The organism is Emcibacter sp. SYSU 3D8 (assembly GCF_039655875.1).
GTDB lineage: Bacteria > Pseudomonadota > Alphaproteobacteria > SMXS01 > SMXS01 > RI-34.
In genome coordinates this window covers 1-113,289 of record NZ_JBBYXK010000007.1, presented here as the reverse complement: position 1 = coordinate 113,289, position 113,289 = coordinate 1, and the positions used below count along the sequence as shown (strand labels likewise).

Annotated in this window: 108 protein-coding genes and 2 tRNA genes (1 of these 110 only partly in view); 60 read left to right on the top strand and 50 right to left on the bottom strand. The window is 64.2% G+C overall.

Features of this window, described 5'->3' with window-relative positions; all coding sequences use genetic code 11:
• Positions 1 to 221 carry the start of an ATP phosphoribosyltransferase gene (gene hisG / locus WJU21_RS18575; RefSeq protein ID WP_346324962.1) on the bottom strand. The gene continues 460 nt to the left of window position 1, outside the view, so only the first 221 of its 681 coding nucleotides appear in the window; it begins with the start codon at positions 219 to 221; its stop codon lies off the left edge, out of view.
• A 247-nt stretch (positions 222 to 468) separates the two neighbouring features.
• On the opposite strand from hisG, the gene WJU21_RS18570 reads away from it, so the two are divergent.
• From WJU21_RS18570 to WJU21_RS18540, 7 genes are all read left to right on the top strand, one after another.
• Complete coding sequence (locus WJU21_RS18570; RefSeq protein ID WP_346324961.1) at positions 469 to 1,284, top strand: class I SAM-dependent methyltransferase; 816 nt, start codon at positions 469 to 471, stop codon at positions 1,282 to 1,284.
• A 68-nt stretch (positions 1,285 to 1,352) separates the two neighbouring features.
• Entirely contained in the window at positions 1,353 to 1,598 is a 246-nt protein-coding gene (locus WJU21_RS18565; RefSeq protein WP_346324960.1) for a type II toxin-antitoxin system VapB family antitoxin, read from the top strand.
• Positions 1,595 to 1,990 carry a type II toxin-antitoxin system VapC family toxin gene (locus tag WJU21_RS18560; protein ID WP_346324959.1) on the top strand — a complete coding sequence of 132 codons (396 nt, stop codon included), beginning with the start codon at positions 1,595 to 1,597 and terminating at the stop codon, positions 1,988 to 1,990. The genes WJU21_RS18565 and WJU21_RS18560 overlap by 4 nt, the downstream gene beginning before the upstream one ends.
• Positions 1,991 to 2,124: 134 nt before the next feature.
• Positions 2,125 to 2,553, top strand: a complete 429-nt coding sequence (locus WJU21_RS18555) for an OB-fold domain-containing protein (protein WP_346324958.1) — start codon at positions 2,125 to 2,127, stop codon at positions 2,551 to 2,553.
• Positions 2,554 to 2,577: 24 nt separating this feature from the next.
• Positions 2,578 to 3,723 (top strand): thiolase family protein, encoded by a 1,146-nt coding sequence (locus WJU21_RS18550; protein ID WP_346324957.1) that lies wholly within the window; start codon positions 2,578 to 2,580, stop codon positions 3,721 to 3,723.
• A 108-nt stretch (positions 3,724 to 3,831) separates the two neighbouring features.
• On the top strand, positions 3,832 to 6,003 hold the full coding sequence (locus WJU21_RS18545) for a molybdopterin-dependent oxidoreductase (protein ID WP_346324956.1): 2,172 nt from the start codon (positions 3,832 to 3,834) through the stop codon (positions 6,001 to 6,003).
• Between the two features lie 183 nt (positions 6,004 to 6,186).
• Positions 6,187 to 6,759 carry a nuclear transport factor 2 family protein gene (locus WJU21_RS18540; RefSeq protein ID WP_346324955.1) on the top strand — a complete coding sequence of 191 codons (573 nt, stop codon included), beginning with the start codon at positions 6,187 to 6,189 and terminating at the stop codon, positions 6,757 to 6,759.
• Between the two features lie 3 nt (positions 6,760 to 6,762).
• Here WJU21_RS18540 and WJU21_RS18535 read toward each other — a convergent pair whose 3' ends face one another.
• A complete protein-coding gene (locus tag WJU21_RS18535; protein ID WP_346324954.1) occupies positions 6,763 to 8,163 on the bottom strand; it encodes an MFS transporter in 1,401 nt (466 codons plus the stop codon).
• Positions 8,164 to 8,301: 138 nt separating this feature from the next.
• Here WJU21_RS18535 and WJU21_RS18530 point away from each other — a divergent pair, with 138 nt between their 5' ends.
• Positions 8,302 to 9,093, top strand: a complete 792-nt coding sequence (locus WJU21_RS18530; RefSeq protein WP_346324953.1) for an enoyl-CoA hydratase-related protein — start codon at positions 8,302 to 8,304, stop codon at positions 9,091 to 9,093.
• A gap of 17 nt (positions 9,094 to 9,110) precedes the next feature.
• Here the strand turns inward: WJU21_RS18530 and WJU21_RS18525 are convergent, their stop codons facing one another.
• The 4 genes from WJU21_RS18525 to WJU21_RS18510 all read right to left on the bottom strand — a co-directional run bounded on the left by WJU21_RS18525 (position 9,111) and on the right by WJU21_RS18510 (position 11,736).
• A complete protein-coding gene (locus WJU21_RS18525; RefSeq protein WP_346324952.1) occupies positions 9,111 to 9,803 on the bottom strand; it encodes a hypothetical protein in 693 nt (230 codons plus the stop codon).
• Positions 9,804 to 9,881: 78 nt separating this feature from the next.
• Complete coding sequence (locus WJU21_RS18520) at positions 9,882 to 10,178, bottom strand: antibiotic biosynthesis monooxygenase (protein WP_346324951.1); 297 nt, start codon at positions 10,176 to 10,178, stop codon at positions 9,882 to 9,884.
• Positions 10,175 to 11,251 carry a DUF2332 domain-containing protein gene (locus WJU21_RS18515; protein WP_346324950.1) on the bottom strand — a complete coding sequence of 359 codons (1,077 nt, stop codon included), beginning with the start codon at positions 11,249 to 11,251 and terminating at the stop codon, positions 10,175 to 10,177. Before WJU21_RS18515 ends, WJU21_RS18520 begins: the two co-directional genes overlap by 4 nt.
• Positions 11,248 to 11,736 carry a cupin domain-containing protein gene (locus tag WJU21_RS18510; RefSeq protein ID WP_346324949.1) on the bottom strand — a complete coding sequence of 163 codons (489 nt, stop codon included), beginning with the start codon at positions 11,734 to 11,736 and terminating at the stop codon, positions 11,248 to 11,250. Before WJU21_RS18510 ends, WJU21_RS18515 begins: the two co-directional genes overlap by 4 nt.
• Positions 11,737 to 11,816: 80 nt before the next feature.
• Between WJU21_RS18510 and WJU21_RS18505 the strand changes: the two genes are divergently transcribed.
• Positions 11,817 to 12,965: a citrate synthase family protein gene (locus tag WJU21_RS18505; RefSeq protein ID WP_346324948.1), complete on the top strand. Its 1,149-nt coding sequence runs from the start codon at positions 11,817 to 11,819 to the stop codon at positions 12,963 to 12,965.
• 117 nt (positions 12,966 to 13,082) lie between these two features.
• On the opposite strand, the gene WJU21_RS18500 is transcribed toward WJU21_RS18505, so the two are convergent.
• From WJU21_RS18500 to dcd, 3 genes are read right to left on the bottom strand one after another with little or no spacing between them, the layout of a single operon-like run.
• Positions 13,083 to 13,493, bottom strand: a complete 411-nt coding sequence (locus WJU21_RS18500; RefSeq protein WP_346324947.1) for a DUF2948 family protein — start codon at positions 13,491 to 13,493, stop codon at positions 13,083 to 13,085.
• A gap of 13 nt (positions 13,494 to 13,506) precedes the next feature.
• Positions 13,507 to 14,799, bottom strand: coding sequence for a UDP-N-acetylglucosamine 1-carboxyvinyltransferase (gene murA, locus WJU21_RS18495; RefSeq protein WP_346324946.1), 1,293 nt, complete (start codon positions 14,797 to 14,799; stop codon positions 13,507 to 13,509).
• Position 14,800: 1 nt separating this feature from the next.
• Positions 14,801 to 15,355 carry a dCTP deaminase gene (dcd, locus tag WJU21_RS18490; protein WP_346324945.1) on the bottom strand — a complete coding sequence of 185 codons (555 nt, stop codon included), beginning with the start codon at positions 15,353 to 15,355 and terminating at the stop codon, positions 14,801 to 14,803.
• Positions 15,356 to 15,502: 147 nt separating this feature from the next.
• Between dcd and WJU21_RS18485 the strand changes: the two genes are divergently transcribed.
• Positions 15,503 to 15,775 carry a hypothetical protein gene (locus WJU21_RS18485; RefSeq protein WP_346324944.1) on the top strand — a complete coding sequence of 91 codons (273 nt, stop codon included), beginning with the start codon at positions 15,503 to 15,505 and terminating at the stop codon, positions 15,773 to 15,775.
• On the opposite strand, the gene WJU21_RS18480 is transcribed toward WJU21_RS18485, so the two are convergent.
• On the bottom strand, positions 15,772 to 15,942 hold the full coding sequence (locus WJU21_RS18480; RefSeq protein WP_346324943.1) for a hypothetical protein: 171 nt from the start codon (positions 15,940 to 15,942) through the stop codon (positions 15,772 to 15,774). The genes WJU21_RS18485 and WJU21_RS18480 overlap by 4 nt on opposite strands.
• Positions 15,943 to 15,944: 2 nt before the next feature.
• Entirely contained in the window at positions 15,945 to 16,754 is an 810-nt protein-coding gene (locus tag WJU21_RS18475; RefSeq protein ID WP_346324942.1) for a methyltransferase domain-containing protein, read from the bottom strand.
• Positions 16,755 to 16,860: 106 nt separating this feature from the next.
• Between WJU21_RS18475 and WJU21_RS18470 the strand changes: the two genes are divergently transcribed.
• The 3 genes from WJU21_RS18470 to WJU21_RS18460 all read left to right on the top strand — a co-directional run bounded on the left by WJU21_RS18470 (position 16,861) and on the right by WJU21_RS18460 (position 19,787).
• Entirely contained in the window at positions 16,861 to 18,972 is a 2,112-nt protein-coding gene (locus WJU21_RS18470) for a protein-disulfide reductase DsbD domain-containing protein (protein WP_346324941.1), read from the top strand.
• A gap of 23 nt (positions 18,973 to 18,995) precedes the next feature.
• Positions 18,996 to 19,610 (top strand): redoxin domain-containing protein, encoded by a 615-nt coding sequence (locus tag WJU21_RS18465; RefSeq protein ID WP_346324940.1) that lies wholly within the window; start codon positions 18,996 to 18,998, stop codon positions 19,608 to 19,610.
• 102 nt (positions 19,611 to 19,712) lie between these two features.
• A tRNA-Thr gene (locus tag WJU21_RS18460) sits at positions 19,713 to 19,787 on the top strand.
• 260 nt (positions 19,788 to 20,047) lie between these two features.
• Here WJU21_RS18460 and WJU21_RS18455 read toward each other — a convergent pair.
• Together WJU21_RS18455 and WJU21_RS18450 are read right to left on the bottom strand one after the other, a co-directional pair.
• Positions 20,048 to 20,962: a response regulator transcription factor gene (locus WJU21_RS18455; RefSeq protein ID WP_346324939.1), complete on the bottom strand. Its 915-nt coding sequence runs from the start codon at positions 20,960 to 20,962 to the stop codon at positions 20,048 to 20,050.
• Positions 20,955 to 24,332, bottom strand: coding sequence for an ATP-binding protein (locus WJU21_RS18450; protein WP_346324938.1), 3,378 nt, complete (start codon positions 24,330 to 24,332; stop codon positions 20,955 to 20,957). Before WJU21_RS18450 ends, WJU21_RS18455 begins: the two co-directional genes overlap by 8 nt.
• Positions 24,333 to 24,808: 476 nt before the next feature.
• On the opposite strand from WJU21_RS18450, the gene urtA (WJU21_RS18445) reads away from it, so the two are divergent.
• From urtA (WJU21_RS18445) to WJU21_RS18345, 21 genes are all read left to right on the top strand, one after another.
• Complete coding sequence (gene urtA / locus WJU21_RS18445) at positions 24,809 to 25,993, top strand: urea ABC transporter substrate-binding protein (protein WP_346324981.1); 1,185 nt, start codon at positions 24,809 to 24,811, stop codon at positions 25,991 to 25,993.
• A 151-nt stretch (positions 25,994 to 26,144) separates the two neighbouring features.
• Complete coding sequence (gene urtB, locus WJU21_RS18440) at positions 26,145 to 27,071, top strand: urea ABC transporter permease subunit UrtB (protein ID WP_346324937.1); 927 nt, start codon at positions 26,145 to 26,147, stop codon at positions 27,069 to 27,071.
• Between the two features lie 10 nt (positions 27,072 to 27,081).
• Positions 27,082 to 28,320 (top strand): urea ABC transporter permease subunit UrtC, encoded by a 1,239-nt coding sequence (gene urtC / locus WJU21_RS18435; RefSeq protein WP_346324980.1) that lies wholly within the window; start codon positions 27,082 to 27,084, stop codon positions 28,318 to 28,320.
• 13 nt (positions 28,321 to 28,333) lie between these two features.
• A complete protein-coding gene (gene urtD, locus WJU21_RS18430; RefSeq protein WP_346324936.1) occupies positions 28,334 to 29,089 on the top strand; it encodes an urea ABC transporter ATP-binding protein UrtD in 756 nt (251 codons plus the stop codon).
• 9 nt (positions 29,090 to 29,098) lie between these two features.
• A complete protein-coding gene (gene urtE, locus WJU21_RS18425; RefSeq protein ID WP_346324935.1) occupies positions 29,099 to 29,788 on the top strand; it encodes an urea ABC transporter ATP-binding subunit UrtE in 690 nt (229 codons plus the stop codon).
• Between the two features lie 54 nt (positions 29,789 to 29,842).
• Positions 29,843 to 31,072: a formamidase gene (gene fmdA / locus WJU21_RS18420; RefSeq protein WP_346324934.1), complete on the top strand. Its 1,230-nt coding sequence runs from the start codon at positions 29,843 to 29,845 to the stop codon at positions 31,070 to 31,072.
• Positions 31,073 to 31,082: 10 nt separating this feature from the next.
• The gene (locus WJU21_RS18415; RefSeq protein ID WP_346324933.1) at positions 31,083 to 31,433 is read left to right on the top strand and encodes a zinc ribbon domain-containing protein; all 351 of its coding nucleotides are present in this window, start codon (positions 31,083 to 31,085) and stop codon (positions 31,431 to 31,433) included.
• A gap of 587 nt (positions 31,434 to 32,020) precedes the next feature.
• Positions 32,021 to 33,151 carry a porin gene (locus tag WJU21_RS18410; RefSeq protein ID WP_346324932.1) on the top strand — a complete coding sequence of 377 codons (1,131 nt, stop codon included), beginning with the start codon at positions 32,021 to 32,023 and terminating at the stop codon, positions 33,149 to 33,151.
• Positions 33,152 to 33,232: 81 nt separating this feature from the next.
• Complete coding sequence (gene urtA, locus WJU21_RS18405) at positions 33,233 to 34,555, top strand: urea ABC transporter substrate-binding protein (protein ID WP_346324931.1); 1,323 nt, start codon at positions 33,233 to 33,235, stop codon at positions 34,553 to 34,555.
• 168 nt (positions 34,556 to 34,723) lie between these two features.
• The gene (urtB, locus tag WJU21_RS18400; protein ID WP_346324930.1) at positions 34,724 to 36,346 is read left to right on the top strand and encodes an urea ABC transporter permease subunit UrtB; all 1,623 of its coding nucleotides are present in this window, start codon (positions 34,724 to 34,726) and stop codon (positions 36,344 to 36,346) included.
• A gap of 10 nt (positions 36,347 to 36,356) precedes the next feature.
• On the top strand, positions 36,357 to 37,523 hold the full coding sequence (urtC, locus tag WJU21_RS18395) for an urea ABC transporter permease subunit UrtC (RefSeq protein ID WP_346324929.1): 1,167 nt from the start codon (positions 36,357 to 36,359) through the stop codon (positions 37,521 to 37,523).
• A complete protein-coding gene (gene urtD, locus WJU21_RS18390; protein WP_346324928.1) occupies positions 37,520 to 38,299 on the top strand; it encodes an urea ABC transporter ATP-binding protein UrtD in 780 nt (259 codons plus the stop codon). The genes urtC (WJU21_RS18395) and urtD (WJU21_RS18390) overlap by 4 nt, the downstream gene beginning before the upstream one ends.
• A gap of 3 nt (positions 38,300 to 38,302) precedes the next feature.
• The gene (gene urtE / locus WJU21_RS18385) at positions 38,303 to 38,998 is read left to right on the top strand and encodes an urea ABC transporter ATP-binding subunit UrtE (RefSeq protein ID WP_346324927.1); all 696 of its coding nucleotides are present in this window, start codon (positions 38,303 to 38,305) and stop codon (positions 38,996 to 38,998) included.
• Positions 38,973 to 39,827 carry an urease accessory protein UreD gene (locus WJU21_RS18380; RefSeq protein ID WP_346324926.1) on the top strand — a complete coding sequence of 285 codons (855 nt, stop codon included), beginning with the start codon at positions 38,973 to 38,975 and terminating at the stop codon, positions 39,825 to 39,827. The genes urtE (WJU21_RS18385) and WJU21_RS18380 overlap by 26 nt, the downstream gene beginning before the upstream one ends.
• Positions 39,828 to 39,840: 13 nt before the next feature.
• The gene (locus tag WJU21_RS18375) at positions 39,841 to 40,143 is read left to right on the top strand and encodes an urease subunit gamma (RefSeq protein ID WP_346324925.1); all 303 of its coding nucleotides are present in this window, start codon (positions 39,841 to 39,843) and stop codon (positions 40,141 to 40,143) included.
• Between the two features lie 7 nt (positions 40,144 to 40,150).
• Positions 40,151 to 40,462: an urease subunit beta gene (locus WJU21_RS18370; RefSeq protein WP_346324924.1), complete on the top strand. Its 312-nt coding sequence runs from the start codon at positions 40,151 to 40,153 to the stop codon at positions 40,460 to 40,462.
• A gap of 3 nt (positions 40,463 to 40,465) precedes the next feature.
• On the top strand, positions 40,466 to 42,178 hold the full coding sequence (gene ureC, locus WJU21_RS18365; protein ID WP_346324923.1) for an urease subunit alpha: 1,713 nt from the start codon (positions 40,466 to 40,468) through the stop codon (positions 42,176 to 42,178).
• An 8-nt stretch (positions 42,179 to 42,186) separates the two neighbouring features.
• On the top strand, positions 42,187 to 42,723 hold the full coding sequence (locus WJU21_RS18360) for an urease accessory protein UreE (RefSeq protein WP_346324922.1): 537 nt from the start codon (positions 42,187 to 42,189) through the stop codon (positions 42,721 to 42,723).
• The gene (locus tag WJU21_RS18355; RefSeq protein ID WP_346324921.1) at positions 42,680 to 43,549 is read left to right on the top strand and encodes an urease accessory protein UreF; all 870 of its coding nucleotides are present in this window, start codon (positions 42,680 to 42,682) and stop codon (positions 43,547 to 43,549) included. Before WJU21_RS18360 ends, WJU21_RS18355 begins: the two co-directional genes overlap by 44 nt.
• Positions 43,550 to 43,559: 10 nt before the next feature.
• Positions 43,560 to 44,198: an urease accessory protein UreG gene (gene ureG, locus WJU21_RS18350; protein ID WP_346324920.1), complete on the top strand. Its 639-nt coding sequence runs from the start codon at positions 43,560 to 43,562 to the stop codon at positions 44,196 to 44,198.
• A 13-nt stretch (positions 44,199 to 44,211) separates the two neighbouring features.
• The gene (locus WJU21_RS18345) at positions 44,212 to 44,736 is read left to right on the top strand and encodes a HupE/UreJ family protein (RefSeq protein ID WP_346324919.1); all 525 of its coding nucleotides are present in this window, start codon (positions 44,212 to 44,214) and stop codon (positions 44,734 to 44,736) included.
• A 161-nt stretch (positions 44,737 to 44,897) separates the two neighbouring features.
• Here WJU21_RS18345 and WJU21_RS18340 read toward each other — a convergent pair whose 3' ends face one another.
• The 13 genes from WJU21_RS18340 to WJU21_RS18280 form a co-directional block, all read right to left on the bottom strand.
• Entirely contained in the window at positions 44,898 to 45,731 is an 834-nt protein-coding gene (locus WJU21_RS18340; RefSeq protein ID WP_346324918.1) for a uroporphyrinogen-III synthase, read from the bottom strand.
• Between the two features lies 1 nt (position 45,732).
• Positions 45,733 to 48,390 carry a molybdopterin-dependent oxidoreductase gene (locus WJU21_RS18335; RefSeq protein WP_346324917.1) on the bottom strand — a complete coding sequence of 886 codons (2,658 nt, stop codon included), beginning with the start codon at positions 48,388 to 48,390 and terminating at the stop codon, positions 45,733 to 45,735.
• On the bottom strand, positions 48,387 to 48,731 hold the full coding sequence (locus WJU21_RS18330; protein ID WP_346324916.1) for a nitrite reductase (NAD(P)H) small subunit: 345 nt from the start codon (positions 48,729 to 48,731) through the stop codon (positions 48,387 to 48,389). Before WJU21_RS18330 ends, WJU21_RS18335 begins: the two co-directional genes overlap by 4 nt.
• A 1-nt stretch (position 48,732) precedes the next feature.
• Positions 48,733 to 51,186, bottom strand: a complete 2,454-nt coding sequence (gene nirB, locus WJU21_RS18325; RefSeq protein WP_346324915.1) for a nitrite reductase large subunit NirB — start codon at positions 51,184 to 51,186, stop codon at positions 48,733 to 48,735.
• Positions 51,183 to 52,877, bottom strand: a complete 1,695-nt coding sequence (locus tag WJU21_RS18320) for a nitrate ABC transporter ATP-binding protein (RefSeq protein WP_346324914.1) — start codon at positions 52,875 to 52,877, stop codon at positions 51,183 to 51,185. Before WJU21_RS18320 ends, nirB begins: the two co-directional genes overlap by 4 nt.
• A 9-nt stretch (positions 52,878 to 52,886) precedes the next feature.
• Positions 52,887 to 53,966 (bottom strand): ABC transporter permease, encoded by a 1,080-nt coding sequence (locus WJU21_RS18315; RefSeq protein WP_346324979.1) that lies wholly within the window; start codon positions 53,964 to 53,966, stop codon positions 52,887 to 52,889.
• 38 nt (positions 53,967 to 54,004) lie between these two features.
• Complete coding sequence (locus WJU21_RS18310; RefSeq protein ID WP_346324913.1) at positions 54,005 to 55,402, bottom strand: CmpA/NrtA family ABC transporter substrate-binding protein; 1,398 nt, start codon at positions 55,400 to 55,402, stop codon at positions 54,005 to 54,007.
• A 371-nt stretch (positions 55,403 to 55,773) separates the two neighbouring features.
• The gene (locus WJU21_RS18305; RefSeq protein ID WP_346324912.1) at positions 55,774 to 57,069 is read right to left on the bottom strand and encodes a CmpA/NrtA family ABC transporter substrate-binding protein; all 1,296 of its coding nucleotides are present in this window, start codon (positions 57,067 to 57,069) and stop codon (positions 55,774 to 55,776) included.
• Positions 57,070 to 57,077: 8 nt separating this feature from the next.
• Positions 57,078 to 57,668: an ANTAR domain-containing protein gene (locus WJU21_RS18300; protein WP_346324911.1), complete on the bottom strand. Its 591-nt coding sequence runs from the start codon at positions 57,666 to 57,668 to the stop codon at positions 57,078 to 57,080.
• 87 nt (positions 57,669 to 57,755) lie between these two features.
• Positions 57,756 to 58,979: a hypothetical protein gene (locus WJU21_RS18295; protein WP_346324910.1), complete on the bottom strand. Its 1,224-nt coding sequence runs from the start codon at positions 58,977 to 58,979 to the stop codon at positions 57,756 to 57,758.
• Between the two features lie 419 nt (positions 58,980 to 59,398).
• Positions 59,399 to 59,941 carry a hypothetical protein gene (locus tag WJU21_RS18290; RefSeq protein ID WP_346324909.1) on the bottom strand — a complete coding sequence of 181 codons (543 nt, stop codon included), beginning with the start codon at positions 59,939 to 59,941 and terminating at the stop codon, positions 59,399 to 59,401.
• 140 nt (positions 59,942 to 60,081) lie between these two features.
• Positions 60,082 to 60,720, bottom strand: coding sequence for a phosphoserine phosphatase SerB (serB, locus tag WJU21_RS18285; RefSeq protein ID WP_346324908.1), 639 nt, complete (start codon positions 60,718 to 60,720; stop codon positions 60,082 to 60,084).
• Entirely contained in the window at positions 60,720 to 60,962 is a 243-nt protein-coding gene (locus tag WJU21_RS18280; RefSeq protein ID WP_346324907.1) for a hypothetical protein, read from the bottom strand. The genes serB and WJU21_RS18280 overlap by 1 nt, the downstream gene beginning before the upstream one ends.
• On the opposite strand from WJU21_RS18280, the gene miaA reads away from it, so the two are divergent.
• The 5 genes from miaA (at position 60,949) to WJU21_RS18255 (ending at position 66,201) form a co-directional block, all read left to right on the top strand.
• Positions 60,949 to 62,025 carry a tRNA (adenosine(37)-N6)-dimethylallyltransferase MiaA gene (gene miaA / locus WJU21_RS18275; RefSeq protein ID WP_346324906.1) on the top strand — a complete coding sequence of 359 codons (1,077 nt, stop codon included), beginning with the start codon at positions 60,949 to 60,951 and terminating at the stop codon, positions 62,023 to 62,025. The genes WJU21_RS18280 and miaA overlap by 14 nt on opposite strands.
• Before the next feature lie 134 nt (positions 62,026 to 62,159).
• Positions 62,160 to 63,926, top strand: a complete 1,767-nt coding sequence (locus tag WJU21_RS18270) for an acetolactate synthase 3 large subunit (protein WP_346324905.1) — start codon at positions 62,160 to 62,162, stop codon at positions 63,924 to 63,926.
• A gap of 29 nt (positions 63,927 to 63,955) precedes the next feature.
• On the top strand, positions 63,956 to 64,468 hold the full coding sequence (ilvN, locus tag WJU21_RS18265; RefSeq protein WP_346324904.1) for an acetolactate synthase small subunit: 513 nt from the start codon (positions 63,956 to 63,958) through the stop codon (positions 64,466 to 64,468).
• A gap of 88 nt (positions 64,469 to 64,556) precedes the next feature.
• Complete coding sequence (gene ilvC / locus WJU21_RS18260) at positions 64,557 to 65,576, top strand: ketol-acid reductoisomerase (protein ID WP_346324903.1); 1,020 nt, start codon at positions 64,557 to 64,559, stop codon at positions 65,574 to 65,576.
• A 100-nt stretch (positions 65,577 to 65,676) separates the two neighbouring features.
• Positions 65,677 to 66,201, top strand: a complete 525-nt coding sequence (locus WJU21_RS18255) for a GNAT family N-acetyltransferase (RefSeq protein WP_346324902.1) — start codon at positions 65,677 to 65,679, stop codon at positions 66,199 to 66,201.
• Between the two features lie 95 nt (positions 66,202 to 66,296).
• Here the strand turns inward: WJU21_RS18255 and WJU21_RS18250 are convergent, their stop codons facing one another.
• Positions 66,297 to 66,584, bottom strand: a complete 288-nt coding sequence (locus WJU21_RS18250) for a GFA family protein (protein WP_346324978.1) — start codon at positions 66,582 to 66,584, stop codon at positions 66,297 to 66,299.
• Positions 66,585 to 67,276: 692 nt separating this feature from the next.
• Here WJU21_RS18250 and WJU21_RS18245 point away from each other — a divergent pair.
• Together WJU21_RS18245 and WJU21_RS18240 are read left to right on the top strand one after the other, a co-directional pair.
• Positions 67,277 to 68,449, top strand: coding sequence for an aminoglycoside phosphotransferase family protein (locus tag WJU21_RS18245; protein WP_346324901.1), 1,173 nt, complete (start codon positions 67,277 to 67,279; stop codon positions 68,447 to 68,449).
• A gap of 2 nt (positions 68,450 to 68,451) precedes the next feature.
• The gene (locus WJU21_RS18240; RefSeq protein ID WP_346324900.1) at positions 68,452 to 68,679 is read left to right on the top strand and encodes a hypothetical protein; all 228 of its coding nucleotides are present in this window, start codon (positions 68,452 to 68,454) and stop codon (positions 68,677 to 68,679) included.
• 23 nt (positions 68,680 to 68,702) lie between these two features.
• Here WJU21_RS18240 and WJU21_RS18235 read toward each other — a convergent pair whose 3' ends face one another.
• Positions 68,703 to 69,287: a GNAT family N-acetyltransferase gene (locus tag WJU21_RS18235; protein ID WP_346324899.1), complete on the bottom strand. Its 585-nt coding sequence runs from the start codon at positions 69,285 to 69,287 to the stop codon at positions 68,703 to 68,705.
• 296 nt (positions 69,288 to 69,583) lie between these two features.
• On the opposite strand from WJU21_RS18235, the gene WJU21_RS18230 reads away from it, so the two are divergent.
• The 7 genes from WJU21_RS18230 (at position 69,584) to WJU21_RS18200 (ending at position 76,427) form a co-directional block, all read left to right on the top strand.
• Positions 69,584 to 70,621 (top strand): rod shape-determining protein, encoded by a 1,038-nt coding sequence (locus WJU21_RS18230; RefSeq protein ID WP_346324898.1) that lies wholly within the window; start codon positions 69,584 to 69,586, stop codon positions 70,619 to 70,621.
• A 120-nt stretch (positions 70,622 to 70,741) separates the two neighbouring features.
• Positions 70,742 to 71,806 (top strand): rod shape-determining protein MreC, encoded by a 1,065-nt coding sequence (mreC, locus tag WJU21_RS18225; RefSeq protein ID WP_346324897.1) that lies wholly within the window; start codon positions 70,742 to 70,744, stop codon positions 71,804 to 71,806.
• Positions 71,803 to 72,315 (top strand): rod shape-determining protein MreD, encoded by a 513-nt coding sequence (gene mreD / locus WJU21_RS18220; RefSeq protein ID WP_346324896.1) that lies wholly within the window; start codon positions 71,803 to 71,805, stop codon positions 72,313 to 72,315. Before mreC ends, mreD begins: the two co-directional genes overlap by 4 nt.
• Before the next feature lies 1 nt (position 72,316).
• The gene (mrdA, locus tag WJU21_RS18215; RefSeq protein WP_346324895.1) at positions 72,317 to 74,260 is read left to right on the top strand and encodes a penicillin-binding protein 2; all 1,944 of its coding nucleotides are present in this window, start codon (positions 72,317 to 72,319) and stop codon (positions 74,258 to 74,260) included.
• Positions 74,253 to 75,422: a rod shape-determining protein RodA gene (rodA, locus tag WJU21_RS18210; protein ID WP_346324894.1), complete on the top strand. Its 1,170-nt coding sequence runs from the start codon at positions 74,253 to 74,255 to the stop codon at positions 75,420 to 75,422. Before mrdA ends, rodA begins: the two co-directional genes overlap by 8 nt.
• 72 nt (positions 75,423 to 75,494) lie before the next feature.
• Positions 75,495 to 75,570, top strand: a tRNA-Lys gene (locus tag WJU21_RS18205).
• A 347-nt stretch (positions 75,571 to 75,917) separates the two neighbouring features.
• A complete protein-coding gene (locus WJU21_RS18200; RefSeq protein ID WP_346324893.1) occupies positions 75,918 to 76,427 on the top strand; it encodes a hypothetical protein in 510 nt (169 codons plus the stop codon).
• 257 nt (positions 76,428 to 76,684) lie between these two features.
• Here WJU21_RS18200 and WJU21_RS18195 read toward each other — a convergent pair whose 3' ends face one another.
• The 12 genes from WJU21_RS18195 to WJU21_RS18140 form a co-directional block, all read right to left on the bottom strand.
• A complete protein-coding gene (locus WJU21_RS18195) occupies positions 76,685 to 77,950 on the bottom strand; it encodes an acyl-CoA dehydrogenase family protein (RefSeq protein WP_346324892.1) in 1,266 nt (421 codons plus the stop codon).
• A 307-nt stretch (positions 77,951 to 78,257) separates the two neighbouring features.
• The gene (locus WJU21_RS18190) at positions 78,258 to 78,860 is read right to left on the bottom strand and encodes a PEP-CTERM sorting domain-containing protein (RefSeq protein ID WP_346324891.1); all 603 of its coding nucleotides are present in this window, start codon (positions 78,858 to 78,860) and stop codon (positions 78,258 to 78,260) included.
• A gap of 119 nt (positions 78,861 to 78,979) precedes the next feature.
• A complete protein-coding gene (locus WJU21_RS18185) occupies positions 78,980 to 79,330 on the bottom strand; it encodes a TraR/DksA C4-type zinc finger protein (protein WP_346324890.1) in 351 nt (116 codons plus the stop codon).
• Positions 79,331 to 79,344: 14 nt separating this feature from the next.
• Positions 79,345 to 79,890 carry an NADPH-dependent FMN reductase gene (locus WJU21_RS18180; RefSeq protein WP_346324889.1) on the bottom strand — a complete coding sequence of 182 codons (546 nt, stop codon included), beginning with the start codon at positions 79,888 to 79,890 and terminating at the stop codon, positions 79,345 to 79,347.
• Positions 79,891 to 80,095: 205 nt separating this feature from the next.
• The gene (locus WJU21_RS18175) at positions 80,096 to 80,476 is read right to left on the bottom strand and encodes a TadE/TadG family type IV pilus assembly protein (RefSeq protein ID WP_346324888.1); all 381 of its coding nucleotides are present in this window, start codon (positions 80,474 to 80,476) and stop codon (positions 80,096 to 80,098) included.
• A 3-nt stretch (positions 80,477 to 80,479) separates the two neighbouring features.
• A complete protein-coding gene (locus WJU21_RS18170) occupies positions 80,480 to 81,046 on the bottom strand; it encodes a TadE/TadG family type IV pilus assembly protein (protein WP_346324977.1) in 567 nt (188 codons plus the stop codon).
• 14 nt (positions 81,047 to 81,060) lie between these two features.
• The gene (locus WJU21_RS18165) at positions 81,061 to 82,314 is read right to left on the bottom strand and encodes a pilus assembly protein TadG-related protein (RefSeq protein ID WP_346324887.1); all 1,254 of its coding nucleotides are present in this window, start codon (positions 82,312 to 82,314) and stop codon (positions 81,061 to 81,063) included.
• A 266-nt stretch (positions 82,315 to 82,580) separates the two neighbouring features.
• Positions 82,581 to 83,936, bottom strand: a complete 1,356-nt coding sequence (locus WJU21_RS18160) for a pilus assembly protein TadG-related protein (protein ID WP_346324886.1) — start codon at positions 83,934 to 83,936, stop codon at positions 82,581 to 82,583.
• 116 nt (positions 83,937 to 84,052) lie between these two features.
• Positions 84,053 to 85,405, bottom strand: coding sequence for a pilus assembly protein TadG-related protein (locus WJU21_RS18155; protein WP_346324885.1), 1,353 nt, complete (start codon positions 85,403 to 85,405; stop codon positions 84,053 to 84,055).
• 276 nt (positions 85,406 to 85,681) lie between these two features.
• Positions 85,682 to 86,755 (bottom strand): LLM class flavin-dependent oxidoreductase, encoded by a 1,074-nt coding sequence (locus WJU21_RS18150; RefSeq protein WP_346324884.1) that lies wholly within the window; start codon positions 86,753 to 86,755, stop codon positions 85,682 to 85,684.
• Positions 86,756 to 86,863: 108 nt separating this feature from the next.
• Positions 86,864 to 87,535: a TetR family transcriptional regulator gene (locus WJU21_RS18145; protein ID WP_346324883.1), complete on the bottom strand. Its 672-nt coding sequence runs from the start codon at positions 87,533 to 87,535 to the stop codon at positions 86,864 to 86,866.
• Between the two features lie 133 nt (positions 87,536 to 87,668).
• Positions 87,669 to 89,987 carry a TonB-dependent receptor gene (locus tag WJU21_RS18140; protein WP_346324882.1) on the bottom strand — a complete coding sequence of 773 codons (2,319 nt, stop codon included), beginning with the start codon at positions 89,985 to 89,987 and terminating at the stop codon, positions 87,669 to 87,671.
• Positions 89,988 to 90,309: 322 nt separating this feature from the next.
• Between WJU21_RS18140 and WJU21_RS18135 the strand changes: the two genes are divergently transcribed.
• The 3 genes from WJU21_RS18135 to WJU21_RS18125 are packed head-to-tail and all read left to right on the top strand — an operon-like array spanning position 90,310 to position 92,899.
• On the top strand, positions 90,310 to 91,056 hold the full coding sequence (locus WJU21_RS18135; protein ID WP_346324881.1) for a glucose 1-dehydrogenase: 747 nt from the start codon (positions 90,310 to 90,312) through the stop codon (positions 91,054 to 91,056).
• A gap of 23 nt (positions 91,057 to 91,079) precedes the next feature.
• On the top strand, positions 91,080 to 91,886 hold the full coding sequence (locus WJU21_RS18130; protein ID WP_346324880.1) for an alpha/beta hydrolase: 807 nt from the start codon (positions 91,080 to 91,082) through the stop codon (positions 91,884 to 91,886).
• Positions 91,887 to 91,900: 14 nt separating this feature from the next.
• Positions 91,901 to 92,899 (top strand): LLM class flavin-dependent oxidoreductase, encoded by a 999-nt coding sequence (locus tag WJU21_RS18125; protein ID WP_346324879.1) that lies wholly within the window; start codon positions 91,901 to 91,903, stop codon positions 92,897 to 92,899.
• Here WJU21_RS18125 and WJU21_RS18120 read toward each other — a convergent pair.
• The 4 genes from WJU21_RS18120 to WJU21_RS18105 form a co-directional block, all read right to left on the bottom strand.
• The gene (locus WJU21_RS18120) at positions 92,896 to 94,338 is read right to left on the bottom strand and encodes an MATE family efflux transporter (protein ID WP_346324878.1); all 1,443 of its coding nucleotides are present in this window, start codon (positions 94,336 to 94,338) and stop codon (positions 92,896 to 92,898) included. The genes WJU21_RS18125 and WJU21_RS18120 overlap by 4 nt on opposite strands.
• A complete protein-coding gene (locus WJU21_RS18115) occupies positions 94,335 to 95,474 on the bottom strand; it encodes a GGDEF domain-containing protein (protein ID WP_346324877.1) in 1,140 nt (379 codons plus the stop codon). The genes WJU21_RS18120 and WJU21_RS18115 overlap by 4 nt, the downstream gene beginning before the upstream one ends.
• Before the next feature lie 25 nt (positions 95,475 to 95,499).
• On the bottom strand, positions 95,500 to 96,633 hold the full coding sequence (locus tag WJU21_RS18110; protein WP_346324876.1) for a GGDEF domain-containing protein: 1,134 nt from the start codon (positions 96,631 to 96,633) through the stop codon (positions 95,500 to 95,502).
• Positions 96,634 to 96,694: 61 nt separating this feature from the next.
• Entirely contained in the window at positions 96,695 to 97,843 is a 1,149-nt protein-coding gene (locus tag WJU21_RS18105) for a GGDEF domain-containing protein (RefSeq protein WP_346324875.1), read from the bottom strand.
• Positions 97,844 to 98,048: 205 nt separating this feature from the next.
• Here WJU21_RS18105 and WJU21_RS18100 point away from each other — a divergent pair, with 205 nt between their 5' ends.
• The 3 genes from WJU21_RS18100 to WJU21_RS18090 all read left to right on the top strand — a co-directional run bounded on the left by WJU21_RS18100 (position 98,049) and on the right by WJU21_RS18090 (position 100,832).
• Positions 98,049 to 98,690, top strand: a complete 642-nt coding sequence (locus WJU21_RS18100; protein WP_346324874.1) for a phosphatase PAP2 family protein — start codon at positions 98,049 to 98,051, stop codon at positions 98,688 to 98,690.
• Between the two features lie 84 nt (positions 98,691 to 98,774).
• Positions 98,775 to 99,611, top strand: a complete 837-nt coding sequence (locus WJU21_RS18095; RefSeq protein ID WP_346324873.1) for a hypothetical protein — start codon at positions 98,775 to 98,777, stop codon at positions 99,609 to 99,611.
• A 72-nt stretch (positions 99,612 to 99,683) separates the two neighbouring features.
• On the top strand, positions 99,684 to 100,832 hold the full coding sequence (locus WJU21_RS18090; RefSeq protein ID WP_346324872.1) for a patatin-like phospholipase family protein: 1,149 nt from the start codon (positions 99,684 to 99,686) through the stop codon (positions 100,830 to 100,832).
• Between the two features lie 3 nt (positions 100,833 to 100,835).
• On the opposite strand, the gene WJU21_RS18085 is transcribed toward WJU21_RS18090, so the two are convergent.
• Positions 100,836 to 102,284 (bottom strand): protein adenylyltransferase SelO, encoded by a 1,449-nt coding sequence (locus WJU21_RS18085; RefSeq protein WP_346324871.1) that lies wholly within the window; start codon positions 102,282 to 102,284, stop codon positions 100,836 to 100,838.
• A gap of 116 nt (positions 102,285 to 102,400) precedes the next feature.
• On the opposite strand from WJU21_RS18085, the gene WJU21_RS18080 reads away from it, so the two are divergent.
• Together WJU21_RS18080 and WJU21_RS18075 are read left to right on the top strand one after the other, a co-directional pair.
• The gene (locus tag WJU21_RS18080; RefSeq protein ID WP_346324870.1) at positions 102,401 to 103,147 is read left to right on the top strand and encodes a hypothetical protein; all 747 of its coding nucleotides are present in this window, start codon (positions 102,401 to 102,403) and stop codon (positions 103,145 to 103,147) included.
• 128 nt (positions 103,148 to 103,275) lie between these two features.
• Positions 103,276 to 103,611 (top strand): hypothetical protein, encoded by a 336-nt coding sequence (locus WJU21_RS18075; RefSeq protein WP_346324869.1) that lies wholly within the window; start codon positions 103,276 to 103,278, stop codon positions 103,609 to 103,611.
• 4 nt (positions 103,612 to 103,615) lie between these two features.
• Here WJU21_RS18075 and WJU21_RS18070 read toward each other — a convergent pair whose 3' ends face one another.
• From WJU21_RS18070 to WJU21_RS18055, 4 genes are all read right to left on the bottom strand, one after another.
• Positions 103,616 to 103,837: a hypothetical protein gene (locus WJU21_RS18070; RefSeq protein WP_346324868.1), complete on the bottom strand. Its 222-nt coding sequence runs from the start codon at positions 103,835 to 103,837 to the stop codon at positions 103,616 to 103,618.
• Between the two features lie 62 nt (positions 103,838 to 103,899).
• The gene (locus tag WJU21_RS18065; RefSeq protein ID WP_346324867.1) at positions 103,900 to 104,535 is read right to left on the bottom strand and encodes an endonuclease/exonuclease/phosphatase family protein; all 636 of its coding nucleotides are present in this window, start codon (positions 104,533 to 104,535) and stop codon (positions 103,900 to 103,902) included.
• A gap of 89 nt (positions 104,536 to 104,624) precedes the next feature.
• On the bottom strand, positions 104,625 to 106,067 hold the full coding sequence (locus WJU21_RS18060) for a phospholipase D-like domain-containing protein (RefSeq protein ID WP_346324866.1): 1,443 nt from the start codon (positions 106,065 to 106,067) through the stop codon (positions 104,625 to 104,627).
• 88 nt (positions 106,068 to 106,155) lie between these two features.
• Positions 106,156 to 107,355, bottom strand: coding sequence for a diguanylate cyclase (locus WJU21_RS18055; protein ID WP_346324865.1), 1,200 nt, complete (start codon positions 107,353 to 107,355; stop codon positions 106,156 to 106,158).
• A 261-nt stretch (positions 107,356 to 107,616) separates the two neighbouring features.
• On the opposite strand from WJU21_RS18055, the gene WJU21_RS18050 reads away from it, so the two are divergent.
• Positions 107,617 to 108,528, top strand: coding sequence for a phytanoyl-CoA dioxygenase family protein (locus tag WJU21_RS18050; protein WP_346324864.1), 912 nt, complete (start codon positions 107,617 to 107,619; stop codon positions 108,526 to 108,528).
• A gap of 96 nt (positions 108,529 to 108,624) precedes the next feature.
• Here the strand turns inward: WJU21_RS18050 and WJU21_RS18045 are convergent, their stop codons facing one another.
• Positions 108,625 to 108,801, bottom strand: coding sequence for a hypothetical protein (locus tag WJU21_RS18045; RefSeq protein ID WP_346324863.1), 177 nt, complete (start codon positions 108,799 to 108,801; stop codon positions 108,625 to 108,627).
• Positions 108,802 to 108,958: 157 nt separating this feature from the next.
• Between WJU21_RS18045 and WJU21_RS18040 the strand changes: the two genes are divergently transcribed.
• The 3 genes from WJU21_RS18040 to WJU21_RS18030 all read left to right on the top strand — a co-directional run bounded on the left by WJU21_RS18040 (position 108,959) and on the right by WJU21_RS18030 (position 112,828).
• Positions 108,959 to 110,857 carry a PQQ-binding-like beta-propeller repeat protein gene (locus WJU21_RS18040; protein ID WP_346324862.1) on the top strand — a complete coding sequence of 633 codons (1,899 nt, stop codon included), beginning with the start codon at positions 108,959 to 108,961 and terminating at the stop codon, positions 110,855 to 110,857.
• Between the two features lie 38 nt (positions 110,858 to 110,895).
• The gene (locus WJU21_RS18035; RefSeq protein WP_346324861.1) at positions 110,896 to 111,789 is read left to right on the top strand and encodes a hypothetical protein; all 894 of its coding nucleotides are present in this window, start codon (positions 110,896 to 110,898) and stop codon (positions 111,787 to 111,789) included.
• Positions 111,790 to 111,880: 91 nt separating this feature from the next.
• On the top strand, positions 111,881 to 112,828 hold the full coding sequence (locus WJU21_RS18030; protein WP_346324860.1) for an endonuclease/exonuclease/phosphatase family protein: 948 nt from the start codon (positions 111,881 to 111,883) through the stop codon (positions 112,826 to 112,828).
• Positions 112,829 to 113,289: the final 461 nt, after the last annotated feature.

The window sequence follows — 113,289 nt, the reverse complement described above, 5'->3', positions numbered from 1 at the left end:
CCGCCGAACGCGACGAATGTGGCCACGTCGAAGCTGCGCACCCGGATGATCTCAAGCCCGGGATCGTTGGTGGCGAAACGCAGCTTGCGGGACTTCTCGTCGTCGAAATCGGGTTCGGGCACAATGCCGGCCGCCTGCAGGAGAGGCCGAACCTCTTTCAGGATGCGGCCTTTGGGCAGGGCCAGGACGATCGGGTCCGTCGCGCTCATGGTCGTTTCCATTGTTTCTCGAGTGCCATTGGGTGGCGTAATTGGGCCGTCTTCCGCGCGGGGCAAGGTTTAGTGGCGAAAGCCGCAGAAATCAACGCCGGCGGACCACGACAGTAACCAACTCCCCTTGCGGCCAGTTCTCTCGAGTCAGCCATTCGGATATGCTGGGTTCATTCTGTTGGGGGCACCGTTCATATGGTCGCAGACCAAACCCTTCCGGCTTCCCCCTCGTGATCCACATCGTCGGTCAGGTGAGCGCATGGACGGCCACACAGATCTGAACCGTGCCTACTGGGACGAGCGAGTCGCCATCCACGTCCGCTCCCGATTCTACGACGTCGACGGCTTCAGGGACGGACGACTGTCATTGGGCGCGGACGAGGTTCGCGATCTGGGAGACGTGCGCGGCCAAAGGCTGGCGCATCTGCAATGCCATTTCGGGCTGGATAGTTTATCCTGGGCCCGTCTGGGCGCCGAGGTGAGCGGGCTGGATTTCTCCGGGCCTGCCATCGACGCGGCGCGGGGGCTGGCGCGGGAGACGGGTATCGCGGCCCGCTTCGTGCAAGCCGATGTCTACGACGCGCCAGCGGTGCTGGGGCGGGACTTCGACATCGTCTATACGGGCATCGGCGCGCTGTGCTGGTTGCCGGACATAACGCGCTGGGCGCAGGCCGTCGCGGCACTCCTGCGCCCGGGCGGACAGCTCTATCTGGTGGAATTTCATCCCGCCAATTGGGGGCTGGACCTCAACCCGGCGGGCGAAACGCCGGAAATCCGCTACGACTATTTCACGCGCCACGATGGCGAGCCGGTTGATCTTGCCGGGTCGTATGCGGAATCCGGCGCACCGACCGCGCACAACGGAACCCTGCAGTGGAATCACAATATGGGCGCTGTGATCACGGCGCTGATCCGGGCGGGCCTTGCGATCCGGGAAGTGCGTGAATCCGATGCGAGTTACATGCGGACATTCCCGTTCATGGAGCAGGGTGAGGACGGGCATTGGCGCGTGCCTGCCGGTCGCCCCAACATGCCGATGATGTATACGCTGCGGGCAGTCAGAGAGGGATGCTGACGCATTTCCCGCTCGGATGAGTGATGGCTGTGGTAGAATCTCTGATAAATTCTACCATATGGTGTCCGATGGGACTGAACATTAAAAAGGAAGAGACGCACGCCCTGGCCGCCGAGGTTGCCGAGCTTGCCGGTGAAACACTGACGCAAGCCGTCACCGTGGCACTTCAAGAGCGTTTGGAAAGGCTGAGACGACGGCAGGATGCCGACGCCAAGATCCGGCATGTGAAGCGGCTGCTTGATGAATTGGGTCCGATCGGTCCGCTTCCTGATCATGGCGCGCTTCTTTATGACGAGCTGGGCATCCCGAAATGATCGTGGATACTTCTGTACTCGTGGCCCTGGTCCGCAGGGAGCCCGAAGAGGATGCCTTTCTCGGCGCGTTGGCGAATAGTCCGCGTCCGGTTATCGCCAGTGCGAACCTTTTCGAAGCGTGTATGGTCATCGACAGCGCCAAGCGTGACGACCTCAGCGAAACACTGGACAGCATCGTCGCGGCACTCGATCTGGATATAGCGCCGGTCACCCGTCTCCATGTGGCGATAGCGCGGGAAGCCTACCGGAAATTCGGCAAGGGGAACCATCCTGCCCGGCTGAATTTCGGCGACTGCATTGCCTATGCCACGGCCAAGGCGAATGACGACGTATTGCTGTTCAAGGGCGACGACTTCTCCCAGACCGACATACGGCCTGCACTGAAACTCTGAATCCGCCCATTTCCCTTTCAGAAATCTCTGATATCCTCGCTGTCGAAACGGGTGAGCTTCATGGCTTGCCGCTCCGCGCCTTCCTCTCTAGGATCGCGCGTGACTTTTATCGTGCTTCAGGGGAGAGCCATCCAATGGCCAAGCAGCAAGTTCCGGTCCAGGAAGGTCTGTTCACATGGCCGTCCGATCATCCGCAGCTCATCGCGCGGCGGGAGAAGAAGACGGGCCGCGTGTACTTTCCGGCCATTCACAACTACGTCGCCGACGAGGATTCCGAAGAAGTGCTGCTGGGCACTCGCGGCAAGCTCTACACCTGGACCATCCAGGGCTTCCTGCCGAAGAATCCGCCCTACAAGGGCCCGGAGACGCTCGAGACCTTCAAGCCCTACGGCGTCGGCTACATTGAGTTGCCGGGCGAAGTGATCGTGGAATCGCGCCTGACCACGGCCGATCCCAACGAGCTGAAGATCGGTATGGAGATGGAAATGACCATCATTCCTTTCCGTGACGACGAGAATGGTAACGAGGTAGTGACTTTCGCGTTCGCCCCGGTCAAGGGCTGAGCGGACATATAGAGGAGACGGGATATGACGGACGTCTGCATCATCGGTATCGGCATCCACAAGTTCGGCCGCACGGACGGCATGAGCGGCCGCCAGCAGGGCGCTTTCGCCGTGCGCGAGGCCCTGAAGGATTGCGGCCTGGAATGGCCGGACATTCAATTCGCCTTCGGCGGCTCGGCTGCCGGCGGCAATGCCGACTCACTGGTCAATGAGCTGGGCCTGACGGGCATCCAGTTCGTGAACGTGTCGAACGGTTGCGCCACGGGCGGCTCGGCCCTGCTGTCGGCCTATTCGGCCATCAAGGCGGGCCAGTACGACGTCGGCGTCGCGGTCGGCTTCGACAAGCATCCGCGCGGCGCATTCAACGCCGACCCCAAGTCGTCGGGCCTCGAGACCTGGTACGGCGAGACCGGCCTGATGCTGACGACCCAGTTCTTCGGCATGAAGATCCAGAAGTACCTGCATGACCACAACATGTCGCCGGAAGTGCTGGGCCTGGTGGCGCAGAAGGCTTTCCGCAACGGCAAGCTCAATCCGAATGCGTGGCGCCGTGAGGAAGTCGACCTCGGCACGATCATGAATTCGGACATGCTGTCCGATCCGCTGACCAAGTACATGTTCTGCTCGCCTGCCGAAGGCGGCGTGGCGCTGATCCTGGCCAGCGAGAAGGTGGCCCGCCGCTACACCAACCGTCCGGTGTTCCTGCGTGCAGTGTCCATGCGGACCCGTCATTACGGGTCGTTCGAGGTGTTCAGCCCGTATCTGGCGCTGCAGCGCGCGCCGGCGCCGACCGTGTTCGCGTCGAAGGCCGCCTACGAAATGGCCGGCGTCGGTCCCGAGGACATGGATGTGATCCAGATCCAGGACACCGAGTCGGGCGCCGAGATCATGCACATGGCCGAGAACGGCTTCTGCAAGGACGGCGAGCAGGAAAAGCTGCTGCGCGAGGGCGCGACCGAGATCACCGGCCGCATGCCGATGAACACGGATGGCGGCTGCCTTGCCAATGGCGAGCCGATCGGCGCCTCGGGCCTGCGTCAGGTCTACGAGGTGGTGCTCCAGCTTCGCGGCGAAGCGGGCGACCGCCAGGTGCAGAACAATCCGAAGACCGGCTACACCCACGTCTACGGTGCGCCGGGCTTGTCGGCCTGCACGGTCCTGCAGAACTAGTTCGCAGCGCCAACGGATCGAGGGGCCCGGTCGGAAACGTCCGGGCCTTTCTCGTTTATACGCCGCCCTGCTGTACCGGTGGCGAAGCCGGAGTGAAAGGACAAGCCCGTGGCCGAGATCAAGACGGCAATCTGCCGCTTCTGTCATTCCTTCTGCGGCATCAAGGTGTCGATCGAGAACGGCAAGGCCGTGAAGGTGGTGGGTGACAAGGATAACCCGATGTATTTCGGCTATACCTGCGTCAAGGGCCGCCAGCTTCCCCAGCAGCACGCCAGTCCGGAGCGCCTGCTGCATGCCCAGCGCAGGGTGGGCAATGGGCACGAGCGCATCGCGTCCGATGCGGCACTCGACGAGATCGCCGCCACTATCGGCCGGCTGATCGCCGAGTACGGCCCGCGCTCGGTGGCGCTGTATGCGGCGACCTATACGTTTCCCTATCCCGCCGGCCGTGCCATGGCGATGGCGCTGATGGACGCTATCGGGTCGCCCATGCGGTTCACTTCCGCAACGATCGACCAGCCGGGCAAGCCCATGTCGATGGCGCTGCACGGCCGCTGGCATGCGGGGCCGCAACCCTATGCGGAATCCGATGCCTGGATCCTGGTTGGCGCCAATCCCGTTATCTCCAAATGGGGCGGTATTCCCCAGTACAACCCGGCCAAGCGGCTGCATGACGCGCTGAAGAACGGCCAGAAGCTGGTGGTGATCGATCCGCGCGCTACCGAGACTGCTGCGAAGGCGCACCTGCACCTGCAGTGCAAGCCGGGTGAGGACCCGACCATCCTGGCGGGCATCGCCAACGTCATGATCCGCGAGGGCATGATCGATGACGCCTTCGTGACCGCCGAGGTCGCCGGGTTCGAGGCATTCAAGCAGGCCGTCGCGCCGTTCACGCCCGATTATGTGGCGCGGCGCGCCGGTGTGCCTGCGGCCCAGGTGATAGAGGCGGCGCGCATCTTCGGCTCGGCCCGGCGGGGCATGATCACCGCGGGCACCGGTCCCAACATGGCGCCGCACGGCACGCTCAGTGAATATCTGGTGCTCGCCATCAATACGATCGCCGGCCGCTGGCTGCGCGAGGGCGAGAAGGTGCCTAATCCCTTCGTGCTGATTCCCACGCGTCACGGCAAGGCGCAGGCCGAGGTGAAGCCGAAACCGTGGGGCTATGGCGAACAGCTCCGCGTGCGCGGCCTGGGCGAGAACGCCAGCGGCCTGACGCCGGCCGCGCTGGCCGAGGAGATCCTGCTCGACGGCGAGGGGCAGGTGCGGGCGCTGATGTGCGTCGGGGGCAACCCCATGGCGGCCTGGCCCGACCAGCTCCGCACCTACGAGGCGATGAAGAAGCTGGAGCTTCTGGCCACCATCGATATCAAGATGTCGGCGACCGCGAAGGTGGCGCATTACGTCTTGCCGGCGACGCTGGGCCTCGAGGCGCCGGCGATCACCATCGCGAACGAGAACGCCTGGTTCTACGGCTTGACCACCGGTTATCCGGATCCCTATGCCCAGTACCAGCCCAAGCTGGTCGAGCCGCCGGCCGGCTCGGATGTGCTCGAGGAATGGGAAGTTTTCTACGGCATCGGCCAGCGGCTCGGGCTGCAGCTGCGGATCAACGGCCAGGACGTCGACATGGTCAACACGCCGACCACCGACGACCTGTTCGAGATGATCTGCAAGGGCTCGCGCATCCCGCTGTCGGAGGTGAAGAAGTATCCGCACGGCCACATCTTCGACGATCCCGACATGAAGGTCCTGCCAAAGGACGAAGGTTGGGAAGAAAAACTGGATATCGGCCATCCCGAGATGATGACGGAGCTGTCCGAGGTGCTCGCCGAGCCCGAGAAGGCGGATGCGGGGCATGATCTGACGGCGGATTTCAGCCATCGGCTGGTCAGCCGCCGGCTCAACGACGTCTACAATTCGTCGGGCCGCGACCTGCCGGCGCTGACCCGCAACCACCATTATAACCCGGCCTTCATGAATCCGGGCGACCTGGCGGCGCTGGGCCTGCGCGCCGGCGACGTCATCCGCATCGCATCGGACCACGGCTCGATCCTCGGCGTCGCCGAGGAGGCGGCGGATGTGAGGCCGGGCGTGATCTCCATGGCCCATTCGTTTGGCGACGCGCCGCAGTTCGACAACCAGCTGTTCTTCATCGGCTCGAACACCGGCCGACTCACGGACGTGACGCGCGATTTCGACGCCCGCACCGGCATGCCGCGCATGAGCGCCATTCCCGTCAACATCACCCGGGCGGAGGCGTCCTGGGCGGCGGAATGACCGTCGCTGCGGCAGAGGCGTCAAGGGGCGGATAATGCCTTCTTGGCGGGGGCGGCCACTAACGGCATGATCCATGTGGCGTCCTTGCCGCCTGCCTTGCCGCCGCCAGGGGACCATGCACTGCGTCACATTGCACGTTCCGTTGGTCGCCCTTAGGCTCTCGATTGAACAGGGGAGAACGACATGAGCGAGATGAACGACATGCTGGCGCGGCTGGCGGCGGTGGAGCGGGAACTGGCGCGGCAGAAGGATCTGCGCGACATCGAGGACCTGCTGGCGCGGTATTCGCGGGCGCTGGACTGGCTCGACGACGCCATGCTCGACACGGTGTTCTACGATGACGCCGAGATCGACTACGGCTTCTTCAAGGGCAGCGGCAAGGACTTCAAGCCGCGCTTGATGGAGGTCGAGCACAGCGTCGGGCGGCGCTGGCACTTCACCAGCCAGCTGAAGATGGACCTGCACGGCGATACCGCCGACGTGGAAAGCTACAATCTCAGCCTGTCGCTGCCGAACGAGACGCCGGCGGACAAGGCGCCCTATGCCATTTTCTTCGGCTTCTACAAGGACCGGGTGCTGAAGCGGAACGGCAAGTGGGGCATCATCGCCCGCAAGCACATCCTGGTCAGCGGCTCGCCGCTGGCCGAGATCGCCATGGACGGCGACATGGGCATGCTCAACCAGATCGGCATGACCAGCCCGGCGCATCCTGACTATCGTCCGCTGACACAGGCGCAGGCGCTGGAGAGCGCATAGGCCCTACTGGGAAATCTCCTCCAGCTCCAGCTTGCGGGTGCGCGGGCCCCAGATGGCGATGGACAGAACCACCATCAGCATGGCGAAGGCGATCAGCCCGAAAACGGCTGCAGTGCCGCCCACATACAGCATGTAGCCGATCATGTAGCTGACGAAGATGGTGCTGAGCCGGCTGAGCGAATAGGTGAAGCCGACGGCCCGGGCGCGGATTCGCGTCGGGTAAAGCTCTGCCTGATAGCCGTGAAAGGCGTAGGACATGATGTTCTTCGAGAGGGTGATCAGCACCCCGCACAGGATCAGCGGCGCCATGGCGCTCTGCATGGCGAACAGCAGGCCGAACACGGCGACGCCGCCGGCCGCGCCGACGAGTTGCCATTTGCGTTCGAACCGGTCGGCGAATGCCATGGCGATCAGGGGACCGAACGGCGCGGCAAGGGCGATGATGAAGGCGTAGCGCAGGCTGTCTCCGATATTGATGCCGGTCTGCTGCGAGATCAGCGTCGGCACCCAGGACGAGAAGCCGTAGAAGCCGATGGTCTGGAAGAACTGGAACACCATCAGCATGATGGTTCGGCTGCGGTAGCGCGGCTGAAAGATCTCCATCAGGTTGCCCTTGGGCTCGACCTTCTCGACCGAGTGGGCGGCGGGCTGGGGCAGCGGCGCGCCTTTCAGGTCGGCGATGACCTTGGCCTCGATGGCTGCCGTGATGGCCTCCGCTTCATCAAGCCGGCCCTGGTTGATCAGCCATCGGGGGCTCTCGGGCACGGCGCGGCGGATGAACCAGACGACAAGGGCGCCACCCGAGCCGATGATCGCCACCCAGCGCCAGCCGTCGAGGCCCAGCGGCGACAGCGGTACCAGCAGCCAGGAGACGAAGGCCACGATGGGCACGACCGTGAACTGCACGACGTGGTTGAAGGCAAAGGCGCGGCCCCGGACCTTCTTCGGCGCCAGTTCCGAGATGTAGGTGTCGATGGTCACCAGCTCGACGCCGATGCCGATGCCGGCGATCAGCCGCCACAGGCAAATGCCCGATCCGGTGTCCTGGAAGGCCATGATCAGGGTTGCCGCGCTGTACCAGAGCATGGACCAGGTGAAGATGGCCCGGCGTCCATAGCGGTCGGCGACATAGCTGAACAGGAAGGTGCCGATGAACAGACCCGCGAAAGTCGCCGCCACGAAGGACGCAGGGCCGGTGAAGATGCCCACCTTGACGTCGGCGAACAGACCCGCCTTGACCAGGCCGGGCATGACGTAGGCGGTCATGAACAGATCGTAGAACTCGAACATGCCGCCCAGCGACAACAGGCCGATAAGCAGCCAGACATGGCGGGTGCCGGGCAGGCGGTCCAGCCGGGCCAGAATGGCCGATGAGCGCTGCCGCGCCGCCGCGTCTGATGACATGCTTTCTCCCCCGATGCTCTGGCCTTCGCGCGGCATCACTTTAGCGGCGTCTTGCCGCGTGTCGAATGGCTTTGCGCGATTGCGCCGCTGTCAGCCGCCGCCTAATGTCGGCGGCCTGAATCAGCAGGGGTGAACGCGATGTCCTACGAAACCATTCTCTATGAAACCGACGGCCCGGTCGCGGTCGTCACCCTGAACCGTCCCGAGCGGCGCAACGCCTGGACGCGGGTGATGTCGCGCGAACTGGTCGATGCCTTCGAGACGGCCAACGCCGACAAGGCGATCGGCGCCATCGTGCTGACCGGCGCGGGCAAGGGCTTTTGCGCCGGTGCGGATATCGAGCAGGCGTTCAAGGCGCGCATCGACGGCGCGGGCGACAAGCAGGAAGAGGAAACCGGGATGCCGGGCGGCACCGACTGGGCCGATCTGTGCCGCCGCTCCAAGCCGCTGATCGCGGCCGTGAACGGTGCATCGGTCGGCGTCGGCGCCACCATGATCCTGCCGTTCGACGTGATCATCGCCTCGGAGGACGCCAAATTCGGCATGTTCTTCGTCAAGATGGGACTGGTGCCGGAATTGGCCTCGTCCCACTTTCTCGAGCGCCGGGTGGGTTTCGGAACGGCCAACGAACTGTGCCTGACCGCACGGCTGATCGACGCGCGGGAAGCGGGCCGCATCCGGCTGGCGGATCATGTGGTGCCGGCGGGCGAGTTGCTCGACCGGGCCAGGACGCTGGGCCGCGAGATGTCGGCTAATCCCGACCGGCAGCTGCGGCTGATCAAGGGATTGCTCCGGGACCACGGTCCGGCGTCGGACATGAACGCCGTGCAGCGCCGCGAGGGCGCATTGCTGAAGGAATGCTACGCCTCGGCCGAGCACAAGGAAGCGGTGGACGCGTTCCTCAACAAGCGGACGCCAAAGTTCCGATAGACGGGCGTCGCCAGGGTTTACTGGCCAGGCTGCGGGAACTCGCCGCCGATGGGACGGTCGGCGTCGTCGCTGCGGCGCGGGCCGGGGCCGCGCTTGTTGCCGGCCTCGGATTCCTTCAGATCCTCGACCGCGTCGCGTTTGGCGGCGGCGGGCGGTGTCCAGGTGACGGGGACGAAGGCGGCGGCGGCGGCCTGCCCCTTGGCAAGCTGCTCGGGCGTGATCATGGCGCGGATGCGGGCCAGCTTGTCGGCCGTCATGGGGGTGAAGCCCAGGCGCTTCATCCGGGGGTTGTTCTCATAGAGCGTCAGCCAGCGCGCGGCCTCGACGCCATCGGCCATGGGGCCGGTGGCATATTCATAGGCCAGCGAACCTTGCGCTTCCGGCCAGCCCGCCTCGGCGGCGCGGCGTAGCCAGACGATGCCGTCGAGATACCGGGTCCGCTCGCCTTTCGCCAGGACGATGGTGCACTCGCCGAGCCGGCGCTGGGCGTCCTCGTAGCCGATTCCCTGCATGGCTACCCGGAACAGCAGCCGGCTTGCCTTTTCGCAGTCGCCCGCGGCCTGCAACTCGACCGCACGCACATAGGCATTGCTGATCCGGTCGACGGCGTTGCGATCCTTGGGCAGCGGGCTGCGCTGCGGCTTCGATGAACAGCCGGCGACAGCCAGGCTGAGGACAAGAGCGGCGGCAAGCAGTCTGACGGCGGGCAATGGCGTCTCCCCGGGGGTGTTGGCCTTCGGTCCTATGAACTAACACCGGAGCAAGGCCGCGCCATCAAGAATCAACTCTCAGCCCAGAAATGAGGGCGCAAAATGCTCGACGGTGGGGAAGGGGTCGTAAAAATCGTGCAGCAATGTCCGCCATTGCTCGTAGCGACCGGAGCCGCGAAATCCGGCGGTATGGTCCTCCATCGCCTCCCACCAGACCAGGAGCAGATAGCCGCTCGGGCGCTCGATGCAGCGGCGCACCTCGATGCCGCCAAAGCCGGCCGAGGCCTCGATCAATGGCCTGGCCTGCTGCATGGCGGCCTCGAACGCGGCTTCACGCCCTGGCTTGATGGTAAGGTGTGCGGCTTCGAGGATCATGATCGCGGCATCCAGTGGGCGAACAGGCCATGCGGATGGGCATGGCCCAGCAGAAGATCATGTCCGCCGGGCCAGATGGTCAAGCGAATCTCGGGCAACTGGACCGGACTGGCCTGTTCCATGCGGAGCCAGGCGACGGGCGCGGCACCGGAGGCGCGGTGACCCGCATCGCGGATGGCGGCTTCGAACGCCGCGCGGGTGCCGTCGCTGAAGTACTGGGCGGCGATGGAATGAAAGACGACGGTGGCGACGCCGGGGCGTGGCTCGGCGAGGTGTCTGGCGGTCCAGTCGGCCGCGTCGGCGGTCTCCAGCGCGACCGGATGCCGCCGGGCCAGATCCGTGGCGCGCTCGAGGATGCGGAAGCGGCCGGGATGGTCGGGCCACACATAGGATTTCAACCGTAGAACAGCCTCTGCCGACGACAGGTCGATGGGGTTGATGTCGCAGCCCGCGCGCTCGATCACCCGTGCGGACACCCCTGTTTCCGGGGCGTCGCCCGTCCAGGCGGTGCCGATCGTCACCGGGCTTGCCCGGTCGCCCCACGCCGCGCCGGCGAAGTCATAACGGAACCTGTCCCAGTGCAGGTTCAGGCCCGCGCTGGCGCCCACTTCCAGGCAGCGCAGCGGCAGACCGGTCCTGGCGGCGATGATCAGGAAGCCGCCGACCAGCGCGCCCGTGCGGCGAACCTCGTTGGTTTGCGGCGCGCGCCGGATGAAAGCCTCGATGAACCCGGCCTCGCCGCGCATTGCCCGTTCCATCTCGGCACGAAACCCGTCCTCGCGGAACGTACCGCCCGCGCTGGGGTAATAGGCGGCCAGACCCGGTGTCCGGCCGGCCAACACCAGGAAATGCAGTGCGCCGGCCAGGCGCAGGCTGGTGACGGCCTCCCATTGTTGGCGGCTTTCCAGAGGCGCCAGCAGGTCTCGGCTGGCGCCGCCGGCCTGATAATCGGCGATGACACCGCGCAGCAGAAACGCGGTCAGCGGCGAGCCGAGGGCATCGCAGGCCCGCGCCTGGACATCGAAGGCGCGGACGATGCCGACGCGATCATATGCCGGCGCCGCCTGTGTCACGGCCCCGCCCGGCGGGGCGTGTCGGGATAGGGCGTGCCGTCCCGGCGGGTGTAGGTGGCCGGCTGCTCCAGGGGCGGCGCGGCCATGTCGATGTCGCTGTACCAGGCCGCATCGTCGGGATGGTTCGAGCCGATCTCGAGCAGCACCGCGTCCCTGGCGCTGTCGTTGCGGAAGTGGTGGCCGTTCTCGGCGCCGGCGGGGAAGCCGGCGTAGTCGCCCGCCCGCAGCACCTCGCTGCCGTCGTTCGTCACCAGCGTGACCTGGCCTTCCAGCACGCAGATGAACTCGTCGTTCCTGGTATGCCAGTGGCGCTGGCTGGACCAGGCGCCGGGCGGCAGGCGGGTCAGGTTGACGCCGAACTGGGTCAGCCCGGCAGCATCTGCCAGCCGGCGGCGCAGGCGGGCGCGGCATGGTTCGTCGTAGGGCGGTGGATAGCGGGTGCCCCAGATTGGCAACAGGGCTTCAGGGTCGATCCGTCCGGACATGGCTGCCTCCTTTGAGTGTGACGGCCACTATTTCGACGCAGCTCATTGCGTACGTCAATATTGATCAATACAATCAATATATGACAGTCACGCTGATCGCAGCGGAAGAGGTTTGCCGGCGCCTGGGTATCAGGCCGCAGACGCTCTACGCCTATGTAAGCCGGGGCATGCTGGATGCCGTGGCGGACATGTCCGATTCCCGCCGTAGTCTCTACCGCGAGGCCGACGTGGAGGCGCTCGCCGCGCGCAAGAAGGCCGGCCGCAGCCGGCCTGCGGTCGCGGCGAAGGCGATCAATTGGGGCGATCCCGTGCTGGAGACCCAGATTTCAACCGTGCTGCGCGGCCGCCTGATCTATCGGGGGCAGGATGCGGTCGCCTGGTCGGAGACGGCGACGCTCGAGGAAACGGCTGCCCTGCTGTGCGGCGTGGCGGCCTGGTCCGATGCGCCGGCTCCAGCCCTTGCCGCGGGGGAAGCCGGAATCGCCGGCGCGTTCAGCTATCTGGCGCGAAGCGCGAACGAGGCGCCGCCCATGTTCGGGCGCAGCCGGCAGTCCATGGTCATCGAGGGTGCGGGCCTGTTGCGCGGGGTGGCAAGCGCGGTATTGGGACGTGCGGCAAGTGGCCCGGTCCACGAGGCGGCTGCCGCGGCCTGGAGGCTGAAGCCAAGGGGAACGGACCTGGTCCGCCGCGCCCTGGTGCTGCTGGCGGATCACGAACTCAATGCGTCCACATTCGCGGTGCGCGTGGTGGGCTCGACCGGGGCCAGCCTGCCGGCGGCGCTGATGGCGGGCCTCGCCGCGCTCACCGGTCCACGGCACGGCGGCATGACCATGCGCACCGTCGCCATGTTCGCCGAGGCGCTGGCGGCCCCCGATCCGGCCGCCTTCTTTGTCGCCCGGCTCGAGCGGGGCGAACTCATCTGGGGGCTGCACCACGAACTCTATCCCGACGGCGACATTCGCGCGCGGGCATTGCGGGCCGCGCATGAGCCCTCGGGCGCGCTGCGCCGGACGATCGACGCCGCCGAGGCGGCCGGCGGCATGGCGCTCAACGTCGATGGCGCGCTGGCGGCGCTGGCCCACACGCTTGGGCTGTCGCAGGATGCGGCGTTCGCGATCTTTGCACTGGGCCGGACCGCCGGCTGGATCGCGCATGCCATCGAACAGACCGAGACCGGTACGCTGATCCGGCCGCGGGCACGCTATGCGGGGCCCGCGCCGGTCAGCTAGAATTCCAGGCGGCCCCGTATTCATGGCAGGTGGGTACATCACGGTCAGCGGCGAGGCGGCAACTGCCGGCCTGATGCTGGGGTTGCGAGAGGATGCCGTTCGCTGCCGCCGTGCCGTTCAGTCCGAATGGACCGGACGATGCGGGGTTTCCCAGGGCTGGCCGAGATCGTCCATGCCGGCCTCGACCAGTTCGGCCTCCAGGCGGATATCGGCGCCGCCGGCGAAGGTCAGGGTAATCAGGGCGCGGCCCGGCTGTTCGACCGCGTGGACGGTCAGTAGCTCCAGCACATGGTCTTTCGATTCTTGCGGCAGGCCGCGCACCTTGGCGGCAATGACGGTCTCGAAATGAAGGCCGGCGCGGGTGCGGTAATGGGGTGGGCCGGGCCGCTCCCACATGAACCGGTTGCAGACCAGGGCGAAGCGGTTGCCCGCCGGCAGCCAGGCAATATCCGAAACCTTGAGGGCGGCGTCCTGCAGATAGCCGCCGATCACGGCGATGTCCTCGGCATTTTCGGCGCGCAGCTTCATGGCCGGTCTGTCCTCACGGTACGATGGCCCTGTCGTCCTGGGTGCGGCTGATATCGGCGCCCACGGCGCGCAGCTTTTCTTCGAGTTTTTCGTAGCCGCGATCCAGGTGATAGACGCCGTTGACCACGGTCTCGCCTTCGGCGGCCATGCCGGCCAGCACCAGGCAGACCGAGGCGCGCAGGTCGGTCGCCATCACCGGCGCGCCCCGCAGGCGTGGATTGCCGCGCACCATGGCCGAGCTGCCATGGACCGTGATGTCGGCGCCCATGCGCGCCAGTTCGGGCGCGTGCATGAATCGGTTCTCGAAGATGGTTTCGGTGATCAGCGAGGCGCCGTCGGCCACGGCCATCAGCGCCATGAACTGGGCCTGCATGTCGGTGGGAAAGCCGGGGAATGGATGGGTGATGACGTCGAAACCGCGGCAGCGCCCGGTGGGATGGGATACGCGCACCTTGCCCAGGCCGTTGGAGATGTTGACGCCGGCCTTGGCCAGGGATTCGAAGACCGAGCCGAGATGCTCGACATTGGCGCCGTCGAGCACCAGTTCACCGCCGGTGATGGCGGCGGCGACCGCATAGGTGCCGGCCTCGATCCGGTCGGGCATCACGGTGTGGTTGGCGCCGTGCAGCGCATCGACGCCCTGGATGACCAGGCACTCGGTGCCGATGCCGTGGATGCTGGCGCCCATGGCGACGAGGCACTGGGCCAGGTCGGTGACCTCGGGCTCGCGTGCCGCATTTTCCATGATGGTGGTGCCCTTCGCGAGGGTGGCGGCCATCAGGAGGTTTTCCGTGGCGCCCACGGAAACGAAGGGAAAGCGGATCGTGGCGCCCTTCAGGCCGCCCGGCGCGCTGGCGATGACGTTGCCGCCCTTGAGTTCGATCTTCGCGCCCATGGCCTCCAGCCCCTTCAGGTGCTGGTCAATGGGACGGATGCCGATGGCATCGCCGCCCGGCATGGACACGGTAGCCTGGCCGGTGCGTGCCAGCAGCGGGCCCAGCACCAGCACCGAGGCGCGGATGCGGTTGACGATCTCGTAGGGCGCGACGGTGGACAACGGCGGCCTGGCCGTCAGCTTCAGGGTGCGGCCCCGGTTGGAGCCTTCGACTTCCTCGACGGCCGCGCCCAGGCTGGTCAGCAGGTCGGACATGGTGGTCATGTCGTCGAGCGCCGGAATGTTGTCGAGGGTCAGGGTCTCCTCGGTCAGCAGGCTGGCGGCCATCAGCGGCAGCGCCGCGTTCTTGGCGCCGCTGATCGAGATCTTGCCGCGCAGCGGCCTGCCGCCCCGGATGACGAGCTGATCCATGCTAGAGCTTCGGCAGGGTCACGCCCCGCTGTCCCATATATTTACCGGCCTTGTCCTTGTACGAGGTCTCGCAGGGTTCGTTGCCCTGGAGGAACAGGAACTGGCAGGCGCCTTCATTGGCATAGATCTTGGCCGGCAGCGGCGTCGTGTTGGAGAATTCCAGGGTGACGTGACCTTCCCATTCCGGCTCGAGCGGGGTGACGTTGACGATGATGCCGCAGCGCGCATAGGTGCTCTTGCCCAGGCAGATCACCAGGACGTCGCGCGGGATGCGAAAATATTCGACCGTGGTCGCGAGGGCGAACGAATTGGGCGGGATCACGCACACCTCGCCCGGCCGGTCGACAAAGCTCTGCTTGGAGAATTGCTTGGGGTCGACGATCACCGAATCCACATTGGTGAATACCTTGAACTCATCCGATACCCGGGCGTCGTAGCCATAGGACGACAGGCCGTAGGAGATCACGCCCTGACGCTGCTGCTTCTCGACGAACGGCTCGATCATGCCGTTGGCCAAAGCCTGCTCGCGGATCCAGATGTCGGACATGATGGCCATTGGGGACCTCTTCGGGTGTGACTGCGCACACCACTTCTACTGGAGCGGATCGCGTATCTCAACAGCGGCAGGATGCCTGCGGCCGATATGACACTGCCGCTGACACAGATTGCAGACTATGTCAGTATTGCCGCGGGCTAATTTGACATGATCACGACCTCGGGAGTCGTCATGGACTACTTCGCCAAATTGTGCGTGGGCCTTATCGTCGGCTTGCTGGTCTACTTCCTGTACCCGCGCTACAACAGAGCCCGGCCCATAACCAGTGCGGCGTTCGGACTGGTCGGCGCGGCGCTTGGCGCCTTCCTGTCATATCGGATCGTGGCGCTGGGCGGGCCCTATCTGACGCCGGCGAGCCTGGCCACTGCAGCCGGCGGCGCGGCAATCTTCTCGCTGGCCTATCTCAGCCTCTCGAGCTAATTGCCGGTCTCGTCGTCGGCGGGCTGCCGGGGATCGGGACTCTGGGCCCCCGGCGTCTGTCTGCGCTGCTGGTCCTTGCGCCGGCGCAGATTTTGCCTGAGCGCCTCGGCCGCGCGGCGCTGATGCGCGGCCTTGTTGGGGGGCTGCTTTCCATCCTTATCCGGCATGGCTAGCCGGCCGCCGGCTTGCGCGCCCAGCACTGGACCACGCGGGGCAGGCTGGTAAGCCGCGACGTGTCGCGGGCCTCGTCATAGAGCGTGTCGATCAACTGGTTCACTTCGGTTTCGGGGGCGATGCCGTCGGCGATGACGGCGCCGGCGATGGCTTCCATGGTTACAGGATTAAGCAGCTTCAGCCTGTCGTCGAGGGCAGCCGGATTTGCCACGCTGACCTGGACCGCGCCGAATCCGGCCGCAGCGAGCAGGCTGGGCAGGCGCGGGCCGAGATTGGCATCGCCGCCTCGCCGCCGGACGACCCGGCAATATAAGTCCACGTACCGATCGAGCGCCGCGCTTTCCGGGTGGCTGAAGTGTCCGCGGAAATCCACGTCCTCGGCGATGATCAGGCCGCCCGGCACCAGCGCGGCGAACACGTTGGCCAGCGCCGCGGCGGGCGCCGTCAGATGCGACAGCAGGAAGCGCATATAGACCACGTCGAACGGGCCTGGGAGCGGTGCGGCGATGTCGGCGGCCCGGTACTCGATGGCGGCGCCGGCGGCCACCGCCTCGGCCCGGGCGATCTCGAGCTTGGTCTCGTCCAGATCGATACCGACGATGCGACCCGACGGGCCGGCGCGGCGCGCCAGATCCAGCGCCACGTCGCCGCCGCCGCAACCGGCATCGAGACAATGTGCGCCCCTGGGGATGTCTGCCATGTCGAGCAGCCGCGCCGTGCCGCGGGCAAAGATGCCTGCCAGCAGCGCAAGTCTTTCGCGCCCCTCGATGCCGCCGCGAATGGCGTAGTGATCAATCTGGTTCATGGCCTTTTCCGGCTGGCCGCGCAAATGGTCCGCATGGACCGGAACGCAGTACCATATTATGCATGGAACGGCGCGCATCGGAACTGCGCGGCGGACGGAGAAGCAGATGACGTCTTTACCCAGGCGGTGGGCGACGAAATGGATGGCGGCGGTGCTTGCCTCGCTGCTGCTGACAGTGCCTGCAGCAGCGGCGCCGGTCAGCACCGAAAATGCCCAGGCCGAACTGGTCGCCGAGGTGGCCGCGGCGGCGCCGGGCCAGCCCTTCCAGGTCGCGCTGAAACTGATCCCGCGTGAGCACTGGCATACCTATTGGCGCAATCCCGGGGATTCGGGGCTGGCGACGAGCCTGGAATGGACGCTGCCCGACGGGTTTGCCGTCAGCGGCATCGAATGGCCGGCACCCAAGGCGCTGCCTTTCGGCCCCCTGACCAATTATGGCTACGATGCCGAGCACTGGCTGCTGGTGACGGTGACGCCGCCCGCCGATGCAGCCATGGGCGACGTGACGCTCAGGGCGCGCGCCGACTGGCTGGTCTGCGAGGAGATCTGCATTCCGGAAGGCGCCGACCTGGAATTGACCTTGCCGGTGGCGCAGGAAGCCGTGCGCGACCCGCTGCGCACGGCCGGCTTCAGCAAGGCCCGCGGCGCGCTGCCGGTACCCTTCCCCGGCGCTGCCCAATTCAAGGTGGACGGGAAGACGCTGGTGCTGCGCCTGGTGGGCGCGGACACAGGTGCGCTGCGGTTTTTTCCGTTTTCCGACACGCTGATCGACAACAGCGCGGCGCAGCGCGAGTCCGCGAATGACGGCGCGCGCCTCCTGGCCGTTACAATGGGCAGCGGCAAACCCGAGACGATCGTCGACGGTGTGCTGCGCGCGGGCGACAAGGCCTATGCGATCAGCGCGGCGGCGGGAACGTTTTCCACGCCGGGACTGGCACGGGCCGACGCCGCCGGCGCCTCGGGCACAGGCGGCGGCGCGGGTCTGGCCGTGCAGCCACCTGTCTGGCAGGCCCTGCTGTTCGCATTTATCGGCGGCGTGCTGCTCAACCTGATGCCCTGCGTGTTTCCGGTGCTGTCGTTGAAGGCGCTGGCGGTGGTGAAGGCGTCCGGCCTGTCGCTGCGTGAGAAGCGGATCGAAGGCCTGCTCTATACGGCGGGCGTGATGGTGAGCTTCCTGGCGCTGGCCGGCGCGCTGCTGGCGTTCCGGGCCGGCGGTGCGGCGGTGGGATGGGGCTTCCAGCTCCAGTCGCCGGAAGTGGTGGCGGTCCTGGCGGTGATCCTGTTCGCGGTCGGTCTGTCCCTGTCGGGTTATTTCGAACTGGCGGGCAGCTTCACCGGTCTTGGACAGGGACTGGTCGACCGCGGCGGGGCCGTGGGTGCGTTCGCGACCGGCGTGCTGGCCACGATCGTGGCGACGCCGTGCACCGCGCCGTTCATGGCCTCGGCGCTGGGTGCCGCCTTGCTGCTGCCGCCGATGATCTCGCTGCTGATCTTTGCCGCGCTGGGCCTGGGGCTGGCGTTCCCCATGCTGCTGATCAGCGAGGTGCCGGCCATCGGCCGGCTGCTGCCGCGGCCGGGTCCGTGGATGGACCGGTTCCGCCAGTTCCTGGCGTTCCCGATCTATGCCACGGTGATCTGGCTGGTGACCGTGCTGGGCCAGCAGGCGGGAATCACCGCGGTTGCGGCTCTCCTCGGGATCCTGATGCTTGTGGTATTCGCCATCTGGCTGTGGCGGATCGCAAGCGGCGCGCACGGCCTCGGCAAGGTGATCAGCCACGGATTGGCCGCCGCTGCGCTGGCGGCCTGCGTCTGGCTGGTCTGGTATGCGGGCGAGCAGAACGCGCCTTCCGTGACCGCCGATGGCGGCGTGCTCGCCGCCGAGCCGTTCGATCAGGCCCGGCTGGATGCCTACCGGGAGGCCGGCGAGCCGGTCTTCGTCAATCTCACGGCGGCATGGTGCATTACCTGCCTTGCCAACGAACGGGTCGCACTGTCCACGGACGCGGTCGCCGCCGAATTCCACAGCCGGGGGATTCGGTACCTGAAGGGCGACTGGACGCGCCGCGACCCGAAGATTACCGAAATATTGGCAAATTATGGCCGGAACGGCGTGCCGCTCTATCTCTATTTTGCGCCTGGTCGCGCCCAGGCCGTCGTGCTGCCGCAATTGCTCACGCCGGGAATCGTACTGGACGTTATCGGTCAGGCCGAGGGGTAGGACTTTCAAATGGGGAGCGTACGATGATCGGACGGCTTTTTACGGTAATGGCGAGCGGGTTGGCGCTTTGCCTGGTATCGGCAGCGGCACAGGCGGCGGTGGAAATCGGCAAGCCGGCGCCGCCCTTCACGGGCACGAGCGCAGCGGGGCAGAGTGTCAGTCTCGGCGATCTGGCGGGCAAGACCGTGGTGCTGGAATGGACCAATCACGATTGTCCCTTCGTGAAGAAACACTATGACAGCGGCAACATGCAGTCGCTGCAGAAGGAGTTGACCGGCAAGGGCGCCGTGTGGCTCACCGTGATCTCGTCGGCCCCGGGCAAGCAGGGACATGTATCGCCCGCAAAAGCGAACGATTTGACGCAATCGCGCAACGCGGCGCCGTCGGACGTGATCCTGGACGAGGACGGCACGATCGGCATGGCCTATGGCGCGACGGCGACGCCGCAGATGGTGGTGATCACGCCGCAGCAGATCGTCGCCTATAACGGCGCCATCGACAGCATTCCGTCGGCAAAGCAGGACGACATTCCCAAGGCCCAGAACTATGTGCGCGCGGCCTATGACGCGGTAGCGGCCGGCAAGCCCGTCCAGGTTGCCCAGACCAAGGCCTATGGCTGCTCGGTAAAATACCCGTAAGCACGGGACGATGCGGGATTTTGCGGCTGGCGGGCGCTGCGAACAGTCAGCGCCCAAAAGGGCTTGCGCCTGTGTGGTTTCCTTGGCATAAGCCCTCCCGCTGCTGCTGTAGCTCAGTGGTAGAGCACTCCCTTGGTAAGGGAGAGGTCGACAGTTCAATCCTGTCCAGCAGCACCATTAAATTCAATAAGTTAGACATTTTTTGTGTTTTTCCGTTAGGCGCATTATGCGCGTTCCAGTGCGCTCGCAGCTCCCTTGAGCCAGTCCGGGTGATGGTGCCCGTAAACCTTGCGAATCATTGCCTCGCTGTCCGATATCAGGCTCGGGGAACACCCTGCCGGACCGCAAGTCAGCTCGAGAGGCCACTTTTGCTGCAATGCCATCGCGGCTCAGATGCGCGAGACCCGGGTGCAGTGATTTTTCGCGCCGGGGATAACCTATTTATCGATCAGCAATCGAACCGCGATAGCTGCCGCAGCGGTGCGGTTTTCCACGCCCAGCTTGGCATAGATCTGTTCCAAGTGCTTGTTCACCGTCCGGGGGCTGCACTGGAGGATTTCGGCGATATCGCGGTTTGACTTGCCCTGGGCGGTCCACAACAGCACTTCGGCCTCGCGGGCGGTCAGGCCCAGCTTCTGCTTCAACAGAGTTTGGTCGTTGGCGGCAGTGCCGTCGCTCAGATGCAGCAGGAACTCGCCGGGACCGGCCTCGCCCAGCAAAGCGGCGAGAACTCTGGCGTTGCCCGCCGCGACGATCGTCGGGTCACTGGCGCGCTGGGCGACCAGGTCGGCGAGGCGCGGCTTCACGGAGTTGTTCCACGCTGGCGCGTCGGTATCGAACACGCCCAGCACTCGCTTCAGCAGGCCCGCCGCCTGCGGCGTGCTCCACAATACCTCGCCCTTGCGGTTGACCGCCAATAGGGTGCGTCCGGCCACATCGAGAGCGATACGCGCGCTCTGGGCCATACGGGAATTGGCCAGGTGTACGCGGATGCGCGCCAGTATCTCGAAGGGCGGGACCGGTTTGGTCACGTAATCCACGCCGCCGGCCTCCAGCCCCATGACGACGTGCTCGGTGTCGGTCAGGCCGGTCATGAAGATAACTGGTACATGAGCAGTGTCCTTGTTCTGCCTGATCCGGCGGCAGGTCTCGAAACCGTCCATCTCGGGCATGACCGCGTCCATCAGGATCACGTCGGGCATCACCCGATCAATCAGCGACAGCGCGGCGCCGCCGCTGCGGGCGACCAGCGCGGTGATGCCTGCATCCTCCAGAGTGTCGGTCAGCAGGCTAAGGGTTTCCGGCGAGTCGTCCACCACCAGGACGATATAGGAGCCGCCATTGTCATTCATGATGCTGCAATGCCTTCAGGACGGTGTCGTACTGGACCAGTTCGAATTCGCGTACCAGGCCGCGCAGATGCGCGACCACCCGCCTGGTGTCGGGCTGAACGTCCTCGATCTCGTCGAGTTTGGACAGGATGCCGCGCACATGGCCGATGCGGCCGAGTTGGATCAGCGTGCCGATCTGCGGGCGTGGCGGGATTTCGTTCCGGCGCAGCGACTGCGGCATCCCGGCACTGGCGGGCTCGGCCGGCTGATCGTGGATCCAGCGCAGATTGAGCAGGGCCTTGACGGTATCCAGCATGGTGCCGAGTTGTATGGGTTTCATCAGATAGGCGTCGTGGAAGGCTGCCGAGACCTCTCGCTGGCGCTCCTCGCGGGCGTTAGCCGAGATCATCACGATCGGTGCGCGGCAGATGCCATCCTCGCGCAGGGTGCGCGCCACATCCCAGCCCGTCATTCCGGGCATGGAGATGTCAAGCAGCACGATGTCCGGCATTGAATGGGTGGCGGCCTCGATGCAGGACGGACCGTCAACGGCGGCGATGACGATGAAGCCTAGCGGCGACAGCAGGTCGCGCACCAGGTCCAGATGATTCTGGTCGTCGTCGGCCGCCAGCACGCTAATCCGGTCTCCCTCGTAACCGGTGATGCGCCGCGTCGGGACGACCGAGCGGGCAGGGCGCGGAACGCTACCCAGCATCAGCTTGATCCGGAACACGCTGCCACTTCCCGGCGTGCTGCGCACGGTGATTTCGCCGCCCATGGACTCGGTCAGCAGCTTGGTGATTGTCAGGCCAAGGCCGGTGCCGGGGCGCTTGACGGTGCCCGGCGTCTCGATCCGTTCGAAAGCGCGGAACACCCGTTCGAGGTTCTCCCTGGCGATGCCAATGCCGGTGTCCTCTACTTCGAAGGTGGCGATCTGGTTGCGGTATTGCACGCTCAGGGTCACGCCGCCCTGTTCGGTGCAGCGGATGGCATTCGACAACAGGTTGATCAGGATCTGCCGCAGCCGTTTCTCGTCGGTATAGACCAGGTCGGGCAGGCTTTCGGGCGGGTCGAACGAGAAGTCGAGACCCTTGGCCTTGGCTTGCATGCTGAACATGTCCACGAGCTGGCCCAGAAAATCATTGATCGGCACCTCGTCGCGGTAGAGTTGCAGGCGGCCTGCTTCGATCATGGAGATGTCGAGCAGCCCGTCGATCAGGCCGGACAGATGATCGCCGCTTCTGCGGATGACGCTCAGTGCGTGCTTCCGATGGCCGGGCATGGCCGGATCGGCCTCGAGCAGCTGGGCATACCCAAGTATGGCGTTGAGCGGCGTGCGCAGTTCGTGGCTGATGCCGACGACGTATTTGCTCTTGGCCATGCTGGCGGCCTCGGCGGCCTCCTTGGCCTTCTGCAGTGCCTTGTCAGTCTTCTGGTGGGCGTCGATCTCGCGCATCAGCATCATAGTCTGGCGCTGGGTTTCCTGCTGGGCGGCGCGGCTGGTCTCGTGGGCCAGCACGAATGGCCAGGCGACGATGCCGGCGACGATGATCAGGATGAAGAACACCTTCCACAGCGTGTCGGCGATGATCGCTGTTGGCGCGTCGGGTGTTAGGCTCATCTGCACATATCCCAGTGCCAGAATGGCCGCGATGGTCAGGGTGAACAGCAGCAGCAGTCCCAGATACTGGCCCAGCCGCGTGTTGAGGTGGACCACCAGCCGCCGGGGAAAGACCCAGGCCATGAACTGCAGCACCTGGTCGGAAAACCGCGCCGATACCTTGCAGGCGTCGCGGCAGCGGGCGTCGAGCGAACAGCACAGCGAGCAGATCGGTCCGGCATAGACCGGGCAGGTGGCCATATCCTCGGGTTCGAACGTATGTTCGCATATACAGCAGCGCTCGGGCCTGCTGTCGGCCAGCGGCGTCGTTGGCTCGCGGGCTATATAGAAGCGCCCGCCCGTGGCAAGGGCGATCAGCGGCGATACGACCAGCGCCGTGCCCAGCGCGATGAACGGGGCAAGCGCGCGGGCCGTTTCGCCCAGCACGTCCGCATAGGCGGCGATCGACAGGACCGAGGCGACCAGCATGGCGCCCACGCCTACAGGATTGATGTCGTAGAGATGGGCCCGCTTGAATTCGATATGACGCGGCGACAGCCCCAGCGGTTTGTTGATCACCAGATCGGCGACGATGCAGCCGACCCAGGCCACGGCGATATTGGCGTAGAGCCCCAGAGTGTGCTCCAGTGCCTTGTAGATTCCGAGCTCCATCAGGATGATGGCGATAGTCACGTTGAACACCAGCCAGACCACGCGTCCCGGATGACTGTGAGTGAGCCGGGAAAAGAAGTTCGACCAGGCGATCGACCCGGCATAGGCATTGGTGACGTTGATCTTGAGCTGGGAGATGACGACGAACGCACCGGTCAGCGCGATGGCGATGTCGGGCTGGGCGATCACCTGGGTGAAGGCGAGCAGGTACATCTGGGTCGGCTCGGCGGCGCTGGCGAAGGGAACCCCCGAATTCAGCGCCAGTACGGCCAGGAATGAGCCGGCCAGAAGTTTGACCATGCCCGGGATGACCCAACCCGGGCCGGCGCACACCATGGCCGCCCACCATCTCTTCCGGCTGCCCCTGCGGTCGCGCGGCAGGAATCGCAGATAGTCGACCTGCTCACCAATCTGGGCGATTAGCGAGAACACGACGGCCGAGGCCGCGCCGAAGTGCAGCAGGTCGATGGAACCGTCGGCGGCGCCGTGGGTGCCCCGATAGGCGGTCCACGTATCCAGCTCGAACATCCCCTTGGCGCCGATGAAGATGAAGGGCAGCAGCTGCAGGATGACCCAGGCCGGCTGGGTGATCATCTGGAAGCGGCTGATGGTGGTAATGCCGTGGGTGACCAGTGGAATGACGATCAGGGCGCTGATCAGATAGCCCAGCCAAAGCGGCAGGTCGAAGCACATCTGCAGGGCCAGCGCCATGATCGCCGCCTCGAGTGCGAAAAAGATGAATGTGAACGAGGCATAGATCAGCGAGGTGATCGTCGAGCCGATATAGCCGAACCCGGCGCCGCGGGTCAGCAAGTCGATGTCGACGCCGTATTTGGCGGCATAGAAGCAGATCGGTAGGCCGACCAGAAAGATAATTGTGCCCACGACCAGAATGGCGGCGGCAGCATTGGAGAACCCGTAGCTCAGGGTGATGGCGCCGCCGATAGCCTCGAGTGCGAGGAACGACACTGCGCCCAGTGCCGTGTTGGCGACGCGGAACGACGACCACTTGCGCGCATTGTTGGCGGTGAACCGTAACGCGTAGTCTTCAAGGGTCTGGTTGGCGACCCATTGATTGTACTGTCGCCGCTCGCGGATCACCTTCTGGTGCGGTGTCATGCCTTCGGTCGTGCTCCTGGTACTTATGAGTGTCGAAGGTCTTGTGCATTGCAAAATGGACCGCATTTGCAAGCGCTTTCCAAGCGGCAATAACGCATTGCGGGCCGTTGGCGAATTCGGGGCCAATTTTCCGAACTCTGCCCCCGGATACGGACTTTATTCATGCCTGCCGTGTTCTGATCCTTCTTAGCCTGCTGTGTTGCTTACGTCAGATGCCCGGACCCGAAGGAGTCCGCGGCCATGTGGCCGTGAGGGCGTGTCTTGATCCGGACGCTACCCAGCCGAACCGCGTATCGCCATACGCATATCGACGTATTGCTGCGACGCACAAAAAGTCGGGATCGTTGTGGTGTGTCCCCGGCCGAATTCCGGCTTTGCACCACCAACAACGATTCATAAAGAGAGGCATCATGACATTGGAAAGAGGAAGTCCCCGCAGCCTGGGCGCGGCGCTTCGCAGAACCGCAAAAGCGGCCATGCTGGCGGCGGTGGCGCTGGCGCCGCTAGCCGCCCATGCCGCGGACAAGGCCAATACCACCGGACTCGCGGTCACTGACACAACCGTGAAGGTCGGCATTCTTCACTCTGTGACCGGGACCATGGCAATCTCGGAAACCGGTTCGGTGCAGGCCGAAAAGTTGGCGATCAAGCAGATCAACGACATGGGCGGGGTGCTGGGCCGCAAGATCGAGTTCATCCAGGAAGACGGCGCCTCCGACTGGCCGACCTTTGCTGAAAAGGCCAAGAAACTGCTGGTCAATGACAAGGTTGCCGCTGTGTTCGGCTGCTGGACCTCGGCCTCGCGCAAGGCGGTGTTGCCGGTATTCGAGCAATACAACGGCATGCTGTACTACCCGACCTTCTATGAAGGTCTCGAGCAGTCGCCGAATGTCATTTACACCGGCCAGGAAGCTACCCAGCAGATCATCGCCGGCATCGACTGGGTCGCCAAGACCAAGGGGGCCAAGACTTTCTACCTGCTCGGCTCCGACTACATCTGGCCGCGGACTTCCAACAAGATCGCCCGCAAGCACATCGAGAAGCTGGGTTTGAAGGTGGTGGGCGAAGACTACTATCCGCTTGGCCATACCCAGTTCAACTCGGTCATCAACAAGATCAAGCTGAAAAAGCCCGACGTGATCTACGCGATCGTCGTCGGCGGCTCCAACGTTGCCTTCTACAAGCAGCTGAAGGCGGCCGGCATCGATATGACCAAAGAAAAGCCGCTGCTCCTGACCATCTCGGTCACCGAGGACGAAATCCAGGGAATCGGCGGTGAGAACATCGTCGGCGCCTATGCGGTCATGAAGTACTTCCAGAGCCTGGATAACCCCAACAACAAGGCCTTCGTGAAGGCTTTCAAGGCAATGTGGGGCAAGGACATCGTCATCGGCGACGTCACCCAGGCGGCCTATCTGGGCCCGTGGCTGTGGAAAGCCGCGGTCGAGAAGGCAGGCAGCTTCGACGTCGACGCCACCAAGAAGTCGTTGCCCGGCATCGAGCTGAAGACCGCGCCGGAAGGCTACGTGAAGGTTCACCCCAACCATCACCTCTGGTCGAAGACCCGTGTCGGTCTGGCCCAACTCGATGGCCAATACAAGCTGGTCTACGAGACCAAGGACCTGGTTGAGCCTGATCCGTTCCCCAAGGGCTACCAGTAGGCGCTGGGCTGCGCTGCCGGGGCTTCCCCCGAAGCTCCGGCAGCAGCCCTTCAGGTTTCCGAAAGATCCCGGACCATGTCCACGCCATCCCGCTTCCGCCCGGTCTTCGCCATGTTCAGCGCGACGGGTTTCCCCCTCGGAGGGTATCTCGATGTTTGACGGTTACACGGCGAGCGAACTCGGTTCGATCTTCGCCATGCAAGGCTTCGCCGGCCTGCTCCTGTTCTCGGTGTTCGTTCTGATGGCCCTCGGTCTCGCGATCATCTTCGGACAGATGGGGGTCATCAACATGGCCCATGGCGAGTTCATGATCCTGGGCGCCTACGTCACCTATCTCTGCTCGCAACTGGTCGAGAACTACGCACCCGCCCTGTTCGGGATATACTTTTTTGTGGCCATGATACTGGCATTCCTGGTGTCCGGAGGCCTAGGCATGCTGGTCGAGTGGGCGATCATCCGCCATCTCTACAAGCGACCTCTCGATACATTGCTCGCCACCTGGGGCCTCAGCCTTATCCTCCAGCAGCTTTACCGCTCCATTTTCGGCGCACGCGAGGTGGGCGTGAGCCTGCCCGATTACCTGATGGGCTCGTTTCCCATCAGCGAGACCATCGAAGTGCCGATCAACGGCGTGTTCGTGATGGTTCTGACTCTCACCATCACCTTCGTTGTCTACCTGCTGATGTACAGGTCTTCGTGGGGCAAGCAGGTGCGCGCGGTAATGCAGAACCGGGTGATGGCCGGCGCCGTCGGCATCAACACCGAGCGAACCGACCGTCTGACTTTCGGCATCGGCTGCGGCATCGCCGGCATCGCCGGCAGCGCCTTCACCATGATCGGCTCCACCGGGCCAACCGCCGGCCAGCTCTACATCGTCGACACGTTCCTCGTCGTGGTGTTCGGCGGCGCGGCTAGCCTGCTGGGCACTATCGCGTCGGCTTTCACCATCAGCCAGGCCCAGTCGACGCTGGAGTTCTTCATGTCGGGCTCCATGGCCAAGGTGTTTACCCTGTTGACCATCGTCGGCATCCTGATGCTGCGTCCCCAGGGTCTGTTCTCGCTCAAAGTGCGGAAGTAGGGGCATGCAGATGATCAAGTCACGCTTTGCCCTCTATTCCCGCAACGAGCTGTTCTCGCTCCTCATCCTGGCAGCGCTCCTGCTGGTGGTGTTTCCGCTGGCGCTCGACGTGTTTCGCCTCAACCTGGTCGGCAAATACCTGACCTACGCCTTCGTCGCCGTCGGTCTGGTTCTATGCTGGGGCTATGGCGGCATTCTCAGTCTCGGCCAGGGCGTGTTCTTCGGCCTTGGCGGCTATTGCATGGCCATGTTCCTGAAGCTTGAGGCCTCGAGCGTCGAGAACACCAAGATTCAGTCCACGCCCGGTATCCCGGACTTCATGGATTGGAACCAGATCACCGCGCTACCCAGCTTCTGGGAGCCCTTCCACTCGTTCCCGCTGACCCTGCTCCTGATCATCCTGGTACCCACCGCGTTCGCCTACATCATCGGCGTCGCCATGTTCAAGCGGCGGGTGGGCGGAGTGTACTTCGCCATCATCACGCAGGCATTTGCCGCCATCCTCACCGTGCTGATCATCGGGCAGCAGGGCTATACCGGCGGGGTCAACGGCATGACCGATTTGCGCACCCTGCTGGGCTGGGACATCCGTACCGACAGCGCCAAAGTCATTCTGTACTTCGTCAACGCGGGCCTGCTCATTGCCTGCCTGGTGGTCTCCCAGTTCGTGCTCAAATCCAAGCTCGGACGTCTGCTGGTTGCCATGCGCGACAAGGAGGACCGGGTGCGCTTCTCGGGCTATGACGTCGCCAATTTCAAGATATTCATCTTCTGCTTCGGTGCGGCCATGTGCGCCATCGGCGGCGCCATGTTCACCCTGCAGGTGGGTTTCATGTCGCCGTCATTTGTTGGCATCGTTGCGTCGATTGAAATGGTGATCTTCTGTGCCGTCGGCGGGCGGCTGTCGCTGCTGGGTGCGGTTTACGGTGCGCTGCTGGTCAACTGGGCCAAGACCACCCTGTCGGAAAGTTTTCCCGAACTCTGGCTTCTCGCCATGGGCGGTCTGTTCATTGCCGTCGTGCTGGCTTTCCCGAACGGTCTCGCCGGTATCGTTCAGAGCGTCTCGGAAAAGCTGAAGCAGCGCAGGCTCGCAGCCCGCGCCAAAGTCAATCCGCCTGACGGCGCGGTGCCGCCGGTCCTGTCCGCGCCGCCTGTCCTGTCGCCCGCCGTTCCAGCTCCAACCGAGCGGCCGGTGCGGAGCGAAGCCTTCCTGGGTCCGTCCGGGCTCAGCGAAAAGCCAGCGTCCTGAGAGGAAAACATCCATGAACGCAACCCACACGCAACAGGACTTCCTTCTCGCCGTCGAGGGCCTCACCGTTTCGTTCGACGGGTTCAAGGCAGTCGATGACCTGTCCTTCTACATCGACGAGAACGAGATCAGGGTCATCATTGGCCCCAACGGCGCTGGCAAGACCACGGTGCTCGACCTGATCTGCGGCCGCACCAAGGCCACGTCCGGATCCATCAGGTTCCGGGGCAAGGAACTGACCAGCATGCGCGAGGACCGCATCGTTCATGCGGGTGTCGGCCGGAAGTTCCAGACGCCGTCGATCTACGAGGATTTGACCGTGTTCGAAAACCTGGAAATCTCGTACCCGCGTGGTCGCTCGGTCTGGGGTGCGCTGGCGTTCAAGCGGGACCAGCAGGTGATTGAGCGGGTCGACGAGATCGCCGAGACAATCTTCCTGTCCGAGCACCTTGGCCTGAAGGCCGCCTATCTCAGCCACGGCCAGAAGCAGTGGCTTGAGATCGGCATGCTGCTGATCCAGGACCCTGATCTGCTGATGCTCGACGAGCCGGTCGCCGGCATGAGCGTCAGCGAGCGCAAGAAGACCGCGGAACTGCTCAACCGGATCATCAAGGACCGATCAGTGATCGTCATCGAGCACGACATGAAGTTCGTCGAGGACATCGCCGACAAGGTCATCGTCTTGCACCAGGGCAAGATCTTGTCCCAGGGCACCATGGAAAAGGTGCAGGCCGACCCCAAGGTCGTCGACGTCTATCTGGGCCACTAGGAGGCAATCATGCTCAACGTATCCGAACTCCACGTGGCCTATGGCGAGAGCGAGGTGCTTCACGGCCTCGACTTTGCGGTCAAGCCCAACGAGATCATCGCCATCATGGGCCGCAACGGCATGGGCAAGACCACGCTGATGAAATCCCTGATGGGAATTGTCCCGACCAAGAGCGGCATGGTCACCATCGATGACACCAATATCACCGGTATGAAGAGCCACCAGCGGGTTGCCAACGGCATCGCCTACGTGCCGCAGGGCCGGATGATTTTCTCCACGATGACAGTACAAGAGAACGTGGAGGTGGGCCTGACAGTCACCGGCGAGAGCAAGGTGCCGGGCGACATCTACGAACTGTTCCCTGTGCTGCTTGAGATGAAGAAGCGCCGCGGCGGCAATCTGTCCGGCGGCCAACAGCAGCAACTCGCCATCGCGCGGGCGCTCGCCTCCAAGCCCAAGGTGCTGCTGCTCGACGAGCCCACCGAAGGCATCCAGCCGTCGATCATCCGCGAGATGGGCCGCACCCTGAAGCGAATCCGCGATGAACGGGGGCTGTCCATCGTCGTCTCCGAACAGGTGCTCAGCTTCGCACTCGACATCGCCGACCGGGTGCTGGTGATGGAGAACGGCGAGATCGTCCACGAAAACCTGCGCAGCGAGGTCGACGAAGCCAAGGTCGCCAGCTTCCTGTCTGTCTGACGTCAAGAAACAAGCCAAGCAACGCCGAAATAACCAGTCAAGGAGTCACCGAAAATGACCGACACACTCATCAAAGTGGACCTGAGCCAGTCCGCCTACGACAACGACATGATTCACAATCGCTGGCATCCCGACATTCCCATGGTCGCGTGGGTGAGGCCTGGGGATGACTTCATCGTGGAATGCGTCGATTGGACCGGCGGACAGATCAAGAACGACGACGACGCGTCCGACGTGCGCGACGTCGACCTGTCGCAGGTGCATTTCCTGTCAGGTCCCATTGGGGTGAAGGGAGCCGAGCCGGGTGATCTGCTGGTCGTCGACTTCCTGGATATCGGCGCGTTCTCGGATAGCCTGTGGGGCTTCAACGGATTCTTCTCGAAGAAGAACGGCGGCGGGTTCCTCACCGAGCATTTCCCCGAGGCGCAGAAGTCGATCTGGGATATCAAGGGCATGTTCACCAGCTCGCGGCACATTCCGGGCGTGAACTTCGCCGGGCTGATCCATCCTGGCCTGATCGGCTGCCTGCCGTCGAAGGAAATGCTGAACACCTGGAATACGCGCGAGGCCGAACTCTACAATACCGATCCCGACCGGGTGCCGGCGCTGGCCACGCTGCCCTATGGGCCGACCGCCCATATGGGCCGCATGCAGGGTGACGCAGCCAAATCCGCCGCGGCCGAGGGCGCCCGGACTGTGCCCCCCCGCGAGCATGGCGGCAATTGCGACATCAAGGACCTGTCGCGCGGCGCGAAGGTGTTCTTTCCTGTCTATGTGGATGGTGGCGGGCTTTCCATGGGCGACCTGCACTTCAGCCAGGGTGATGGCGAGATCACCTTCTGCGGCGCCATCGAGATGGCAGGCTGGATCCATCTGAAGGTCAGCCTGATCAAGGGGGGCATGGCCAAGTACGGCGTTAAGAACCCGATCTTCAAACCCAGCCCGATTACGCCGACCTACAACGACTATCTGATCTTCGAAGGCATTTCGGTCGATGAGGGTGGCAAGCAGCACTATCTGGATGTGCACATCGCCTATCGCCAGGCATGCCTGAATGCCATCGAGTATCTGAAGAAGTTCGGCTATTCGGGCGCTCAGGCCTACGCCATTCTCGGCACGGCGCCGGTCCAGGGACACATATCGGGCGTCGTCGACATCCCGAATGCCTGTGCCACCCTTTGGCTGCCCACGGAGATATTCGAGTTCAGCATCCAGCCGGGCGCCGACGGACCGACGATCTTCGACACCAAGGGCATCGACGTGCCGCTGGCCAAGGACCTGTGAGGAGACACCGATGCCAACCTACGGCTATATCTGTCCTGACTGCGGCCCCTTCGAGCGCTTCCGGCCCATGGCCGAAAGCGCCGAGCCGTCCGATTGCCCCGGCTGTGGCACGACCGCGCCCCGTGTGATCCTGACGGCACCGCGTATGGCCATGATGGACGCGGGTGCCCGAACGGCCCACGCCACCAACGAAAAGGCCGCCCACAGCCCTGATTTCTCGACCAAGGCATCGCGAAACGCGGGCGGGCACGGACCGGGTTGTTCTTGCTGCGCCAGCAACAAGAAGCCCAGCCGCGCCGTCTATACTGCCGATGGCAGCAAGACCTTCCCTTCGGCCAGGCCCTGGATGATCTCGCACTAGCATCTCATCCGGCCTGGGCGCCGGGCTGCACGAGAAGCCAACTCCGGGCCAGACCTCCCGGTCCGGAACCGGTTGGTGGCGTCATCCGGCGCCGCTGCTCGTGACGGGAAGGCGCGGGCCGTGGCCCGCGCCTGACCCCTTCGCCTCACTTTGGACCAACCATTGCAGCCCCGCAGATGCTGGGCTGCAATGGTCGTTGTGCGATGCGGGATGCGTGCTTTCCTCAACCTTCCAGTAACGCATGGCGACTCGTCAGTAACGCGGTAACTGGCGGCAAGTTGTTTGCAGGGGCAATATCACGGCATTGGAACAAAATTGATAAAAACACCTAACCAATTGAAATATAAATATTAAAATCTGAATGCAGTCGTGGCCTTGCCGCACACAGGCCAATCGGCCCCGGCGAAAACACCGCATCTGCGATGGGTGCCTACGTCATTCTGCGTATTGGTGCGACGCACAATATGACCGGATTGTTACGGGCGCGCCGCAGCGGGTCACGCTTATCCCCAGACCACCAATCCAGCTGCGGAACCGCCAATACCAGCATGGCTCGATCATGCCTCAACGACAAAGGGAGTCCCCGGATGCAATTCACCAAGACCATGAAAACTGGTTTGCTCTCGATCGTCGGCGCCGCCGCGGTTCTGGCAAGCACGGCGCCGGCCCATGCCGGGTACAAGATGGAAATCGACGAAGACAAGTGGATCAGCGTCGGCGCCGGCGCACGCGTGTCGTACAACGCCATCGAAGACGCCGCGCCGGACGGCAGCTGGTCAAGCAAGTTCAATCTCGACAGCGCCCGCCTCTATGTGAATGGCGAGGTTACCAAGTGGGTTGGCGTCGAGTTCAACACCGAAATCGACGGCGACGACGACATCCATATCCTTGATGCCGTCGTGAAGCTGCAGTTCAGCGAATATTTCAATATTTGGATGGGGCGCTTCTTGCCGCCCTCCGACCGCGCCAACCTGTCTGGCCCTTATTACGCCAACATCTGGAACTTTCCGAACGTCCAGGGCTATCCGGCCATTTTCGCTGGCCGCGACAACGGCGTCGCCGTCTGGGGCCAGATAGGCGGCGGCAAGTTCAAGTACCAGTTCGGCGTGTTCGAGGGCTGCTCCAGTGGCAAGAATTCGTGCAGCCTCGCCGATACGCCGTTTCCGACCCGCGCCTATAACCACGATACCCCGCTGTTCGCCGGCCGCCTTGTCTACAATTTCTTCGATCCGGAGCCCGGCTATTACAACTCCAGCACCTATTACGGCACCAAGAAGATCCTCGCCGTCGGCGCGACCTTCATGCATCAGGCAAAGGCGACCGGCGATGATGTCATCTGGGGCGACTTCACCGGCTGGAGCATCGACGTGTTGTTCGAGTGGCCGGTGGCCAACGGCGGCGCGATCACTCTGGAAGGCGCCTACTACAATTACGATACCGACGGCCTCATTTCGACACTGATGGAAGGCGAAGGGTTCTACACCCAGGCCAGCTTCCTGATTCCCGGGAAGGTGGGCTTTGGCCAGTTCCAGCCAGTCATTCGGTACCAGGACATGGACCGTGACGACGGCTTCGCCAGCAGCAAGAAGTGGGATGGCGGCTTCAACTATATCATCGACGGTCACAACGCCCGGGCGTCGTTCACCTATGGCCACGAGGACTTCGATTTCGGTCCGTCCATCGACTCGTTCATCGTCGGCATTCAGGTCCAGATCTAGCAACCCAGCGGCGGGGGCCGGCGCCGCCGGGCCCCGCCATTCGAGCAACTCGCATTGGCAAGGGAGGTCTTAGCAATGCACATGAACCAGGTTTTCACGCAGGGATTGAAATCGGCCGTAAAGCCAGCCAGATCGCTGATCGCGGCGGGCGTCATAGCCGCCACGGCCTTTGGCGCGACGGCCGCCCAGGCCGCCGACACGATCAAGGTCGGTATTCTGCACTCGCTTTCGGGCACCATGGCGATCAGCGAGACAACGTTGAAGGACGTCATGCTCATGCTGATCGAAGAGCAGAACAAGAAGGGTGGCCTGCTCGGCAAGAAGCTCGAGGCTGTCGTCGTCGATCCGGCTTCCGACTGGCCGCTGTTCGCCGAGAAAGCGCGCGAGCTGCTCGCCAAGCAGAAAGTGGCGGCGGTGTTCGGCTGCTGGACGTCGGTTTCGCGCAAGTCCGTGCTGCCGGTGTTCGAGGAACTGAATGGTGTCTTGTTCTATCCGGTGCAGTACGAAGGCGAGGAATCCTCGCGTAACGTGTTCTATACCGGCGCCGCGCCGAACCAGCAGGCGATTCCCGCGGTCGACTACCTGATGAAGGAAGAAGGCGTTAAGCGCTGGGTGCTGGCAGGCACCGATTATGTCTATCCGCGCACGACCAACAAGATTCTCGAAGCCTACCTGAAGTCGAAGGGCGTCGCTGCCGCCGACATCATGATCAACTACACGCCGTTTGGACACTCCGACTGGCAGAACATCGTCGCCGACATCAAGAAATTCGGTTCGGGCGGCAAGAAGACCGCGGTGGTGTCGACCATCAACGGCGACGCCAATGTGCCCTTCTACAAGGAACTGGGCAACCAGGGTATCAAGGCCGAGGACATTCCGGTCGTCGCGTTCTCGGTCGGTGAGGAAGAGTTGGCCGGCCTCGATACCAAGCCGCTTGTCGGCCATCTGGCCGCCTGGAACTATTTCATGTCCGAAAAGAACCCGGCGAACACCGAGTTCATCAAGAAGTGGCAGGCCTTCATCAAGAATCCCAAGCGGGTGACCAACGATCCCATGGAAGCCCACTACATCGGCTTCAACATGTGGGTCCAGGCCGTGAAGAAGGCCAACAGCATTAATCCCGACAAGGTGATCGATGCGATGGTCGGTATCTCGGTGCCCAACCTGACAGGTGGGTACTCTGCCATGCTGCCGAACCACCACATCACCAAGCCCGTGCTGATCGGCGAGATCCAGGGCAACGGCCAGATCCAGACCGTGCAGAAGACGCCCGGCCTGATCGTGGGCGACGAATGGTCCGATTATCTGCCGGACTCGAAGGACCTGATCTCCGATTGGCGCGCGCCGCTGTCCTGCGGCAACTACAACGTCAAGACCGGCAAGTGCGGCGGCAAGTCCAAATAGTCTTGCTCTCCTACCCGTAAGTCCTTTGCCAGGGGGGCTGGCAGGCGGCGTGTTCGCTGGAACAGCCGCCTGCTCCTCCTCGCGTAAAATTGTGCAACGCAACAAGAATAATGCTGCAATGCGAATAACCCGCGTTACACTCGGAAGACAAGAGGGGGAGTCGTCGTCATGCGATTTCTGATGTGCCTGATCGCCGCCGCCTTACTGGCCGTTACTGCCGGGAATACCTTTTCGGCGAGTGCCCAGGAAAGCGATCTTCCCATTGCGGTCTCGGGCTTCGCCGCCGGCGGATTTGACGAGACCATCGACGCCATCAATGCTGTCTCGGCAACCCGCACCGACCGCGCCAGAATCATTCTCCGTGCCCTGGAGGCCGGCAGTCTCTACGTCGTCTCCGGGAGCGGCGCCATCGTGATTGCAACGTCCGCGACGGACGAGCAGTTCAAGGTGGAAGACGCCGCGTCCGGCGCCAATGCGGGCATGGTCGCCGCAGGCATGCTGGAGAAAGTCCGGCTGAACAACCGGGTGCGCCGCGCGTTGCGATCTGCCATCGGCACGCTGACTCTGTTCGGCAAGACCGCAACGATCCGCACCGAGGCCGCCGACACCGTTTTCAAGAGCCGCGATCCGGAGATGTCGGAGTTGCTCGCCGAAGCCATCTCCAACGAACGGGATGCCGGTGTGAAGCAGGCCATGCTCCAGGCTCAGGCCGCCATCGCCTTGGCCGGCGACGGACCGGAAGCCGAGAAAATCAAGGCTATCGAGTTGGTCAGGCAGCGGGGGAACCGCGACGCGCTCACCCTGCTTACGCAGATCGAATCCAGTTCGGAAGGTGCCCTGAAGCAGGTCGCAGCCGAGGGAGTTGCCGCGCTGGAGGGGCGGCTTGAAATTCTCGGCTGGGTGCAGAATGTCTGGTACGGCATCTCGCTCGGATCGGTCCTGCTGCTTGCCGCCATCGGCCTCGCCATCACCTTCGGTGTCATGGGGGTCATCAACATGGCCCATGGCGAACTGGTCATGCTGGGCGCCTATACCACCTTCATGGTCCAGCAGGTGTTCCGCTCCAGCTTTCCGGAGGCATTCGATTATTCACTTTTCGTGGCACTGCCTGCCGCCTTCCTGGTCGCGGGCGCCGTGGGCATCGCCATCGAACGCGGCGTAATCCGTTTTCTCTACGGGCGGCCGCTTGAAACCCTGCTCGCCACCTGGGGAATCAGCCTGATCCTCCAGCAGGCCATCCGCACCATCTTCGGACCGTCAAACGTGGAGGTGGGCGCGCCGTCCTGGATGAGTGGCACGATCGAGGTCACCGCCGGCCTGCCGTTCACCCTCAACCGTGTCTGGATCGTCGTGTTCGCCCTTGCTGTATTTGCCGTTCTGACCCTAGTGATCAAGCGCAGCACCTTTGGCCTGCAGATGCGGGCCGTCACCCAGAACCGGCGCATGGCGAACTCGGTTGGCATCCGCTCCAACTGGGTTGATGCCATGACATTCGGCCTAGGTTCGGGCGTCGCCGGAATCGCCGGCGTGGCGCTCAGCCAGATCAGCAATGTCAGCCCTAACCTGGGCCAGTCCTACATCATCGACTCGTTCCTCGTGGTGGTATTCGGTGGTGTCGGCAACCTCTGGGGCACTCTGGTCGGCGCACTGACCCTTGGCGTTGCCAACAAGTTCCTCGAGCCGCTGGCGGGCGCGGTACTTGCCAAGATCTTCATCCTGATCGCGGTGATCCTTTTCATCCAGCGCAAGCCGCGAGGGCTGTTCGCCCAACGTGGCCGAGCGGTCGAGTAGGGGGCGGAGCATGACCGGACCGATCACCTCCCGCCTGCTGCTGCTCGACAAGCCCAGCCGGATATTCCTCGTCATCGTGCTCGCCACCACTCTTGTGGTCCCGTTGCTCAACCTGCTGACGCCGCCGGACTCGTTTATGCATGTGCCGACCTATGTGGTCAGCCTGTTGGGCAAGTATCTGTCTTTCGCCATCCTGGCCCTGTCCGTCGACCTGATCTGGGGATTCTGCGGCATCCTCAGTCTTGGCCACGGGGCGTTTTTCGCGCTCGGCGGCTATGCCATGGGCATGTACCTGATGCGCCAGATCGGCGATCGCGGCGTTTATGCTAATCCTGTTCTCCCGGACTTCATGGTGTTCCTGAATTGGCAGGAATTGCCTTGGTACTGGCTTGGTTTCGACAGTTTCCCCTTCGCCCTGCTGATGGTGGTCTTGGCGCCGGGCATCCTGGGCTTCGTATTCGGCTGGCTTGCGTTCCGCTCGCGCGTCACCGGCGTCTATCTGTCGATCATCAGCCAGGCCATGACTTTCGCCCTGCTGCTTGCGTTCTTCCGCAACGATATGGGCTTTGGCGGCAACAATGGCCTCACCGACTTCAAGGACATCCTCGGGTTCAGCCTGCAGGCTGACGGCACCCGCGCGGCGTTGTTCGTTGCGACCGGCATTGCTCTGATGCTGGCGTTCCTGGCCTGCCGGTTCATTGTCATGTCGAAACTGGGACGCGTGCTGGTAGGGGTGCGTGACGCCGAGAGCCGGGTGCGATTCCTGGGCTACCGGGTGGAGCACTACAAGCTGTTCGTGTTCACGTTCTCGGCGGTGATGGCAGGTATCGCCGGTGCACTCTATGTGCCGCAGGTTGGGATCATCAATCCCAGCGAGTTCTCACCCGCCAATTCCATCGAGATCGTCATCTGGGTGGCGCTTGGCGGCCGGGGCACGCTCTATGGTGCGGCGCTGGGCGCGGTACTGGTGAATTTCGCCAAGACCTACTTCACCGGCGCTATCCCCGATGCTTGGCTCTATGCCCTTGGCGCCCTGTTCGTGCTGACCACCCTGTTCCTGCCCAAAGGCGTGGTTGGCGGCCTAAGCAAGCTGGGACTGTTGAAGAGGTCGACACCATCCCCCGAAGCGCCCGAACCGCAGTCGCTCGCCGAGCCAAAAACGGAGGCTCAGCCATGACCGAAACGGAAAGCGACGTGATTGAGGCCATCGAGGAAAGCAAGCCGGCGCTCTATCTGGATGCCGTTTCGGTCAGCTTCGACGGCTTCAAGGCGCTCAACAACCTGTCGCTGGTAATCGACCTTGGCGAGATGCGCGCCGTGATCGGCCCCAACGGCGCAGGCAAGACCACCATGATGGACGTGATCACCGGTAAAACCCGCCCGGATGCCGGACAGGTGGCATTCCACGGCGATACCGACCTGACCAGACTGGACGAAGCGCAGATCGCCAATCTTGGGATCGGCCGCAAGTTTCAGAAGCCGTCGGTCTTCGAAAGCCACACGGTCTGGAACAACCTCGAACTGGCCATGAAGGCCAGGCGCAGTCCCTTCGCCACCCTGTTAGCCAGGACTTCGGCGGAGGAGGAGGACAGGATCGACGCCATGCTCAAGCTTGTCGGGGTGTCGGACCGGCGTACCGAATTGGCGGGCGCATTATCGCACGGCCAGAAGCAATGGCTGGAAATTGGCATGTTGCTGATGCAGGAGCCGAGCCTGCTGCTGGTCGACGAACCGGTGGCTGGCATGACCGATGCCGAGACCGAGCAGACCGTGCATCTGCTGCGCGAAATCAACAAGACCAGGTCGCTGATGGTGGTCGAGCATGACATGACCTTTGTCGAGGCACTCGGCGTCAAGGTCACCGTGCTGCACGAGGGGTCGGTGCTGGCGGAGGGCTCACTCGACTTCGTCCGCAACGACCAGCAGGTCATCGACGTGTATCTGGGACGCTAGGCCATGCTCGATTGCAGGGACATCAACCTCTTTTACGGCTCCAGCCAGGCGCTGCGCGGCGTGTCGATGACTGCCGAGATCGGCAAGGTCACTTGCGTGCTGGGCCGCAATGGCGTTGGCAAGACCAGTCTGATCCGCGCCATTGCAGGGCAGGTCAACCCGCGCAGCGGCTCGATTGCCTGGGACGGCAAGGAAATCACTGGCATGGCCGCCTATGCGCGGGCGGCCTCCGGTATCGCGCTGGTGCCGCAGGGCCGCGAGATATTTCCGCTGCTTACCGTCGAGGAGAACCTGAAGTCGGGCTTCGCGGCGGTGCCGAAGACCGAGCGGACCATCCCGCCAGAAATCTACGACCTGTTTCCGGTGTTGAAGTCCATGTTGGGCCGCCGTGGCGGCGACCTATCGGGCGGGCAGCAGCAGCAACTCGCTATCGCGCGGGCGCTGGTGATGCGACCCAAGCTGCTGGTACTCGACGAACCGACCGAAGGCATCCAGCCATCGATCATCAAGGATATCGGCGGTGTCATTGCCATGCTGCGCGATACCGGCACCATGGCGATTGTGCTGGTCGAGCAATATTTCGAATTCGCCCGCGAACTCGCCGACCAGTTCGTGGTGATGGACCGGGGCGAGGTTGTGCTGGCCGGGCCACCCTCCCAATTCGCGGAAGCAGATGTTCGTCGACACCTCACCGTCTAAGCCCGCCGTCTCCAGCGACGCCGGCATGCAGCGGGCACGCGGTGCCGCGCGGGTCGCATTGTCGGGCGCGCGTGTCGCCGACCTCTACCAGAAGAGCCCGTGCAAGGTGCTGATGCCCCGGGTCGATGGCCGCGACCAGGCCGAGATCGTGTTCATCAACAGCTCGGGCGGCATCGCCGGCGGCGACGAACTGGACTATGCCGTGCGCGTCGCCGGCGCGGCGGTGACGACGGTGACCACCCAGGCGTCGGAAAAGGTCTATGGCGCCATCGACCGGGATGCGCGGCTGCACATGTCGATCGCGGTGGATGATGGCGCGACCCTGGAGTGGCTGCCGCAGCAGACCATCGCCTTCGACGGCGCCCGGCTGCGCCGCCGCACCGACATCGACGTCGAAGGCTCGGGCAGGGTGCTCGCCCTCGACTGGCTGGTGATGGGAAGGCAGGCGAGCGGCGAGACCATGATCCGCGGCGCGCTGCGCGACGAATGGCGGGTGCGCCGCGACGGACGGCTCGTCTGGGCCGACGCGCTGCGGCTGACCGGCGACCTCGGCGCGCTGGCCAGACGGCGCGCGTCGCTGGGGAGCAACCGCGCCTTCGCGACCCTGGTCTATGCGGCGCCCGATGCCACCGACCGGCTGGAACTGGCGCGCGCGCTGGTCGAGGACTGCGGCGAGTCGGGCGTGACCCTGGTCAATGGGCTGCTCGTCGGACGCTTTCTTGCTTTCGACGGCATGGCGCTCGCCGCCCATGTGGGATTTTTTCTGGAAGGATTCCGGGCGGGTCTTGGTGGCTTCGCGCCCTGGCCGCCCAGGCTGTGGACATGCTGAGAGGGAAGACGCCGTGAACCTGACGCCGCGAGAGAAGGACAAGCTGATGATCGCGCTCGCCGCCATGGTCGCCCGCGACCGGCTGGCGCGCGGCGTGAAGCTGAACTATCCGGAAAGCATCGCCATCATCACCAACGCGGTGATGGAAGGCGCCCGCGACGGCCGCAGCGTCGCCGACCTGATGGCGAGCGGCGCGCATATCCTGACCCGCGACCAGGTCATGGAGGGCATCCCCGAGATGGTCCACGACGTGCAGGTGGAAGCCACGTTCCCGGACGGCACCAAGCTGGTGACCGTCCATCATCCGATCCGCTGAGGTTGCCATGATCCCAGGTGAAGTCATCGCCGCGCCCGGTGAGATCGAACTCAACGCCGGTTTGAAGTCCGTGACCCTCGTGGTCGCCAATGGCGGAGACCGGCCTGTCCAGGTCGGCAGCCACTATCATTTCCACGAGACCAACGAGCAGCTGCAGTTTGACCGCGAGGCGGCGCGCGGCATGCGGCTCGATATCGCGGCCGGCACGGCCCTGCGTTTCGAGCCTGGCCAGAGCCGTTCGGTCAGGCTGGTCCCGTTTCAGGGAGACAGGGCTGTCTATGGTTTCAACCAGGCCGTTATGGGCAAGCTGGAGGGCTGACGAATGCCGATCAGAATCAGCCGCGCCGCCTATGCGGACATGTACGGCCCGACCACCGGCGACAAGGTGAGGCTGGCGGATACAGACCTGTTTATCGAGGTCGAGAAGGACTTTACCACCTATGGCGACGAGGTGAAGTTCGGCGGCGGCAAGGTGATCCGCGACGGCATGGGCCAGTCGCAGGTGTCTCGCGCCGGCGGTGCCGTCGACACCGTGATCACCAACGCGCTGATCCTCGACTGGTGGGGCATCGTCAAGGCCGACATCGGCCTGAAGGACGGCCGCATCCATGCCATCGGCAAGGCCGGCAATCCGGACATCCAGTCGGGCGTCGACATCGTCGTCGGTCCGGGCACCGAAGTAATTGCCGGCGAGGGCAAGATCATAACCGCCGGCGGCATCGACGTGCACATCCACTTCATCTGCCCGCAGCAGGTGGAGGAGGCGCTGTTCTCGGGCATCACCACCCATATGGGCGGCGGCACCGGCCCGGCTACCGGCACCAACGCCACCACCTGCACGCCCGGCCCCTGGCACCTGCACCGCATGCTGCAGGCGGCCGAGGGGTTGCCGATCAATCTGGGCTTCTTCGGCAAAGGCAATGCAAGCTTGCCGGGTAGCCTCGTCGAGCAGGTCAATGCCGGTGCCTGCGGCCTGAAGCTGCACGAGGACTGGGGCACCACGGCGGGGGCCATCGATTGCTGTCTGTCGGTCGCCGACGAGATGGACGTACAGGTACTGATCCACACCGACACGCTCAATGAGTCGGGCTTCGTCGAGACAACCGTGAAGGCGTTCAAGGGGCGCACCATTCATGCATTCCATACCGAGGGTGCGGGTGGCGGCCATGCGCCCGATATCATCAAGGTGTGCGGCGAGGCGAACGTCATCCCGTCATCCACCAACCCGACGCGGCCCTACACCGTGAACACGCTCGACGAGCACCTGGACATGCTGATGGTGTGCCATCACCTGGACCAGAAAATCCCCGAGGACGTCGCCTTCGCAGAAAGCCGCATCCGCAAGGAAACCATCGCCGCCGAGGATCTGCTGCACGACATGGGCGCATTCTCGATCATCTCGTCGGACAGCCAGGCCATGGGCCGGGTCGGTGAGGTGATCATCCGGACGTGGCAGACCGCCGACAAGATGAAGAAGCAGTTCGGCGCGCTGAAGGACGAAGCGGGCGACAACGACAATTTTCGCGCCAGACGATACGTGGCGAAATACACCATCAACCCGGCCATTGCGCAGGGCATCTCCGACCATGTCGGCTCGGTCGAGGTCGGCAAGCTGGCCGACCTGGTGATCTGGACGCCGGCGTTCTTCGGTGTGAAGCCCGACATGATCCTGAAGTGCGGCACCATCGCCGCTGCGATCATGGGTGACCCGAACGCCTCCATCCCGACACCCCAGCCGCAATATTACCGGCCCATGTACGGGGCTTTCGGCAAGGCGCTGACGGCCAGTTCGGTGACCTTCGTCAGCGGCGCGGCGGCGCAGAGCAACCTGGCTGCGAATCTGGGCCTCTCACGCCTGCTGCTGCCGGTCTCCAACACCCGTGGCGGCATCGGCAAGCAGTCCATGAAGCTGAACGACCTCACGCCCATGATCGAGGTGAACCCGGAGACCTACGAGGTGCGGGCCGACGGCAAGCTGCTCACCTGCGAACCGGCCGAGGTGCTCGCCTTGGCCCAGCGCTATTTCATGTATTGAGGCCCGCCATGCGCCGCGCCGTATCCCATTTTCCCGCCGGTCACTGGACGGCGCCTGCCGCCGGCACGGTCACGCTCGATTTCGACGCCCGGCACCGCCGCCGCACCCTGTTGCATACCGATGCGGGCGAAGACCTGCTGCTGGACCTGGAGAGGGCGGTTGCCATGGGCGATGGCGACGGGCTGCAGCTTGACGACGGCAGCTGGATCAGGGTGATCGCCGCGCTGGAGCGGGTGGTCGAAATCGCCTGCGCCTCGCCGGCCGAACTGGTGCGCGTCGCCTGGCATCTGGGCAACCGCCACGTCCCGACCCAGCTCTGCGATGGTGTGCTGAGCATCCGGCCCGACGCGGTGCTGGAGCGCATGGTCCGCGACCTGGGCGCCGAGACCCGCTTCGCTGACCGGCCGTTCCAGCCGGAAAGCGGCGCCTATGCGGGCCAGCGCGCCCACGCGCATCACCATGACCATGACCATGATCACGAGCACGAGCACGAGCATGGTCATGGCAACCATCACCACCACGACCGCGCGCACCATGACCACTGACAGGCTGCATCTGCTACGCCTGCAGGCCTGGCTGTCGCCGTCCTTCCCGATCGGCGGCTTCTCGTATTCCCATGGGCTGGAACAGGCGGTCCAGCGCGGCTGGGTCCATGACCGGGAATCGCTGGTGGACTGGCTCGACGCGGACCTGCGCCACGGCGCGGGGCGGTCAGATGCGATCCTGATGGCGGGGGCGTATCGGGCCGTCCTCGCCATCCCCTCAGTCGTCATCCCCGCGCACGCGGGGACCCAGGCGGGGCGAGGGCTCGCGATATCCACCGCTCCGCCACGAAAAAATTTGAGTGGTGGGGAAAGCACGGCGACTGAGCCCTACGAAGAGCTGGGTCCCCGCGTGCGCGGGGATGACGATATCTTTGAGGTGGCCGAGTTGGCATCTGCTCTGCGCGGCACCTCTGAACTCGCGCTCGAATCCACCACGCAGGGCATTTCGTTCCTGACCACGGTGCGCAAGGTGTGGCCGCACCGGACGCTCCATGACCTGCACCGACTACTGGCCGAGCACGGCATCACCCCGACATTCCCCATCGTCCTCGGCGCAACCTGCGCCGCTCACGGCATCCCGCTGCCGCTCGCCCTCCAGTTCACGCTGCACGCGATCATCGCCAACTACATCGGCGCCGCGCTGCGTCTGATGAAGCTGGGCCAGACTGACGGGCAGCACGCCATCGCGGCGCTTGAGGACGCAGTGATGGAGACCGCTGCCGAAGCGCTATCTGCAAGCCTTGACGAAATCGGCTCGGCGAGCCTGTCGGTTGATATCGCGTCCATGCGCCACGAAACCCAGTACAGCCGCATTTTCCGGTCCTAGGAGACACCCAATGGCACATTCCTATCGAGGTCCCCTGCGTGTCGGCATCGGCGGACCGGTCGGTGCCGGCAAGACGACGCTGGTCGAGAATCTGTGCAAACGCATGCGCGCTCACTGGGACCTGTTCGTCATCACCAACGACATCTACACCCGCGAGGACCAGCTGATCCTCAACCGCGCCCAGGCGTTGCCGGAGGACCGGATCATGGGCGTGGAGACCGGCGGTTGTCCACATACCGCGATCCGCGAGGACGCCTCCATCAACCTAGTGGCCATCGACCAAATGTTGGCGCGCTTTCCCCGGGCCGAGTTGTGTTTCATCGAATCCGGGGGCGACAACCTGGCCGCCACCTTCAGCCCTGAGTTGGCAGACCTGACGCTCTACGTCATCGATGTGGCTGGCGGGGAGAAGGTGCCGCGCAAGGGCGGCCCCGGCATCACCCGCTCGGACCTGCTGATCGTCAACAAAACGGATCTGGCGCCTCATGTGGGCGCTAACCTGGACATTATGGAAGCCGACACGAAGCGCATGCGCGGCGAGCGGCCCTACGTGTTCACCAATCTGCGAACCGGCCAGGGCGTGCAGGCCATCATCGACTTCATTGTCCGGATAGGCGGGCTGACGCCTGCGCCGGTCGCCATCGCCTGAAGGGGAAGCAACCATGTTTCAAGTTCGCCAAATCCTCGTGTTCTCCTGCCTCACCATACTGGCCCTGCCGGGCGTGGCCATCGCCCATGTGGCGGCCGGCGACCTGCATTATCACACGTTCGGAGACGGCTTAGTCCATGCCATAACCGGACTCGATCATGTCTTCGTCGCCGTGCTGGTGGGGCTGTGGGCCGCCTGGCGGCCGGTGAAGTCTTCAGGCCTGGCCCTGGGCCTTTACGCTGTCAGCATGGTGCTTCCCGGCCAGCTTGGGCTCGGTGGCGAGTTCACCATGCTCGACATCCTTCTGGTCTGCGCGGGCATCGCTGTCATGATTGGCTTTATGCTTAAAGGCGGAGACCGGCTGCTGATGGCGCTTGTGCTGACCGCCGCATCGCTCCAGGGTTTTATTCACGGCATGGCTGCGTCAGGGTCCGGAAATTCGCCTGCGTTCATGGCGGGTCTGACCTCCGCGACAATGGCGGTGGCGATCATCGCTACAATAGCCTCCTTGAAGTTCGAACTGAAGGCGCTGCGCTAACCTCAGCGGTTGCCAATTCGCACTCGCGGTACCCAGTTGAAAGCCAATCTGGAGGATTGTCATCCTCTTGCACGGCGAAGACGACGAGCCGGTCGTCGGGAAGCGGCAGAAGCGCAACGGCCGTTTCAGGCGCGGCGCCAAGCCGAGCATTTCTGCAATTTTTAGTTGGCGCTGCCTGATCGCTGATGCCAAACGGCGGTTATTGCGCGCACCAGCGGTTTCATGTGGAAGCTGCGGTCCGGCCGGATGTCAGCCGCGAGACCATATCGGTGGAGCGTCTCCTCGACGATCGGCCCGACAGCGGCAATCAGGGTCAGGGTGAAGCCGCGGCGCAGGGATTCTTCCATGTCAGCGGCACGCGCGACCTCGAACAGCCTGTCGATCTGAGGGGAACTGGTAAAGGCGACCATGCCGATGCTACCCGACGCCAAAGCATGAATGGCGTCCTCGACCCGGCTTCTATGCGCCTGGGACGCGTAGCGGTACGGGGTCACGCTCGAGACCAAGGCACCCCGATCCTCAAGCGCCTTTACAAGCGGAAGCCCCCCCTCGCCGGGATAGAGTTGTACGCCGATGCGCCGGTTGGATATGTCCTCGATGCGCAGCGCATCGAGGACGCCCTGTGAGGTCGGCGTGACTACATCCAGGCCGGATGACAGGCCGATCTCGCGTAGCACCCGGGCCGGTTTCGGGCCTCGTGGGATCGACCGGACCTGCCCCAGAGCGTCAATGAAAGCCTGCCGACGCCCATTGCCGTCACACACCGCAAGCAGGCGCCGCAATCCCTCGCCGGTAAGCCATATGACATCATCGAATCCACCCGACACAAGCTGTTCGATCCAGTCTTCCGCCACGCTGGTTTCATCGAGATCCAGAATCGTCACCAATGGACAGCGGCGCACGGCGGCACCGGCGGCCTCGAGCATGCCGGCGAACAGGTCAAGTTCCCGGCTTTCCGGAACAAGGATGTCGAGGCCGACGAGCGGATGTCGCATGTCAGACCGTCAAAGGGAGTGAAGCAGCGTTTGCGGCCAGCATGCTCTTCAGTTCGGGAATACATGAGCCGCAATTGCTGCCCGCGCGCAGTCGGGCGCCGATCTCCACCGTTGTTGTGAGGTTGCCGTCCAGAATTGCGTCCCGGATGGCGCGTTCTCCCACCGAGAAACAGGCGCAGACGATCTTGCCGGTTGGCGCCACGCTCTGATCGATTCCCGCGAGCAAGGCGATGCGATTCCACGATCCCACTTCGCTGCCCAGAAGCGTCGTCGCGTGTTCGGCTTCGGCAATCGATGCGCCTGGCGCGGCGAAAAAAACGCAGGCATCGAGCAAACCGCCGACGAAGGTGGCGTACCGGAACACGGATTTTTTGGGATCGGAATAGGAGACCAGTTCCGCTGCCTCGGGTGCCTCCAGCAACTGGCGGAGCGACGCTTCCGAGCCGATGAACTCGGTCAGCGGCGTGGTGCCGGAAAGCTGGTAGGCAAACCCCGCCGTAACCGGCGCCTTGGACCAATGCTCGGTAGCCCGCAATTTCGGCTTGCCGGCCGCCCGTACCAGCAGCACGCCGCGCCAGGATTCTGTAACGGCGGATACCTGCACCCTGGTGCCCTTGAGATCGGGTTGGCCCGATACCGGATCGGTGATCGCGTGAACAATCCGGTCAACGGGGCCTGATGACGCGAACTGGTCGGTCCAGTGCATCGGCGCGAATACATTGCCGGCACGCATGCCCGGATCGAAGACTACGCGCAGCACCGCGCGACCATGCGGACTTTCGATGCACGCCAAACCGCCGTCCACGATGCCCCTCAGCGCCCCGTCTCGGGGATGTAATGCCAGGTGAGGCCCGCTGCAATGAGTCATCAGGTGCGGCACGCGGCCGGTGCGGGTCATGGTGTGCCACTGGTCGCGCACCCGCCCGGTGTTCAGCGTGAGGGGATATCCGGCTATTGCGTCGTCTGCGATGGTGGCAAGCGGCAGCATGTGGGCGCGGCCGTCCCGAGTCGGGAACATGCCGCGGGCAAACAGCCGGGCGGATGAGCTGCCGCGCCCCGCTTTCGGGCAGGGCCATTGCACCGGCGCCAGAACGTCATAGCCCGCATCGTCCAGCGCGGCCAATGCGCCGATATCGAAAACCCGGTTGCCGTCGTTCTCGAACGCCGACAGGGCGGCGTGCTCGCGAAAGATGTCAGCGGGCGCGGCATAGGAGAACTCGGTCTCCCATCCCATTCGCCGGGCAACCTGGACGAACATCCACCAGTCGGCGCGAGCCTGGCCTGGAGGGCTGCGAAACGCGCGCTGGCGCGAGATGCAGCGTTCGGAATTGGTCACGGTGCCGTCCTTCTCGGCCCAGCTTGCCGCTGGCAGCACCACATTGGCCAGCGCCGTCGTGTCGGTAGGCCAGGCGTCGGAGACAATAACCAACGGACAGTGCGCCAGCGCCTCGCGTACGCGGTCGGCACGCGGCATGCTGTCGGCCGGATTGGTCGCGGCAATCCAGACCGCTTTCACCCGTCCGTCGGCGACCGCGTCGAACAGGTCGACGGCCTTGTATCCGGGCCGGGTCGCAACGCCTGGTGCGTTCCAGAACCGGCCTACCCGACCGACATCGTCCGGCTCGAATGCCATGTGGGCGGCAAGCTGGTTGGCCAGGCCGCCGACCTCGCGACCTCCCATGGCATTGGGCTGGCCGGTCAGCGAGAACGGTCCCATGCCGGCGCGGCCGATACGGCCGGTCGCGAGATGGCAGTTGAGGATGGCGTTGACCTTGTCGGCACCGGTTTTCGACTGGTTCACGCCCTGGGAATAGAGCGTCACTACCCGTTCGGTACGGGCGAAGAGGCCATAGAATTGACCGATATCCTCAGCGGACATGCCGGTGCCGGCCGCGACATGTTCGATCGTGGGTGCTGACAGACGCGCTGCCTCCAGCGCCGCGTCAAAGCCGGAGACATGGGCCGCGATCCAATGCCGGTCGATGGCGTTGGTATCGGCCAGGTGCACCAGCAAGCCATTGAACAGCAGCACATCTGCACCCGGCGCGATGGGCAGGTGCAGGTCCGCGGTCTCGGCGGTGGCGGTGCGCCTCGGGTCAATATTGACGATCCTGGTGCCGCGCTTGTCGCGCGCCGCGACCAGGCGCTGATACAGCACCGGATGGCACCAGGCCATGTTGCTGCCGACCTGGATCACCAGATCGGCTTCCTCCAGGTCGTCATAGCAGCCGGGGACCACGTCCTCACCGAAGGCGCGCACATGGCCCGCCACCGACGACGACATGCACAGCCGGGAATTGGTGTCGATGTTGCCCGAGCCGATGAAGCCTTTCATCAGCTTGTTGGCGACGTAATAATCCTCGGTCAGCAACTGGCCCGAGACGTAGAAGGCGATGGCGTCCGGTCCGTATTCGCGGCGGATGCGGGTGAACTCACCGGCGATGAAGTCCAGTGCCTCGTCCCAGCCGGTCTCGCGACCTTCTATCATCGGCGTTGTCAGCCGGTCAGGCAGTTCAAGCGTATCCTTGAGCGCTGCGCCCTTGGAACACAGCCGGCCGTAATTGGCCGGGTGGGCGCTGTCGGCGCTCGGCACGCCGTCTGCAACGGACAGGCCGCAGCCGACGCCGCAATAGGGACATGTTGTACGTAGGCCGCTCACGCAACCGTCCCGGCAACCGCAAGCGGGAGGCCAACATGCACCTGGCCGGCGACAATGCGCACGGGCAGCGACGGCGTGCGGCCCTCGTCGGGCGCCAGCGCCTCGCCGGCGGTCAGATCGATCACCCAATTGTGCAACGGGCAGGTAACCGTATTGCCGGCGATGATGCCTTCCGACAAAGGCCCATGGCGGTGCGGACATTCATCGACCACGACGAACACCGTATCCTCGCTGGTACGGAACACGGCGATGGGCCGGCCGTCATGGCCGAAGCACAGCCGCCGCGCGCCCTGGACCGGAATGTTTTCGAGCGGACCGATGTTCTTCCAATGCAGTTCCATGTCAGGCTCCCACGAGTTCGGGCAGGCGGGCGAATTCATGGGCATCCAGGCCCGCCGCCCGCTCGGCCCACGGATCGTTCTGGGCGAAGCTCTGCGAATAGAGGAACCGCTCGCAGAGCATTCGGCGGCCCACATCATCCTCGACCAGCTTCGCCTTGAGGTAGTCGACGCCGACCCGGGTTATCCAGGGTGCGGTGCGCTCCAGGTAGTGTGCTTCCTCGCGGTAGAGCTGCATGAAGGCGCCGGCATATTCCAGCACCTCGTCCTCGGTTGCGACCCGCACCAGCGGATCGGTGACCCGAACCTCGATGCCGCCATTGCCGCCGACCAGGATGTCGTAGCCCGCGTCGACGCAGACGATGCCCATGTCCTTGATGGTGGCCTCGGCGCAGTTCCGCGGGCAGCCGGAGACGGCGAACTTGACCTTGTGCGGCGTCCACGATCCCCAGCACATCTTTTCCAGCTTCACGCCCAGGCCGGTGGAATCCTGGGTGCCGAACCGGCACCATTCCGTGCCGACACAGGTCTTCACTGTGCGCAGGCCCTTGGCGTAGGCGTGGCCCGAGACGAGGCCGGCCTTGTTCAGGTCGCCCCAGACGGCGGGCAGATCGTCCTTCTTCACCCCCAGCAGGTCGATGCGCTGACCGCCGGTCACCTTCACCGTGGGAATATTGAACTTCTCGGCCACCGAGGCGATGGCGTGCAGTTCGGCCGGTGTCGTCAGGCCGCCCCACATGCGCGGCACCACCGAATAGGTGCCGTCCCTCTGGATGTTGGCGTGGACCCGTTCATTGACGAAGCGCGATCTACTGTCGTCCACATATTCGCCCGGCCAGGCGCAGAGCAGATAATAATTCAGCGCCGGCCGGCATTTGTGGCAGCCTTCGGACTTCTTCCAGCCGAATGCGGCCCGGATCGCGTCCATGGTCTTGAAGCCCTGCGCGATGATGGCCTGGCGGACCTCGTCATGGCCTGCCTCGGTGCAGTCGCAGATGGTCTTCCTGGCCGGCTTGGCATCGGCGCCGGCGGTGAACGCAAGCAGGCCTTCCACCAGCCCCGTGCATTGGCCGCAGGAAGCCGACGCCTTGGTATGGGCGCGTACCTCGGACAGCGAGGTCAGGCCCTTGTCCCGGATGGCACAGGTGATCGCGCCCTTGGCGACGCCGTTGCAACCACAGATCTGGGTATCGTCGGGCATGGCGGCGAAATCGGGGCCGGCCGTCTGGCCCGATCCGGCTTCGGCGAAGGCGCGACCAAACACCAGACGCTCACGCAGGGCGCTGACATCCTGCTGGTCGCGCATCAGTTGCAGGTACCATTGGCCGTCGGCGACCTCGCCATACAGCACCGCGCCGACCAGCTTGCCATCGCGCAGCACGATCTTCTTGTAGAGGCCCTTGGCGTCGTCGCGCAGAGTGATCTCGTCGTCGGCCTCATCCGCCGCCATCAGGGCGCCGGCCGAGAACACATCGACTCCGGTAATCTTCAGGCTGGTGGAAAGCGCCTGCGCCGCGAATTCCGGCGTTTCGTCGCCGGAAAGCCGCGCGCCGCAAACCTTGGCCTGGTCCCAGATCGGTGCGACCAGACCGAACACCTGACCGCGATGTTCGACGCACTCGCCCACGGCGAAGATGTCCGGATCGCTGGTACGCATGTCGTCGGTGACGACAATGCCCCGATTGACCTCGAGTCCGGCGGCCCTGGCCAGGTCGATATTCGGCCGGATACCGATGGCGAGCACCACAAGATCGGCCGGGATATAGCGGCCATCGGCCAGTTGCACGCCCTCGGCGCGCTCGGCGCCTGTAATCTCCTCGGTCTGGCCATCGGTGAAGAAGGCGATGCCGCGCCGGTCCAGGTCACGCTGCAGCAGCTGGCCGGCAGCTACGTCGAGCTGGCGTTCCATCAGGGTCGGCATCAGGTGCACCAGCGCCACGGACATGCCGCGCTGCTTCAGGCCCCACGCCGCTTCGAGGCCCAGCAGGCCGCCGCCGATGACCACGGCGCGCTGGTGGGTGCGGGCGGCCTCCAGCATCTTGTCCACGTCGGCGATGTCGCGGAAGGCGCAGACCCCCGGAAGGTCCAGGCCCGGGATCGGTGGGGCTAGGGGGCGCGAGCCGGTGGCGATCAGCAGCTTGTCATACGGCATGGCGCGCCCGCTGGCCGTCGTGACCATCCTGGCCTCGCGGTCGATGGCGGTGACCGCATCGCCGGTAAACAGGTTGATGCCGTTGGCGTCATACCATTCCCGGGAATTGATGACGATCTCGTCGACGGTCTTGTCTCCGGCCAGCACGCTCGAGAGCATGATGCGGTTGTAGTTCACATGCGGCTCGGCGCCGAACACCGTGATGTTGTACCGGGTGCCGGACTCGTGCTTGAGCAACTCCTCGACCGCGCGCATGCCCGCCATGCCGTTACCGATGACGACCAGGTTCTGCTTGATCATGTTCATGCGGCCTGCTCCTTGACCGGTTGTCCGTTGCCGGGGCGGGCGCCGCCTTCGTACTCCTCCAGGAAGTTCAGCAGCTCCTCGCGGTAGGTGTAGTAATCGGGATGTTGCAACAGGGCAGTGCGGGTGCGTGGACGAGGAATGTCGACCTGCATGATGTTGCCGATGCGGGCATTGGGACCGTTGGTCATCATCACCACACGGTCGGCCAGCAGGATTGCCTCGTCGACGTCATGGGTGACGCATATGGCGGTCACCTGGGTGCGCGCCCAGACCTCCATCAACACCTCCTGCAATTCCCAGCGGGTCAGCGAGTCCAGCATGCCGAAGGGTTCGTCAAGCAGCAGCAGTTTGGGGCTGAGGGCGAAGGCGCGCGCAATGCCGACCCGCTGCTTCATGCCGTTGGACAGTTCGTCGGCCCGCTTGTCCATGGCGTCGGCCAGTCCCACGCGCGCCAGGTAATAGGCGATGATGTCGCCCTTCTCGGCATAGGACGCGGTCGGATAGACCCGGTCCACGCCCAGCGCCACATTCTCGCGGGCCGTCAACCAGGGGAACAGGGACGGAGCCTGGAACACCACGGCCCGGTCGGGGCCGGCGGCAACCACTTCCTTGTCATCAAGAACGATGCCGCCCATGGAGATGTCGGTCAGCCCGGCGACCATGGACAGCACGGTCGACTTGCCGCATCCCGAATGGCCGATGAGCGAAATGAACTCGCCCTTCTTCATCTTCAGGTCGAAGCGATCGACGACAGTCAAAGGCCCCTTCGGCGTCGGATAGACTTTCGATACCGAACCGAACTCCACATAGCGGTTCTCGTGCGGGCTTGCCGCCGCCTCGCGGTAGGCCGCTGGCGGGGCCTGGGTGATGGCGGTGACGTTAGGCAGGGTGAGGGTGTCACTGCTGGGCGTGCCGCGCTCGCTCGCCACCTTCATGAGATATTCGGTGACCCCGGCGCGCAGCTTCTTGAAGCGGATATCGTCGTTCATGGCGTGACGGTCGCGCGGGCGCGGCAGGTCCACCCGGAACTCCGGCCCGAAGGTGGCGCCAGGCCCCGGGTTAAGCGGGATGATCCGGTCGGCCAGCAGGATCGCCTCGTCGACGTCGTTGGTGATCAGCACGACGGTGCGCCTGTCCTGCGCCCAGATGCACTCGATCTCGTCCTGCAGCTTGGCGCGGGTCAGCGCGTCCAGTGCCGACAGGGGCTCGTCGAGCAGCAGGATCTCCGGGCTCATGGCAAGCGCGCGGGCGACCGCTACCCGCTGGCGCATGCCGCCCGACAACTCGGCCGGGCGGCGCTCGGCGGCATGCGACAGACCGACCATGTCGATATAATGCTGGGTGCGTGCGCCGCGCTCGCTGCGGCTTTCCTTCCTGAACACGCTATCCACGGCAAGCGCGATGTTTCCGCGCACTGTCAGCCACGGCATCAGTGAATAGCTCTGGAACACCACGCCGCGGTCCGGCCCCGGCGCGGTAATCTCTTGTCCCTTCAGCAGCACCTTGCCCTTGTCCGGCTTGCTCAGTCCGGCCATGGCGGAGATCAGCGTGGTCTTGCCCGCGCCGGAGAAGCCGACGATGGCAACGAACTCGCCTTCCCCGATGTCGAGATTGATGTCCCGCAGAACTTCGGTCCGGCCATCACCCTCGCCATAGCTCTTGCAGACGCCGTCGAGTTTCAGAAACGTCATGGCGGCCTCCTAGCGGTTGGTCGAGAAGGTGACTGCCGCCTGCAGCGCCAGCATGACCCGGTCGAGCAGGAAGCCGATGATGCCGATGGTGAACACGGCGACCATGATGCGGGCCAGAGAGGCCGACGAGCCGTTCTGGAACTCGTCCCAGACGAACTTGCCCAGGCCCGGGTTCTGCGCCAGCATCTCGGCCGCGATCAGCACCATCCACCCGACGCCCAGCGACAGGCGCATGCCGGTGAAGATGAAGGGCAGGGACGACGGCAAGACCAGCTTGAACACGGTCTTCGTCCAGGAAAGCTGGAGTACCCGGCCCACATTGATCAGATCCTTGTCGATGGACGCAACGCCCACCGCCGTATTGATCAGTGTCGGCCACAGCGAGCACAGGGTGACGGTGATCGCCGAGTTGATGAACGACTTGGAGAACATCGGGCTGTCGCTCACATAGACCGCACTCACGATCATGGTGACGATCGGCAGCCAGGCCAGTGGCGACACCGGCTTGAATATCTGCACGATCGGGTTGAGCGCGGCGCTCACCGTCTTTGACAGGCCCGAGGCGATGCCCAGCGGCACGGCGATCAGTGTCGCGACCATGAACCCCATGAACACGGTCTGCAGGCTGGTCCATATCTGGTCCAGATAGGTGGGCTTGCCCGTGTAGGGCCGGAGCCTCACATCGGCGGTCGGATCGTCGGCGAGACGCGCCGCGTTACGGACCTCCTGCCGCTCGAAGAATGCCTCGGCCTTGGCGCGCTCGTCCTTGTGCGCCTGCCACAGCGTACCGACCTGATCCCAGACCTGCGCGGGGCCGGGGACGGCGCCCAGACTGGTCTGGACCTTGGGCGCCAGCGCGCCCCAGGCCGCCAGGAACAGCAGGATCGCCACCAGCGGCACACCCAGCAATTGCCATAGCGCCTTGCCCTGATGCCGGGGCGAGTCGCCCGCCGCCATCCTGAAGAGCGGCGTCAGCCAACCCAGGCCCAGCACCTGGAGATAGGCGTCGGCACGGTTGATCGCGGCGAACAGCCGCTCGCGATTTCCGGCGCCGGCGGTAGGCTCGTCGGCAGTCTGGGCAGGTGCCATCGTGGACATCACGTTCTCCGTTGCTTCGGTGGCGGTGCTCACTGGGATACGACCTTGCCGTTCACGACCTTGTCGGTCCGTTTCAGGCCGATGGCGAACTTCTCCAGATATTCATTGGGCTTGCGGCCGTCATAGACGACACCGTCGATGAATTCGGTCTGCGGCTTCTTGAAGCCGTCGGTATCCCAGGGGAAGCCCGCCCTGTCCGCCTTGCCTTCGTCGACCAGCAGTTTGGCGGCTTTCAGGTAGATATCCGGACGATAGATCTTCTTCGCCGTTTCGGCGTACCAGGCGTCGGGCCTGGCCTGGGATATCTGGCCCCAGCGGCGCATCTGGGTCAGGTACCAGATGGCATCCGAGTAGTAGGGATAGGTCGCGAAGTGCCGGAAGAAGGTGTTGAATTCCGGCATGGGCCGCTTGTCGCCCTTCTCGTATTCGAAGGTGCCGGTCATTGAATTGGCGATCACCGCGGCATCGGCGCCCACATAGCCGGAGCGAGCCAGAATTTCGACCGCCTTCCTGCGATTGGCGTTATCGTTGGCATCCAGCCAGATGGCGGCGCGGATCAGGGCCTTGACCACGGCCAGATGGGTGTTCGGGTTCGCATCGGCCCATGCCTTGGTGACTCCGAACACTTTCTCCGGGTTGTTCTTCCATATCTCGTAATCGGTCACCACCGGCACGCCGATGCCCTTGAACACTGCCTGCTGGTTCCACGGCTCGCCGACGCAATAGCCGTTGATGGTGCCGGCTTCCATGGTGGCCGGCATCTGCGGCGGCGGCGTCACAGACAGATATGCTTCGGCGCCGATCTGGCCGCTGATGTCGCCCGGGGCGTAGTAGCCGGGATTGATCCCGCCGGCCGCCAGCCAGTAGCGCAGTTCGTAATTGTGGGTCGAAACCGGGAACACCATGCCCATCTTGAACTGCTTGCCGGAGGCCTGGAATTGCTTGATCACCGGCTTCAGCGCGTCGGCCTTGATTGGGTGAACGGGCCGGCCGTCCTTGCCGATGGGCACGTTTTTCTTCATCGCCTGCCAGACATCGTTCGACACGGTGATGCCGTTGCCGTTCAGGTCCATCGAGAAGGCGGTCACCACGTCGCCCTTGGTGCCATAGCCGATCGAGGCGCCGATGGGCTGGCCGGCCAGCATGTGGGCACCGTCCAGTTCGCCGGTCAGCACCCGGTCGAGCAGCACCTTCCAGTTCGCCTGCGGCTCCAGCGTCACGTAGAGCCCTTCGTCCTCGAAATAGCCCAGCTCATAAGCAACCGCGAGAGGCGCCATGTCGGTCAACTTGATGAAGCCGATGGTCAGCTCGTCCTTTTCCAGCGGCAGCGGCTTGGCGAAAGCGGCCGGCGCGGCGACAAGCGCAAGGGCCACGACCGCGGTGCGGGCGAGCGTGGTGACCGAAGAGATTCCGTAAACGTGGATCATGTACCCTTTCACTCCTTCATTCGCTTCTCGTTGCGCCGGATCGATTCCGGGCGACCAGGACAGAAAAAAAACGCCGCAGACCACGAGTCCCCTTATCGAGAGACTGGTCAGCGACGTTGCTGTGGTGATTGCCCGCCATTGGGCGAATGGTGCGATGAACTTCAGGCGGCCGTCTTTGGCTGCCCCAGTTCTTAGTAAGCAAGCCGCGTGCCAACTGACGGGCTTACGGTTCTCCGGCTTTTCATCCGGAGCAGCAGCCCAACTAGGGGCGGCGGATGCCTACTTTTTAGACTCGTCCGAGTTCATGCCTATGGTTTAATCAAAATTCGCGTGCGGCGCAATATGCGACTTTCGACCTCGGCGCATGCAGGTCATGTCCGAATCGCAAATCGGTGCAGGTAGCCTTCGGGGTCGTCGGGATCGAACACGCCGCCGTCGAAGAAGCGGTCCGGCCCCAGCGTCAGCTTGCCGTCGACCGAACCCACGGGAATTTCACCAGCTAGCGCGCCTTCCAGCTTCGCGTTCATGCTGGGGAGCGACACCGCCAGGTCCGAATTTCGCAGCGCCGTCCGGTAGATGTCCGGCCGGAAGCAGCGGCGTGCGGCGGTCTCGGACTCGGACGACGCCTCGGCCTGTCCCCAGCGGACCATCTGGGTGTAGATCCACACGGCTTGGGAGACCCAGGGGAAGTTGGCGGCTTGCCGGTTGAACACGATGAAGTCGTCTACATGTACTGGCGGTTGGCCAGCCTGCACGAGAATATCGCCCGACAGCGAGCGCCGTATGATTTTGCTGGACACGCCCAGATAGGCTGGCTGGGCCAGCATGTCCGCCAACTCGTCGCGGTTGGCCGGGTCGTCCGCCCATTGCGCGGCGCGGTACAGCGCGCGGATCAGGGACTCCAGCACCGGCCGGTTATCGTCCGCCCAGTCGGCCCGGACGCCCAGCACCTTCTCGACACCCATGTTCCACAGCGCCGCCTTGGTCAGCAGGAGCCGGCCGATGCCCGCATCGACCGCCAGGCTGTTCCAGGGTTCTCCGACACAGAAGCCGTCGATGTGACCCGCCTCAAGGCTGTCCACCATCAGCGGCGGGGGGATCACCACCAGTCTGATGTCACGGTCCGGATCGATCCCGGCGGCGGCCATCCAGTAGCGCAGTTCGTAATTGTGGCACGAGAACGGGAATACCATGGCGAAGGTCAACGGTTCGAGACCGGCACGCCGACGTTCGTCCACCACCTGCCGCAACGCCCGGCCCAGGCTGGCCGGGTCATCGCCTTGCACGCCGGTGCCGCGAATCTGTTGGTACAGCGGCAGCGATACGGTCACCGCGTTGCCATTCAGGCCCAGCAGGAACGGCGCGATCGTCGGTACCTTGATGTGGCCGATGCCCATGCTGCTGGCGATCGGCATGCCGGCCAGCATGTGGGCGCAGTCGAAGTGGCCCAGATTCACCCGGTCGCGGATATTCGCCCAGGAGGTTTCCTTCACCAGCTGCAAGGCAAGCCCCTCGCGCCGGTCGAAGCCCTTTTCTGCTGCCACGACCAGCGTGGCGCAGTCCACCAGCGGGATGAAGCCGATCCGCACCGTGCGAAGCTGCCGCTCGGGCTCGGCCTGTTCCATCGGTGCAACCGCGTCCCAGATGCTGTTGTCGGTTTCCTTCATGTCGGCCCCTAACTGCCCAGCAGCTTGGCCGCCATCACCACGCCCTCGGCAATGTCGGACAGCTTCTTCTTTTGCGCCATGGCGGTTTCGCGCAGCAGCTTGTAGGCGTCTTCCTCGGCCATGCCGCGCTGCTTCATCAGGATGCCCTTGGCGCGCTCGATCACCTTGCGGTCGGCCAGCTTGCTGCGGGCTTCCTCCAGTTCATCCCGAAGCCGCGAAAATGCGTGGAACCGGCTGATCGTCATGTCCAGGATCGGCCTGACCCGGTCTTTCTGAAGTCCGCCGACGATGTAGGCGCTGACGCCCGCGTCGACGGCGGCCTGGATCATGGCGCTGTCCGACTGGTCGACGAACATGGCGACGGGCCGGCGTACGATCCGCGATACCTGGAACATCTGCTCCAGCACGTCGCGGCTGGGGTTCTCCAGATCAATCAGGATGACCTCCGGCTCGATCTCGGTCAGCCGGCGCAGCAGGTTTGTCATCTCGCCGATCAGCGTCACCCGGGTGTAGCCCGCATCGCGCAGGCCGTCCTCGAGGATGGCGGCGCGTACCGGGTTTTCATCGATTACGACGATGTTGAGTTTGGTATCGCTCACCGAAGCGCCATGCTGGACATTTTATGTTGCACCGCAGCAATAGTAAAGGGGGCCGGTGTATCGCGCAAGCCTTACTCCCGTGCGCCGCTACAGCTTGTAATCGATCTGGAACCAGATCTTTTGCGTGTTCACGCCGAAAGTGTCGGCGTCATAATCCGCGTACTTCACCGTAAACTCGAATTTCTCGTAGGCGGCTGTCAGCGAGATGTCGAACTCCTGGCCCAGGTCGGCGCCGCCGTTCTCGGAATCGAACCAGTGGTAGAAGCTCAGCAGGCTGATGCTGCTGAAAGGACCCACATTCTTGATGGTGTAACCGGCCTTGGCATAGGTGTCGGCGATACCGCCCGCCGGCGTGTTCAGGAACAGGTCGGCCCAGCCCTGGAACTTGTGCAGGGTGGCGAGCGGCGTCGAAAATCCCTTCGTGCCGTCGCCGCCCAGCGATTCCCAGCCGCCGCCGGCCATGACGCCCTTCCAGGTCGCGCTGCCTTCGGCGAGGTAGTACATGACGCTGTAGTCGACCGGGTTATTTTTCCAGTCGCTCTGGCTCGCGACCGAGGCCGCGTAATTGAATGTGACTCCGGAGAAAACTTTCTTTCCGGCGAACCGCGCGCCGAAAGTCTTCGACGCGTTGCCGGGCGATTCCCTGAAGTCCAGCCAGTACCCGAACACCGACAGCGTGCCGAAGCCCAGATTGTAGCCTGCATTGGCCAGGAAATTGTCGCCGTTCCACCGGCCTTGCGCCGAATCCGGGCCAAAGATCCTGTTGGCCTGAATGAAATAGGTCAGGTCGACAGTCAGTTTCGGCAGCGACTTGTTGACCACCCGCACAGCGTCGAAGGTTTGCTCATTCTGGCGCCAGCCCACATTGCCGACGAAGCGCTGGTCGTCCAGGTTGATGCGCTGGCGGCCCAGCGTGATGGTCGTCTGCGGCAGGCTGGTGTTGGTCAGTTGCAGCCGGTTCAGTTCCACGTCCTGCGGGTCGGCGACCACGGGAAAGCCGGTCTTGCCGTTGGTGGTGCTGTTGTAGTCGCCGGCGATGCTCTCGATCCAGTCGAACTCCGCCAGGAACGACGTGTTCCAGACCTTGCCAGTCTCCAGTCCGGCGCGCACCCGCAGGGACAGTGCATCGGCGTCGTTGAGGAAGTTCGCCTGATCGACGTTTTCGTAACGAACCCTGATATCCAGGATTGGCCGGGTCTGCGCGAGAGCGGTGCTGAAGTCGCCCGCGTGTGCCGAAGACATAACACCCGATGCAATGAGGGCCAGCGAGGTTGCCGCGATCTGTCGCCCATAGCCGTACTGATTGATCATGCTCCACCCTTTTGAGTTTTTGTGCGGGTGCGCCACGTCGGATTGGGCGCACGGAAATAGCCGCCTCGATCCACACACGGTGGATTTCGGCAGCGTTGCCGGGGCGCTTCATCGCGCTTGTGTCGGGATTAGCTCATCGGCGAGCCAAGTGACTGCGAGTATGGCAGAGTTTCATTGCGCCGCAATCATGAAATGGTGCGCCGCAATAATTTCGCTATGGGTCCAAGCTCGGCGTTCCTGCTCGTCATCAGCGTAACCGTTCTTCCCGACGGTCTTGGTCATACCGCCAACCGCGCCACACCTTTCGTGAGATGGATGCCGCGCGGCATCCGATCCGTGTGTGACCATGAACGCAGCGAAGCCCCGCCGGATTGCTACGGCGTGGCTGATCGAGTGATGATTCCAGGGAGAGCCGGGTGCTAGTTCAGCACCCGGGGCGTTGGCTGGGCGTCTGCCGCGGCGGGCGTTTCGCCGGCGAGGACACCCAGATCCAGATTCCAGCCTGCCTTTTTCACCGCGTTGCGGATCAGCCTCGCCATGGAGTGGAGCAGCACGTCGTCCATCGCCATGGTCACCGGCTTGCCGTCCTTGGTCATGAAGGCCACCTGGTTCGGGCCCTTGGGGTTGTCGATGCGCCTGATGCCGCCCTGGGTAATCAGCACAGGTTCCTCGCCGAAGTGCTGGCTGACCACCTTGTCCTTGTCGTAGGTCGTGGTGAACTTGCTGGCGGCGAGTGCCTTCTCGTGCTGGAAACGCACGATGCTCCTGCGCGCGGCCTCGGACGCCTGGGCGGCCGCCTCTGGCGTCGATTCGGCCAGCTTCAGCAGGTTCGGCCACAGCAGCAGGATGAAGCGGCGGGTGAACCACATGCGGAATTCCTTGCCGTCCTTCGAGATGATGGACATCAGCAACCGGTCTTCCGGGGCGTCGAATTCGATTCGCATCTGGTGGATGGTGGACATGAAGGCTTTCCGTCGTACGGTTTGAGAATGGCGGCAAATGCCGCGCTCGTAAACCGTCGGCCGAGTGGCAGGTGGACGAGATCGTCGCGGTGTCCGCTACCGCTGTCTCGGACTGAACACCAAAGACAGGTGCGTGGCGGCTAGCGCAGGCCGACGATGTCCAGCACCCGGGTCAGGTCGCGCTCATCGATACGGTATTGCGCCGCCTCGGCCACCTTGGGCTTGGCGCAAAAGCCGATGCCGTAGCCGGCGGCCTGGATCATGGGCAGGTCGTTGGCGCCGTCGCCGATGGCGATGACCTGATCGAGACCGATGCCCAGATCGGCGGCGTAGCGTTTCATGGTCGCCAGCTTGGCGTCGGCCCCCAGGATCGGCTCGGTCACGGTCCCGCTCAGCACGCCGTGCTCCACGTCGAGCGTGTTGGCGTGGTCGGCGTCGAAACCGGCGGCCATGGCGATGCGGCTGGTGAAGAAGGTAAAGCCGCCAGAGACCAGCACACAGGTCACGCCTTTGGCGTGCAATGCATCGGTCATCTCGCGGGCGCCCTTTGTCAGCCGGATGCGGCTGTCATAGACCTCCTGCAGCGCGCCTTCCGGCAACCCTTTGAGCATGCCGACGCGCTCGCGGAGCGCGGCCTCAAAATCGAGTTCGCCGCGCATCGCCCTTTCGGTGATGGCGGCGACCTGATCCTTGATGCCGACGGCGTCAGCCAGTTCGTCGATGCATTCGTTTTCGATGATCGTGGAATCCATGTCCGCGACCAGCAGGCGAACGGACACTAGGCCTCCGGCTTGTTCTCGATCACGAGGCCGGAGCCCTTGACCGCGCCGTTCGCCACTTCGATGGCCTTGTCGCCCTCGATGCCGTCATAGCGCAGCTCGGCCTGTACGTTCTTGGTGATCCAGCGGGGCTTCAGGCCTGACGCGCCGGCGCGCAGCAGGGCCGCTGAAACCAGCTCCAGGTGAACCGGGGTCAGCCGGGCGATGCCTTGAGTGGCCTGAAAAGTCATGGTCTTAGACATTGCGATGTCCTCTCCTCTTAAAGACGGCGCGCGCCACCGAGCGATTCCCTGCTCTCGTCTTCAGTGGCTTGTCCCCGTTACGAATTTACCGAAGTATGGTGTGATGACACCCGAGACGCGGCCTCAAGTTATTCTTATTGCCGGGCCCACCGCAAGTGGCAAATCGGCGGTCTCGCTGGTTCTCGCCGGGCGCGTGGGCGGCGAAATCGTCAACGCCGACAGCATGCAAATCTACCGCGAGTTGCCTGTGCTCAGCGCGGCGCCCGACGCGGCTGAGAGGGCGCGGGTACCACATCATCTGTACGGCATCGCGAGCGTGCGCGACCCGTTCTCGGTGGCGCGGTGGGCGGAACTGGCGGGGAAGGCCATCGGCGGCATCCTGGACCGGGGCGGGACTGCCATCGTTACCGGCGGCACGGGTCTCTATTTCCGGGCCCTGCTGGGCGGTCTTTCAGCGGTGCCGCCCGTCGACGGGGATGTGCGCAGGCAGGTGCGCGACCTTGTGCTTGCCTCGGGCGCCGCGGCCGGCCATGCGCTGCTGGCGGTTGAAGACCCGGTCATGGCCGAAAGACTGCAGCCCGGCGACGGTCAGCGGATTGCGCGGGCGCTCGAGGTGGTCCGGTCGACGGGGCGCTCGCTCGCGCATTGGCATGAAGCCGTCGTGGAGGGCCCGCTGGCGGCGCTGGACCGGCGGGGAAGGGTGGGCAAGTTCGCACTGCTCCCGCCGCGCGACTGGCTCTACGAGCGCTGCGACCGGCGGTTCGACCTGATGATGACGGCCGGCGTGCTGGACGAGGTGGCGGCATTGCCACCCGCTGACCCGGACCTGACCGCGCTGAAGGCGCTGGGCATTCCGCAGCTGCGCGCGGCGCTTGCCGGGGAGATGGCCATGGGCGAGGCGGTGAAGCTCGCCAAGACAGCGACGCGGCAATATGCCAAGCGGCAGATGACCTGGTTCCGCAACCAGTGCGCCGACTGGACCATTCTTGAAGAGAAACAAACGGAAAGAATTGTCGATCTGATCTTTTCAAAAATTTCACGAGATGGGTTGACGGAGAAATAAACCATCAGTAGGGTGCGCGCCTCTCGCTCCTGACCGGGGCGGGGAATGCGTTGCGCGGCCTGGCATGGGGTGCTATTGGGCCGCGGTTGTATCGCCACCCGCCAAACGGGCGGGCGCAGGAGTGAGGACAGGGTATGCCGGCGGAAGCACAGGGCAACATGATGACGGGCGCCGAGATGATCTTGCGGGCGCTGAAGGAACAGGGCGTCGATACCATCTTCGGGTATCCGGGCGGCGCGGTGCTGCCGATCTACGACGCCCTGTTCAAGCAGAATCATATCCGCCACATCCTGGTGCGCCAGGAAGGCGGCGCGGTGCACGCGGCCGAAGGCTATGCCCGTTCGACAGGCAAGCCCGGCGTGGTGCTCGTCACCTCGGGGCCGGGCGCGACCAATGCCGTTACCGGCCTGGTCGACGCGCTGATGGATTCGATCCCGATCGTCTGCATCACCGGCCAGGTGCCTACCCACCTGATCGGCTCGGACGCATTCCAGGAAGCGGACACGGTTGGCATCACCCGTCCGGCGACCAAGCACAATTATCTGGTCAAGAACGTGGCGGACGTCGGCCCGGTCATGCACGAGGCCTTTTATGTCGCGACCAATGGCCGTCCCGGCCCGGTCGTCATCGACATGCCCAAGGATATCCAGGTGGAGACCGGGCCCTATACCGGCTCGCCGAACACAAAGCACCGGACCTATCAGCCGCAGGTGAAGGGCGATCTCAATATCATCAAGGAAGCGGTCGAACTGATCGCCTCGGCAAAGCGGCCGGTGTTCTATACCGGCGGCGGCATCATCAATTCGGGGCCCGGCGCCTCGCAGCTGCTGCGCGAATTCGTGCGCATGACCGGCTTTCCAATCACCAGCACGCTGATGGGCCTGGGCTCTTACCCGGCGACCGACCGGCAGTGGCTGGGCATGCTGGGCATGCACGGCACCTACGAAGCCAATCTGGCAATGCATGATTGCGACGTCATGATCAACATCGGCGCCCGCTTCGACGACCGGATTACCGGCCGGCTCAATGCGTTCTCGCCGGATTCGAAGAAAATCCACGTCGACATCGACCGGTCGAGCATCAACAAGAACGTCCATGTGGATGTCGCCATCGTCGGCGACGCGGGCCACGTCCTCGAGGACATGATCAAGGTCTGGAAGGCCGGCGTGCATCGTCCGGACAAGGGCGCGCTGGCCGACTGGTGGGCGCAGATCGACACGTGGCGCGCCAAGGATTGCCTGAAATACGAGCCGAACAAGGACGTGATCATGCCGCAATATGCGTTGCAGCGGCTGCACGCCTTGACCAAGGACAAGAAGCCCTACATCACGACCGAGGTGGGCCAGCACCAGATGTGGGCGGCCCAGTTCCTCGGATTCGACGAGCCGAATCACTGGATGACGTCCGGCGGCCTGGGCACGATGGGCTATGGCCTGCCGGCAGCCGTGGGCGTGCAGATCGCCCATCCGGACGCGCTGGTCATCGATGTGGCGGGCGAGGCTTCGACCATGATGAACATCCAGGAGTTCAGCACGGCCGTGCAGCACGACGCCCCGATCAAGGTGTTCATCCTGAACAACGAATATATGGGCATGGTGCGCCAGTGGCAGCAGATCAGTTTTGAGGGCCGCTATTCCCACTCCTATTCGGATTCGCTACCCGACTTCGTGAAGCTGGCCGAGGCCATGCACGGGGTCGGTCTGCGCGCCACCAAGCCGGAAGACGTGGACGGCGTCATCGAGGAGATGATGTCGATCCGCAAGCCGGTCATCGTCGATTGCCAGGTGGCGAAGCTGGAGAATTGCTTCCCCATGGTGCCGTCGGGCGCCGCGCATAACGAGATCCTGCTCAACTCCAGGGATGCGGGTATCGAGCGCGCCGACGACCTGGCGCTCGTCTAGTTTCAAGCCTCCATCGAGAAGAGGGCATCATGCGTCCCCAGCAACCAATAGAGCGGCACACCATGGCCGTGCTCGTCGACAACGAAGCCGGTGTTCTCGCCAGGGTCATCGGCCTGTTCTCGGGCCGTGGCTACAACATCGAGAGCCTGACCGTGGCCGAGGTGAACCACAGCGAGGGCCTGTCGCGCATCACCGTGGTCACGCGGGGCACGCCTGCCGTGATCGAGCAGATCAAGGCCCTGCTCGAGCGGCTGGTGCCGGTGCACAAGGTGTCGGACCTGACGGTGGAAGGCCCGGCGGTCGAGCGCGAGATGGCGCTGGTCAAGGTTGCCGCCACCGGCGATCCGCGTGTCGAGAGCCTGCGCCTGGCCGATGCATTCCGGGCGCGCGTGCTCGATACCACGACGGATTCCTTTACCTTCGAAATCACCGGCAGTTCCGAGAAGATCGACGCGTTCGTCGACCTGATGAAGCCGCTTGGCCTGGTGGACGTGTCGCGCACCGGCGTGGTCGCCATCAAGCGCGGCGCCGGCGGCATGTAACGCACTAAAACTTGCGCAAGCGCCGCGACGTCGTTAAGGCAGTGCGCACCTGATCAATTCAACGTACCAGTCCACAGGGGAAGCCACCATGCGGGTGTATTACGACCGCGACGCGGATGTAAATCTCATCAAGACCAAGAAGGTCGTCATTGTCGGTTATGGCAGCCAGGGTCATGCCCACGCGCTCAACCTGCGCGACAGCGGCGTGAAGGACGTTGCCGTGGCGCTGCGTCCCGGCTCGGCGACCGCCAAGAAGGCCGAGAACGAAAACCTGAAAGTCATGAGCCCGTCGGACGCCGCCAAATGGGCCGACGTCATCATGGTGCTGACGCCTGACGAGAACCAGGCCGCGCTCTATGCCGACGACCTGGCCGCCAACATGAAGCCGGGCGCCGCGCTGATGTTCGCGCACGGCCTCAACATCCATTTCCGGCTGATCGAGCCGCGCGAAGACATCGACGTGATGATGGTCGCGCCGAAGGGCCCGGGCCACACGGTGCGCTCCGAATATCTGCGCGGCGGCGGCGTGCCCTGCCTCGTGGCTGTCCACCAGAACCCGTCGGGCAACGCGCTCGACATCGCGCTGTCCTATGCCAGCGCCATCGGCGGCGGCCGCGCCGGCGTGATCGAGACCAATTTCCGCGAGGAATGCGAAACCGACCTGTTCGGCGAGCAGGCCGTGCTGTGCGGCGGCCTGTCGCAGCTGATCATGGCCGGCTTCGAGACGCTGACCGAGGCGGGCTATGCGCCGGAGATGGCCTATTTCGAGTGCCTGCACGAAGTGAAGCTGATCGTCGACCTGATGTATGAGGGCGGCATCGCCAACATGCGCTACTCGATCTCGAACACGGCCGAATATGGCGATTACGTCTCGGGTCCGCGGGTCATCAACGAAGACACCAAGGCCGAGATGAAGCGCATCCTGAAGGACATCCAGGACGGCAGGTTCGTGCGCGATTTCGTGCTCGAGAACAAGGCCGGCTATCCCATGTTCAAGGCCATGCGTGGCAACCAGGCCAAGCACCAGATCGAGGAAGTCGGCGAGAAGCTGCGCGGCATGATGCCCTGGATCGCCAAGAACAAGCTGGTCGACAAGGCCCGCAACTAGGGTCAGGCCTCAGCCGCTGAACACCAACCCCCGCTTGAAAAAGCGGGGGTTTTTGTTTTGATGTTTCGTAACGTGCCAAGCTATTTGCCGGGCGTCGGCCATGAAACAGCAAAAACTCGAAACTGACCGGCTCATTCTTCGCCGCTGGCGGCGCGAAGACCATGCGCCGTTCGCCGCCTTCTGTGCCGACCCCGACGTCATGGAATTTATCGGCAGCGGGGCAACGCTGACTCCTGAACAGGCGTCCGGCCTGATCACTTGTTTCGAGAAGGCATGGGACGAAAATGGCTATGGGCTCTTTGCCGCTGAACGCCGTGAGACAAACGAGTTCATCGGTTTTGCGGGCCTTGCTCGTCCAGGCTTCATGCCAGAGTTGCTTCCGTCCGTTGAAATCGGCTGGCGCCTGGGGAAGGCGCATTGGGGCAAGGGATACGCAACCGAGGCCGCGGCCGAAGCTCTCGCGTTCGGCATTCGCTGTGCTGCTGTTGAAGACATTGTCAGCATTTGTCAGGTCGGCAACGTTGCATCCACGCGGATCATGCAAAAGATTGGTCTCGAGTTCGATCAACGCAGCATTGATCCGACCTGCAACAGGGACGTCGTCGTCTATCGGCTGCCGAGATAGCCAGCGCTGACTGCAATTTGCGCATCGCGATGTATGCAACAGGTTGCAAGCTGTCTGACAGGTCAGGGCGGAAAGAGGAACGACTGGTCAGTATGTTAGCAGGTCAGAACCCAGTGATGTCGGTACTCGCTGTAAACGGATTGATCGGGCTCTGGGAATGTTGGGTCGGCGAACGCGCCAACTGCTACAGCAACTAGAGCAGGCATTCGGCTGGGCTTCCAGTAGACTGTCGAGCCGCAAGCAGGGCAGAAATAGAAGGAAACGTCGAAGCCAGTGTCGGATGAGCGTGTGTAGCACTGTGCCTTGCCCACTAAGTCTACATTCTCGACCGAGAAGAATGCAGCGATCCCATAGGTACTGCCTGTCCGCTTCTGACACTCCACGCAATGACACAAAGAAATCTTGATCGGCTCTCCTTCGCAGTGCGCATGGAGCTGTCCGCAGGCGCATGTTCCTATTCGACCCGAAGTGCTCAATGAACCTCCCCTGCCTTTGGTGGATGATGCGCAATTCTGTAAAGGACCGCAATGGACCCAGGCTGTGTGAAAACGCGTTCTCACACAGCCTGGGTCGGATGCAGTCTGACCGTTCGGGGTGAATAAAAGACATCTAATCGGCGTGCTGGACCGATTCCCTGTAGACCTCGAAACTGACGGTGGCGAGGTCTATGGAGCCAGTGGTTTCGAACGCGAAGCCTTCGAGCATGTGCAGCCTTCCGTCTTCCAGGAAGAGCACACAGCCTAGGCCATGTTCCAGACCGATAACGCGGGCGTGTGTCTCATTTCCCAGCACCCTCGGGCCGCTTACTGGGCGAGCATCTGGCGAAACGACCATAGTAGTGAAAAAGCCGCAACCGCTGTTCTCGCGTTCGATGACGGAGGCGACAGCCAGTTGCTGTTTAAGCGGCAACATGAGTTCCGGCGTCTCCGAGAAAATGGAGGCCAATGCCGCGAATTAGAGTTCCGTGAACGCCGTCATTCTTGCCTTTTACCACAATCAGGGCCGTTGGCGGACTCTAGGTGCGCCCTTCCCGAGACGTTGGTAGGCTTGAGCCAACGAAACGGGGTGCGGCGGAATGGAGCCACAGGCTTCGGCGAGGCAGCTTCGCACGCGGGCGCGGATCGCGGCGCATGCGCTGTGGGATCTGATGGTGCGGCCCGAGGCGGCGCCGGGCTCGGTGCCGTTTCATGCCGAGGCGATCACCGCGCCCTGGGTGACCGCGATGTTCGCGGACGCGGCGCCCGGCGCCCGGGCCGAGCAGGTACGGATCGTCGGCGGCGACGACGGCTCCAGCGTCCGGCGCGGCATCCGGGTGGACTGGAACGAAGCGGGCATCGCGGCATTGCTGCCGACGCGGCTGTTCGCCAAGTCGACGCCGACCCTGGCGACACGGCTTTCGGCGGGCATGGCCGCGCCGTCGGAAGGGCGGTTTCTCATGGAGGTCCGGCCGGCGCTCGACATCGAGGCGCCGGTCTGCCGCTATTCCGGGCGCGATGCGGATTCAGGCCGGTCGCTGCATCTGTTCGACGATCTCACGGTCACGCGGGACGCCAGCTTCTGCCAGGCCGATACAGTCATCGGCCGGGCGCAGGCCGAGGGCATGATCGACAGCCTTGCCGCGCTGCACGGGTCGCTGCGGCAGGCGGCGGCGACGGATGCGCTGGCGTGGCTCAACACCTATGAGGCATTTTTCGAGGCAGGGCGGCGCAGCGGCATCCAGGATGGGCATGAGCAGGCGCTGACCAAGGCCGCGCCGGTCATCCCGGCGCGGCTGATGGCGCGGCGCGGCGAGATCTGGCCCGCGGCGATGCGGGCGGCGGCCGCCCATGCGGATCAGCCGCGCACCGTGATCCATTCGGACGTGCATTTGGGCAACTGGTACGTGACCGGCGATGGCCGCATGGGGCTGAGCGACTGGGCGCGGGTGTGCCGGGGCCTGTGGGCGCGGGACGTGGCCTATATGCTGACGGCGGCGCTGTCGGTCGAGAACCGGCGGGCCTGGGAGCATGAGCTGCTCGGCCGCTATCTGCGGCGGGTGCTCGAGGGCTTCGGCATCGACATCGGCCGCGAGGATGCGATGCGCGCCTACCGCCAGCAGACCTTCACGGCGCTATTGATGTGGACTCCCACCCTGTGTCCGCCGCCCATGCTGCCCGACATGCAGCCCGAGCACATGTCGCTCGCCATGATTGAGCGCATCTGCGCGGCGATCGACGACCATCAGGCACTGGACAGTTTCGGAGGATGACGATGACGGACGTTGGCGGTATTGCCGATCTGGAGGCCTGGGGCCGCTCGGTTCTCGAGGAAGTGCTGTTCCGCGCCGGTCTTGCCCTGTCCAGCGCGGGCGGCGCCGCCCGCGCGGAAACGCATCTTGATTTCAGGGTGACAGCGACCGGGGCCGACCGTTCCCTGATCCTGGAGTTCGAGCGGGTTGGCGGCGCGCCGGAGCGGCTGCGCATCACCCTGGACACTTAATCAGATGCGCGGTTGCCGCACGCCTAACGCCGCCTGGCCAGCCACTCGTCGCGGGTGATCTCCCACAGTTCGGTGCGAAGCCGGCCCGAGACGTAATCGCGCTCGTCGACGGCGATGACCCGCATGCCGCCGCGCGCCGAGATGCGCCGTGACGGCGTGTTGGCTGCGGCCTTGGGAGCGCGCAGTACCGTATAGCCCAGGACATCGAACCAGAACTCGGTGACGGCCTCGCAGGCCTCGGTCATCAGGCCCCGGCCTTGCCATGCCGGATCCAGCCAGAAGCCTCGGTTTTCATCCGGCCTGGACATCAGGCTGATCATGCCGATCAGCCGGTCAGGCGCCGATTTGGGGCGGATGCTCCAGTGCCATTCGATCCCGCGCTCTATGGCCGGCAGCGCGCGGTCGCGGAAATAGGTCAGGGCCGCATCGGCAGGGTAGGGCCAAGGAATGTGGCTGGCCAGGTAGCGGACGATTTCCCATTGTGGGAAGACACGCTGGACCGCTGCTGCGTCCGCCATCTCGAGCGGGCGCAGGAAAAGTCTGGCGGTATCCAGTTGTGGTGTCGCAATAGACAGGCGGTGCACCTCCCGGCAGCCGCAGTCTAGCATGGCGCGCCACGCGGAGAAGCGTGCGGCAGCGCGGCTTTCCCTCTTGCTCCGGTCCCCTGAATTCGGTAAACCCCCGGCTGCGCTGGAAACGGACCCGTGGAGGGGTGGGTCCGTTTCACCTGACGGGGTGAGCATCCATACCTCTCCAGAGGCCGGATTTATCAAATCCCCTCTGAGGAAAATGGTGTAAAGTCTCGCAATCGAAGGCTGATTCGCCTGATGGCGACCCTCAAGGGCAAAACATCAACCCGCGAGTGATGGGGCAACTCCCGCAAAAGAACAAGGCATAGGTCTTAATGTTCTCACGTCTGCTTGGCCTGTTTTCAAACGACATGGCCATCGATCTCGGCACTGCAAACACCCTCGTCTATGTGAAGGGACGCGGCATCGTGCTCAATGAGCCGTCGGTGGTCGCCATCCTGGACCCCCACGGCCGCAAGCAGGTGCTGGCCGTCGGCAACGAGGCCAAGGCCATGCTGGGCCGGACGCCCGGCAACATTGCCGCCATCCGGCCGCTCCGCGACGGCGTCATCGCCGACTTCGAGGTCGCCGAGGAAATGATCAAGCATTTCATCCGCAAGGTGCATAACCACCGTTCCTTCGCCAGCCCGCAGGTGGTGATCTGCGTGCCGTCGGGTTCGACGCCGGTTGAGCGCCGCGCCATTCAGGAATCCGCCGAGGCCGCGGGCGCGCGCCGGGTTTTCCTGATCGAGGAACCCATGGCCGCCGCCATCGGCGCCGGGCTTCCGGTGACCGAGCCGACCGGGTCCATGGTCGTCGACATCGGTGGCGGCACCACCGAGGTGGCGGTGATCTCGCTGGGCGGCATCGTCTATGCGCGGTCGGTGCGCGTCGGCGGCGACAAGATGGACGAGGCGATCATCGCCTATATCCGCCGCAACCATAATCTGCTGATCGGCGAGGCCAGCGCCGAGCGGATCAAGAAGGAGATCGGCACAGCGCAGTCGCCGACCAATGGCATCGGCGCCGAGATCCAGCTCAAGGGCCGCGATCTCATGCACGGCGTGCCCAAGGAAATCATCATCAACCAGGTGCAGATCGCCGAAGCGCTGGCCGAGCCGGTGGCCGCCATCGTCGACGCGGTGAAGGTGGCGCTGGAGCACACGGCGCCGGAGCTTGCCGCCGACATCGTCGACCGGGGCATCGTGCTGACCGGCGGCGGCAGCCTGCTGGGCGAGATCGACCAGGTGATCCGTGATGCGACCGGCCTGCCGGTGACGCGCGCCGAGGACCCGCTGTCCTGCGTCGCGCTCGGCACGGGCAAGTCGCTCGAGGACAACCTGTTGCAAGCCGTCCTGCTCCGGGGTTATTAGGGAATCTAGCGGACGGCCACGGCGGCGCCAGGCGCCGCCTTCCGCGCGTTCAACTGGGAGATGCAGCCCGTGAGACGGTCAGGCGGCCGTACGGCGCGCACGACGAATCCGGAGCGCGGTTTGGCGCCGCGGCTTCCGTTTGCCATCTTCGTGGCGGTGTCGTTCGGGTTGCTGATCGTTTCCAAGGTTTATCCCACGCTCAATGAGCGGGTGCAGGGCGTGCTGATCGACGTCGCCGCGCCGGTGGTCGACGTGCTGGGCGAGCCGGTCACCGCCGTGCGCGGGCTTGGGGTGGCGCTCACGGACACGCTGAACGGCGCGGCCAAGGTCGAGGCGCTTCGAGAGGAGAACGAGCGCCTGAGGCGCTGGCGTAACGTCGCCATGCGGCTCGACGACGAGAACGCGCAGCTTCGCGCGCTGATGCGGGTGAGCGAGGATATCGACATCCCGGCCATTTCCGCCCGCGTTGTCAGTGACCCCGGCGGCCCGTTCGTGCGCGCCATCCTGCTCGATGCAGGCGTGGGCAAGGGCATCAGCAAGTTTCAGCCGGTGATGGACCAGTCGGGCGTGGTCGGCCGCATTGTCACCGTGGGGCGCCAATCGTCGCGGGCGCTGCTGCTGACCGACCTGAACAGCCGTATCCCTGTGTTCATCCGCCGCACCGGCGACCGGGCGATCCTGGTGGGCGACAACAGCGACAGGCCCAAGCTGGCCTATCTGCCGATGCAGTCGTCGGCCCGGGTCGGTGACGAGGTGTTCACCTCGGGTGACGGCGGTATCTTTCCGCCAAAGCTTGCCGTCGGCGTGGTCGATTTCGTCGAGGGGTCGACCGTCCGGGTGAATCTGACCGCCGATCTGTCGCGCCTTGATTACGTCAACGTCATGGCCTACGAACCGCTCGAGAAGCCAGAGCAGAGCCCGGTCGCGCAGCCGCTCGACGGCCTCCTGCCGGGGCCGGCGCTCGCGGCGGAGACCGGCGGCATCGAGCCACCGATGGGTATCGCGACAATGCCGGAGCCCGTGCTGCCCAGCCCGCCGCTGACCACGATACGGCGGGCGCCGGCGCCCTCCGGGGCGCCGCCGCCCGATGAAGGTGGCCCGGAACCGGCACTGGAGCCCGCCGATCCCGCGCCGGAAGAACCGCCTGGCGAGACGCCGCCACCAGCGGCAGGAGGCAATCGATGACCGCGACCCTGCAACGGGCAATCGTCGCCATCCGCACCGGCGTTCCCTTTGTTCTGGGGATGTTGCTGGCCGTGCTGTCCTTCGTGCCATATGGCTCGCCCGAGTTCAGTGTCATCATGCCGTCGCTGACCCTGCCGCTGGTCTATTACTGGACGCTGTACCGGCCGGAAGCCATGCCGCTGGCCGCCGCCTTCGCCATCGGCCTGTGGCAGGACATCCTGGTGGGCGGGCCGCTCGGTCTGATGGCGCTTCTGCTGGTGGTGACGCGGGGTGTGATCGAGAACCAGCGGCAGGTGTTGCTGACCCAGCCTTTCGCGGTTGGCTGGCTGGGCTTCGCGCTTATTTCGGCCGCGCTGACCATGCTCGCCTGGATGCTCGCCGGCCTGTGGTGGAACCATTGGTTCTCGGTATGGCCGTTCATCGCCCATTGGGGCCTGGGCACCGCTGCCTATGTGCCGCTGGCGATCGGTTTCCGTCAGGTCGACAAGCTGATGTACGAGCACGCCTGAGATGGACATCAAGGGCGAGCGCTACCGCAAACTCAGCCGCCGGGCCATGATCCTGGGCGGCGCGCAGGCGCTGGGCCTGCTGACCCTGGTCGGGCGGATGGTGCACCTGCAGATCGTCAACGCCGACCAGTACAAGCTGCTGGCCGAGGAAAACCGCGTCGACCTGCGGCTGATCAGTCCGCTGCGCGGCCGCATCCTGGACCGGCACGGCATGGAGATCGCCAACAACCAGCTCAACTACCGGGTCTCGGTCATTCCGGAACAGGCCGGCGACTTCGAGGCCACGCTGAGACAGCTTGCCGGCATCATTCCGCTGCCGCCGCAGAAGATCGAGGCGGTGATGCGCCTGGCGGCGCGGTCGCGCCGGTTTCTGCCGGTGACGGTGTCGGATAACCTGACCTGGGAGGAATTCGCCCTGGTGAACGGCATTGCCCCGGAACTGCCCGGCGTGCAGCCGGACGCGGGCCGCAGCCGGTTCTATCCCTATCCCGCCGAGTTCGCGCATCTGTCCGGCTATGTGGGGCAGATCACCGACAAGGAACTGGCGCGGTTGCCCGACGATCCGCTCTACATGCTGCCGGAGTTCCGCATCGGCAAGCGCGGGCTCGAGCGCCATCACGACAAGGTTCTTCGTGGCGTACCTGGCCTGCGGCGGGTCGAGGTGAATGCGCTGGGCCGGGAGGTCCGCGAATTGACCCGTGACGACGGCAAGGCCGGCCAGGATCTCGTCACCACGATCGACGCCGACCTGCAACGCTTTGCCATGCAGCGTCTGGCGGACCAGAGCGCCGCCGTCGTGGTGATGAACGTCCATTCCGGCGAAGTGGTGACCCTGGCGTCGGCGCCGGCCTTCGATCCCAACGACTTCAACTTCGGGATCAGGACCGATGTCTGGAAGGCGCTGCTGGCCGACGAGCGCAAGCCGCTGATGAACAAGACCGTGCAGGGACAATACCCGCCGGGGTCCACGTTCAAGCCCGTTGTCGCCATGGCGGCGCTGGAAGCGGGGCTGATCAATCCGCAGGATACCGTGTTCTGCCCGGGCTCCATGCGCTTCGGCGGACGCACGTTCCATTGCTGGAAGCGCGGCGGCCACGGTTCGGTGAACATGGTGAGCGCGCAGGAGCAGTCCTGCGATGTCTATTTCTACGAGTTGGCCCGGCGCATGGACGTGGACACCATCGCGCGCATGGCGCGGAGCTTCGGCCTCGGCGAAAGACTCGGCATCGAGATCGATGACGAGCAGGAAGGCCTCGTGCCGACCCGGGCCTGGAAGAGAACCCGCAAGCGCGACCGCAAGTGGCATGACGGCGAGACGCTGAGCGTGTCGATCGGTCAGGGCTATATGCTGGCCACGCCGCTGCAGCTTGCGGTGATGACGGCGCGGATCGCCAATGGCGGCTACGCGGTGACGCCGACCTTGCTCAGAAGCAACGCCAGGCCGGGGCGCGCGGCCGACAATTTCCCGCCCGTGGGCGTCACGCCGGAGGTGCTGAAGGTTGCCCAGGACGGCATGATCGCGGTGACCGAAGGCGGGCGCGGTACCGCCGGGCGATCGCGCATCCGCGACTGGCCCAGGGGACTCGCCGGCAAGACCGGTACATCGCAGGTTCGGGCGATCAGCGCCGCCATGCGTGCGGGCGGCGTGCCCAAGAACGAAAGCCGTCCGTGGGAGGAACGCGACCACGCGCTGTTCGTCGCCTGGGGGCCCATCGATGACCCGGCCTATGCGATCTCCATCATCGTCGAGCATGGCGGCGGCGGGTCCGCGGTGGCGGCGCCCATCGCCCGCGACATCATGCGCGAGGCATTCATTCGCGACCCCTGCGGCCTGACCGGCGGCCGGCCAATGCTGGCCGAGGCGGCATTGCACGAGCTGCGCACGGACGGCCACGGCCAACACGGTCACGGCGATCACGGCCATGGCGAGGATGACCATGGCTGACGCGCGCGCCGCCCGCGATCGCTACCGGTTGCTGGTGTCCAAGCTGATGGACCTGCACGGCAGCATGCTGATCGTCTTGCTGTGCATCGCCGGCATCGGCTTCGCCATGCTCTATTCGGTGTCCTCGGGCGATTTCGGCAAGCTGGCGGGACGCCAGATGGTGGTGTTCGCCGCAGGTTTTGCCTGCATGGTCGCGATCGCGCTGGTGCACATCAAATGGTGGTGGAAGTTGTCCTACGCAGTCTATGGCGTCGGTCTCCTCATGCTGATCGCGGTGGAGATCATCGGCGATATCGGCGGCGGGGCGCAGCGGTGGCTGGATCTTGGTTTCGTGCGCTTGCAGCCATCGGAGATCATGAAGATCGGCCTGGTGATGGCGTTGGCCCGCTACTATCACGGCCTGACCCTCGAGGAGGTCAGGAAGATGAAGTCGCTGATCACGCCGGCGCTGTTGATCGGCATGCCCTCGGTGCTCGTGGTGCTGCAGCCGGACCTGGGCACGATGATCCTGATCGCCGCCGCCGGCGCGACGCTGCTGTTCGTGGCGGGGGTGCCGCGAAAGGTCTTCTTCGTGGGCGCCGTCCTTGCGGTGGCGGCCGCCGTGGGCGGCTTCTATCAGCTTCACGATTACCAGCGAGACCGGGTGTTCACGTTCCTCGATCCGGACAGCGACCCGCTGGGCACCGGGTATCACATCCAGCAGTCGAAGATCGCGCTGGGGTCGGGCGGCGTGAGCGGCAAGGGGTTCATGCAGGGCACCCAGTCGCACCTGGATTTCCTGCCCGAAAAGCAGACCGATTTCATCTTCACCGCCCTTGCCGAGGAATTCGGCTTCGTTGGCGGCGTGACGCTGGTGACCCTCTATGCAGTCCTGATCGGCTACGGCTTCCTGATCGCCCTGTCGGCACGCAATCATTTCGCGCGGCTGATGGCGGTGGGCGTCACCACCACGTTTTTCCTCTATGCCTTCATCAACATCGCCATGGTCATGGGGCTTATTCCCGTGGTGGGCGTGCCGCTGCCGCTGGTGTCCTATGGCGGCTCGGCCATGATGACCCTGCTGATCGGCATGGGCCTGCTGATGAACGTCTATGTGCATCGGAACGTGGTTCTGTCGCGCCAGGGAACCACGCCGCTGGCACGGCAGGGAACGGTGCTGTGATCGTGCCGTCTTTTCTGCGTTTTCCTAGTCGACACGGCACAGTCATTTTTGTATAAGCCGCCTCCTTGGTGAGGGCATGTAGCTCAGGTGGTAGAGCAGCTGACTCTTAATCAGCGGGTCCAAGGTTCGAGTCCTTGCATGCCCACCAAGATTTCAGTCAGTCAGGCGCCGTGCCTTCTGATGCGGTTTTGTCTCGGTACCCACGAGATACCCACGCCGCAAACAATCCCCTCTCCATTCGCCTCCAGAAGGCAGGTTCCCAGCGTCTTCACGTCCCCACATCCGTGTGGAGGTATCGCGGGTGGGGCTTCAGCAAACCCAGGTCGATCCCCGCGAGCCGCGCCGCCGCCTGGTTGCGCCCGGTTGCCCGACCTTGACCGCCACGGCAATCCGGAACATGCCAACCCGATGTAGGTACGTCCGCCGTGGACGTTGGCCGCGGCACAAGGTCACCTGTCAGGCGTTACCCCACTTCAAATCACAGAGCAGACCGGAATGATGCGCAAGACGCCCATATCCAAGGATCGTGACCCCTACCACCGCCGGATGGCTCGCCTACAGGGCACGGAGGTTCAGCCGACCCTGGAGGAAGTCATCGACCGAGCCAAGGGATATGTCAGGGATGAGGTGTGGCTGCCCCCGGTGGCTCTCAAGGGCACCATCATGCGGCTGGTGGAGGCGCTGGAGGCGCGCCACGTTGCGCCGCCCGTTGCAGAGCGCACACCCGCACCCAAGCCTGCGAAGGCCTCCGATGCCCCCAAGGCGCCGAAGGTTGCCAGGGTCGCCAAGGTCGCAAAGGCGAACGACGCCACGGCCGCGCCGACGCCAACCCATCGTGGAACCGTGCATGGACTGAAGGGCCGCGAGGATTACGAGGCCACGATGACGCTATGCGAAGGGACCCACTGGCTCGACCAGCACGGCCGGCGGTTCAGCGCCAGTGATTACGGTTACGACGCCGACGAGACCTACCGGCTGGACCTGGACAGTCTGAAGGCGTTGTAGATGCTCCGGAGGCCTTGATCTGGGGCGCTCCGGTAACAGGTGTGTGTCTTCACACCTGTCTTGCGGGCGTCTTGGCTTGAGGTTTAGGTCTCATTTTCGTTCCTTCGTCACGGCGACGGGACCTAAATCCTCCTTGAATCGCACCCTCAAATCCGGGCCATAGCGCTGACGGGGAACACCGGCGGCGCTTTCCGGGAATTGCCGTTCGTACTATCGGCACGAACGGCAATTCCCAAATCGGATCAGCCAAATGTCCCCTAAACGCGAGTCCTGTTGGGAATATCGTAGAACTTTTGGAAATCAGCGGGATCGTGGTTGCGCAGTTCCATTTTCGCGATACCCGGCAAATGCACTTCACTGGGACCATCGGCAATGCTCAAGTGCATGCCCAGCCCAAGCAGGGAAGCCAGTGGAGTCTGGTTGGATACGCCCATGGCACCGTGCACGCGCAGGGCGCGCTCGGAAACATTCTGCAGCAGTTCGGTGCCGACGATCTTGAGCATGGCGATTTCCTTGCGGGCGCCTTTGACACCCTTTTCATCCAGCGCCTTGGCCGTGTGCATGCACAGGAGCCTGGCCTGGTCGATCTCGATCCTGGAGCGGCCGATATCGTTGGCCACACTGCCGTGTTCATGCAGGTGTTTGCCGAAGGCAACGCGTTCCTTGGCCCGGGACATCAGCAGGCCGAGGGCCACCTCGGCCATACCCACGCAACGCATGCCGTAGTGGATGCGGCCAGGCCCCATGCGCTTCTGCATGATTGCGAAGCCTTCGCCCGGTTCGCCCAGCAGGTTTTCAGCAGGCACGCGCACGTTTTCCAGAAGAATCTCGGGATGCCCGCCAATGTGATAGGCGTTCATCACTGTTGTATCCTGCAGGATCTGAACGCCGGGGGTATCCAGCGGAATAATGATGACGCCGTGCTGCTTGTGGCGGTTGGGATTTTCCGGGTTGGTCTTGCCCATCAGGATCATGAAGCGGCACTTCGGATGCATGGACAGGGAAATGAACCACTTGCGGCCATTCACCACGTACTCATCGCCATCGCGCACGATAGTGGTCTGGTAATTGGTGGCGTCGGACGAGGCTACCTCCGGTTCCGTGGCAGCGAAACAGGAATAGCAATCCCCTTCCAGCAGGGGCCGCAGCCACTTTTTCCGTTGCGCCTCGTTGGCCGCCGCGCCGAGCAACTCCATGTTGCCCGTGACGGGAGCATTACAGTTGAACACCTGAGAGGCCCAGGGAAGCTTGGCCATCTCTTCGGCAATGGGTGCGAACTCGAAATTAGTCAGCCCGGTGCCAGGTTCATCGTCCCGCAGGTGGGGAAAGAACAGGTTCCATAAACCCAGTTCCTTGGCCTGAGCGCGCAGGTCGTCGATAAAGGCCAACGCTTCAGGATCGTTGCGGCGATCGCTGTGGGCGATTTCCAGATAGCGCTTGTTCACCGGGTAGATATGGGTATCCATGAAATCTACCACTCTGGCTTTGAATTCCAAGCTTCTTGCACTCTGCGTAAATTCCATGGCGTGTCACTTCCTCGTTGGTATTGGCGCGGCAGGCGATCTTAGGGGCAAGGTGTCGACATATCTAGGGGCCGAGCCATCCACCCATGGCCGACATTGACCGTGTGGCCTTTATTGCCGGTGACGGGCGCGCGCCGTCCTATGCGACATATCGCATTGGCCGGGAATATGTCCGGCCAATGGCGGCGGCGGCGCATGTCATCGCCTGAGTGACATTACCTAGGGGGATGGGACATTCGGCCGGCCTCCAACAAGCGCGGCGCCGCGGTTGCGGACCGCTGGCGGCCGGGCCGTGAATAGCCTGGGGCTAAGGGCGCGTCCTGCGGCGCCAGCGTGCGCCGGCGATGCCCGCCACGCCAAGGCCAAGCAGGACGATGACGCCGGGTTCCGGCACGCTGCCTGCGGTTTCGGCGAGCACGGCATAGAAGTCCATGTGCGACACGCGGTGGATAGGCTCGGGCTCGATCGACAGCGCGTTGGTGTTCCAGCTTCCCAGCAGGGCGTAATCGACCACCTCATACAGACGGCTTATACCGGCGGTGGAAATCTCGACGAATGCGATCAGGAAATTGCTCGGACCGGGATCGAACGACCAGGTGCCACTGGTGCAACCGGTATCGATACACAGTCCGTCCAGACTATTCGCGAAATATGGACTGCCGCTGCCGGCCACTTCCTGAACCATATTATTGTTAACTCGTCCGACGAAATAGGCGTCGCCGGAGATCAGCGATTCGATATCGCTTTCGACCGTGGCCCGGTGCGGGCCGCCGTAAGGCGCCGAATAGGTCAGCCCGGTAAACTGGAGGCCGGGAATGGTCGGATCATAGAGCGCGCTGGCCGGCGCGGCGGCGGCAAGGAGCGCACCGATCCCGATGATCGCTGCCAGCAGATTGGCTTTGATGGTCATAGAAACATGCCCGCAATAATTACAGCCTGTAACCCCATGGCAATGATTAGCGCAATTTCCATAAAAATGAAAATATAATTGGCGCACGACTTCGTGAGCATGCGCCCGTGGTCAACGGGTTAACGCTTCCCGGTCTCCGAGACGCAGCCGATGCACAGGGCGGCGGCCAGGTCGGCGGCAAGCCGTTCCGCGGCGATTTCGTCGCCGCAACGAAGACAGTAGCCATATTCATCGGTATCGATCCGTGACAGCGCTGCCTCGATCCGGCGGATTTCATCGTCTCGCCGGCGTGCTGACGCCATGGCCATGGCCTGGCCCTGGAGCGCATCCATCCGCGAAAGCCGGCCTACCGACGCCTGGTCGAGTTCGACCGGCGCGCGGCTGTCGGCGGTGGCGCTGATGGAGTCGCGCAACTCGGCCAGTCGCTGGGCCAGCGTGTCGCGTGTTTCCTCGAGGCTGCGGTGTTCCATTTCACCTGTCCATGTCAGGCCTGGGCGAAAGTGGCGAACGCCGTCAGCTGTTTGGCGATGAAGTCGCGCGTGCCCTGGTCGATCAATTCGCCCGCCGGTTCATTGACCTTGTTGTGGACGGCGCCAACCATGACCTCCGGCACGTTGAATACCCGGGCGTCGAGGAACACCAGACTCTGGCGCAGATGATACTGCATCCGGGCGCCGCCCATGGCGCCGGGCGAGGCGCTCTGGATCAGCACCGGCTTGTGTTTGAACGGCTGCTCCGGCAGGCGCGACAACCAGTCGATCGCGTTCTTGAGCACGCCTGGGACCGAATAATTGTATTCGGGCGAGACGATGATGATCCCGTCGGCGGCGCGAATGGCGCCGGCCATGGCGGTTACGGCCTGGGGCCAGCCTTGCGCCTGCACATCGGCGTCATAGTGCGGCACCGCGCCGACGGATCCCAGCGCGGTGATGGTAACCCCCTCGGGCGCCAGTGCCGGCAGGGCGCCGGCGATGATGTTGTTGTAGGAGCCCTTGCGCAGGCTGCCCAGCAGGGTGACGAAATGTGGCATGAATCTTCCACCGGCCAGTCGTTGATGAGGGCTCCATCATCGGAGAGCGAGGCGGCAAGTTCCAAGAACTTTCGGGACGGCGGGGACAGCCTCTCGACGACCACCGGGACCACCATGGCCGAATTTGCCGGCCCTCGCGGCATCGGCGATACCGGCGGATCGCTGGTTCCGGCGGAGCAAAAGCGTTGGGCGCGCGGGCCGCGTGTCAGGGATAGCAGGCGGTTGCCGTCAACGGCACGCTGACCGTCTTGACAAAAAAGTTCATGGAGAACGTCGCCGATCCGCTCACCTGCTGGCCGCAGGTTGTGGACACCGCCGTGAAGGTGGGCGTCACGCCGTAGCCGGCGAACTGCGTCTGGGCATAGGCTTCGGTGGCGCCGGCGGAACTGCACACGGATGTCTGCACCTTGGCGCACCGCGCCGCCCGCTCCACGGCGAAATGCAGGCCGCCGGCGGTGAACAGAAGGAAGGCGGCGAAAAAGCCACCGATCAGCAGGGTCAGGAACATGGGCAGAACGAGCGCAAACTCGACGGCGGCCGCGCCGCTGCTGTCGGCAATGTCGGTATTTCGTCTGGTGGTTTTCATGGCTTACTGAAGGCGAACCAGCGCGGTCGCCGTGATGGGCGTCGTCATCAGGCTGCCGACTGTCGTGTTGCCGGGAAACAAGGGAGAGTAGGTGTAGGTCGTTTCGACCTTGATGTAGTCGCCGGGCTTCAGGCCGGGCATACCCGCACCGGAACAATCGGCGGGCTTGTTGGAATAGGAACTCATATATTGCAGGTTGTTCGACGAATTGATGCAGTAATACCCTTCCGCAGGCGAGCCGCTTTTCAGGGTGACGCTGGTTCCCAGCGCCGTGCTCTGGATGCCGCGCGTCACCGCCGCGTTCATGCCGGCGCACTTGCTTGTCGCGGGCAGCTTTTTGCTGTCGCAGGCCTCGTAGACGGCCTGGGCGCCCATCTGGGCGGCATTCTGGACCTGCATGCGCGTATAGGCGTAGATCGAGATGTCGGCAACGTTCATGACCGAATAGGCCATGAACAGGGTCGTCAATGCGACCTCGATGGTTGCGGCGCCGCGCCGATCGCGGCCAAACCGAAGCATCTGCCCGGCCCATGCCGTCATGCGGGTGTTCAAACGCAGGTCAACAAGCATCAAGCGCCATTCCTTCAGTTTACCAGTGCGGCGCGAGACAGGACTGTGTTGTAGGGCAGGTCGAGCCCTGCCAGGGAGCATTCGCCGTGTGCCAGGATCGCGCTGGTGCCGGCGAACAGCAGCGAGTCAACCACGAGGCCGAAGCAGGATGCACCATAACTGGCCTTGTTGACGATGCCCTTCAGCGTAACAGCGGCGTTTGGCAGGTAGGCCATGCCGGTGATCTTCCATGCGGGTGTGTTGCCGGCCTCGGAAATGTCCACCCCGCTGGTCAGATTGGGCGCCTGGTAGATGGCCATTCCCTTCCAGGCGCCGGTCGTCGGCGCCGCGAAGTCCAGCATGCCGTTGCCGATCGGGGCATGGGTATAGCTGCCGTTGTCGCCCGCGAACACAAGCGTCATTCCGGATCCGCTCGTCGCCTGCAGCGTGAATCCGTTGAGGTTCAGAGCGCCGTTGTAAATGATCAGCACGGCATTGGTGGGGGCGCTGACGGTCACATTGGCGAGCAGTTTCAGGTCGCCGCAAATGGCGACATTGCCGCTCAAGGTCTGGTTCGATGACCAGGTGACGCCAGCGGTCACTTGCGCGGCCGTGCAGGTGTTCGCGGGAATGTTGGCCGCGAGGCCCGAATAGGGGTCGGCGACGACCGGCATGTTCGAGTTCTGCTCGGCCCCGCACCCGCTGTTCGTCCCCGCCGCGTCGCCGATATCCACGTTCAGGTTATGGCCGTTACAGGTCGCATTGGTATTGGACATGATGTCGCAGCCCGGCATCGTGGCCTGCGGCGCGCCGTTGGTGCGGATGCCATTGGAGACCCCGCTTCCCGCCAGCGCCAGAATGCAATATTCCCGCGGCGTGGCGGCCTGCCTCGCCATGGCGGCCGAACTCAGGTTCTGCATCTTCTTGCCGTTGACCACCGTGCTGCCCTGAAAACCCACCATGGGGCTCAGGTAAAGGTCCGTGGGCTTGTCGATCGTCACCTGGTAGCAGTCGTTGCTGCCGGTGGGGCAGGTGGCGGTATTGGTGACGGCCACGGTCACGTTGTCGGCGCCGTGGATGTAGCCATACTGGGCGGTGACAGCCCGCGCTTCCGTCACATAATTGCTGCTGTTGTTGACGGCAGCGATCACCGCGGAATCCGCAGCATTCTGCATGCGCCACTTGTTCATGTACCACTGGCCGATTTCGAATGCGAGACCGAACGTGGCCAGCAGCACGGGCAGGGACAGGCCTACGATGATCGCGATATTGGCCCGGCGATCGCGCAAGAACGCGAGCCCGCCGCGGCGCCCGGAGGCGCCTTCGGCGTTTTGAATGTGAACCTTACTTGGGCGGACCATTTCCTGAACCTTTATCGCCAAGGCAGCGCTCTGGCATGATGACGGGTACATTAATACCTTGAATTCGAAGCAGTTGCATATTCATATTCCTGTGATGCCTAGAATGACATGATTTCGGGCAGTGCGAGGCGCGAAGATTGCATTGCTCCTAAGGCCTTATTAATAATCAATATTAATTTTGCCGCATTTTTTGGCTAATGGACCAATTTCCCTCTTCCAGGCACATGCCTGAATGGCAACTCGAGACCCGCGGCATCGCATGAGTTCAGGCTGAGGCCAGTGCCATTAACCCGGATGTTGTCGACAACCATGCCGAAACAGGAGGCTCCATTAGTGGCCGACTTGTTCACCGCCCCACTCAGCGTGACGCTGGCATGGGGCACATAGACCATGCCCGTCAGGTTCCATGTTGGCCGGTTGCCGGCTTCGGTGATGTCCACGCCGGAGGTCAGGTTGGGCGCCTGGTAGATGGCCATGCCCGACCAGTTGCCGCTGATTGGCGCGCTGAAATCCAACGTGCCGTCACCTGCCGGCGCATGGGCGTAGACACCATTGACGCCGGCGAAGACGATTGTCAGATAGCCGCTGACGGTTCGCAGCCGGAAGTTGCCGATGTCCAGCTTGCCGTTCCAGATGATCAACACACCGCCGTCGCCCGACGAGTTGGTGACATCGACATCGCCGGTCAGTTCGAGGTCGCCGCAGATGGATACGTTGCCGTTGACCACTTTCGCGCCCGACCATTGATTTGAAGGGGGAAGGTCCGGATCGCTCCTTCTGGCGGGGCTTTGCGGATAGATGCTGCCGCATGGGTCAGCCGGAATATGTGCCGCCAGCTGGTCGTAGGGGTCAATCACTTGCGTCTGGTTCGAGTTCTGTTCGATTCCGCAGCCATTGTTGTTGCCATGCGCGTCTCCCACGTCGGCCAGCGTGGTATGGCCGTTACAGGTAGCCGTGTTGTTCGACATGATGTTGCAGCCGGTCAGGTCGGCCTTGGGACAGCCGTTGCAGCGGAAGCCTTCGGTATTGCTGTGGCCCGGCAGTCCCGCCAGCGTAAGAATGCAATATTCCCGTTTTTCCAGGCTTTGTTCGGCAGTCGCGCCGCTGGACAGGGCAACCATATGGGTGCCGTTGATGGTGACGTTGCCCTGGTACCCGATCAGCTGCATGAGGTAGAGCGGCACCGGCTTGGTGATGGTGACCTGATAGCAGGTTCCGGCGCCGGAGGGGCAGGGCGTGCCGTCGGTGACGTCCACACTGACATGATCGATTCCATGGATGTAGCCGTACTGCGCCGCGACAGCCCTGGCTTCGATGTCGAAATTGGCGCCGCCGCTCATGGCGGCGGATACGGAAGCGGAATCGGCAGCGTTCTGCATGGCGCGCTGTGTCATGTACCACTGAGCGACCTCGAAGCTCAGTCCAAGGACAGACAGGAAAACGGGCAGGCACACGGCTGCGACAAGGGAAATATTACCGGAGCGGTCGCCAACAGCCGCATGCGACCGGCGTACGGCGCGGCGCAATGCCCGCAGCATCCAGCCCTTCATTCCGCCCAGCCCTGTTGTGGACACTCGATGAACAAAGTTTACTGGAATAAAGGCCAATTGTCACAGGCGGTCATTATGGCGCGAGTACGTGCACCTGCCATGGTGGGAGAGGCCGGTCAATGCACCAATTGGGCTCGGCCCGGCACTGTACTTGAGGGCAAGACCACGCCGGCCTGATCGCAGGCAGTGAGAATGAGGCCGGTGCCATTGATCCTGATATTGTCCACCACCATGCCGAAACAGGAGAGGCCGTTGGTGGCGGCCTTGTTGATCGCGCCACTGAAGGTGACGCTGGCGTTCGGCAGATAGACGATGCCGGTAATGTTCCAGGTCGGCGAATTGCCGGCATCGGAGATGTCCACGCCTGATGTCAGGTTTGGCGCCTGATAAATCGCCATCCCCTTCCAGACCCCGGTCCGCGGGGCGCTGAAATTCAATTCGCCGCCGCCGGTCGGCGCGTGGGTGGACGCGCCGTTGGTGCCGGCGAAGATGATCGTCAGGTAGCCCGCAGTGGTCTGCAGGGTATTGCCGTCGGTATCGAGCTGGCCATTCCAGATGATGAGGATGCCGCCGTCACCGGTTGTATTGCTGATGTTCACATTGCCTGAAAGCTGCAGGTCGCCGCAGATCGAGACGGTGCCGTTTACGGTCTTGTTGCCGCTCCAGACGTTGGAAGCGGGCAGCGGCACTTCAGGATCGCGTCCATGACGCGGGACGTAATAGTGATAGGTGCCGCCGCACGGATCGGCCGGAATATTGGAGGCCAGCACGGCATAGGGATCGGCGACCTGGGGCATGTTCGAATTGGGCTGGACGCCGCAATTGTTGTTGTTGCTGTGGGCGTCGCCGATATCGGCCAGGGTCGTGTGGCCGTTACAGGTGGCCGTATTGTTCGACATGATGTTGCAGCCGGTATAGTCAGCCATCGGGCAACCGTTGCAGCGAATGCCCTCGGTGCTGCTGTGCCCGGAGAGTCCCGCGAGCGTGAGCAGGCAATAAGGCCGCTCGACGGTGGCCTGGGTGGCGGTCGCGGCGCTGCCCACATTCTGCATGCGCGTGCCGTTGATGACCGATGTTCCCTGGAAGCCGACCATCTGGCTGAGATAGAGGGGAACGGGCTTGGAGATGGAGACCCGGTAGCAATTGTTGCCGCCGGCCGGACAGGGCGCTGTGTTGGTTACCGCGACGGTCACGTTGTCCACGCCGTTCACGTAGCCGTACTGAGCGGCAACCGCCCTCGCCTCGACATCGTAGTTTGCACCGCCATTCGTGGCCGCGGCGGTCACGGCGGAGTCGGCGGCATTCTGCATGCTGCGCTCGCCCATGTACCACTGAGTGATCTCGAAACCGAGCGCCATCGAGGCCAGGAGAACGGGAATGCATAGCGCGACGATGATCGCGATGTTTCCACTGCGGTCGCGAATTGCGGCGACAATATGTCTGCCGAGAGACAGGGATGTGTCATGCATAGTAGAGGCGACCCAATTGCCAGGCGATCGATGCATTTTTTCGCAATCTATCAGGCAGGCCCCGAAATGAAAATCTTATTCGATCAGCTAGGAATTGCTCAAAATGAGTAATCTATCCCATTCCGAGAGAGTGCCGGCAGCATGCGAGCCGGATGGCTGGAGGTCGCTGGAGTCGCCCGGGACCGGCTGCACATGAATTCTTGCCGCAGCGGGGCGCTGCGGATGCCGACATAGCGAGACCCGGTGTTGAATGGTCCGGGCGGGATTATGTCCGGGTTATGCCGCCTTGCGCCAGCCCTGTACTTCGGGCAGCACCTTCTCGGCGAACAGGCGCATGCTGCTTTCGGCGTTCTCGAGGCTCATGCCGCCATAGCTGACCTGCACGGTAAGGTCGAAATCGCCCAGCGACTTCTGGCGCTTCTCGAGCTTGTCGAGGATCTGCTGGGGGGTTCCCCAGGTATTGATGTCGACGAAGCCGTTGGCCGCGTCCTTCATGCCGGTGTCGCGCAGGATCTCGGCATTGGTGGCATAGTCGCCATAGCCCTTCATGTTCTTGAAGTGCTCGCCGGCCATATCGTAGTGCTCCATGACCGTGAGGTAATAATTGGCCATGTGTTCGCGGGCGAGTTCCTCGGCCCGGTCGCCGCTTTCGTCGCAGCACATGAAGTCGACGCATACCGGCGACGGCGCCGGGCGGCCGTGGAAGTCCTTGAACATGGTGCGGTAGGTGTCGAAATGCCCGGCCATCTCTTCCCACGGCTTCTGGGCAAAGCTCATCATCTTGCCGCCGAGGCGCGCGCAGACCGGCACCGAGTCCGACGACATGGCGACGCAGTAGAAGCGGTCGTTGAAGGTGGCGTAGGGGCGGGGGCGCACTTCGGTGGCCATGTGCTTGTAATAGGGGCCATTGCCCTCGACGATGCCGCTCTCCAGGCCGCGCAGGATCAATTCGGCGGCTTCGTCGAAGCGGTCGCGCGCCTCGTTCATGGAAACGCCGAAACGGTCGTATTCGCGCTTGGCGAGGCCGCGGCCGATACCGAACAGCGCACGGCCGTTGCTGAGGTGATCGAGCATGATCATCTTCTCGACGACCCGCAGCGGATTGTTCCAGGGCAGGATTACCGCGCCGGTCAGCAGCCCGATGCGGCTGGTTTTCGCCGCCATGTAGCTGAGAAACTGCATGTTGTCGGGCGACATGGCGTAGTTGAAGAAGTGATGCTCGACCGCGCCCAGCGTGTCGAAACCGAGCGGCTCGGCCAGCTCGGCCAGATGGACATCGCGTTGATAGACCTCATGGTCCGTCGTCCGGTCCATGAAGTTCTGGAAGACCATCAGCAGGCCAACTTCCATCTTCCGCTCCTGATTCCCGTTTCAATCGCCCTTCCCCAAGGGCGTTTCAGCCGATAACGCTAAAACACTTGTTCCGAACTAGCAAGTGAACAAATGCGGCGTTCCGGCCTAGCGCGGCGCGCGGCGCCGTTCGGTGATCAGTGCCAGCACGCCATGTTTATATTCGCTGAAGGCCACGGGAATGTCGATGGCTTCGGGCTTCACCAGCCACTGGTAAATGGTGCCGAAGATGAACGAGCAGAACTGTATGGAGAGCCTCTCGGCGTCGATATAGGGACGGATGAAGCCTTCGGCGATGCCTTCGCGGACCCAGCGGACGATGTCGGCCCGGTAGGCTTCGTGCTGCTCGGCAAGCCGTTCGCGCACCTCGCTGTGACTGGTGATCGATTCGTACCAGAGGATGTACATGGCTTTCATGTAGTCGGGCTGCTCGAGCAGGAAGTCCTCGACCGCGTCGAGCGCGGCGATGAACGCCGCCAGACCGGTGCGGCCGCCGACGAAGCGGTCCAGTTCCTCGACCCATTTGTGGTTGAAGAACGTTACCAGGTTACCGAACAGCGCTTCCTTGGAGCCGAACCGGTAGCTGGCCAGTCCGCGGCTGTAGCCCGCCAGTTCGCCGACGTCCTTCAGGGTGGTGTTGTGGGTGCCGTGATGGCCGATCAGCTTCATGGCGGCGTCATACATGCGCTGGTCCGACAGCGCGGTGCGTTCGGCCTGGGTCATGCGCTTGCGCGGCGCGAGGCTGCCTTGCCCGCCATCGGGCTTTTCAGGTTTGGTCATCCGGTGGAGTGCCTAATGGAACGGGCGGTTTGGCCGCGGATCATGGCGACCGTTATACGTGACGTCGCGTGGGTGGGCCAGCCTGCGGCGAAAAATACACCCGCCGACTGGCCCAGGCGCCCACGCAGCGCCTTCAGAAGTCCTGCACGATGCGGATGCCATAGGTTCGCGGCGGCCGAGGTGCGCAATAGGTCCACAGGCCGCCCGCCGGCACGCCGGCCCGTGTGTAGCCGACACCGACGTCGTAACATTGGGACCATTCGTCTTCCTTGGTCAGATTGCGGCCCCACAGGCTGAAGGTGGTGTTGTGCCACTGCCAGTTGATCGATGCGTCGACCACGTTCTGCGCCCGGACATGAGACTGAGGCGAATTGTCGAAGGTCAGCTCGTAGGGTGCGACGAGGTGCCAATCGGCGGTGACCCATGCGGTGCCGTTGAACAGCGGCCATTCATAGGTAAAGCCCAGCGTGGCGGTATAGTCGGGCGCCCGGCGCAGCTTGCGGTTGGAAAAGTCGGCATTGTCGAACTCGGGCGTGTTCAGAATGAAGTTCTTGTACTTGGCGTCCAGCAGGCCAAGGGACGCCCGGAGCGTCAGTCCGTCGACGGGGATCGCCATCGCATCGATCTCGAAGCCCTTGATCACGGCGCTGGCGGTGTTCAGCACCAGCGATTGCTGGCCGGTACCGCCAGGCACCGAGACGCTGAATTCCTCCTGCTTGTCCTTGTACTTCATGTAGTAGGCCGCGCCATTGATGCGCAGCCGGTTTTCGAACCACTCGGTCTTCCAGCCCAGTTCGAAATTGTTCACCTTCTCGGGATCGTAGGGGGTGACCGCCGCCACCACCGTCGACGGCCGGCCGATGAAACCGCCGGCCCTGAAGCCCGCCGAATAGAGGGCGTAGACCATGGCGTCCTCGCTGAAGCTCCAGGACAGGCTGGCCTTGGGGGTGAAGCGCTTCCAGCTGTCGCGGACCGGATCGTCCAGGTTGTCGAAGGTCGCGTCGTCGGCGAGACCGCCGGTGACGCCTTGGGACTTCTTGTCCCGCGTATAGCGGCCGCCGACGGTGAGCTTCAGGGCGTCGGTGATGGCGTAATCGGCCTCGAAGAAGATCGCCGCAGATTTGGTGGTCTGCCCGACGGTCTGGAATATGTCGAGCGTGGTGCCGAGCGGAATGCCGATGGCGGTGAGGTCGACGAAGCTGACCAGGCTTTCCAGGTCGATCCGGTATCTGGAATCCCACAAATAGCCGCCGACGACGACGTTGAAGGGGCCGTCGAAGGAACTCGTCAGCCGCAACTCGTGACTGGACTGACTGTACCGGGCGGGACGGTTGGTGTGATAGAGCGTGTCGCTGGTGCCGTCCCAGTCCTGGTAGACCTCCTCATTGGTCCGGAAGTTGCCGAAGACATAATCGAGTCTCAGGCTTTCGGTGATATCCCAGCCGGCATTGACGGTGTGGGTGTCGCTGTTGAAAAAGCCCTTGGCCGGCGCGCCGTCGTTCTGGACCAGGTAGCGGCCGCCGGATTCCGGTACGCGTTCGCTGACGGCGCAGTGGTTGTCGAATGGAAAGCCCGCATCGTTGAGGCTGCACCACAGCTGGCCGGGCTGTGCCATGTTCAGAACGGTGTTCGCATCCTCGTCCTGCCACTGCTTGTCGAAACGGTAGTAAATCTCCAGCCCTTCGACCGGCACGAGCAGGGCGCTGAGGTTGATGGCCCGGTAGTCCTGCTTGCCGACGTTCACGTCCTTGTCGATGTGGTGGAAGTAGCCGTCGCGCTCGCGCTTGGCCCCGCCGATCTTGATCGCCAGCTTGTCCTGGATGATCGGGACGTTGACGTAACCGTCGAGCTGGATGTCGTCGTAATTACCGTAGCCGGCGCGAATCCGGCCGCCGAACTCGAAGGCCGGTTTTGTTCGCGTGACATTGATGACGCCGGCGATGGAATTGCGGCCGAACAGCGTGCCCTGCGGGCCGCGCAGAATTTCCACCGTTTCGAGGTCGAGCGCCTTGAGCATGGCGCCCGAATTGGCGCCGATGAACACGCCGTCGAGCACGACGCCCACTGTGGGATCGAAACTCTTCTCGACATCGCTGGTGCCGATGCCGCGGATCGAGATGGCGGCCGGGCTGCCGGGACCCTGCTGCAGGTCGTCGATAATGACGTTTGGCGCCGCATTGGCGAAGTCGCGCAGGTCGACATCGAACCGGCGGTCCAGTTCGGTGGGGCTGAGCGCGCTGACCGAGGTGCTGACGTCCTGCAGATCCTCGGTGCGCTTGCGGGCCGACACGGTGACCTGTTCTAGGCTCGCGCTATGTACCGCGGCCGGAGGCGGCGTGGGCACGGCGTCCGGTTGCGCGTGGGCCGGCAGGGCAACGGAAGCCGCCAGCACAACCGCCCACAAGGCGGGCCTGAACGTGAGATAGACGGAAAAAGGGTGGGCGCGGTTCATGGCGGATCTCCCCAAGACATGAGCTTCCCGTCATCGGCAAAGCAGCTTTGCCGATGGGTCCTTGTTCGTTGGCGGCGACTTGCGATGGGCCTTCGGGTCAACGCGACCAGAAAATTGAGCCGCCGTTCGCTTCAGACTTGTCCCGTTTCGCGCGGCTCGTTGTGGCTTACAGCGCCTTTACCGGCCTTGCGTGCGGAAATGGTAATATCCTTGTTGTCGACTAGCAAGTATGATTTCATTCGCTGGAGCCGGGGAATTCCGCCGTTTCGCCTTGCTTGCAGGCGGGTGGCGTGGCCTCCTTGGCGCGGGGAGGAACCACGATATGGCACGATTACAGGGGAAGGTGGCGTTGATCTCGGGCGGCGCCAGCGGCATCGGCGCGGCGCATGTCAGGCTGTTCGCCCGGGAAGGGGCGAAAGTCGTCTCGGGCGACATCAACGACGACGCGGGCGGGCAGATCGTCGCCGACGCGAACAAGGCCGGCGGCGAGGCCATGTTCGTTCACCTCGACGTCACCAGCGCGGACAGCTGGAGTGCCGCCGTGGCGGCCGCGACAGCGCGTTTCGGCGGCCTGACCACGCTGGTCAACAATGCCGGCATTTATCATCCCGGCGGCGTGAGCGAGGAAACGGACGCCGGTTGGCAGCGGATGATCGCCATCAACCAGACCGGCGTATGGTACGGCATGCGGGCCGCGCTTCCCGACCTGGTGAAGGCGGGCAACGGGGCGGTGGTGAACATATCGTCGCTGTACGGCATGGTCGGCAGTCCGGGCTCGTTATCCTATCACGCCACCAAGGCCGCGGTTCGGCTGATGTCCAAGTCGGCGGCGCTGGAATATGTCAAGCAGGGGGTGAGGGTGAACACCATCCTGCCGGGTCAGATCCGCACGCCGATCCTGGGCGATCTGACACCGGAGATGGACGCGGCGATCAAGGCGTCGATCCCTATGGGCCGCATGGGCGACCCGGAAGATATCGCCTGGGGCTCGGTCTATCTGTGTTCCGACGAGGCCAAGTACATCACCGGCGCCGAGCTGGTCATCGACGCGGGATGGAGCATTCCCTGACATTCACCCATCAGGAGACGGCCATGGCCTATCTGGAGACCGAGCCGGGACGGCGCATCTACTACGAATATTATCCGGGCGAGGCGCTGCCGGTGGTGCTGATCCACGGCTGGGGCATGAATTGCCGGCTGTGGGACACCGTGCTGCCGCTGCTGACCGGCGCCGGCCACGGGGTGCTGAGCTTCGACCAGCGCGGTTGCGGCAGATCGGACAAGGATTATGCCGATGTCTCGATCAGCAGTGCGGCCTCGGATGTGGTCTCGCTTGCCAATCATTTGCGGCTCGAGCGGCTGGCGGTGAACGGGTGGTCGCTGGGTGGCCCGGTCGCGGTGGCCGCGGCGGTCAGGCTGGGCGCACGCTGCGCCGGAGTGATCTCGACCGCGGGCGCCACGCCGCGCTATGTGCAGGCACCGGACTTTCCCCATGGCGGTGCGCCCGGATCGGTCGCCGAAACCGTCGCCCTGCTGCGGCAGGATCGGGCGAGCTTCCTGCACGGCCTGGCGCATGCCATCTGTGCGCGGCCGGTGAGCGACGCGGTGAAGACCTGGATGTGGTCGGCCTTCATGGAGAACGCGCCGTCGGCGGATACGGCGCTGCTCGATCTTGACACGCTGGACCAGCGCGACCTGCTGCGCGGCCTTGCCGTGCCGCTGCTTTCGGTAGTGGGCGGGCAGGACGTGATCGCGCCGCCCGGCATCGGGCGCGCGGCGGCCGAACTGGCGCCGCTGGGAAGACTGGCGGAATTCCCCGAATGCGGTCACGCGCCCTTCATCGAGGAGACCGCGCGCTATGGCGAGGTGTTGCTCGAATTTCTCGCGGAACTGGGCTGAATGGGGAGGCGGACATGGTGAATTTCGGCCTGTGGTACGACTTCCGCAACCCGGACCCCTGGGCCATGCCATCCGAGCGGTTCCACGCCCAGGCGCTGGAGCAGATCGCGGCAGCCGAGGCGGCCGGCTGGGATTCGGTGTGGCTGACCGAGCATCATTTCATCGATGACGGCTATACGCCGTCGCCGCTGGTGATCGCCGCCGCCATCGGCGCGCGCACCACGCGGATGCGGATCGGCACCAATCTGATGGTGCTGCCGCTGCATGATCCGATACGGATCGCCGAGGACGCGGCGACTTTGTCGCTGCTGACCGGCGGCCGGTTCGACCTGGGTGTGGGCGGCGGCTACCGGCAGGTCGAGTTCAACCAGTTCGGCCGCGACCTGCGGCATCGCCCCAGCCTGATGGAAGAGGCGGTGTCGGTGATCCGCCAGGCATGGTCGGGCGAGACCTTCGAATTCCATGGCAAGCGGTTCGACGTGAACAATCTGCGGGTGACACCCGCGCCCGAGCATGTGCCGAACCTGCTGATGGGGGGCCTGAGCCCACCGGCCATGGCGCGGGCCGCGGCCATCGGCGACGGCTTCCTGTCGACGGGCGGCATCGGCCACGACGTGTATACCGAGGCGCTGAAGACGCAGGGACGGCAGGACGGCGCCATCTATGCAGGCAATTGGGCGATCGTCGCCGACGACCCGGAGCGCGAAGCCGCCAAGGTGGCGCCGCATGTGCTTTACCAGACCAACGCCTATATCGGCTGGGGCGCGTTCGGGCCGCCCGAGACCACGCCGCTGTTTTCCGATGGACGCGCCGCCATCGAGGGCGGGCTGTATGAATTGTGGGATCCGGATACGGCGGTGCGCGAGCTGACCGCCATGCTCAAGGCCTGGCCGCAGATCAGGGACGTGCACTTCTGGGCCAAATTCCCGGGCGAGAGCTTCGAGAGCGGCTGGGCGCGGGTGGAGTTGCTGATGAACCGGGTGTTGCCAAAGGTCAAGGCCGCGCTGGCCTAGTGCCGGCGTTCCTCGACAGCCGCCGCTTCATTCACGGCGACGATGGCCTGCTCGTCATCGGTGAGACGGACGTAGCGCCAGTCGCCTTTCCAGTACCAGATCAGTGTGATGGTGGTGATCGCCACGTTGGCGATGGGAAAGGCCCACCAGATGCCTTCGGCGCCCAGCGAGGTGTGCTTGGACAGCATGTAGGCGACCGGGAACATCAGCACCCATTGCGAGACCAGGCCGATGATCATGGTCGCCATCATGTTGCCGGCGGCGCGCAGCACACCCACCAGGCAGAACTGCAGGCCGACGAAGCCCCAGATCAGGCATTGGATACGCACGAACCTCGAGCCGTCCTGGATGACGCCGGGATCGCCGGGAATGAACACGCGGATGATGTCGGGCGCGAATATGAAGGCGACGATTCCAAGGAGGGTGAGCGCGCCGAAGCCCAGTGTGGCGCCGGTACGGGCGATTTGGGCGGCCCGCTGCGGATTGTGGGCGCCGATGTTCTGGCCCACCAGCACCGAGATAGCCATTGCAAGACCCATGGCCGGAATGATCACCACCTGGAAGATGGTGGTGCCGACGCCGTAGGCGGCGATGGTGCGGGTGCCGAAACTGGCGACCAGAAACGACAACATGATCACACCCGCGGCCCGGGTCGACATTTCGATCGATGAGGGGAAACCAAGCAGGAAGGCCCGCTTCATGTAGGTCATGTCGGGCTTGAAGTCGGACCACGACACATGAATGCCGTAGCGTCCACCGAACAGCACCAGCAGGGCGATGGTGGCGGCGACACCCTGGGTGAACAGGCCCGACATGGCCGCGCCCGTCACGCCGTGTCCGGGAATGGGACCCCATCCGAATATCAGCAGCGGGCTGAGGAAGCCGTTGAGCACGACGGTGCCGAGGATCACATACATGGGCAGCTTGGCTTCGCCGACGCCGCGCATCACCGCCTGGAACACGGCAAAGCTGAAGCCGAAGATCAGGCTGATGAAGGCGAAACGCATATAGCTGAGCGCGCCGGGAAAGACGTCGTCGGCGATGCCCATGGCCCGCAGGTAGATCGGCGCCACCGAATAGCCGATCATGCCCAGCATCAGCGAGATGCACGCCACCAGCAGCATGGTCTGCGCCGCGACCCGGTTGACCATGGCCTGGTTTCGGGCGCCGACATACTGGGCGATAAACGTCGAACCGGCGATCGAGAAGCCGGCGCCCAGCGCAAACATCAGGAACGTCATCGGGAAGGTGATGTTGACGGCGGCCACTGCGGCGGCGCCGAGCCGGCCCACCCAGAACGCGTCGAGCAGCTGATAGGCAGACTGCAGCATGTTGCCCGCGACGATCGGCACGGCGAGGGTCAGCAACGCCTTGAGAATAGGGCCCTCATAGGCTGAGTCCGTGCGCTGGCTGAGCAGCCGCGTATCGGGCGCATTCATGCGACGATCGCCTGACCGCGGCCTGCCGCCTTGGCGGCATAGAGCGCCTCGTCGGCGCTGTGGAGCATGGCATCCCAATTGGTGTCGGCTCCGCCGGCGGCGATGCCGATACTGATGCTCAGCGGCCGGCCGGCGCCGCCGGGCCACGCAATGCCTGTAACGGCCTGGAGCATTTGTTCGCCAAGACGCCGTGCCTCTTCAATGTCGGTGCCGGGGCAGATGATGCAGAATTCTTCGCCGCCCTGGCGACCGATGACGTCGGTCCGCCTGCAATTGGCCGCCAGCGTTCCGGCCACCAGCCGCAGCACGTCATCGCCAGCCTCGTGCCCCAGCGTGTCGTTGACGGATTTGAAGTGATCGACGTCGATCAACAGCAGCGAGACGCCGTGGTCGCGGTCGCTTGCCGAGAGCGCGGCGCGGCCGGCGTTACCCAGGGCGCGGCGGTTGAACAATTGAGTCAGGTCATCATGGGTCGCCAGATAATCTTTCTCGGCAACCGTGCGCTGGAGGTAGATCAGCAGCGTTCCGACGGACGCCAGGATGCTGCAGGTCAACGGCACCAGATAGAGCAGCGTGACGCTGACTGGGTGATTGCTGAGCGGCGACACCGGGATATCCGCGATCAGAAAGTAGACTGCCCGCGCGATGATGGCGATGGGGCTGACGGTATAGGAAATCGCGACCATGGCCCGCCCGACCGTCAAAGGCGTGCCGTCGCCGCGCCAGGCTTCGCGGGCAACCAGCACAAGGCCCAGCAGCACCGAGAACGCGAATGCCAGCAGCCGGGGCGGCTGGGCGCTGGTCGTCAGGAAAAGCACGCCGATGATCAGCGCATTGGCGCCAATGATCCACCAGCCGGCGACGGACGCCGTACGTCCGAAGAACAGCCTGAGGCCCCACCACCAGCAGACGCCGCTCGCTATGACCAGGCAACTCGCGAACCACATGCCCAGCGGGTCGGACGCGGCGCCATAAAGCGGCGTGGTCGAGCCGATACCCATCAGAATCGAGGAAACCGCCCAATAGGCCGTGCATTTGTCGCGCCGCGCCGTCATGTACATGCCGAGCATGAACAGCGCGATCGTAACCCTGGTGATGCCTATAGCCGCGCTTGCGGTAACGGCCTGAAGTTCCATACATGCTCCCACGCGCGCCGGAACTCTAGCCGTATGCCTGAGGCTTGGAAAGCGCGGCGGCGACAGCGACCCGGTCGCGGCCAGCATCCTTTGCTGCGTAGAGGGCCTGGTCGGCGAGGCGCAACAGCGTCTCCCACCGGTCATGATTCACCGCGGTTGCGACGCCGACGCTGATGCTGATGCCCGCGCCATGGCCCGGGTGAGGAATGATGGCGCGGACGTTGCCCAGCAGGCGTTCGCCCAGGCGCGTTGCATCTTCCTCATCGGTGTCGGGGCAGACGATGCAGAATTCCTCGCCGCCCTGGCGTCCAATCAGGTCGGTGCGGCGGCAGCCTGCGGTCAGCGCCTCGGCGACGGCGCAAAGCGTCCGGTCGCCAACCGCGTGACCCAGCGTGTCGTTCACGTCCTTGAAGTGGTCGATGTCGATCAGCAGCAGGGACAGCGGGTGGCCTGTGTCACGAGCCGTTTCCAGCGCACGCCGTCCCTGGTTGGCGAGGGCGCGGCGATTGCGCAGCCGCGTCAGATCGTCGTGGGTCGCCAGATATTCCTTCTGCTCGATGGTGCGTTCGAAATACATCAGCAGCACCCCCACCGCGCCCAGCAGCACGCACACCATGGGCGCGAAGTAGAGCAGAGCCACATTGACCGAATTGTCGGTCATCGGCCGCACCGGCATGTCGAGCACAAGGAAGTATGCCGCCCGGGCAAGCAGCGCCGCCATGGCCGTCAGGTATGACAGAACCACGATCTTCCGACCGATATTGAGCGGCGTGCCGTCGCCGCGCAGGGTCTCGCGCACCACCAGCACGACGACGACGAGGGCACCCAGAACAAAGTTGTAGATTCGCGGACCGGCTGCGTCGGTCACGGCAAAGATCAGGGCGCACGCGACCGAGTTGGCCGTGATGATCCACCACCCCAGCGCAGGCACAGATCTGCCGAAGAACACTCGTAGCCCCCACCACCAGCAGATGCCGCCGGCGATGACCAGGGTAACGGCGAGCCAGATGCCGACGGAGGCGAGCACGGTTCCCGCGAGCGGAAAGGACGACATGGCGCCCACGGCCAGGAGCACGGCGGCGATCGCCCAGTAGCGCGTGCTGGTTTCGCGGCGGGCGGTCAGATACATGCCGCTCATGAACAGGGCGATGGTAAACATCGTCAATCCTGTCGCCGCGCTCGCAGTCACGGCCTGAAGCGGCATCCGTATTTCTCCCCGGCTAGGCGGCGACCGCCCGGTTGCGGCCGGTGTCCTTGGCGATGTAGAGCGCACGGTCGGCTTCCAGCAAAAGTGCGTCCCAGGCCTGTTCGCCGGACGCTGTCGCGATGCCGATGCTGATGCTGAAGCCACGTGGGAAGCCGGCCGGCGGCGTCAGTGCCTCTACGGCGAGCAGCAGACGCTCGCCGAGCCGCATGGCTTCTTCGGCCGACGTATCGGGGCAGATGACGCAGAATTCCTCGCCACCATGCCGGCCGACGATATCCGAGCGACGGCAGGTTTCGGACAGGGCGGCCGCGATGGCGAACAGCGCGCGATCGCCGGCTTCGTGACCCAGCGTGTCGTTGACGGCCTTGAAGTGGTCGATATCGATCAGCAGCATGGAAATCGGCTTGTCCTGCCGGATGGCGGCGGCAAGCGCCTGTTCGCCCAGCACGGTGAAGGCGCGGCGGTTGTAGAGCCGGGTCAGTTCGTCGTGGTTTGCCAGATGGTCCTTCTCGTCGATGGTGCGCTCGAAATACATCAGCAGCGTACCTACCGAACTGAGCAGGCCGCCAGCCATGGGCAACAGGTAGAGCATCAGGACATTGAAGGTGGTGTCGGTCAGCGGCGTCATGCGAACGCCGGTGCCCAGCAGGATCGCGGCCCGGGCGACGATCGGCGCCAGGGTGATGATGAACGCGAACACCACCAGACGGCGAGCGACCGTCAGCGGCTCACCGCTACCCCGCCAGACTTCGATGACGATCAACGTGACGGCAACGGCGACCCCGACCGCAAATGTGATTACACGCAGCTGGGTTTCAGAGGTGAGGGCGAATACGGCGGAGAAAATCACGGCATGTCCGGCGATGAGCCACCAGCCGATGCGCTTTGGCGCGCGGCCGAAAAACACCCGCATCCCCCACCACATCCAGACCAGGCCCGCGACGATCGCGGTCGTCCCGACGGCCATGGAAGTCAGGCGGAAGCTTGTCCCGATGAACGGAAAGGGAGCGATGACACCGATGGCAATGAGCGCGCTGGCGATCGCCCAGTATCGGGTGCACGCATCGCGACGGGCCGCCACATAAAGGCCGGCCATGAACAGCGCCACCGCGGTCTGCGTGACGGCGAATGCCACGCTACCGGTGAGGGCCTGAAATTCCAACTGGCCTCCCCCCAATTAATTCAGCCTAGAATAACTTGTACCGTGGACCACGTCACGTAACCAGCGACGTGACGCCCATCGCGTGCCCGGTGTCATGGCGTTATGGTCGGATCTGGCGCCGCCACAGTCACCGGAGGGTCTCTCGCCAATACATATTTCCAACCTCGCGCGCAGGCTGCTGCCAGGCGATCGCGCTGAACTGGCCGTGTTGGCGGCGATCTTCCTCGCTGCCGCGTCGGCCCTGTCCTTCGGGTTGCTGGTCTCCGAGATGGTCGAGGGTGAAACGCGGGCGTTCGACAAGACGGTGCTGCTGGCATTCCGCGATCCGGCAAATCTTGCCGAACCCATCGGGCCGGACTGGCTTGCCAGCGCGGTTCGCGACGTGACCAGCCTGGGCAGCACCACCATGCTGACGCTGATCGTAATGGCCTCGGCGGGATACCTGCTGCTTGACGGCAAGCGGGCCTCGACAGTGCTTTTGCTGATCTCGGTGATCGGTGGGTCGGTGCTGAGCAAGGTGATGAAGATCGCGTTCGGACGCGAGCGGCCGGATATCGTGCCGCACCTGATGACCGAAACGTCGCTGAGTTTTCCCAGCGGTCATGCCATGAACTCGGCGATCTTGTACCTGACCCTTGGCGCGTTGCTGGCGCGGGCGCAGAACGGTCGCAGGCAACAGGCCTACATGTTCGGCGTGGCGGCGCTTGTCGCAGTCGTCGTGGGCCTGAGCCGGGTCTATCTGGGCGTACACTGGCCCACCGATGTGCTGGCAGGATGGAGCGTGGGGGCGGCCTGGGCCATGGGCTGCATGGCGGCGGCGATCTGGTTCGAGCGCCGGAACGGCTGAGCGCCTGCCGGAACCTTGCACCTCCTCACGGGTTGACCTGGGATCACCGGCTTGGGGTCTTCAGTGCAACGGAAAGGAATGATCATGGGTGGTAATCGTGAGCAGGACCGGCCGACATCGAGCCGTGACACCCATCCGGGCGGCGAGCGCCGTCCCTGGGAAGGATATTCGCGGCAAAACCGCCAGTCGCCGGATTATGGCAGTGCCGGCGGGCAATACACCAGCAGGGTCGGACCCGATCAGGACCCCTATACGGAGGATGAGGGCGCCTATGCGGGCGCCCGGAGCCGGTCGTTCGGCGGCCAGGGCAATTACAATCAGGGCGTTCAGCGCGACTGGGAACGTGACGGGCGCGGCTCGGGCGGCGGCTATGGACAGGTTGGCGGGCGACGGGAACGGGCCGCGGACGAAGGCGGCTACAGCCGCGCCAGCCGACACGGCGACCAACCAGCCTACGGTCAGGGCGGCTTCGGCGAGGAACACGATTGGGGCCGCGAGCAGGGCGATCACGGTCAGTATGGCGAAAGCCGGCGCGGCCGTGAAAGCGCTGCGTCGGACATGAGCCAGTACGCCTACGGCGCCGGTAGCCAGAATTATGGCCAGACAGTCTCGGGAGACGAAGGGCGGCGCGGGCAGGATCACTCGCACCGCTTTGACCCGGATTACCAGGAGTGGCGTCAGGCCCAGGCCAGCAAATACGACGCGGACTACAGGCTCTGGCGCGAAAATCAGCTGAGGCAGTACGACGAGGACTATTCCAAGTGGCGCAAGGAGCGCCATGACAAATTCAGCGCCGATTTCACCGATTGGCGGACGAAGCGGCAATCGTCGCCCGGCGGCGCCGGCCAGACCGGGCAGAAATCGTCGGAGGACGCAGCGGGCGCCGCCTCACCAGATCGCGGCAAAGACCCCACGACTTAGCCGGCACTGCCGGCCGGCCCCAGCCTCGATCCAAACTGGCGTAGCGGGGCCGACCGGCGGTATACAGGCGATATGACGGAACCCGGCGGTCAGACCAGGAGCAGAACCGGCCTGTTGCTGGCTGGCGGCGGGGCACGCGGCGCCTATCAGGTCGGTGTGCTGAAAGCCATCGCGGAACTGTGGGGCAACGAAACAAACCCGTTTCCGGTCATTTGCGGCGTATCGGTGGGTTCGATCAATGCGGTCTATATCGCCAGCATGGCCGAGCGATTTGGCGTCGGCGTTGCTGAGCTGGAGCGCATGTGGCGGGATCTGCGCACCGAACAGGTTTACCGGACGGATGTGGCGACAGTGACGACCACGGCGTTGCACTGGCTGTCAACGCTGACCGTCGGCGGCTTCGGCAAGGGCAACCCGCTCTCCTTGCTCCGTAACGGGCCGCTTGGCGACCTGATCCGGCGGAATATCGATTTTGAGAGTGTCAATCGCTGCCTGACGACGGGGGTGCTCGATGCCCTGGCGATTACCGCCTCGAGCTATGCCAGCGGACGGGCCATGACCTTTTTCCAGGCGCCGGCCGGATTGCCCGACTGGCAGCGGGCGCGGCGCGACGGCGTGCACTGCGAAATCACCGCCGAGCATATCCTCGCCTCGGCGGCATTGCCGGTGATCTTTCCCCCGCAGAAGGTGGATGGAGAATATTTCGGCGACGGATCGTTGCGGCTGACCGCGCCGCTCAGCCCGGCGATCCATTTGGGCGCCGAACGCATATTGGTGGTCGGTACGCGGGACCGGCGGGTCGAGCAGGAACAGGTGCAAGCGCGGCGCCAACGGCTGCCGACGCTGGGCGACATCGCCGGCCATATGATGGACCTGCTGTTCAACGACAACCTGAACGAGGATGTGGAGCGGCTGCGGCGGATCAATCACACCTTGTCGCTGCTGGCGCCAGGCAAGGCGTCGGAAAGCCCGCTGCGACCCGTCGAAGTGCTGATCGTTCAGCCGTCGCAGGACATCGGCGACATCGCGCGTCGTCACGCCATGGAAATCCCCTGGACCATTCGCGGGCTGCTGCGCGGTGCCGGTGCCTGGGGCGCCGGCTGGCGGGTGCCCAGCTACCTGCTGTTCGAGCCGGGCTTTTGCGGCGAATTGATCGATCTGGGATATCAGGATGCAATGATGCGCAAGGGGGAGATCGCCAATTTTCTCGGCGTCCCCTAGCGATCAGTATTGTGGGATGAAACCTTGGCCTCCTGGCTCGAAAAGCGGCGCAAGGGCGGCACCCTGATCCCGTATATCAGCGATCTTGCGGTGGAGCATGAACCAGTCATCGTTTTCTGCGATGGGCGCCCAGGTGGCTTCCATCTCATCGATCAGGATGGTGCAGGGAGCAGATCCGCCAAAATAGGGATGCGCCAGGGCGGCGGCAGCGGAAGATGAAGGCTGGCCGGCGCGCAGCCTGGGCATGATGCCGGACCAGTGCTCGCCCGCATAGGCGTCGCGGTGCGGACTGGCGGCGATGCGTTCCGGCATCGCGCCACCGACCAGGTCGAAGAAGGCGCGCTCGTAGGGCAGCTGGCTCTTGCTCAGCGCCTCGTAGAAGTCTTGCACCAGTTCACGTGCGCCGGCGCCGGGCACGAGGCCCAGCTTGGCGTGGGTGCGGGCCTCGAGCCGGCTCCAGAACGCCGGCTGGAAGGCTTCCAGTCCCTTGACCAGTTCGGCCTGGGTCGAGAGATCAAGCAGGCAGCCGGCGAGGCGTTCGCAATTCCAGAACAGCGCCGGCGCCTGCCGTCCGAAGGCATAGAGACCGGAATGGTCGAAATAGGCGGCAGTGAAGGCCGGATCCAGCGTGGGCAGGAAGCGCCACGGGCCGTAATCGAAGCTCTCGCCGGTGATGGTGGTGTTGTCGGTGTTGAGCACGCCATGGACGAAGCCGGCGACCCACCAATCGGCCCCCATGCGGGCGATGGCCTCGACGGCCAGCGTGAAGAACGCGGCGACGGGATCGGGCGCGTCGGCAGCCTGGGACCAGTAGTGCTCGATGCAGTAATCGACGAGCCGCTTGATGTCGGCCTGCTGCTCCAGCGCCGCGAGACGCTGGAAGGTGCCGATGCGGACATGGCTATGGCTGAGGCGCACCATCACCGCCGAGCGCGTCGGCGACGGCTCGTCATGGCGGACCAGGTCCTCGCCGGTCTCGATCAGGCTGAAGGTCTTCGAGGTGTAGACACCCTGCGCCTCGAGCATCTCGGTGGCGAGAATCTCGCGCACGCCGCCCTTCAGGGTGAGGCGGCCGTCGGCGGTGCGCGACCAGGGCGTCCTGCCCGAACCCTTGGTGCCGAGGTCCAGCAGGCGGCCATCGGCCGCGTCACGCATCTGGGCGAAGAGGAAGCCGCGGCCGTCGCCCAGGTCGGGGTTGTAGCTGCGGAACTGGTGGCCGTGATAGCGCAGGGCCAGGGGTTGGGCGATGTTGCCGGGCAGCGGCTCGAACCGGGCGAAGTGACGGACCCATTCCTCGTCGGTCAGGGTATCCAGCCCTACCCTTGCGGCCCAGCGGTCGTTCCGGAACCGGAGGGTCGCCTCGGGGAAATCGGCGGGGGCGACCACGTCGTAGAATTCGCCGCCCAGGGACGGATGGCGCGGGTCGGGTCGGTAGGCTTTCGAGACCGGCACGGCGGCTCCTTCAGTTGGCAGCCCTGTGTGGCGGACGAACAGCCATGATGTCAACGGCATGTCTTGTCTGCGACCGGAGGAAATTCTAGGCTCGCCACCGGGGCTGGGGGTGAGTCATGGGCAGATATTCGGGCATAAAGGGCAAGCTGCGCTGGGCGCGGGATCTGGCGGTCATGGACCGGGTCGAGATCACCCTGTACGGCGATGCGGCCGCGTGGGCCATGTATGAGGATGTCACGGCGCGGCACCCGAAGCTGAAGCTTGTCTCGATCGGATCTTTTGGTCCCTCGCTGGTGCGGCTGACCGGATGGAACGGCTCTTACCTGCAGGGCGGCGCCTTTGCCGATGCCCGGCGCAAGGCGCGGCGGGCCGAGAACGGTGGATACGTCGTGCGGCCGATCCGCGCCAATGCGTACCGCGAGGAAATCCTGGCGATCAATCGCTCGACCCCCAGGCGGCAGGGCCAGGCGATGAAGCCCGAATCCCAGACACACGAGGGCATCGCCGAGTCCCTGGGCGACCGGCAGGGCAACGGCGTGTTCGATCGGGAAGGCCGGCTTCGCGGCTATATCCTCTGGATCGACGCGGGCGAGCTGATCATGCTGCGCGGCCTGATGGGCCACGCGGACTCGCTGCGAGACGGCATCATGTACCTGCTGTTCGCCGAGACCATCCGGCAGGCCATCGAGGCTGCCGAGCAGGGGAGCGATGCAAGATTCATGCAATATACGCTGCATCACAGGCAGGGAGACGGGATGCGGCGGTTCAAGCACGAACTCGGGTTCCAGCCCTATCTGGTGGCATGGCGCTGGCGCGGCGAACGGCGCTCCAGGATGACGGGATCCATGCCGTCTGCAGCGTGACGCTGTGCCGCCGGAAGGCGGCGGCGAAACGAAAAGTTCACGCAAACGTCCCTCGTAGGCAGCCCAGCGAGGCCTATATCCCTTAAGCGAGGCACCGATCAGTCCAACCGGCAGAGGGAGCCGTGGATATGGCGACGCTCTATCATCTCACGGCGCGCAAGAATCTGCGCCGCATTCTCAGTGAAGGCTTCCGTAACAGCGCGACGGGTCACCGCTCACGGTCCGGCAATCCTGGCGTGCGGTTTTCGACCTGGCCATTGATCACCCAGCTCGACCACTCGGTTGCCGCGGTCGAAATCGAGGTGATGTTGAGCGAGCAAGAGCTGCGCGACTTCGAGTGGACCGGGCGCGGCGACGGCCGGCGCGAATTCCTGATCCCGGCCGACCGCGTCAACGATCACTGCCTGCTTCACGTGATCAGCGAGGGCGAGGCCCGCACACTCGCGGACCGCGCCTCGTTCTGACCCATCAGGGCGCCGCGACCCGGGCGTCGTCAGCCTTGCCCGGCGATGGCGGTGCAGCCGTGGCGTTGGTACCTTCCTGCGGCGCGGTGCCCGTGATGGGGGCATGTTTCGGCGGGGCGGGTGTGCCGGTGCGGCGCGTGGCGGGACCGGCATCGGACCGTTTCTTCGACGACAAGCCAATGGCGACGGCAATACCGGTGAGCGCAGCGATCAGTCCCAGCTTCATGTGACTTCCCCATGGTTGATAAAGGTATGGGGAGTGAACCGTTGCAGCCGCCCAATAGTTCCCTATTCAGCGGCGGCGATCGCCACGTGATGATCGGCCTGCAGCTTGAGCACGATGGGGTGATGATCCGACGAGCCCCGTTCGAGGATGGAACCTTGCAAGCAGCGAACGCCGCGCGCCAGGCATCGGTCGAGGCGCAGCGGTATCATGGTGCCGCACATATGCGTCCGCCCACGCGGTCCGATATCGCGAAATCCGGGAAGCATGGTCGGCCCGACGGCGTTGTAATCGCCAATCACCGCGGCAGGACCATGGAGCGCGCTGGCAAGTCGCTTGAGCTGCCAGCGGTTGAGCCACTGACCGTGCGACAGGTGGACGTTGGCAAAGGTAATCTCGCCGACGTGAAGCAATTGGGCGACGCGCGGCGGCAGCCGGCCCGGCATGCGCGACACGGGTAACGTCAGCGCCTCGCGCGGTGTCACGTCGTGGGGGCTCCAGGCGGCCAGCCCGTAGAGACGTGATGGCATGGGCTCGTGAAACAGGGTGCCGCCAATCATGCCGGGCAGATTTTCCACATCCTGAAAAGCTTCCTGCAGCAGCACCAAATCGGGCTTCTGCTCCTCGATCAGCTCGGCGATGTGCTTCACTGTCGCGCCTCCCTCGTCGAGGCGGAGCAGATTCCAGCTGATAACCTTCACGTCGGATTCCTTAAGGCGGGGTCTTTCATCATGTTAATGGCAAATGGGGGGCGAAGTTCCCGCCCGCAAGTCAATCCTCGCCGGCTCGCTCACAGATAGGGCAGCATAAGCCGTGTGGCGGCGTCGCGTAACCGGACCGGCAGACTGCGTCCGGCCAGTTCCCCGGCTGTGAGCGTCCTGGCCCTGGCGATCTTGCCGTCGATCAGCCGGTCGATGGCCGCCGCCGTCTCCTCGCCATAGCATTCCACGTTGAATTCGAAGTTGAGGCGAAGGCTGCGCACGTCCCAGTTGGCGCTGCCCAGCAGGCTCCACGCGCCATCGACGGTGCTCAGTTTGGAATGGTCGAAGGGCAGCGGCGTCATGTGGCAGACGATGCCGACCTGCAGGAATTCCTCCAGATGCGACCGCATGGCCCAGTCGACCACAGGATGGTCGGACTGGTCCGGTATGATCAGTTCCACACGGACGCCGCGGAGCGCGGCCAGCAGAAGCGCCGACGCAAGCCGCTGGTCGGGCAGGAAATAGGGCGAGACGATGCGGATGCGGTGCTTGGCCTCGCACACCGCCACGGCCATGACCGATTCCAGTTCGCCCAGGCGGTCGTCGGGACCGGAGCTGACCCCGCGCGCCATGACGGTACCGGCGGACGGCACATCCGGCCACCACATGGGATCGTCGAGCACCTCCTTGCGGGTAAAAAACCAGTCCTCGGCGAAGGTCAGCATGAGTTGCCCGACCACCGGACCGGCAATGCGGAAGTGTACGTCCCTGACCTGCCGCCGTCGGTGCAGGATGCGGGTGTTCTCGGTGGCGAGGTTGAGGCCGCCGGTGAACCCCAGCACGCCGTCGATCACCAGGACTTTCTTGTGCGAGCGCATGTTGAGGAACGGCATGCGCCAGGGCAGTACGTAGTGCATGAACCGGGCGACGGGGATGCCCGCAGCCCGCAGCCGTCTGCGGGCCGGCGACAAGAGATATCCGCCGCCGATCCCGTCGACAATCGCACGGATCTCGACGCCGCGCGCCTTGGCCCGGGCGAGCGCGTCGATGAATGCCGTGCCCACCTCGTCGGCGCGAAAGATGTACGACATCACGGCAATGCATGTCCGGGCATTGTCGATGGCGTGCAGCATTTCCGGATAGGCCTGGTCGCCGTTCTCGAGAAGATCGACGCGGTTTCCGGGGAGCAGGGGCAGCTCGGTTACCCGGGCGGCGACCGCCGCGATGGTGGCGATCTGCTCGGGCAGTTGCTCGCCGACCATGTCCCGCTCGGCCGAGCCCGGATCCGGCCTGCCCCCCCGGCCGTGCGGCGAGTGCCGGGGCGTGGGCATGGGAAGCCGCAGGGCGCGGCGGGTGACCCGGTTGATGCCGAAGGCGAAGTACAGGAACGGGCCTATCACGGGCGACAGCCAGGCAATGCCGATCCAGCCGATCGCGGCGCGTACGTCCCGATTGTGCAGCAGCACATGCGCGGTGACGAACAGCGACGCAATGACATGGGCCGTCAGCAGATAGGCGTTCAAGGATATCACGGCAGTCCTCTACCGGGGCCGACCAGCGGCGAACGTGACTCTACGGTATAGATTCCGTTGCATAGCGTCGATCCGGCCGCGACCGCGTTCAGGCTTTCATGCTCTTGCCTGGCGAGGCCAGGGAGTCGGCTGTGTCGCAGGTGTGCGCCGTTCGCCGCGCACCGACATTGTGGGTATAGAATTCAACCCGGTTGCGGCCATTCTGCTTGGCCAGGTAGACCGCGGCGTCGGCGTGGTTCAGCAGATCGGAAATCGTATCGGTTGCGCCGGCGAGCACCACGCCGATGCTGGCGGTGAACGGCGGCGAATCCTTGGCCTTGTCTTCCTCGAATGCCCGGCGCAGCTTCTCGGCGACAATCCGCGCGGCATGGCGGTCGACGCCCGGGAGCACGATGGCAAACTCCTCGCCCCCCATGCGTCCGATCAGGTCGCTGCGCCGCACGGTGTGGCGGACGATCTCGGCAAATCGGCGAAGCGCGGCGTCTCCGGCCCGATGCCCCAACGTGTCGTTGATGCGCTTGAAATTGTCGAGGTCGAGGGCCAGCACGGCCGTGGGAGACGTGCCCCGGCGCGCCATCAGGAGCATCTGCTGCGCGATCTCGAGAAAGTAGCGGCGATTGTGCAGGCCGGTCAGGCCGTCCCTGGTGGCGAGTTCGGTGAGGCTCGAAATGTAGCCGCCCAGGCGCAGGACCAGGGGCCGGAAAATCAGGATCGCTTCGGCCGCCAGTATCGCGAACAGAACCGCCAGGATGATACGCTGGCTCCATTGCAGCCAGGTGATCCGGCTGTTGGCATGGGACTCGAACAGCGACACAGCCATATCGAGCCGGGGCAGCAGGGTTTCCCGGGCCGAACGTTGTACAGAACGAAGCGCCGCAGACCGGTCGTGGTCGCCGTCCGAACTGGCGATGATCCGCGCCTGGGCGAGGAAATGGCGCACCGCCGGATCGAGGGGCCGGTCACCCTGGAAATAGAAGGCGTAAGCCTCCGGCGACAGCGGATCGACGATGCGCAGGTCGCCGCCGTGGATCAGGGCGTTCTGGGACCGTTCCATGAGATTGATCGCCCGGGTCAGCGGCGCCCGGGCCGAGCTGTCGCCCGCGGCGAGATTGTCGGCCAGCAGCGCGACGCGCTGGGACAGCATGCGCTGGCGCCCGGCGATGTTGATGACCGTGGCCGAATCCCGCTGATCGGAAATGACATTGTCGAGCATGGCATGGGAAATGGCGAACAGCAGGGCGATGGACGAGAGCGCCACCAGGTAGCCGATCGTGAAACGACGCGCCACGCGCCGCTCCGCATCGCCTTTGACGCGCCGGTCGTAACTGATCATGTCGCTATAGTGCCGACAATGGTCTTCATGGGCGCCCGCCCCCGCAGGCCAGCTTTGACAATAAGGGGCGCATCCTGTCGCATTTGGATGTTCCGATGGAGTCAAAAATGCGCAGATGTCTCGTGTTGCCAGCGCGAAATGGCGCATTGACCGGCCCGGAGTCCTCGGCAACCATTGGCACTGACAGGCGGATTCTCGAAAGCGGGGAGGTTTGCGATGGCCGATGTCACGACGCGGGAATATACCGATCCCGTCAGGGTCGGCGCTGAAAACCCGGGCTGGGCCGACTGGCGCGCGCTGATCACGCCGCAGATTCGCGAGCAATACAAGCGCGATGGCGTCGTGTTCCTGCGCCAGGCGTTGCACCCAGAATGGCTGCTGCTGATCGAGATGGGTCTGCAGCGGGTGCTGGGAACCGGCGCCCAGTTCAAGCACAAGTTCTTCCAGGGCGAGTCGGGCGAATTCACCGAAACCGTCAGGAATTTCGAGCACAGCTTCGAACTGCAGCGGCTTATGTACGATTCACCCATCGCCGACATGATGTCGCTGCTGCTGGGATCGGAGCGTATCTGGTATTATTCGGACGAGTTCTTCATCAAGGAAGGCAAAGGCAACCGCACGCCCTGGCACCAGGATATGTCGTACTGGCCGCTGGAGGGCGAGCAGATCGCCTCCATGTGGATCAGCCTGGATCCGCTGCCCAGGGAATTGTGCCTGGAAATGATCCCGGGCAGCCATCGCACCACCCGATATGACGGCTTCAGCCCCAAGGACGTCTCGGTCGATCCGACCGCGCCGTATTACGGCGAGGAACTGCCGCCGTTGCCGAACATCGAGGCCGAGCGTGACAAGTGGAACATCGTGTCGTTCGATATCGAGCCTGGCGACGTGATCCTGCTGCATCCGGGCGTGCTGCATGGCGGCGGCTGGACGCCCGAGGGCGGCCGGCGCCGGGCAATCACCATCCGCTGCTATGGCGAGGATATCGTCTATGCTAGGCGGCCGGCCTCCCGGCCGACGGTGCCGCTCACGCCCGGCCTGTCGCAACTCCTCAAGCCGGGCGATCCGCTACGCTCGCCCTGGTATCCGCAGCTTCGCCCGGTGCCGGAGAATCAGCGGACGCGGTGATCAAGCGAAGAAGTGCCGCCTGGCCCTATTCGCCCCCAGGTCGGGGAGGGACGGTGAGGTTTGCGGCGCGGCTTCGGCGCGAACCTGCAGCAGCGCCTAGCGGCGAGGTTCCTTGATGCCGGGCGTTTGGGGCGGGACCCTGACGACCGGCATGGCGATCTTCAGGCTGAGCATGATCGCGCCGAGAACCAGGAACACGCCGCCCAAGGGTGAACCAGCGGCAATCAGCGCAAATCCCGTGGAAAAAAGGGCAATGATGGGCAGCAGGGGCATCTTCGGGTTCCGGTGCGAGGGGCGGTCATGCGGTAAACTCGGCACTACGGGGATAGTTCCGGGCGTCCTTGAAGCATCGGGCAACGGCACATAATCTGACGGGGCGGGTGCCAGCCGGATCGGGGAGAAACGGCGGCCCGGAAAAGGGGAGGCTCCAATGACCCGTATCGTCGCCGCCGGGCTCTTGCTCGGCATGTTGGGATTGTCCGGCGCGGTGCACGCCGCGGGTCCCATCAAGATGGAAACCAGGGAAGAGACCAAGCGGACCATGGGGCAGAGCACCACCGGAGACGACCATCCGGGTGCGGCGCTGTTCGCGCAAAGCTGTGCGGCTTGCCATGAGACCGGCTCCACGACCCGCGCGCCTCATGTCTCTCAGCTGCGCATGCTGTCCTATGAGGCCGTGCTGGGAAGCCAGGAGACTGGCGTGATGAAGGCGCAGTCGGCCCATCTGACCAGCGCGCAGCACCGGGAGATCGCCGATTACCTGACCGGCGGCCCGATGGTTGTGGACCCTAAGCTCCCGGCAAGATGCACCGGCGACGCCGCTCGGTTCGACTATGATCAGCCGCCATTCACGTCGGGCTGGGGCATCACCCGCGACAACAAGCGGTTCATTCCGGGCGATGTGGCGAGGCTGTCGAAGGCCGATCTGAAAAACCTGACCTTGAAATGGTCGTTCGCCTATCCCGGGGCAAATCGGGCGCGATCCCAGCCCAGCTTCGCAGGCGGTGCGCTGATGGTCGGCAGCCAGAACGGCACGGTCTATGCGTTCGATGCGGCCAGCGGCTGTCTGCGCTGGACGTTCCGGGCGGGTGCGGAAGTCCGCACCGGCATCACCATTCCGGGCTGGAAGCCGGGCGAGACGCCGGCCCGGCCGCTTGGCTATTTCACGGACCTGATGGCGCGGGTCTATGCCGTCGATCTGGTGACGGGCAAGCAGGTGTGGGTTGCCAGGGTCGATGATCATCCCAACGCCGTCGGTACCGCACAGCCGTCCTATCATGATGGCACCGTGTTTCAGCCGGTGTCGTCGCTGGAAGTAGTGCCGGCGTCCGAGCCGACCTATGAGTGCTGCACGTTCCGCGGGTCGGTGGTGGCGCTCGACGCGGCGACCGGCCAGCAGAAGTGGAAGACCTATACGATCGAGGAAGAACTGGTGAAAACCGGCGTCAATTCGGCGGGCGCCACCAATTGGGGGCCGTCCGGCGCGCCGATCTGGAACAGTCCGACAATCGATCCCAGGCGCAACCGCATCTATGCCGGCACCGGCGAGAACTATTCGTCACCGGCCCAGGGCAGCAGCGACGCCATCATGGCCTTCGACATGACCACAGGCGAGATCGCCTGGATCCGACAGACGGTTTCAGGCGACGCCTGGAACGTGGCTTGCCAGCCTAACATCCCGGACAAAGCCAATTGTCCCAAGGAGAAGGGACCGGACGTGGACTTTGCCGCGCCGCCCATGCTGGTGAGCGACGGCGCGCGCGACATCCTCGTCGCCGGCCAAAAGAATGGCGCGGCTTACGGAATCGATCCGGACACGGGCGCGCTGATCTGGACAAACCAGGTAGGCCGCGGCGGCAACCAGGGCGGCATCCATTTCGGTCTCGCCGCCGACGGGACGACCGTGTTCGTGCCCATGTCCGACTGGGACGACAGCATGCTGGACCCGAACGAAGCGCGGCCTGGCCTGAACGCGGTTGACGCCTTCACCGGCAAGAAGGCGTGGTACACGCCGGCGGACGACGTCTGCGGCGGCCGCGAGTTTTGTGCGCCGGGAATTGCCGCCGCGATCACGGCTATTCCCGACATGGTGGTCGCCGGTCACCGCGACGGGCGGCTGCGCATCTATGACGCGGCGACCGGCGCCGTGCTGTGGGAATACAACACCGACCGGACCTTCAAGACACCGACCGGTGCGGTGGCCGAAGGTGGCTCCATGGGCGGCGGCAGCGGTCCCATGGTGGTCGACGGCCACATCTACGTGAACTCCGGTTATGGCATCTATTACGGGATGCCGGGCAATGCCCTGCTGGTGTTCGGGCCAAAATAGCGCGGCCGGCACCGGATCATCGCGGGTTGTTCAAGCGGATGAGCAAAGACCACCACGGCACATTCCGGGGCATCGCGGCAGATCATTGGCGCGGTGACCTGGGGCTGACCCGGCTGCTGTGGCGTCCGGCGGCACTATTCCTGCTGGTCACGGCGGTCTGCGTGGTGCTGGTTGTCTGGAGCCCATCGGCCATCGCGCCGGTGCCGTCCTTCTTCCTGGCGTTGGCGGCATGGGGGTTGATGCTCGCCCTCTCGGCGTGGCTGTGCATGGGTGTGTTCCGGGCGGGCCTGGGGCATGGCAGGCGGGGAGGCGCGCCTCTTCTGGGATATGCCGTGGCCGCCGCGGCCGCGCTGGCGATGGTGATCCTGGCGGCAATGGGACCGGGATTGGCCAAGACTGATCTGGGCCGCGCCATCGAGCGTGTGCAGGTAAATATGCCCATCACCACGCCAATCCGGTCGATCAATGGCGGCACCGAACTGGTGTTCGACGGCACAATCGAACACGGCGCGGCCAATGCGCTGCGCCAGGCCGCGGCACAATCGCCCCATGTGAAGCGCATCCGGCTGGGCGGCATGGGCGGCGAACTGCGGGAGGCGCGCTGGATGCGCGACTTTATCGCCAGCAAGGGGTGGGACACCCATGCGGCGGGCGAGTGCTGGTCGGGGTGCGTCATTGCCTATCTGGGAGGGGCGCGGCGCACCCTGGATCCGGCTGCGCGGATGGGCTTCCATTCGGCCAGCGTCTGGCCGTTCGGGACAGAGGAAGGGGAGGCGGCAATCAACGACAGCATCGCCCGGGAGATGATCGATCGCGGTGTCGATCCGGTATTCGCCCGTCGGGCCTGGCGAAAAAGCCCCGATGGCATGTGGTTTCCGTCCCATGACGCCTTGATCCGCACCGGACTGGTACACGCCATCGCACAGCCCTGACGGTTGGAAACGGGCGAATCGACATTGGCCGGCGGGAGGCGGACAATGGAACGGGCTTCGGGGGCGGCGCGATTGTGGGGGAGGGCATCCCATGAATTATGACGGCGTGACCGACGAGATCGCCAAGGGCCTGATCGAGCTGAAGAAGCGAATCGCCAAGGCGAAGATTCCATCCTCGAAGATCGACGAGACGCTTAACATCGCCACCTGGAACGTGCGCGAGTTCGGCAAGAAGCCGCGGACCCGTGCGGCGCTGTTCTACATCGCCGAAATCCTCAGCCAGTTCGACCTGATCGGACTGGTCGAGTTGCGCGATAATCTGGCCGACCTGCGCAAGGTCATCGACATACTGGGCCCGGAATGGCGGGCGGTCTATTCGGATGCGATGATGGATGCGGGCGGCAACCGCGAACGCGTCGCCTATCTGTTCGACCGGCGCGCGGTGACGTTCAACGGTCTGGCCGCCGAGGCGCAGCCGCCGCGCATCAAGCAGGGAAGCGAGTATCTGTCGAAGATTTCGTGGTGGCGGAGCCCGTATATGGGCTCGTTCAGCTCGGGCAATTTCGACTTTGTCTGTCTGACCACGCATATCCGCTGGGGCGACACGACGGCCAACCGCCGGATCGAACTGGACGCGCTGGCCCAATGGGTCGCCGACAAGGCAGCGGAACCGACGGCGGAGGACAAGGATATCATCGTCATGGGCGACTTCAACATTCCCAGCGAACGGAGCGACCTGTTCAGGGCGATCACGTCAAAGGGACTGATGGTGCCCGACAAGCTGCTGAAGGCCGACCTGGGCAGCAACCTGGAGAAGAACAAGCGCTACGACCAGATCCTGCACCGGCCGATCTATGACGACAGTTTCTGCAATGCCGGCGGCGTGGTGGACTTTTACCAGGGCGACTACCAGGCGCTGTTTCCCCGGGTGAAAAGCAAGCAGGCGTTCACCTATCAGATGTCGGACCACCTGCCGCTGTGGATGCAGATCAACACCGACACCGACGTGCAGCAGCTGGAGCAGCTGATCAGAGGGTAAACCCCGTCAAAACGGCACTTTTGCGTCATCGGCCAATCAATTATCCTGCTGGCATTTGCCGGGTGCTGACCATGGATAACGGCGAGCCGATTTTCACGATGCCCGATGACCCAGGGGCTCCAGGCAGCGCACCTGCACGTTCGCGGCTTGCGAGCAGCTATGTCGGACGCCATTGGCGCGGCGAACTCAGTCTTCCCGTGTCGTACTGGGTCAACATCGCTGTTGTCAGCGGCGTGCTCACAATTCTGTCCATGATGATCCAGGGGAGCCAAACCTCGTGGGCAACCAGCGCATCGGTGACGGTCCTGGCCATCGTCGGCATATGGATCGTCGTCGTCGCGACCGTCGTCTGGCAGGTGGTCGGGGCGGGGGGGGGGGGGGGGGGGGGGGGGGGGGGGGGGGGGGGGGGGGGGGGGGGGGGGGGGGGGGGGGGGGGGGGGGGGGGGGGGGGGGGGGGGGGG

Bases quoted from the DNA above. Each gene is read 5' to 3' on its own strand.
- WJU21_RS18190 (WP_346324891.1), bottom strand. From the start codon at position 78,860: ATGACCATCAAAGCCAATCTGCTGGCAGCGATCATCGGGATCGGTGCG.
- WJU21_RS18170 (WP_346324977.1), bottom strand. From the start codon at position 81,046: ATGCTTGTTGACCTGCGTTTGAACACCCGCATGACGGCATGGGCCGGG.
- dcd (WP_346324945.1), bottom strand. From the start codon at position 15,355: ATGGCCATCATGTCCGACATCTGGATCCGCGAGCAGGCTTTGGCCAAC.
- WJU21_RS18075 (WP_346324869.1), top strand. From the start codon at position 103,276: ATGGCGACGCTCTATCATCTCACGGCGCGCAAGAATCTGCGCCGCATT.
- WJU21_RS18315 (WP_346324979.1), bottom strand. From the start codon at position 53,966: ATGGCACCTGCCCAGACTGCCGACGAGCCTACCGCCGGCGCCGGAAAT.
- WJU21_RS18305 (WP_346324912.1), bottom strand. From the start codon at position 57,069: ATGAAGGAAACCGACAACAGCATCTGGGACGCGGTTGCACCGATGGAA.
- WJU21_RS18555 (WP_346324958.1), top strand. From the start codon at position 2,125: ATGGCCAAGCAGCAAGTTCCGGTCCAGGAAGGTCTGTTCACATGGCCG.
- WJU21_RS18150 (WP_346324884.1), bottom strand. From the start codon at position 86,755: ATGGAAGTTGGCCTGCTGATGGTCTTCCAGAACTTCATGGACCGGACG.
- WJU21_RS18095 (WP_346324873.1), top strand. From the start codon at position 98,775: ATGGGTGGTAATCGTGAGCAGGACCGGCCGACATCGAGCCGTGACACC.
- WJU21_RS18200 (WP_346324893.1), top strand. From the start codon at position 75,918: ATGATGCGCAAGACGCCCATATCCAAGGATCGTGACCCCTACCACCGC.
- WJU21_RS18530 (WP_346324953.1), top strand. From the start codon at position 8,302: ATGTCCTACGAAACCATTCTCTATGAAACCGACGGCCCGGTCGCGGTC.
- WJU21_RS18320 (WP_346324914.1), bottom strand. From the start codon at position 52,877: ATGACGTTTCTGAAACTCGACGGCGTCTGCAAGAGCTATGGCGAGGGT.
- nirB (WP_346324915.1), bottom strand. From the start codon at position 51,186: ATGAACATGATCAAGCAGAACCTGGTCGTCATCGGTAACGGCATGGCG.
- WJU21_RS18235 (WP_346324899.1), bottom strand. From the start codon at position 69,287: ATGCTAGACTGCGGCTGCCGGGAGGTGCACCGCCTGTCTATTGCGACA.
- urtB (WP_346324930.1), top strand. From the start codon at position 34,724: ATGCGATTTCTGATGTGCCTGATCGCCGCCGCCTTACTGGCCGTTACT.
- WJU21_RS18035 (WP_346324861.1), top strand. From the start codon at position 110,896: ATGAGCAAAGACCACCACGGCACATTCCGGGGCATCGCGGCAGATCAT.
- WJU21_RS18310 (WP_346324913.1), bottom strand. From the start codon at position 55,402: ATGATCCACGTTTACGGAATCTCTTCGGTCACCACGCTCGCCCGCACC.
- WJU21_RS18570 (WP_346324961.1), top strand. From the start codon at position 469: ATGGACGGCCACACAGATCTGAACCGTGCCTACTGGGACGAGCGAGTC.
- urtC (WP_346324929.1), top strand. From the start codon at position 36,357: ATGACCGGACCGATCACCTCCCGCCTGCTGCTGCTCGACAAGCCCAGC.
- WJU21_RS18180 (WP_346324889.1), bottom strand. From the start codon at position 79,890: ATGCCACATTTCGTCACCCTGCTGGGCAGCCTGCGCAAGGGCTCCTAC.
- urtC (WP_346324980.1), top strand. From the start codon at position 27,082: ATGATCAAGTCACGCTTTGCCCTCTATTCCCGCAACGAGCTGTTCTCG.
- mreD (WP_346324896.1), top strand. From the start codon at position 71,803: ATGACCGCGACCCTGCAACGGGCAATCGTCGCCATCCGCACCGGCGTT.
- WJU21_RS18080 (WP_346324870.1), top strand. From the start codon at position 102,401: ATGGGCAGATATTCGGGCATAAAGGGCAAGCTGCGCTGGGCGCGGGAT.
- WJU21_RS18185 (WP_346324890.1), bottom strand. From the start codon at position 79,330: ATGGAACACCGCAGCCTCGAGGAAACACGCGACACGCTGGCCCAGCGA.
- WJU21_RS18070 (WP_346324868.1), bottom strand. From the start codon at position 103,837: ATGAAGCTGGGACTGATCGCTGCGCTCACCGGTATTGCCGTCGCCATT.
- WJU21_RS18270 (WP_346324905.1), top strand. From the start codon at position 62,160: ATGCCGGCGGAAGCACAGGGCAACATGATGACGGGCGCCGAGATGATC.
- WJU21_RS18415 (WP_346324933.1), top strand. From the start codon at position 31,083: ATGCCAACCTACGGCTATATCTGTCCTGACTGCGGCCCCTTCGAGCGC.
- WJU21_RS18155 (WP_346324885.1), bottom strand. From the start codon at position 85,405: ATGCATGACACATCCCTGTCTCTCGGCAGACATATTGTCGCCGCAATT.
- WJU21_RS18115 (WP_346324877.1), bottom strand. From the start codon at position 95,474: ATGGAACTTCAGGCCGTTACCGCAAGCGCGGCTATAGGCATCACCAGG.
- WJU21_RS18030 (WP_346324860.1), top strand. From the start codon at position 111,881: ATGAATTATGACGGCGTGACCGACGAGATCGCCAAGGGCCTGATCGAG.
- WJU21_RS18480 (WP_346324943.1), bottom strand. From the start codon at position 15,942: ATGCCGGATAAGGATGGAAAGCAGCCCCCCAACAAGGCCGCGCATCAG.
- WJU21_RS18465 (WP_346324940.1), top strand. From the start codon at position 18,996: ATGATCGGACGGCTTTTTACGGTAATGGCGAGCGGGTTGGCGCTTTGC.
- WJU21_RS18510 (WP_346324949.1), bottom strand. From the start codon at position 11,736: ATGTCCGGACGGATCGACCCTGAAGCCCTGTTGCCAATCTGGGGCACC.
- urtE (WP_346324935.1), top strand. From the start codon at position 29,099: ATGCTCAACGTATCCGAACTCCACGTGGCCTATGGCGAGAGCGAGGTG.
- WJU21_RS18280 (WP_346324907.1), bottom strand. From the start codon at position 60,962: ATGTCTAAGACCATGACTTTTCAGGCCACTCAAGGCATCGCCCGGCTG.
- ilvC (WP_346324903.1), top strand. From the start codon at position 64,557: ATGCGGGTGTATTACGACCGCGACGCGGATGTAAATCTCATCAAGACC.
- WJU21_RS18370 (WP_346324924.1), top strand. From the start codon at position 40,151: ATGATCCCAGGTGAAGTCATCGCCGCGCCCGGTGAGATCGAACTCAAC.
- WJU21_RS18240 (WP_346324900.1), top strand. From the start codon at position 68,452: ATGACGGACGTTGGCGGTATTGCCGATCTGGAGGCCTGGGGCCGCTCG.
- miaA (WP_346324906.1), top strand. From the start codon at position 60,949: ATGGTCTTAGACATTGCGATGTCCTCTCCTCTTAAAGACGGCGCGCGC.
- WJU21_RS18160 (WP_346324886.1), bottom strand. From the start codon at position 83,936: ATGAAGGGCTGGATGCTGCGGGCATTGCGCCGCGCCGTACGCCGGTCG.
- WJU21_RS18135 (WP_346324881.1), top strand. From the start codon at position 90,310: ATGGCACGATTACAGGGGAAGGTGGCGTTGATCTCGGGCGGCGCCAGC.
- WJU21_RS18140 (WP_346324882.1), bottom strand. From the start codon at position 89,987: ATGAACCGCGCCCACCCTTTTTCCGTCTATCTCACGTTCAGGCCCGCC.
- urtB (WP_346324937.1), top strand. From the start codon at position 26,145: ATGTTTGACGGTTACACGGCGAGCGAACTCGGTTCGATCTTCGCCATG.
- WJU21_RS18455 (WP_346324939.1), bottom strand. From the start codon at position 20,962: ATGAATGACAATGGCGGCTCCTATATCGTCCTGGTGGTGGACGACTCG.
- WJU21_RS18340 (WP_346324918.1), bottom strand. From the start codon at position 45,731: ATGCGACATCCGCTCGTCGGCCTCGACATCCTTGTTCCGGAAAGCCGG.
- ilvN (WP_346324904.1), top strand. From the start codon at position 63,956: ATGCGTCCCCAGCAACCAATAGAGCGGCACACCATGGCCGTGCTCGTC.
- WJU21_RS18565 (WP_346324960.1), top strand. From the start codon at position 1,353: ATGGGACTGAACATTAAAAAGGAAGAGACGCACGCCCTGGCCGCCGAG.
- WJU21_RS18040 (WP_346324862.1), top strand. From the start codon at position 108,959: ATGACCCGTATCGTCGCCGCCGGGCTCTTGCTCGGCATGTTGGGATTG.
- WJU21_RS18230 (WP_346324898.1), top strand. From the start codon at position 69,584: ATGTTCTCACGTCTGCTTGGCCTGTTTTCAAACGACATGGCCATCGAT.
- WJU21_RS18090 (WP_346324872.1), top strand. From the start codon at position 99,684: ATGACGGAACCCGGCGGTCAGACCAGGAGCAGAACCGGCCTGTTGCTG.
- WJU21_RS18475 (WP_346324942.1), bottom strand. From the start codon at position 16,754: ATGAACCAGATTGATCACTACGCCATTCGCGGCGGCATCGAGGGGCGC.
- WJU21_RS18485 (WP_346324944.1), top strand. From the start codon at position 15,503: ATGATCACGACCTCGGGAGTCGTCATGGACTACTTCGCCAAATTGTGC.
- WJU21_RS18145 (WP_346324883.1), bottom strand. From the start codon at position 87,535: ATGACCAAACCTGAAAAGCCCGATGGCGGGCAAGGCAGCCTCGCGCCG.
- murA (WP_346324946.1), bottom strand. From the start codon at position 14,799: ATGGATCAGCTCGTCATCCGGGGCGGCAGGCCGCTGCGCGGCAAGATC.
- ureG (WP_346324920.1), top strand. From the start codon at position 43,560: ATGGCACATTCCTATCGAGGTCCCCTGCGTGTCGGCATCGGCGGACCG.
- urtE (WP_346324927.1), top strand. From the start codon at position 38,303: ATGCTCGATTGCAGGGACATCAACCTCTTTTACGGCTCCAGCCAGGCG.
- WJU21_RS18520 (WP_346324951.1), bottom strand. From the start codon at position 10,178: ATGATCCTCGAAGCCGCACACCTTACCATCAAGCCAGGGCGTGAAGCC.
- WJU21_RS18380 (WP_346324926.1), top strand. From the start codon at position 38,973: ATGTTCGTCGACACCTCACCGTCTAAGCCCGCCGTCTCCAGCGACGCC.
- urtA (WP_346324981.1), top strand. From the start codon at position 24,809: ATGCTGGCGGCGGTGGCGCTGGCGCCGCTAGCCGCCCATGCCGCGGAC.
- WJU21_RS18130 (WP_346324880.1), top strand. From the start codon at position 91,080: ATGGCCTATCTGGAGACCGAGCCGGGACGGCGCATCTACTACGAATAT.
- urtD (WP_346324936.1), top strand. From the start codon at position 28,334: ATGAACGCAACCCACACGCAACAGGACTTCCTTCTCGCCGTCGAGGGC.
- WJU21_RS18505 (WP_346324948.1), top strand. From the start codon at position 11,817: ATGACAGTCACGCTGATCGCAGCGGAAGAGGTTTGCCGGCGCCTGGGT.
- WJU21_RS18255 (WP_346324902.1), top strand. From the start codon at position 65,677: ATGAAACAGCAAAAACTCGAAACTGACCGGCTCATTCTTCGCCGCTGG.
- urtD (WP_346324928.1), top strand. From the start codon at position 37,520: ATGACCGAAACGGAAAGCGACGTGATTGAGGCCATCGAGGAAAGCAAG.
- WJU21_RS18500 (WP_346324947.1), bottom strand. From the start codon at position 13,493: ATGAAGCTGCGCGCCGAAAATGCCGAGGACATCGCCGTGATCGGCGGC.
- WJU21_RS18560 (WP_346324959.1), top strand. From the start codon at position 1,595: ATGATCGTGGATACTTCTGTACTCGTGGCCCTGGTCCGCAGGGAGCCC.
- WJU21_RS18110 (WP_346324876.1), bottom strand. From the start codon at position 96,633: ATGTTTACCATCGCCCTGTTCATGAGCGGCATGTATCTGACCGCCCGC.
- WJU21_RS18450 (WP_346324938.1), bottom strand. From the start codon at position 24,332: ATGACACCGCACCAGAAGGTGATCCGCGAGCGGCGACAGTACAATCAA.
- urtA (WP_346324931.1), top strand. From the start codon at position 33,233: ATGAACCAGGTTTTCACGCAGGGATTGAAATCGGCCGTAAAGCCAGCC.
- WJU21_RS18470 (WP_346324941.1), top strand. From the start codon at position 16,861: ATGACGTCTTTACCCAGGCGGTGGGCGACGAAATGGATGGCGGCGGTG.
- WJU21_RS18290 (WP_346324909.1), bottom strand. From the start codon at position 59,941: ATGTCCACCATCCACCAGATGCGAATCGAATTCGACGCCCCGGAAGAC.
- ureC (WP_346324923.1), top strand. From the start codon at position 40,466: ATGCCGATCAGAATCAGCCGCGCCGCCTATGCGGACATGTACGGCCCG.
- WJU21_RS18125 (WP_346324879.1), top strand. From the start codon at position 91,901: ATGGTGAATTTCGGCCTGTGGTACGACTTCCGCAACCCGGACCCCTGG.
- WJU21_RS18175 (WP_346324888.1), bottom strand. From the start codon at position 80,476: ATGAAAACCACCAGACGAAATACCGACATTGCCGACAGCAGCGGCGCG.
- WJU21_RS18245 (WP_346324901.1), top strand. From the start codon at position 67,277: ATGGAGCCACAGGCTTCGGCGAGGCAGCTTCGCACGCGGGCGCGGATC.
- WJU21_RS18195 (WP_346324892.1), bottom strand. From the start codon at position 77,950: ATGGAATTTACGCAGAGTGCAAGAAGCTTGGAATTCAAAGCCAGAGTG.
- WJU21_RS18345 (WP_346324919.1), top strand. From the start codon at position 44,212: ATGTTTCAAGTTCGCCAAATCCTCGTGTTCTCCTGCCTCACCATACTG.
- WJU21_RS18120 (WP_346324878.1), bottom strand. From the start codon at position 94,338: ATGAATGCGCCCGATACGCGGCTGCTCAGCCAGCGCACGGACTCAGCC.
- mrdA (WP_346324895.1), top strand. From the start codon at position 72,317: ATGGACATCAAGGGCGAGCGCTACCGCAAACTCAGCCGCCGGGCCATG.
- WJU21_RS18050 (WP_346324864.1), top strand. From the start codon at position 107,617: ATGGCCGATGTCACGACGCGGGAATATACCGATCCCGTCAGGGTCGGC.
- WJU21_RS18535 (WP_346324954.1), bottom strand. From the start codon at position 8,163: ATGTCATCAGACGCGGCGGCGCGGCAGCGCTCATCGGCCATTCTGGCC.
- WJU21_RS18550 (WP_346324957.1), top strand. From the start codon at position 2,578: ATGACGGACGTCTGCATCATCGGTATCGGCATCCACAAGTTCGGCCGC.
- WJU21_RS18045 (WP_346324863.1), bottom strand. From the start codon at position 108,801: ATGCCCCTGCTGCCCATCATTGCCCTTTTTTCCACGGGATTTGCGCTG.
- fmdA (WP_346324934.1), top strand. From the start codon at position 29,843: ATGACCGACACACTCATCAAAGTGGACCTGAGCCAGTCCGCCTACGAC.
- WJU21_RS18330 (WP_346324916.1), bottom strand. From the start codon at position 48,731: ATGGAACTGCATTGGAAGAACATCGGTCCGCTCGAAAACATTCCGGTC.
- WJU21_RS18410 (WP_346324932.1), top strand. From the start codon at position 32,021: ATGCAATTCACCAAGACCATGAAAACTGGTTTGCTCTCGATCGTCGGC.
- rodA (WP_346324894.1), top strand. From the start codon at position 74,253: ATGGCTGACGCGCGCGCCGCCCGCGATCGCTACCGGTTGCTGGTGTCC.
- WJU21_RS18360 (WP_346324922.1), top strand. From the start codon at position 42,187: ATGCGCCGCGCCGTATCCCATTTTCCCGCCGGTCACTGGACGGCGCCT.
- WJU21_RS18355 (WP_346324921.1), top strand. From the start codon at position 42,680: ATGGCAACCATCACCACCACGACCGCGCGCACCATGACCACTGACAGG.
- WJU21_RS18540 (WP_346324955.1), top strand. From the start codon at position 6,187: ATGAGCGAGATGAACGACATGCTGGCGCGGCTGGCGGCGGTGGAGCGG.
- WJU21_RS18295 (WP_346324910.1), bottom strand. From the start codon at position 58,979: ATGATCAATCAGTACGGCTATGGGCGACAGATCGCGGCAACCTCGCTG.